The following is a 112,953-nucleotide window of genomic DNA, read 5'->3' on the forward strand; positions in this document are numbered from 1 at the left end:
GATGTCATTGATCATTTGCCGGGCTTCTTCGGCGTTGATAAAGCCACGCTCGGTCGCCTCGACCACCAGGTTGTGCGGTGCCATGCCGGTCGCTTTGATGACGCGATACAACAAAGACAAAGTGAGTTCGTTTTCCAGGTCTGCCGCCGACAGATTGACGCCAATGGCAAAGTCCGGAAAAGCCTTGAAATGATGGGATATGTCATGCGCCACCAGCGATAACACGCGCTCGGTAATCTGGGTAATCATGCCGGTGCGTTCGGCTTCCGGAATAAACACATCCGGCGGGATCACTTCACCATTCAAACGTCGCCAGCGGATCAGCGCCTCTGCCGCAACCCAGCGACCGGTGTGCAGGTCGATAACGGGTTGGTATACCAGCGAGAACTCCTGGCGCTTGAGCGCAGTGCGCATCATGGTTTGCAGCGTGGTTTGATGGCGCGCGATATAGACCAATACTGCAATTAACAGGATGGCCGTAGCCGCGCCTAACGGCACCATGAACAAAGCCAGCTTGCGCACATTTTGTGTCAGATAAACCACCGGCACAGCCGCGACGCCAACCAGGTTGTAACGCGCCGAGCGGTGCAGCGCCACCACATAATTGCCTTCCAGAAACGAAACGCTGTCGCCACTTTTTAGCTGGGCGAGCCATGCCGGATTGACGCTGCCGTTGGAGGCAATGGGCAGATCAAAACCGGTGTAAAAGACGCTCAGCAGCATGCCTTTTACATGAGTGTCGATATCTAGCGCTGCGTCTTGCGCCATGATTGCCGCGTAGCCATCCATTGAAGAAATCCGCACATCGTAATCGGCAGCAAAGGGCAATTTGACCGACTTGCGGATGGCCACGCCGCGCGGCGTGACGATGTCGGGCAGGCCAATGTAGACGCCATCGGCGTGCGGCCCGATCGACGAGCAAACCAGGCGGTTATTGGCAATGTAGGCGATCGCACGTAAATGCGATGAACTGAAGGCAAGGCGCCGCATCAGCACCATGTTTTCTTCCGAGCAAGGATTGCTCGCGCCAGCGCGCATGAGCTGGTCATGCGCCGAGAAGAATTCCTGGGCAACGCCATCGGCCCTGGCCAGAACGGTGGTGGCCAGACGTAATGCTTCATTGCGCTGATCCTGCAGCCCGCGAGTGCGGGCCAGGCTAAGCGCGGCAAATATCGGGCCGATAATAGCCGCGATGGCGATCAGGGCGATCAATCCGATCGCCAGACGCTTGTGCACAACTCCCCCTTTTGATTCTCGCCGCCTGGTGTTTGCGATTACAAACAGTCGCGGCAGAATCCGCCCTCAACCGTGGTGAAGCCTGCTCCCTGGTGTGCGGCGCAAGCGACCAAAGTCATTATTCTTTTTTGCCCTGATCACAGACCGGGCAATTATGATTCCAAGAGTATATGACATGTGCTTGTTACGGTTTTCGGCGATGAAGGCGCGGTGTTGTTTTGCCCTGACAGCGCGGCTGCCGGTTTCACCCGCCTGATCGCGGCACGGCTATTTGGAAGCGCTGTTTTTAAACATAAACCTGAGAATCAGTGACCTGCCAGAGGTGCCAGGTTCAGCGCGTTCTGTTTTTTTGAATCTGTTGGGCAAGAGGAATTTATGTCTGAGGAAGTCTGTTTTTACGAACCCGCGTTGGGGCACGGTTTGCCGCACGATCCATTCAACGCCATTGTCGGGCCACGGCCAATAGGCTGGATTTCGTCACGCGCCAGCGATGGCAAGCTCAACCTCGCGCCATACAGTTTCTTCAATGCCTTTAACTACACTCCGCCAATCATTGGCTTTGCCAGCGTCGGCGCCAAAGACAGCCTGCGCAATATCGAGCAGACCGGCGAATTTTGCTGGAATCTGGCGACCCGGCCACTGGCTGCCGCAATGAACCAGACCTGTGCCGCCGTGCCGCCAGAAGTCGATGAATTTGCCCTGGCAGGCCTGACCCCCGAAGCCTCACGCCTGGTTAAAGTGCCGCGAGTAAAAGAAAGCCCGGTATCGTTTGAATGCAAACTTAGCCAGATCGTGCAGCTGCAATCCGCGGCGGGTCAGCAGGTGAATAGCTGGCTGATTCTGGGGGAGGTGGTTGGCGTGCATATCGCCACAGCGTTACTGGTAGATGGCATATACCAGACTGCGCTGGCCCAGCCCATTTTGCGCGGCGGCGGTGCGGCGGATTATTTCGAGATCACCCAGGACATGCTGTTCAAAATGGCGCGGCCAACTTGATATTGGCCGCGCCGGTTGCTGCGGATAGCTGAGCGATCAGGCCTCGGCAGCAATCTGCCGCAGCGCTTGTTCAAATACTTCCACCGGCTGACCGCCCTGGATCAGATGGCGCTCGTTGATGATCACGGCCGGTACGGCGTTGATGCCATTGCTTTGGTAGAAACGTTCCAGCTGGCGCACGTCGGCGGCGTATTCATCGGAGTCCAGAATCGCCTTGGCACGGGTTTGATCCAGGCCGACCTCACCAGACAGGTTCACCAGCAAAGCGTGATCAGACGGATTCTGGCCATCGGTAAAATAGGCTTTGAACAGCGCTAGTTTGAGCGCGCGTTGTTTGTCGGTATCGACGGTTTCGGCCCAATGCAACAAGCGGTGCGCGTCAAACGTGTTGTAGATGCGGCCACGCTGTTCCATGTTGAAAGTGAACCCCACTGCGGCACCACGAGCACGAATCCCTTCGCGATTGGCCTGCATTTGCTCTGGCGTGGAGCCGTACTTCTCGACCAGATGCTCCAGGATATCCTGGCCTTCCGGCACCATTTGCGGGTTCAGTTCAAATGGCTGAAAGTGAATCTCGGTCTGCACTTCGTCGCCCACGCGGGCAATGGCTTGTTCCAGCGACTTGAGGCCGATGGCGCACCAGGGGCAGGACACATCGGAAACAAAATCGATCTTTAGTTTGGTACCCACGGTTACTACCTCTTGGACTGGTGGCAGCTGCACTGTGCGGCTGGCAGGTTGATTAGTCTCAAATGAGTGCGGGGAGGGGGAATTCAAGGAGGAATGGATTGGTTTTTGGCGTGGGGTGGTGGGTTTTGACTGGCAACTGAAAAGACAAAGGCGTGAGTGCCTTCGGCACGGGTTGAAGACGTTTGATGCCCGGTGGTGACCGGGAGCACGTTTCTTTTCTTTGCGTCGCCAAAGAAAAGAAACCAAAAGTTCCGCAGAGCGGGATCGCAAAAGGCGACCCCGCTGCCGCAAGGGGGCCCGAAGTCAAAAGTCGAAGCAAACCGTTTGTTGGCGAGGGCTCTCTGCGCGCATCCTGCGTTCCCTGGGTCGGCCGGAGTCCGAGGTCTCCGGTTCTCGGTCGGCGTGTTCAGTCGCTTTGTTGGCCCGATAATATTCAAAAGCTTCGTAGCCCGGATGGAGCGTTAGCGGGAATCCGCGGAGCGATATTGGTCGTTGCACATTTCGCTGGCGAGTTGCTGCTTTGCGACGCAGGATTCTCTCCAGGCTTTAGCCCGTTGCCATCAATTGCTCAACCCGCCAGCAGAAAACCGCGCTGCGCTTAAATCCCGACCAGCGTTTTCACCGCCAATACATATTGGTCAGCATGTTGCGCGGCTTTGTGTGATTGGCGCAGGCTGATGTTCCAGCGGGCGATCGCGGTTTTCAAGCTGGCGCTGTCTTTTACGGCTTCGATCTCGGCGATCAGCGGGCGTGCCATCAGGCCCAGGAACTGCTGCGCGCTTTCAATCATCAAGACTTTCACCTGATTAAGTAGCGCACTGTCGAGAGCAGGTGCGCCAGGCGTCAGTTCCACTACCGTTGCTGTAGCGGGAAGCGTTTCGGCCATCGCGGCAGGCGCTGCCGTGATGGCAACTGGGGTTGGCACTGGAATTGCAGCGGGAGCCGGCGCAGGTGTCGTGGCAGCGACCCTGACCTTTTCCGCCCTGGATGCGGTTTGCACCGGGTTATAGATAAAACCCATGCTTTGCAGCTCGCCCAGCATCCGGCTCATTTCTTCGCCGGGCATCATGGCGCTGATCGCGGCTTGATCGCGGCTGCCGTCGACCAGAATCAGCGCCCGGCGCATGCGCGCAGGCAAACCGTGGGCGCGCTCGTTGATTTCGAGCAGGCCTTTGCTGGTTTTACTGAAAATGGTATCGGCTGCAGTGGCGGTCGCGGTCATGGCGTTCCTCTCCCGACAAAATGCAAAATGCGGATTTTTGGGCTGAAGAGAGGGTAGGCCGGTTGTTTTACCGAAATATTAAGAAATGCTTATACGATTGTCAGAAATGCCCGTTTCCGATCAAACCACGCAGATTTTCGATATGAGGTAACGGTGTGCACCTGTTTCAGGCCAGTTTGCGCTCGCCAGCGGTTTGCGTGTGTTGGCGGTAAGACAATGGTGGCAGCGCGTGGCGGGCCTTGAAGAAACGGGTAAATGCACTTTGCGAGGCAAACCCCAATTGCTCGCTGATCTGGGCCACGCTCAGCGCGGTTTCGGACAACAAACGTCGCGATTCGCCGGTTTTGACTTTGAGTTCCAGTTCCCGAAAATGCGTGCCTTCTTGTTGCAGCTGGCGGCGCAAGGTCCAGCGCGTGGTGTTGAGTCGCTGGCATAACTGCTGCAGTAACGAGGCGCCACTCTGGTCGTTGGCCGGGTCGGCCAAAAATTCGCGGATCAGTGTTTCGACATTGGCGGAGAACAGATGCAAACGCTGGATGCGGGTGAGTTCTTGCTGGGCTTGTGCTTGCAGCCACGGTTCCAGCGCCGCGTTGTGTTGTGGCACTGGTGTGTCCAGCGCCACCGAATCAAACCACAAACGATTGGCGCTCTGGGCAAAGCGCACCGGGGCGCCAAAACATTGGGCGATGCTGCTGGCAAAGGGCGGTGCAACGCCGACAAATTCGGCGTGAAACACGGTTTGTGCGCGCTGGTCGTAAGCCCGGATCAGCGCTATCAGCGACATGAAATTGGCCAGAGCCTGGAAACTCGCTTGTGGAGCGAATTCGGAGATGTACTCAAACTGAATGCGGGTGGCGGACTGTCTGCATAGTAAAAAATCGAATTCACCGATCAGGCCGCGATACGCCAGATAGTGCCCGATGGCCGTGCGCAGGGTGCGCGCGTTGATGCACAGGTTTCCCAGTACCGGATAGTCATGAAACAGATCGGTAACGTTCAGCTCGAGCATGTCACGCGGCACGCTCATGGAGGCCGCCAGTTCGACCACGCGCCGATGCCGCACGCCTTCAATACGCCCTTGCGGGTCGATCAGATCATCCAGCGCGATGCCGGTGTGCCGGACAAAGGCCTCCGGCGAGATCCCGGCTTGTACAAATGCCGGTAACGAATGCGCAATGATGCGGTTGGAAACAGTGCGAGCGAGTCCTTTTAGACGCGGAGTCATCGGGCTTCCTGTGGGTGTGCGTTGACATTTTTTTGTCATAGTAAGTCGCTACCACCTGACGCCCGCTATCAGGCAATGTCCGTACCTGCGGTGCAACAACGAACTGCATCGCAGGCCCGCCAAGGGTCCGGGCGTTACGCGCCTTTCGTCGATTGCCCCAGCGGTGTTCTGCTTTGGTGCACCGCAAAATCGACGCTGCTCCCCAAAGGTAAAAACCTGCTCCCGCTGGTCAAAGGCTTGCCTGGACGCTGCCGTACATTGAGATACGACCCGACATCGGGCCGACATAAAAACATTCCGTACCAGGCATCAGGAGCAGTCGATGAAATCTCATACGCAACACGTACTCAAAACGTCCGTCATGATGATGGCCGGAGCCTTGCTCGCCGCCGGGCTAGCCGCATGTGGCGGCAGCGATGGCGACAGTAGCAGCAGTCAGCCGCAGCAGGATTTTGGCTATACCACGCTGAGCATGGTTAGCCAGAGCGGGCTGCAGTTCAAGGACATGAACAAAGATGGCAAGCTGGAGCCTTATGAAGACTGGCGACTGAGCGCCGACGTGCGCGCTCATGATTTGCTTGGACGCATGACACTGGCAGAAAAAGCCGGTTTGATGATGCACGGCACTGCGCCCGTGCTGAACGACACCACCGGCGCTGGCACTGGCAGTGCTTATGATCTGGATGCGCTCAAAGCGTTGATCAACACGCAGGACATCAATACCTTCATCACCCGCATGGGTGGCGATGCGCAAGCCATGGCCGAGCAATACAACAAAATCCAGACGCTGGCGGAGCAGTCAAGGCTGGGTATTCCGGTGTCGATCAGTTCTGATCCGCGCAATCATTTTCAGTACGTACTGGGCGCCAGCGCGGGTGGCAGTGGCTTCTCGCAGTGGCCAGAAACACTGGGCTTTGCTGCGATTGGCGATGCCACCTTGACGCGCCGTTTTGGCGATATTGCCCGCCAGGAATATCTGGCAGTGGGTATTACCCAAGCGCTATCACCCCAAGCCGATCTGGCCACCGAACCACGTTGGGCGCGTATCAATGGCACGTTTGGCGAAGATGCCGATCTGGCCAAAGCGCAAGTGCAGGCTTATATCGAAGGCTTCCAGGGCGGCTCAACCGGTCTAACTCCGAGCAGTGTGGTGGCGGTGGTGAAGCACTGGGCAGGTTATGGCGCATCCAAAACCGGTTTTGACGGACATAACTACTACGGCCGTTTCATTACCTTCCCAGGCAACAACTTTGCCTATCACCTGAAGCCGTTTGAAGGTGCGTTTGCCGCGAACGTGGGCTCGGTGATGCCGACCTACGCCTTCCCGGATACTTCCGTCACGGTGGATGGCGTCACGCTGGAACAAGTCGGTGCGGGCTTTGATAAAGCCTTGCTGACCGATTTGTTGCGCGGCAAATATGGCTTCAAGGGCGTGATCTTGTCTGACTGGGGTATTACCTCGGATTGCGATACCAACTGCATCAACGGCACACCAGCTGGCGTCGCACCTTCGTTTATCGGCTTCGGTACGCCTTGGGGCATGGAAAATGCGACCAAACTGCAGCGCTACGTGAAGTCGGTGACCGCCGGGATGGACCAGTTTGGTGGTGCTACCGAGCCAGAATTCCTGATCCAGGCTGTGCAACAAGGTCTGCTGACCGAAGCGCGGCTGGATGAGTCGGTTTATCGCATCTTGCTGCAAAAATTCCAGCAAGGCTTGTTCGATCATCCTTATGTCGATGCGGCCAAGGCGAAAACCGTAGTGGGTAACGCGCAATTCCAGGCTGAAGCGCTCGACGCCCAACGCCGGGCGATGGTGTTGCTGCAAAACACCGGCAATGTTTTGCCGTTGGCTGGTGCCGGGCAAAAGGTCTGGTTGTACGGGGTTGATCCGGCCGTAGCCCAAAGCTATGGCTATACAGTGGTCAGCACGCCACAAGCGGCCGACGTGGCGATTCTGCGGGTAAGCACGCCATACGAAACACTGCACCCGAACTACATGTTTGGCTCAATGCAGCACGAAGGCAGCCTGGCGTTTGTCGATGGCAACAAAGATTACGAAGCCATCAAACAAGCAGCACTGGCACCCAAGTCGATTGTCTCGGTGTACATGGACCGCCCGGCGATTCTGACCAACGTGCAAGACAAAGCCACCGCCATTCTGGCCAACTTTGGCACCAGCGACGTGGCCTTGTTTGACGTACTCACCGGCAAAGGTAAACCGCAAGGCAAGCTGCCGTTTGAACTGCCGTCATCCATGGCGGAAGTTGAAGCCCAGCTGGAAGACGTCCCGCACGACACCGCGCATCCGCTGTATCCGTTCGGGTTTGGGTTGTCATATTGAGTGCCACGTACTTGAGCTAGCCACAAAAAAAGCCAGTCGCAATGACTGGCTTTTTTCATCTACCGGCAAACGCTGTAATCAGGCAGCGCGCTTGATACCGGCCAGGATTTCAGCGTGCGCGGCTTCTTTATCTGCCCAGCCTTGTACCTTGACCCACTTGCCTGGCTCCAGGTCTTTGTAATGCTCGAAGAAGTGTTTGACTTGTGCCAGCAGCAGCGCAGGCAGGTCTTCCAGCTTCTGGATGCCCTTGGTCATTTGACAGAGCTTGTCGACCGGAACCACAACCAGCTTGGCGTCGATACCGGATTCGTCTTCCATCTGCAGCATGCCGATGGCACGGCAACGCACCACAGCGGCCGGGATCAGCGGGAACGGGGTGTACACCAGCGCGTCAACCGGATCGCCATCTTCAGCCAGGGTGTGCGGAATGTAGCCGTAGTTCATTGGGTAGAACATGCAAGTACCCATGAAACGGTCAACGAATACGGCACCCGATTCCTTGTCGTGCTCGTACTTGATCGGCGCGGCGTTGGCAGGGATTTCGATAATGACGTTGAAATCGTTCGGCACATCCTTGCCGACTGGAATCTTGCTGATATCCATGCTGAGTGATCCTGAATGTTCGTGAGTAAAAGTATGCGGCGACACTGACAAAACAGTGCGGGCGGTCGTTGTTCAACCTGCCCGTTTTGCCAGCGGCTTGATGCCAGACCCGCGTGATTATAACGGTGCGAAGGCATCTGTGCAGGTCGGGCCGATACTTTGCCCGCTGTCATCGCGCGGGAATCGGCATGAAATATGCTTCAAATAGCCGTTTTACCTGATCTCACCCGCATGGATCAGTCACTTTTTTCGCATATCATGATGCTTGCGCTTGCCGGCCTGCATTGGGCGATCCCCAACACATCGGCGCCTTGCCTGGATTCACTCAAGACATGAAACAACACTATCTCACGCCGCTGTTTGAACCCGCCTCCATTGCGGTGATTGGGGCATCGGTTACGCCTGGTGCCGTTGGCACGACCGTATTCAGCAATCTGCTGGAAGGCGGCTATGCCGGCAAGCTGTACCCGGTAAACCTCAAACATGCCACGGTGCTGGAGCACAAAGCGTTCAAAACCATCAGCAAGATTGGCAAACCGGTGGATCTGGCGATCATCACTACGCCATCCAAAACGCTGATCGAGCTTGTGACTGAGTGCTGTAAATATGGTGTGAAAGGGCTGGTGATCATGTCTTGCGACTTTGTCGGTACGGCCGATAAGTCTCGGGATTTACTCGACAAGTTACTGGTAATTTGCCGTCAGTATGGCGTGCGTTTGTTGGGCCCCACGGTGTTTGGCCAGGCGCGGCCGGTGAGTAAACTCAACAGTGGCAATTACGCGGGCAGCATCAAATCCGGCAGCATGGCGCTGGTGTCGCAATCATCATCGGTTGCTTCGGCCATTCTGGATTGGGCCGAGTCGCAAGACGTGGGTTTTTCGTCGGTGATCTCGCTGGGCTCGGCGGTGGATATGGATGTCGGCGAGACGCTGGATTACCTCGTCACGGACCCGAAAACCCGCAGCATCTTGTTGTATGTAGAAGATGTCAGCGATGCCCGTACGTTTATGTCTGCCCTGCGCGCCGCCGCGCGAACCAAGCCGGTGATGGTGCTCAAAGTGGGGCGTTATGATGGCGGCGAAAAGCTGGGGCGCACTCATTCCGAGCGTTTGATCGGTAGTGATGAAGTCTTCGACAACGCCTTGCGCCGTGCTGGCGTGCTGCGTTTACGCTCAATCAACCAGCTGTTTATTGCCGCCCGCGTCCTGCCACGCAATTACAAAACCCGTGGTCGGCGGCTGGCGGTAATTACCAATGGCATTGGCGCCGGGATGATGGCGGTGGATCGCGCGGGCGATCTACATATTCAATTGCCCAAACTCTCACAAAGCACCATCGCACGCCTTGATTCATTCCTGCCTGCGCAATCCAGTCACGATAACCCGATCGACATTCTGGGCAATGCCTCCGCCGCGCGCTTTCATGCCGCGACTGATGCGGTGCTGGCCGATGAAAACGTCGACGGCGTATTGGTGGTGTTCACCCCACAAATGGGCACCGATCACATGGCCACGGCTGAAGCGATGATCGCCTTGGCCAAAACCACAGACAAACCGATCTTGCTGGCCTGGATTGGTGGCAAGAAAGTGGTGGCCAGCCGCAAATTGCTGGCCAAACACAATATGGCGTACTTCAGCACCCCGGAGCACGCGGTGGAGGTGTTCTGGTCGCTGGCATCGTGGCAATACAACCAGCAATTGTTACTGCAAACGCCCGGCCCGCTGGGTGAATGGGATGCGCCGGATCTCGAATCCGCCCGCATGATTCTGGATAACGCACTGGCCAATGGCCGCCAAGGGCTGGATGAGCTGGAATCCAAAGCCATCCTGCGTGCGTTTCATATTCCGGTGACCACCACAGTGCGGGCGGCGTCGGCAGAAGCGGCCGTGACCGCAGCCATGGGCATGGGGCTGCCAGTGGTGCTCAAGCTGGATGTCGAAGGGTTGACGCACAAGACCGATGTGGATGGCGTGGTGCTGAACTTGACCACGCTGATGGCCGTGTCATCCGAAGCTAATCGCCTGCTCGGTCGTGCGCGCGAACGCTTTGGCGACAAGTTGCGTGGCCTGACCGTACAACCGATGATCAGCCTCAAGCATGGCCGCGAGTTGATGGTGGGCGTGGCGACCGACCCGGCGTTTGGCCCGGTGATCAGTTTTGGCGCTGGTGGCATTGCCGTCGAAGTATTTAACGATGTCGCGGTCGCGTTGCCGCCGCTGAACGAATATCTGGCCGACAACCTGATCCGCCGCACCCGCGTGAAAAACATGCTGGGCGAGTTCCGCAATCAACCGCCAGCCGACGTGCATGCCATCAAGTCAGTGCTGATGCGGGTTTCGGAAATGGTGTGTGAATTACCGCAAATCCAGCATCTGGATATCAACCCGCTGATCGTCGATGAAAACGGCGCGGTGGCGCTGGATGCACGCATTTACGTCGCCCCGATCCCGGAAAAAGCCCGCCGTTACGGGCATATGGCCATTCACCCGTATCCATCCAACCTGGTGCAGGTGACGCAGCTCAAAAACGGCTTGCCGATGACCATCCGGCCTATCCGCCCGGAAGACGCCGAGATGATCGTGCGCTTTGTGGCGGGCTTGTCGGAAGAGACGCGCTACAACCGTTATATGAGCACGCTCAAGGCGTTATCCCAATCGCAGCTGGTGCGCTTTACCCAGATCGATTACGCCCGCGAAATGGCGCTGGTTTCCACGGTACAAGGCGAAACCGGCGAGATGATCGTGGCTGTGGCGCGTTTTGTGGTGAACGTGGATTACGACAGCTGCGAGTTTGCGATTGTGATTGACGATCGGTGGCAGGGTAAGGGTTTGGGTGGCCAGTTGATGGAAGGGCTGTTTACCGCGGCTCGGGATATGCGCTTGTCGACGGTAGAGGGCGAGGTGCTGAGCAGCAATACCAATATGCTGGCGTTTATGCGCAGGCTGGGGTTTGAGATTACCAGGCATCCGGAGGATGAGGGGTTGAAGTGGGTGGTGAAGCGGTTGTAGGTTTGGTTATTGTTTGGTTATTGTTTGGTTTGCACAAAACAGTTGCGGTTTTGGCATGGAAAGCTGTTTTGGTAGTGCCTTCGGCACGGGTGTGAAAGGCATTTGATTCCCGGTGGTGACCGGGAGCACGACACCTTTCTTTGCGTCGCCAAAGAAAGGTATCCCAAAGTCCCGCAGAGCGGGATAGCAAAAGGCGACCCCGCTGCCGCAAGGGGGGCCGAAGTCAAAAGCTGATGCAAACCGTCTGTATGCGAGGAGTCTTTGCGTGCATCTTGCGTTGCCTCAGTCGGCGTGATTAGCTGCTTTGCTGGCCACATGTAGCCCGGATGAAGCGCAGCGAGAATCCGGGGTGGCAACGCATCTACGAGCCACCGGTATCGGTAGTTGCCAATATTGCTCCCCGGATTGCTGCGCGAATCCAGGCTACGTGCCGTTGTTACTCTAGCTCCGCCACATCAAACACCAATACCTCGGCACCATTACCGTTACTCAAGGTAATCGCGGTTTCGGCGCGGATTTTGGCGGCGTCGCCGGTTGCCAGTTGGTGACCATTCACCGTCACCGAGCCGCGCGCCACGTGCACATATACCAGGCGCTCGGGTGACACGTTCAAGGTCGCGGTTTCGGCACCGTCGAACAGGCCGATATACAACTTGGCATCCTGATTTACCAGCACAGAGCCTTGCTCGCCGGTCTCGCTAACCACCAAACGCAACTTGCCGCGCTTTTCGGCCTCAGAAAAGTCTTTTTCCTCGTAAGACGGCTGCACGCGCTTGTTCGGGATGATCCAGATTTGCAGGAAATGCACTGGGTTGGTCACCGATGGATTGGCTTCCGAATGCACAACACCGCTCCCGGCGCTCATGCGTTGCACGTTGCCGGGCCGGATCACCGAACCATTGCCCATGTTGTCGCCATGCTGCAGTTCACCGTCCAGCACGTAACTGATGATTTCCATGTCTTTGTGCGGGTGTGAGCCAAAGCCTTGCCCGGCAGCAACGCGGTCTTCATTAATCACCCGCAACGAACCAAAATGGACATTCTGCTGGTCCTGGTAACTTGCGAACGAGAAGCTATGCCAGCTGTCCAGCCAGCCGTGGTTGGCGTGGCCGCGGTCCTGAGCTTTGCGTAGCGTGATCATATTGCGTCTCCTTCAGTTAAATCGAACATGAGGTGTAGTATATTCCATATTGGGTAAATGATAAGTGCATGTAAAACCATATCTGTTGCGAAATTCGGGATAATTACCTCATGCTGCGACTCAATCTTGAAGCCATTGAAATACTTGATGCCATTGCCAGAAAAGGCAGTTTTGCCGCGGCAGCTGAAGAAGTGCATCGCGTTCCTTCTGCCGTAACGTATGTCATCAAAAAACTTGAAGATGAAATGAATGTGCAGTTGTTCGATCGCTCCGGACATCGGGCCAGATTAACCCCGGCCGGTGAAACATTGCTGGAACAAGGTCGGCATTTGCTGCGCGCAGCATCGGATCTGGAATACCGGGTGAAAAGAGTGGCGACGGGCTGGGAACCGGAACTGCGCATTGCGGTTGATACGTTGGTGCCGCTTTCGATATTAACGCCATGGATCAAGGCATTTGATGAACTGCACTCTGGCACCCGGTTGCGGTTTTTGCATGAAACGCTGGCCGGGATGTGGGATGGGCTGATTGATCATCGCGCTGATCTGGCGATTGGTGTGGCCATGGATAGCCCGCACAGCGGCGGTTTTTCCAGCATCGCAATGGGGCCGCTTGAGTTTGTTTTTGCTGTTGCGCCGGGCCATCCGCTGGCCGACGTGCCAGAACCCTTGCCGCCTGCGCTGATCCAGCAGTACCGGGTCATTGCCATTGCGGATAGTTCGCGCTCGCTGGTGCCGCGCACGGTGAATATCTTGCAGGGGCAGGAAACGCTGACGGTGCCAAGCGCCCAGGCCAAACTCGCGCTACAAATGCAAGGGCTCGGTTGTGGTTACTTGCCCAGATGTCTGATCCGCAAAGAGCTGCAAGCGGGGTTGTTGATTGAAAAACAGACCGAGCGCCAGCATTCCATTCCCGCTTTTCATGCGGCCTGGCGGGCAACACAACCGGGGCGCGCGCTGGCCTGGTGGGTGGATCAGTTGCGTAATGATCCATTGGTTTCTGACTGGCTGGCGTGCAAGGGCGAGATCTGATTTTATTTTGCCCCGCACGCAACATTAAGCAGATAAAAAAAGCCCACGCAAAACGTGGGCTTTTTTTCGACCATCTTTCAGCCAGCAATGCTGCTTATTTCGCGCCAGCTTCAACCGGGATAACCAGTTTGACTTCGTCCGACACGGCCGGAACGAAGGTAGTCATACCGAAATCGCTGCGCTTGATGGTGGCGGTTGCTTCAGCACCGCACCAGTATTTCTTCATCATCGGGTGGTCGCCGCAATGGAAGTTGGCGATGTTCAGGGTCAATGGCTTGGTCACGCCCAGCAGGGTGAAGTTACCGTTCACGGCCACCAGCTTGTCGCCATCAAACTTGAAGTCGGTGGACTTGAAAGTCATGGCCGGGAATTTTTCGACGTTGAAAAAGTCCGCAGTCTTCAGGTGCTTGTCACGCGCGGCCCAGCCGGTGGACAGGCTGGCGGTGTCGATGCTGATGTCGGCCGAGCCGGCTTTCTTGTCTAGATCAACCACAACGGTACCGGTGGCTTTTTCGAAGCGGCCCAGTTGGGTGGAGTAGCCGAAGTGGCCGATTTCAAAATACGGCTGGGTGTGCGAAGAATCCAGTTCCAGCGTTTGCGGAGCAGCAAAAGCGGCGGAGGCAACGCAAGCCAGGGCAATAGCGGCAAGTTTCAGTTTCATGGTGTTTCCCTTGGTAGATTGTGGTTTGGTGCTAATGGTTGTTGCAGTCTTTAATTTTGAAAAACGCTTCAAAGAACAAATCATTCCCGAACCACTGACCGGCGGGCGGATGCAGTGGTCGGGCAGCGAAGCGCTTAGCCAGGTTTGCCAGCCAGTACCAGCTTGAATTTCACGGTGACTTCATCGGCCACGGTGCCGGTATCAGCCCAGTCGCCATCGCCAATCTTGTATTGCAGACGCATCATCGGAAAGCTGCCATCCACATTGAGATTGGCGCCGTCTTGTTTGGCGGTCAGGGTGGCGACGATATCGCGGCTCACGCCCTTGATGGTCAGCTTGCCGTGCGCTTCAAACTTGCCGCCGCCCAGTGCTTTGACCGAGCTGGAAACAAACGTGGCCTTGGGGGTGGTGGAGGTATTGAACCAGTCTTTGCCTTGTGTGGTCTTGTTGCCGTCCGCGCTGCCGACATCAATGCTGGTCAGGTCAACGGTAATCTGGGCCTGGGTTTTTTCGGGCTTGGCCGGATCAAAACTGACGTTGGCATCAAAGCGCTTGAAACTGCCTTCAACCGGCACGTTCATTTGTTTGAAGGCAAAGCCGATTTTGCTTTGAGCGGCAACCAGCGTTTGTGCCGCCATGCTGGATAAACTGGCCAGGCCAAGGCTGGCAGCCAGCAACAGAGAGGTCAGAGTACGTGCTTTCATAATGTGTTCCAGTGAGTTCCAGGGAGCGGATATTGGAGAGATCGCGCCGATAACGGCGTCGTTAACCAAGGTGATGAATCAGGATTTGCCCGGCAACATGCGGCGCAGAGTGTCGTCCTTGTCGATCACGTGATGTTTGATGGCGGCAGCTGCATGCAGCGCAACAATGGCGGCCAGTATCCAGGCCAGCACTTTGTGCACGGTTTCCAGCGTCTCGCCCAGATCATGGTTGACCGGCACCCAGTTAGGCAGTGGCAACACGCCAAACAGCACCACCGGCACCCCTTTGGCAGAACTCATGGCCCAGCCGACCAGGGGAATGACGATCATCAACAGATAAAGCGTATGGTGGGTGGCAGCGGCCACAGCCAATTGCCAGCGCGGCTGGCCGGGTAGCGGATCTGGCACGCCGCGTGCCGTACGCCACAGCAGACGAACCAGCACCAGAATCAACACCGAAATGCCCAGCCACTTATGATACGAATACAGGCGGAATTTCAACGGAGACAGCGGCAGGCTGCCCAGATACAGCGCCAGGCCAAATGCACAGACGATCAAAACGGCAATCAGCCAATGTAAAGCGATGTGGAAGCCGTCGTAGCTCGTGCGTTTCATCGTGTGCAGATTCCCTGTGCGTAAAATGATTGATACGAGCATGCACTATAGTGGTCGATTGGTACGCCATGCCAGCGAAAAGTTCTGCAGAAATTGTTCGAATATTTTGAACTAGTGACGATTGACTGGCCGAGTGCCGCCGCTGTGCGGGCCTGGATGATTTTTTGCTGTGGCAGGACGGGGCACTTTGCCCCATGAAATACGCTGATAAATCATCCATGTTTGAATTTTTTGCGCAATGTGTAGGCAGATTTCAAACACTACTCAGTTAAAATCGTTCATAACCACGGCTGCACCCTTGCGTGCAGAGCAGACCTACGGAGATGGCATGGACGAACTTGCAAAACTGATCGAAGGTTTTCACCGCTTCCAGGGCAAATATTTTGGTCAGGACACGAATCTTTTTGAACAACTCAAGCGCGGTCAAAGTCCGACCTCGCTGGTTATCGGCTGCTCGGATTCACGCGTCGACCCGGCGCTGCTGACAGACTGCAACCCGGGCGACATGTTCGTGGTGCGCAACGTCGCCAACCTGGTACCACCGTATGAGAAAGACGGCATGTACCACGGTGTCTCATCCGCGATTGAATTTGCGGTCTGTGACCTGGAAGTAAAGCGCATCATTGTGATGGGCCATTCCACTTGTGGCGGCATTGGCGCATTGCTCAAGGGTTACGCTCCCAAAACTGAAGCAAACTTTGTCGGCCGCTGGATGCGCATGGCTGAAACCGCGCGCCAGCATGTGCTTGACCACTATTCGGATAAACCGCTGGAAGTCCAGGTGCGCGCCTGTGAAATGGCGGCCATCGTGGTTTCGCTGGATAACCTGATGAGCTTCCCGTTCATTGCCCAGAAAGTCACTGAGGGCAAGCTACTGCTGGTCGGTTGGTATTTCGATATTGAACATGGCGAGTTGCATCAGTATGACGCCGGGCGTGGCGCCTTCCGTTCGCTGGTAGCACCGTTAGTAGAATGAGCGCTGGCTAACCAGCCACTTCGCTGGCGCTGGACAACAAAAAAGGCGTGGATCGAATCTCACGCCTTTTTTTGTTGCTTGCCGTTTGGCGATTGCGCCGCTTTAGTCTTCTTTCATTTCAAACAACTTGCGCAACTGATGCGCCACGCCAGCTTCGGTATTGCGGCCAATCTGTGGCACTTCGGGCAGGGCGGCCAGCAGGCGCGGGTTGGCGTTGCCCATTACAAACGGGTGGCCGGCAGTCTGCAGCAGCTGGATGTCGTTGGGGCCGTCGCCAAATGCCACACAGTCGCTGGCGGGAATGCCCAGTTCGCCAAGCACGGCGGTGAGCGCATGGCCCTTCGATACGGTCGGTGCCATCACTTCCAGGCAATCGGGCATGGAGAAGGTCACATACAACTCATCGCCAAAGCGTTCTTGCAGCTTGTCTTCAATGGTCAGCAGATGTTCGTGCTCGCCGATGTACAACACCTTGGCGATGCCTTCGCCAGAGTGTTTTTTCAGGTCAGTGACTTCATACATGAAGCCTGAGTCCTGATGCAGGTCGGCCAGCCATTCGGCATGGCTATCCGCCAGCCAGGCGTCATCCAGATAAACATTCAAGTGCGTGCCTTCCGAGAACTCCGGCTGCAGCAATTGCTGGGCGACCGAGGGTTCCAGATTTTCCGCGTACACCAGCCGGTTATCCCAGTCATGTACACGTGCGCCGTTGGAGGTCACCAGATAGGCGCGCACGCCCAGCACATCGCGAATCCCGCGCACGTCCCGATAATGGCGGCCGGTGGCAATCACAAAGTGCACGCCACGTGCTTCCAGCGCTCTGAGCGTTTCGGCGGTGTAGGCGTCAACCATGTGGTCGGCATTCAAAAGTGTGCCGTCGAGATCGGAAGCGATGACCTGGTACATTGAAGCTATCCTTGTGCGTAAAAACGGATTTTATGCCAAATGTGGCTACAGGTTCGATTGGGGATAGTGCCTGGCTTGCTAACTTTGGGGTCACACGGCTGGTGTGCGGGCACCGGCGAAGCGTTTGATGCCGGTTATTCTGTGCCAGATTGCGTCATTTTGCTCGCATTGCAGCATAAAAAAACAAACACCGTCGGGATCGGTCGCTCTGTTTGAGCGACTTCTCCGGACGGTGTTTCTGGCGGGCCGGATAGTGGTCCGTCCCTACATGCTTTTAATTTAAAAACGCTGGTGATTAGCCTAGCGTGGGGTAATCGGTATAACCCTGCTCAGCGCCACCGTAGAACGTGGTGTGATCTGGCGTATTGAGCGGCGCACCCTGGCGGAAGCGCTCAACCAGATCCGGGTTGGCAATGTATGGACGACCAAAACCGATCACATCGGCAACGCCTTCGTCCAGACGCGCTTCGGCGGACTCAGCGCTGTAACCACCGCAAGTGATGATGGTGCCACTGAACTGATTGCGCAGGCCACGGCGGAAAGTATCCGACAGCGGCGTGCCGCCCACCCAGTCTGGCTCGGCGATGTGCAGATAGGCGATATTGCGTTTGCTGAATTCGCTGGCCAGATACAGGCTCATCGGTTCAGATTCGGTATCCACAATATCGTGGCCAGGGAAGGCGGGCGACAAACGTACGCCGACATGATCTGCACCCACTACCGCAACTACCGCATCCAGCACTTCCAGCAGCAGACGCGCGCGGTTTTCCAGTCCACCACCATATTGGTCGGTGCGCTGGTTGGTGCCGGTGGCCAGGAATTGGTGCAGCAGGTAACCGTTGGCGGAGTGGATTTCTACAAAGTCGAAGCCGGCGCGTTTGGCTCGAGTTGCGGCAGCCACATAGCTGGCGACAATGCCTGGCAGTTCAGCGGTTTCGAGTGCTCGTGGGGTATCGCAGGGCTCATTGGCTGGCGTGCCATCAGGCAACACCACAAAGCTCTTGGAGGTAGCGGCCTGAATGGCGCTGGCCGATACCGGCGCCTGGCCATCTTCCTGCAGCAGACGGTTGGAAATGCGGCCCACGTGCCACAGTTGCAATGACAACTTGCCACCCTTCGCATGCACGGCATCGACTACGTTTTTCCAGCCCGCTTCTTGTTCGTCGGTGTAGATACCTGGCGTCCAGGCATAGCCCTGGCCCTGACGAGAGATTTGGGTGGCTTCAGTGACGATCAAACCGGCTGTGGCGCGCTGCGCGTAATACGTGGCGTTCAGTTCGGTGGGTGCATCGCCCGGTTTGCTGGCGCGCGAGCGAGTCAGCGGGGCCATGGCCAGTCGGTTGTTCAGGGTGAGATGGCCGACTTTGACCGGGGTAAGGAGTTTGTCGATGGGCATGTTGGTCCTGTGAGTGGTTAGATGAGGCAGAGTTATTTTGGCGTTCGTCTGTAGATAGGCATGCCGCTCTGGAATATCAATTAGACCAGTCAATTATTTTTATAGGTGGGCGACTGGATTGAAAGCCTGGCGAACAGAGCAACGTTTGCGAAAAGGTGGGGCAGTCGCACGGTTTTTTGTGGCGGAAGGTGTGGGGGCGAAAACAACAACGCCAGCCGAAATGCTAGCTGGCGTTGCGAATGGGGCTGGAACTGACTTGTTCAACTCACGGCGTGAGCAATTGCCGCGTAACGGCCATAGCGGTTTCCAGTGGTACGCGGTCACGTCGCAGTTTGGTCATCAAACTGGCACCGAGCCACAATTCGTACAGCGCCAAAGCCGTTACCTCTGGTGCTTGTGCCTTGCTGACCGTGCCTGCCTCCTGGCCGCGCGCTACGGTGCGCTCCAGTGCCGCCACAATGTGGTTACAGCCGCTTTGCAGCGCCGCACGCATGGTGTCAGACAGATCGGCCACTTCTGCGGCCAGTTTTACCACCAGACAAGGCACGGTGTTACCGCACGATTTGCCCTGCCAGTTATCGAAATAATCAATCAGATGATCGTGAGCAGAGCCTTGCGGGGCATTCAGACGCATTTTTGCGTCTTCGAGATAGTTGGCGAAATAGCGCTCAAGCAGGCCCACACCGTATGCTTCTTTTGAAGCGAAATAGTGATAGAACGAGCCCTTGGGGACATCGGCCGTGGCCAGGATTTCTGCCAGACCCACTGCAGCAAAACCTTTCCCCAGAATGATGTGTTCACCGATGGCGAGCAAATGCTCGCGGGTGTCTTCAAAGCGCTTTTTTACCATGACGCGGAATGTTTCCGGTTGAATTCAATAACTTGTATCTTGTTGATGTTTATGCAAAAAAGCAAAACTTACGGCCGGGTGGTACGTTCGTTTTAAAGTGCTTTTGGCATCCGCCGGTGATTCAAAATATCTGGTTTGCCCGCTGGTGTGAAATTTTGCTTACAACGTGCCAGCACTGTGTTGTATGTACGCCTGGCTGGCGAAGGGTTCCCCGCGCCAGCCAGGTAAATAGATCACTAACCCGATCACTTGAAACCCGACGCCATGTGCTTACTTGCCCGCTTGCAGCGCCTTGGACACAATTTCAAAGGTGTCAGGTGACAAGCCGGGCTGGCGCGCCACGCGTTCCAGTTCGGCGCGCATCATGGCGCGACGGCTTGGCTCGACGCGAGTCCAGCGATTGAAACACGCCGCCAGCCGCGCAGCGATTTGCGGATTGATTTTGTCCAGTTCCAGTACGCGGTCAGCAGCAAAAGCGTAACCGTAGCCATCCACTGCATGAAAATGCGCCATATTGCGCGAGCAGAACGTGGTGATCAGCGAGCGCACCTTGTTCGGATTGGTCATGGCAAAGGCTGGATGGCTCATCAATTGCTGCACGCGAGCCAGCGCACCGGGGCGATCCGACAGCGCTTGCAGGCCGAACCACTTGTCCATCACCAACGCGTCGTCTTGCCACATGCTGGCAAAGTCCGCCAGATATTGATCGCCACCTTCGCGCTGGTTGAACGCGGCCAGAGCAGCCAGGCGATCAGTCATGTTGTCGGCGTGGCGATACTGGTTGGTCAGCAGTTCGGTAATGCGCGGTTCGTCCAGTTCGGCCAGGTAATCCAGTGCCACGTTCTTCAGGCTGCGACGACCGGCTTGTTCGGCGTTGTACTGGTAAGGCTCGGTGCTGTGCAGTTTCTGGTACACCGCAATCAGGGGCGCACGCAGTTCTTTGGCCAGCGATTGCTTGAGCGCCTGGCGCACTTGATGCAGACGAGTCGGGTCGACTTCGTTGAGCGCTTCAAACAGGAATTGTTCGCTCGGCAGTTGCAGCATCAGTGCCACTAGCGCCGGGTCAATCCGGTCTTGTGTCAGCAGCTTTTCAAACGCCGCTACCAGTTGTGCCGGGGCTGCCGCATGGCCAGCTTCTTGCTGATAACGCTGCAACAACAAGCGTGTGAGATAAGCATTGGCTGCTTCCCAGCGCGCAAACGGATCGCTGTCGTGGGCGATCAAGAACACCAGTTCTTCATCAGCGTATGGGTAATCCAGCTTCACCGGCGCGGAGAAATCGCGCAGCAGCGAAGGCACCGGATGGCTGTGGATGCCGGTAAATACAAAGCGCTCTTTGGCTTGCTTCAGTTGCAGTACCCGGCTGGTTACACCGGTATCGCTTTCGCCAGCCAGCACCAGCGGCAGTTCTGCCCCGCTGCGGTCCAGCAGACCTAGCGCCAGCGGGATCAGGTACGGTTGCTTTTCTGACTGCCCCGGTGTGGCCGGGCAGTGTTGTTCCACGGTCAGGATAAAGGTCTTGGCGTCCTGGTCGTACACACCTTCAACCGTCAGGCGCGGCGTGCCGGACTGGCTGTACCAGCGTTTGAACTGGGTCAGGTCGATATCGTTGGCATCGGCCATGGCCGCGACGAAATCATCGCAGGTCACGGCTTGGCCATCGTGGCGCTTGAAGTACAGATCGGTGCCCTTACGGAAACCATCGTGGCCAACCAGGGTGTAGATCATCCGCACCACTTCCGAGCCTTTTTCGTACACGGTGGCGGTATAGAAATTGTTGATTTCCAGATATGAGTCTGGCCGTACCGGGTGTGCTTGCGGGCCAGCGTCTTCCGGGAACTGATACTCGCGCAGCGTGCGCACATTGCCAATGCGTTGCACGGCACGGCTGCCGATATCGCTGGAGAACTCCTGATCGCGGAATACGGTCAGGCCTTCCTTGAGCGACAACTGGAACCAGTCGCGGCAAGTTACGCGGTTGCCGGTCCAGTTGTGGAAGTACTCGTGCGCCACGACCGATTCAATGCCGTCAAAGTCCACGTCGGTGGCAGTTTCCGGGCGGGCCAGCACGTACTTGGTGTTGAAAATGTTCAACCCCTTGTTTTCCATGGCGCCCATATTGAAGTCCGAGACCGCTACGATCATGTAGGTATCCAGATCGTATTCGAGGCCGAAGCGCTCTTCATCCCATGCCATGGCGGCTTTGGCCGAGGCCAGCGCGTGGTGGCATTTCTCCACATCGCCCGGCTCAACCCAGATTTCCACATTCACGTTCTTGCCGCTGCCAGTGGTGTAACGGTCGGCCAGCACCACCAGCTTGCCTGCGACCAGCGCAAACAGATAAGACGGCTTCTTGAATGGATCAACCCATTTTACCCAGTGGCGATTGCGGTCCAGCACACCCTGGTCGACGCGATTGCCGTTGCCCAGCAAAACCGGGTAGCGGGTTTTGTCGGCGATGATGGTGGTGGTGAACTTTGCCATGACATCCGGGCGATCCAGATACCAGGTAATGCGCCGGAAACCTTCTGCCTCACATTGGGTAAAGAAATTGCCATTGGAAACATACAGGCCGGACAACGTGGTGTTGGTCAGCGGGTTGATGCGCGTGGCGATTTCCAGAATGCATTCATCGGGCAACTGGGCGATGGTCAATGTGTCGTCACCCAGCTCGTAGTCGTCCTGTGCCAGTTGCTTGCCATCCAGCTTGATGCTTTCCAGCGTCAGTTCTTCACCATTGAGCACCAGTGGCGCGCTGGCGTTTGGATGGGCGGGATTGCGCTTGAGCACCAGGCGCGACAGCACGCGGGTGTTGGTTTCTTCCAGTTCAAAGGTCAGGTCGACGCGATCAATCAGGAATGGCGGCGGGGTGTAATCAAGGCGCTGAATGGGTTGGCGTTGTTCTTGCATGACAAAAGCGTACCTGGAATGAGTTAGCGGGGAGAGGCTGCAGCCGGGGTATGCACGGCAACAGCATTGTTGAAATTCTGGGGCGGCAATGCCCGATCTTTCGCACGCGGCGCGCGCGCGCGTTATTTCACTTGTTTACTGGACCTACATGCGAGCAATGCTACCCAAAATCAAGCCGCTGCGGCATCAGGGCTGGCCCGCATTATCGCAAAAACGCCAATTGTTATATTCCAGCTCACACTTTTGATAGTCGAAATGGTTCTGCCGTGCGGCTTATGGCGCTGGTATAGTACGCGATTGGCTTAAACCCTTATTGGCTGTGGCTTGCATGTACGTTTACGACGACTTTGACCAGAAAATTGTGGATCAGCGCGTGGCGCAGTTTCGCGATCAAACCAGCCGTTACCTGGCCGGCACGCTTACCGAAGATGAGTTCCGCCCGCTGCGTTTGCAGAACGGACTCTATATCCAGCGCCATGCGCCGATGCTGCGCGTGGCGGTGCCCTATGGCGAGCTGAACAGCAAGCAAGTGCGCATGCTTGCGCATATCGCCCGCAAATATGATCGTGGCTACGGCCACTTCACCACGCGCCAGAACATCCAGTTCAACTGGCCGGCGCTGGAAAATGTGCCGGATATCCTGGCCGATCTGTCCACCGTGCAGATGCATGCCATTCAGACTTCGGGCAACTGCATTCGCAATACCACCAGCGACCAGTTTGCTGGCGTGGCACACGACGAGCTGGTTGATCCGCGCCCATGGTGTGAAATCATCCGTCAGTGGTCGACCTTCCACCCGGAATTCGCCCATCTGCCGCGCAAGTTCAAGATTGCCGTGAACGGCGCCGTGGAAGATCGCGCTGCCATTCTGGTGCACGACATTGGTATTACCGTGCAGAAGAACGAAGCCGGTGAAGTTGGCTTTGCCGTGTACGTCGGTGGCGGCCTGGGTCGCACGCCGGTGATTGGTGCGCTGATCAAGCCGTGGCTGGAACAACACCATTTGCTGTCGTATCTGGATGCCGTACTGCGCGTATACAACCGCTACGGCCGCCGCGACAACAAATACAAAGCCCGCATCAAGATTCTGGTGAAAGCCATGACGCCAGAAGCTTTCGGTGCCAAGGTTGAACAAGAATGGGCGCATACCAAAAACGGCCCGATGACGCTGACCGATGCGGAAATCCATCGCGTCGCCAAATTCTTTGTCGACCCGGCGTATGAAATACTGCCGGGCGATGACGCTGGCTACCTGCAAGCTCGCGCCACCAAGCCGGCGTTTGCGCGCTGGGTGGAGCGCAACGTGTTTGGTCACAAGCAAGCAGGCTATGCCGCTGTGACGCTGTCTCTGAAGAAAACCGGCGTGCCGCCAGGTGATGCTACCGACGCGCAGCTGGACGCCGTGGCAGATTTGTCCGACCAGTACAGCTTGGGTGAAATTCGCGTTTCGCACGAACAGAATCTTATCCTGCCGTACGTAAAACAGGCCGATCTGTTTGCGGTGTGGGAACAAGCCAAAGCCATTGGTTTTGCCACGCCGAACATCGGCCTGCTGACCGATATCGTGTGCTGCCCGGGCGGTGATTTCTGCTCGCTGGCTAACGCCAAGTCGATCCCGATTGCTGAAGGCATCCAGCAAAAATTTGATGATCTGGATTACCTGTTTGACTTGGGTGAACTGGATATCAATATCTCAGGCTGTATGAACTCCTGTGGGCACCACCACGTCGGCCACATCGGCATTTTGGGCGTGGATAAGAGTGGCAGCGAGTGGTACCAGATTTCGCTGGGCGGCCGTCAAGGCAAGCAGGCCAGCTTGGGTAAGGTCATTGGACCGTCGTTTGCCCAAGACGATGTGCCGGGCGTGATCGAGCAGATCATCAAGGTCTTTGTTGAAGCACGCGAAGCCGACGAACACTTTGTAGAAGTGTTTGATCGTCTGGGTATGGAACCCTTCAAAACGCGCGTTTACGGCAACAAGACCAAAGCTGTAGCGGAGGCGACCAATGACTAAGATCATCAAAGGCCGCCAGATTGTTGAAGATGACGCCACACTGTTGCGTCTGGCTGAAGACGGCAGTTTTGAGAGTGTTCCTGCCACTGGCCGTATCATCGTTCCGCTCAAACAATGGCAAGCGCAGCGCGACAGCCTGATTACCCGCGGCGATGTGGGTGTATGGCTGGCATCCGAGGAAGAAGCGGAAGACATCGCGAGCGATCTGGCGCACTTTGCGCTGATTGCGCTGGACTTCCCGGCCTTTATCGACGGCCGCAGTTATTCCAATGCGCGTTTGCTGCGTGACCGTTTCGGCTGGAAGGGCGAGCTGCGGGCGATTGGTGACGTGTTCAAAGATGTGATCCTGTTCCAGCATCGTTGCGGTTTTGATGCCTTTGCCGTGCGTGCGGATAAAGACATTAACGAAGCGCTCAAGGGTCTGGAGGATTTCACCGAGTTCTATCAAGGTGCCACCGACCAGCCATTGCCGCTGTTCCGCCGCCGTACGCCGGTGTGATTGCTAGCTTGAGTCAGATTGAGCCAATAAAAAAAGGAACCGTTTGGTTCCTTTTTTTATTCACGTAGCCCGGATGGAGCGACGTGGGAATCCGGGGGAAATGCATCAATCGGCCACCGCATTTAACTTGCGAATATGGCATCCGGGATTCTCGCCTGCGACTTCATCCGGGCTACAGCGTCGTTGAAGCGGTAAGGGTAATCAATTCACAACTACCTGATAGCCGTGTTTCCTGGCCGCCGCACGCAGGCGTACCAGAAACTCGCTGTTGTCTTCATCCGCCGCTGGCCACGGTTCATCCAGCAACTCGGATGACAGCGTGTTGCAGACATCCTCTGCCGCTGCGGCATCATCCATGCCCCACTCAATGATGTTCTCGCGCACATGCACCCAGTCGGCCAGCAGCTCGGCCATTTGCGCCTGCGTCAGACGAACCCCGGCGGTGGCTTCGATGTAGTCGATGGCGGCTTGGGCTTCGCCTTCAGACAGCAGTGTATCGTCGTCATTTTTGGTGGGGTGCAGGGGGTCGATCATGATTCAGTTCCTGTGGTGAATATCCTGCCCAAGGCAGGAAAAGGGGGGCGATATTACCACTTTGGCCGCTGCCGTCGGCGAAGGTTCGTGCCACAGCGACCATTCACCCACTGGTATTTACGCTCTTGCGCAGTTTAAGCAAAACCGGCAAACGGCGGGGATCAGGCGGGCTGCGCCCCGGAATGCCCGGCCAGCGGCACAAACACCGATGGCGGTTGTACAAAGTCGGTGACACCCGGCCAGCGCAGCAGGGCTTCAACGCCGCAAACGCGCCCGGTGGTCATGGCAATTTGCGGTTGGTACTAGACCTCCAGCCATTGCAACGCGTTGCGATTCTGAGAGGGCAGAGGCATTGGGTCCCGAGGCGAGATGGGCTGGTTATGTCATTCAATTGTGTGTGCTGATTTCAAAAATAGACAATTAAGGTCAATTACTGCAAAATAGTTGACTTGGCAACGATTGATACGGCAATAGATTTTCATGCAAGCCCAGACACCTGCAGTAACCCCCGAAATTCCGAATCCCAAACAGGCCTTTCGCCAGCGTTTATTCGCCATGCTGGGCCTGTGTTTTGTGTTGATCATGGTGGCGCTGGACCAAACCGTGGTCGGCACCGCGTTGCCTACGGTTGTCGCTGAACTGAAAGGCTTCAGCCTGTACGCCTGGGTTGGCACGTCTTATCTGTTGACCTCGGTCATTACCATTCCCATCTTTGGTCGGCTGGGGGATGACCATGGCCGCAAACCGTTTGTGCTGGCGGCGATTGTGCTGTTTACCGTGGCCTCAATGCTGTGCGGGATGGCGCAAAGCATGATCCAGCTGGTGCTGGCGCGGGCGTTGCAAGGAGTTGGTGGCGGCATGCTGGTGGCCACTACCTTTGCCTCGGTGCCAGATTTATTCCCTGACGCACATGAGCGTTTGCGCTGGCAGGTGTTGTTCAGCAGCGCGTTCGGCCTGGCCAACGCCATTGGCCCGTCGCTGGGTGGCTTTTTGACTGAATACTGCGGCTGGCGCTGGGTGTTTTTTGTAAACCTGCCCGTAGGCTTGATCAGTGTGTGGTTTGTCTGGCGCTATCTACCGCGCATTCGCCATGCCGATCACACACCGTCACGGCTGGATTGGCTGGGAGCTGCACTGATTGCAGTGGCGCTGGGCGGCATGCAGTTGCTGGTGGAGTGGTTGCCGCAGCACAAGCCGCCGTTGCTGCTGGCGCTGCTGGCCGTAGTGGCGATTGGCTCGGTCGTGCTGCTGCTGTGGTGGGAACGCCGCTGTGCCAATCCAATTTTGCCGCTGGATATGTTCACGCATCACAGCTTGCAGCCGTTGTTCATATTGTCAGTGCTGATGGGCTTTTGCCTGTTTGCAGTGATGTACTACGCGCCGTTGATGTTCCAGGGCGGCTTCGGACTATCGCCTAATCAAGCCGGTCTGCTAGTCACGCCGCTGGTGGTGTTCATTACCGTGGGCAGCATTATCAATGGCCGCATCATTACGCGCGTGCCCAAGCCCAACATCATGCTGTACGTCGGCTTTGCCTTTTTCTGGGTGGCCGCCTTCGGCCTGACGCAGACCCACTTGGGCACACCGCATTGGGTCATTGTGCTGGTGATGATGATGGGCGGACTGGGCTTGGGTTTGTTGATGCCTAATCTGACCATCTTTGCCCAGGAAACTGCACCGCGTACGCAACTGGGCATCGCCACCGCCATGCTGCAATCCACCCGCATGATCGGCGGGATGCTGGGCACGGCGTTGATCGGCACCTTTGTGACGCATCGCTATACCGCAGGGGTTGAGGACTTTTTGCAAAATCAGGCGCCGGGCAGCATGCAATGGGCGCACTGGCTGGATGACCCGCAGATTCTGGTTAATCACAGCGTCGCGCAACAGTTTAGCCAGGCCGCCGGGCAGGTTGGCGTTCAGGCTGGCGCCTTGCTGGACGGTGCCCGGGTGGCACTGGTAAATGCCATTCACGGTGGGCAATGGGCTGTGGTGGGCGTGATGGTACTGGCGTTGTTGATTGTGCGCCGCGTGCCGCCGCTGAAGCTGCAACGCCGTGTGACTAAAGTCGAGGCATCAAATGAGTGAGCAAGACCGCAATCTGCTGCAACAAATGGCGCGTACCGCGCGAGCCATGTATGCCGCATTTGAGGGCGAAGTCGGGCACGCCTTGCCGCGCTGGCGCATCCTGCAGGCCTTGGCCGACATGCCGGAAGCAACGCAAAAACAGCTAGTCACACGTTTGATCATGGATGCCGGTGCCCTGACTCGCCAAATGAAAACCCTGGAACATGACGGACTGGTTACCCGCAGTGCCGATCCGCAAGACAATCGCATTACGCGCGTGGCGCTCACCGCTTCGGGCAAGCAATTGATTGCGGCGGCACAACCGCAGCGCCATGCCTTCTTTGAAAAAGCACTGGATGGTCTGGCGCCGGAGCGCATTGCCATCGCCCAAGCGGTGCTGCACGAGGTGGAAGAGAACCTGCGCAGGATGAGCTGTTTGCGCGGCGGGGCAGCTGGCAAGCCGGATTAACGGACTAATTGGACTAATTAAATTAATAAACTGGCTTGATTTGCAGCGCGGTGTCAGTCGCCTTCGCCGTGTTCGCTCTCTGGCGTTTTGGGTGGCTTGGTTGGGTGCGGTGGATTAATCAGTATGGTCACCGCTTTTTCGAAATGCCCGCCAAATACCAGAATGACCAGCGCAAACAGTAGCGCGGCCCCGGCAATCTGCCATTCGCCGCTGCCACAAGCCAGGCCTAACATGGCGGCCAGCCAGATCGAGGCGGCAGTGGTCAAACCTTCCACGCGCTCTTTCTCCCCCCGATGAATGATCACACCGGCGCCGATAAAGCCGATGCCGGTAATTGCGCCTTGCATCACCCGGCTGACATCACTCGATGTTGCGCCGGTGATCCGCGCTACGGTCAGTGCGGCCAGCGCGGTACCCAACGCCACCATGCAATGCGTACGCAAGCCAGCGGGCTTGCGATGCAGCTGGCGATTCAAACCCAGCACCGCGCCATACAAGGTGGCCATACCCAGGTTGATCAGGGCATCGGGCAATGCGATAAAAACAGTCGACATGGTGAGCGGTTTATCCCTGCGCTGGAATCGGTAACATTGTTAATGGTTGTTTATGCGGCGCTGACCATGGCGCTGGCGCCATTAAGCGCCACATTGACCCGCTGCCCCACATGCAGGGCTGTGGCTTCGGCATGATTGACCAGAGTAGTTAACGTTTCCTGGCCAATAGCGATGACCACACGGGCCTGCACGCCAGCGGGTTCAACCAGCAATACCTGCCCGGCCAGCGCATAGCGCCCCAGAGTATTGGTATTGAGCAGCACCTCGCGCGGCGTGCCGTAACGAGTGGGCGCGTCGGGTTGCAAATACGCTACCTGACTAGCCAGTCTAAACACTTCGCCCGGATCATGGCTGACCAGCACTGTGGTGAGTTGCGTTTCGCTCAGGATATCGGCCAGCGCTTGTTGCAAACTACTGCGCAAACTGCCATCCAGCGCTGATAGTGCTTCATCAAGCAACAGCAGCTGCGGCTCGCTGGCCAGAGCACGCGCGAGGGCAACCCGTTGCAATTGTCCGCCCGATAACTCTCGTGGATAACGGCGGCCGTACGCGGTCATGCCGGTTAACTCAAGCCAGTGACCGCGGCGCGTGGCGTCGGGTTTGGACTGGGCAAAAGCCAGATTGCCATCCACCGTCATGTTGGGGAATAACGCGAAATCCTGAAAGACAAAACCCACGCGACGCGAACGGGTTGGCGTCTGTTCATGACTGGTCGCATCAAACCAGGTTTGCCCATTAAACCGGACCATGCCTGATTCTGCCCGCGCCAGGCCCGCCAGTATCCGCAGGAGCGTGGTTTTACCAACGCCAGATGGGCCGTACAGCGCCAGGCAACCGCCTTGCGGAACATCCACCTGCATGGTCAGCGCTCGTCCAGGTAGCGCCAGCGTGACGTCCATAAACAGACTCATGCGCGCCGCCTTTGTACCCGTTGCAGCGCCAGCAATACCAGGAACGAGAACACCACCAGAATCGCCGCATAGGTATGCGCGGCCGGGTAGTTGAGTGCTTCCATTTCCTGATACAGGGCAATTGAGGCCACGCGGGTTTGATCCGGGATATTGCCACCGAGCATCAACACCACACCAAACTCACCAACTGTGTGGGCGAACGCCAGAATGGTGCCGGCAAACACGCCGTGTCGGGCGTGCGGCAACCAGACTCGCCAGAGAATTGTGGGTTCATGCTTGCCCAGCGTGCGCGCAGCATCCAGCAAGTTGACCGGCGTCTGGCGTAATGCCGCGAGTAGTGGTTGCACCATAAACGGCAAACTGAACAGGACGGACCCCAGCACCAGCCCGTTAAAGCTGAAAACGAGGCGCAGCGACAAAGTGCGTTCCAGCCAGCCGCCCAGCCAAGAGGCCGGGCTGAAGGTAATCAGCAAATAAAAGCCCAGCGCGGTGGGAGGCAATACCAGCGGCAGGCTGATGAGGACTTCTACCAGTGACCGCGCCCGGCCCTGCCCGCGAGCCAGCCAGGCGCACAGCGGTACCGCCAGCACCAGCAAAATACCGGTAGTGAGCGTGGCTAGTTTGAGCGTGAGCAGCAGCGGTTGCGGGTCAACGGTGTTCAGCACTCAATACCCATTTCGTTGGCTTTGACCAGCCATTCCACCTGCGCATCTACGTGCAACGCCATGCGTTCTGCCGAGCCGGTGGTAATGACCGCATAAACCGGGATGCCCGCGAAATCCATCTCGACTCGCGTGAGCAATTTGCCGCTTTCCAGGTTGCTGATCCGGGCGGGAACACGATTGCGCAGGCTGATCTGCCCGCCCAGATTGCGGGCAATGGCGACTTCGGTTTCTTTGAACACCAGCGTGATGGCGGCGCCCGGAGATAGATCAGGTTGATCGCCCACCAGCATTGCCGAAAACGAATGACCACTGGCCTGGGCATCAATCAGCGTCACGCCATTCTCATGCTCCAGTTGTACGAGTATGGCTGGAATGCGATTCATGGTGCACGGTATCCATTTTGTTCAAAGATGGTTTTGGCGGCAGGGGAAGAGATAAAGCGGTAAAACGCTTGAGCCGCAGCCAGGTCATGGTCTTTGGCGTATTTGAGCAAGGCAGCACCTTGCTCGATTGGCGAATACGCTGTGGCTGGGACATCAACCCAGTGGCCTTTGCCGCGGGCTTCGGGTGAAAGCACCAGCGATTTGGCGGTAAAGCCGAAGTCTGCTGCTCCGGTGGTAATGAATTGCGTGGCTTGCGAAATATTGTCGCCGTACACCAGCTTGGGCTTGGCGGCATCGGCCAGCTTGAAGGTGGTCAGGGCATGGATGGCTTCTCGGCCATAGGGGGCGGTTTGCGGATTGGCCACGGCGATATGGCTGACTGACGGGTCGTTGACCAGCTTTTGCCAGTCTTCAATTTTCAGATCACGCGTGGTCCAGACCACCAATGAGCCCAAAGCATAAGGTTTGGGTGCTTCCAGTGTTTGCCCGGCATCCTGCAGCTTTTGCGGGAAATCCATATCCGCAGACATGAACACCTGAAAAGGCGCGCCTTGGGTAATCTGGGTATAGAACTTGCCCGAAGCGCCGAAAGAAGGTTTGACTTCAATCCCGGTGGTTTTGGTGAAGCTGCTGGCAAGATCGGTAAAGACGTATTGCAAATTTGCTGCGACGGCGACGTTTAAAGTTTCAGCATGAACTGCTGCCGAAACAAACATCAGTCCGCCGAGAATGGCGGTTTGCAGCGAAGCGAAAGAAACTCGGGAGGGAAGCAAACGGGGCCTGAGCATCAACTACTCCATGTTGTCGGGATTATCGCAATCGCCACCAGTATAACGAGGCAATTTGACAATACCATAGGCCAACAGGAGTAGCCGTGCCCGGCGCCGTGCGCTTTAGCGGCGGCGGAATTGTGGGCGGTTGCCGCCAGGACTAGTAGGTGCGCGCTCGTCTTTGTGACGGAAGCTCACGCGGCCCTTGGTCAGGTCATACGGAGACATTTCAACAGTCACGCGATCACCTTCCAGTACACGGATACGATTCTTTTGCATCTTGCCCGATGCATAGGCGATCACTTCAACACCATTGGTCAGAACCACTTTAAAACGCGATTCCGGAAATACTTCTGCGACAGTACCTTCCATTTCAATAAGATCTTCTTTAGCCATTGTTGCTCCAGTTAGGGGTAAACCAAAAACCAGTGCCGCAAGACGCAGCCCATCTGAACGGGCCACGCGCGCACGCCGGTTTTGCTAGTGTTTTGGTGCTTCTGGCCACCCGAAACTGCCCAATCTGCTTGGGGTAATACGAGCGGCAAAAATGGATTGATGCCGGATTTCGACATTAAGCGTTGATAATTATACGCCTTTTTGCAGTTTTGCTCCTGACCGGTTGACGGTAAATGCTGATTGGGCATTTGACCCCCTGCGTGCCGCGATCAAAAATGCTTGACCTGGAGCGCACTCTAACTTGCAGGATGGATTCATGGAACCGTTTCTTCAGATCGAACAGATGTCCCAACGTACCGGCTTGTCGGCCCACACCCTGCGCTATTACGAGCGCATCGGGCTGATCGAACCGGTACACCGTGCCCCGGGCGGGCAACGGCTGTATACGGCAACTGATCTGCGCTGGATCGAGTTCCTGCTGCGTTTGCGCAATACCGGCATGCCGATCCGGCAAATGCTGGCTTATGCCGCGCTACGCAGCCAGGGGGATGACACGCTGGTTGAGCGCCGCCATCTGCTGCAAAGCCATTTGGGTGAAATCGAAACCCAACTGCTTGAATTGCAGCAAACCGCAGATTATTTGCGGGAAAAGATTGCGATTTATCACCAGCAGGAATCCCGGCATGCCATATCTGCACAGGGAAACAGCCATGAACACCACCAATGAACAAGCAGCGAACAACGAAACTCAGACACCCTCTCGCTACCAGCGCGGCCTGGAACGGCTGAGCGAAATTGATGGTCGTGCTGGTGAACAAGTAGTCCAGCGTCTGGCGGCCATTGCGCCGGATTTTGCGAAGTATCTGGTTGAGTATCCGTTTGGCGATATCTACAACCGGCCTGGTTTGTCGCTGCGGGATCGCGAAATCGCCGTGGTCGCCGCGTTGACCGTATTGGGTTATGCCACGCCGCAATTGAAAGTGCACGTGAATGCGGCGCTGAACGTGGGCGTGACGCGGGAAGAGGTCACCGAGATTTTGATGATGATGTCGGTGTACGCGGGGTTTCCGGCGGCATTGAATGGCTTGTTTGCGGCGCAGGAGGTGTTTGAGGAACGCGGGGTTTGAAGATGGTGTGCTGGCGATTTTGGTGTTAGACGATGTAGGGAGGGGGCGACCCGCCTTGCTGTTACGGCTAGAGCCTTAAAAGCTTTTATGTTAGTGCCTGCGGCACGGTTGTGAAAAGCTTTTGATACCCCGCTGCCGCAAGGGGGCCCGAAGTCAAAAGCCAAAACGAACCGTTTGTTTGCCAAGGGTCTTTGCGCGCCTCCGTCGTCCCCTCGGTCGGCGCGGTTTGCTGCGTGGGATGTCGGTGATGGCAGTAGAAGCAACAGCCGTTATTACATCGTCATTCCCGCGCGGGTCGTTGGCAGACGAGATAGGAACCAACAGTGACGGCTCGCCAACAGACGGTGTGCTTTTCAAATTCCCTGACGCCACTGGCGAGGGAGTGGAGGGAGACCTTGGGCTCCCGACCGACCGAGGGAACCCCGGAGGGGCATCAGCGTGGGGTCGCCTTTCTTTTGGTTACTTTTCTTTGGCGAAGCAAAGAAAAGTAACGTGCTCCCCGGCACCCCGGGGTATCAAATGCCTTTAGCCGTGCCGGTAGGCATAAACAATAACTTGTAGTCGGGATGACAGGAAACGGACTCGGGCTCAACTCCAAACAGCGTCATCAATTCTCATGCGCTTCCAGCGTAAATCGCGCCCCGGCATCCAGCCCCAACTTGTCCACCAACAGCGGCATGATCTCCGCCAAAGTGGCGCGCAAAGTCCACGGCGGGTTGAGAATGAACATACCGCTGCCATACATGCCAAACCCGTCGGCCGATGGCGATTGCACGCTCAGCGCCACATGCAGCCAGCTTTTCACTGGCAGCGTTTTCAGTTTGGCGGGTAGGGTACGGCTTTCTTCGCGTTGTAATTGCGGATACCAGATGGCGTAGGTGCCAGTGGCAAAGCGCTTCAGACCTTCCTGCAAGCCATCGATCACATGGCGGTAATCGTTTTTGTCTTCATACGGTGGATCAATCAGCACAAGACCACGGCGGGATGCTGGCGGCAGAGCCGCTTTGATGCCGGTGAACCCATCGCCCGCGTCAATTTGCACCTGACGGCCATAGTGTTCCATGGCCTGCACCAGCAGTTTGCTGTCGCTTGAATGCAGTTCGAACAACCGCGCTTTGTCATGCTCGCGCAGCACTTCCAGCGCGCAAGCGGGCGAGCCAGGATACAACTTGAGCTTGCCGTCTGGATTGAAGGCGCGGATCACCTTGATGTAATCGGCCAGTGCCTCGGGCAGATTCTTTTCATCCCACAAGCGGGCGATGCCGCTCTCGAACTCGGCGTTTTTGGTGGCGTAACCTTCTACCAGCGAATAAATCCCTGCACCGGCGTGGGTATCCACATAGGTATACGGTTTGTCTTTCTGGTTCAGATAACGCAGCAGGGCGATCTGGACGGTGTGTTTGAGTACGTCGGCATGGTTGCCGGCGTGAAAGGCGTGGCGATAGCTGAGCATGGCGTGCGGCTCGAATGGCAATCGCCCATTGTACCGGATCGCGCCCAGGCGCCGCGTATGGCGTCATGCCAGTGTTATCATTGGTGCTTTCCCGAATCTACCCTGCGCGCTCCCATCATGAAACCAGCAGAACATCTCGAATACCTCGACCTTGCCCCCATTGCCCGGGTGAATGGCACCGTGATCCTGCCCGGCTCCAAGAGCATTTCTAATCGCACACTATTGCTGGCTGCGCTGGCCAGTGGCCGCACCGAAGTCAAAGGCTTGCTGGCGAGTGACGATATCGAGCGCATGCTGGAGGCACTGACCTCGCTGGGCGTGAAGTGGATGCAAACCGCAGGCACGCGTGATTTTGTAGTGGAAGGCGTGGGCGGTGTGTTTCCAGTCAAAGACGCCGATTTGTTTCTGGGTAACGCCGGTACTGCGTTCCGGCCACTGACCGCCGCGCTGGCGCTGGCTGGTGGCACCTACAAGCTGCATGGCGTGCCTCGCATGCACGAGCGCCCGATTGGTGATCTGGTCGACGCATTGCGGGTGGTCGGTGCCGATGTGGAATATCTGGGTAACGACGGCTTTCCGCCGTTGCAGCTGCGCCCGGCCAGTATCACGGCAGGCCGTCGCGTGCCGGTGAAAGGCAATGTGTCCAGCCAGTTTCTAACGGCGCTGCTGATGGCGCTGCCGCTGACCGGTGAAGATGTCACGATTGAGGTGGTCGGCGAACTGATCTCCAAACCGTATATCGAAATTACGCTCAATCTGATGGCTAAATTTGGCGTGAAGGTCGAGCGCCGTGACTGGAGCGAGTTCTTTATCCCCGGCGGCCAGGTGTATCAAAGCCCCGGCACAATTCATGTAGAAGGCGATGCCTCAAGTGCGTCGTACTTCCTTGCTGCTGGCGCCATTGGTGGTGGCGTGGTGCGTGTGGAAGGTGTGGGCAGCGAGAGCATTCAGGGTGACAAACGCTTTGCCGAAGTGCTGGAACTGATGGGCGCGCAAATTACCTGGGCTGCTAATCACATCGAAGCCGCACCAGCCATTGGCGGCAAGCTCAAGGCACTGGATATCGACCTCAACCATATCCCCGATGCTGCCATGACCATCGCCGTGGCCGCTCTGTTTGCTGAAGGCACCACTACCATTCGCAATATCGAAAGCTGGCGCGTGAAGGAAACCGACCGCCTGAGCGCGATGGCAACCGAATTGCGCAAGATTGGCGCGGCAGTGGAAGAGGGCCAGGACTATATCCGCGTGACCCCGCCTGCTATGTTTATCCCCAATGCCCAGATCGATACCTACGACGATCACCGCATGGCGATGTGCTTCTCGCTGGTAGCGCTCGGCGGCGTGCCGGTGCGCATCAACGATCCGAAATGTACCGCCAAGACCTTCCCGACCTACTTTGAAGAGCTGGCGCGGATTAACGCCCGCTGAGCGTCAAGCGGGCCAGGTTTGACTGACCTGGCCCGGTGAATTGTCTACGGTTGTGTATAGTTGTGACTCAATACACATTCTGGAGACAGCTTTCATGTCTGCTTTTCTCAATATTTCCCGCCTTTTACTTACGTGTGCTTTGCTGGCTTTTCTCACCGGCTGCGGTTACAACGCCATCCAGGTGAACGACGAGCAAGTCAAAGCCAACTGGTCTGAGGTGGTAAACCAGTATCAGCGCCGTGCTGATCTGGTGCCTAACCTGGTCAACACCGTGAAGGGCTATGCCAATCACGAAGAGAAAGTATTGACTGAGGTAACCGCCGCTCGCGCCAAAGTGGGCAGTATCCAGATGACTCCGGAAATGATCAACGACCCTAAAGCCATGGCCAGTTTTCAGGCCGCGCAGGGTGAGTTGTCTGGGGCGTTGTCGCGCTTGATGGTGGTGACCGAGAACTATCCGAATCTCAAAGCCGACGGCTTGTTCCAGAACTTGCAGGCGCAACTGGAAGGCACGGAAAATCGCGTGACGGTGGCACGCAATCGGTATATCAAGTCCGTCCAGGACTACAACGTGCTGATCCGCCAGTTCCCCAACAACCTGACCGCCAAGATGTTCGGCTACGACGTGAAGCCCAACTTCACTGTTGATAACGAAAAGGCCATTTCGACTGCGCCGACGGTAGATTTCTCGCAGCCCACACCGCAACCTGCGGCCAAGTGAGCGAGCGCATGGTGATGCGTAATCCGTCGCTATGGTTGGTGTCGAGCCGCTGGATGGCGCCGCTGCTGTGCGTGCTGGGCCTGTTGTTGCCAGCAGCGGTACGTGCGGATGCCGATTCGCCACCCATCCCGGCCATTACCGCGCGGGTTACGGACACCACCGGCTCGCTCAGCGCGCAACAAGTTCAGGATCTGGAACAGAAACTGGCTGCTCTGGAGCAAAAGAAAGGCTCGCAACTGGCAGTGTTGATTATCCCTACCGTACAACCGGACACCATCGAAGACTATGCCGTGCATGCTTTCGAGCAGTTCAAGCTCGGGCGCAAGAAGGTCGATGACGGTGTGTTGTTGGTTGTCGCCAAAAACGATCACAAAGTGCGTATTGAGGTTGGTTACGGCCTGGAAGGGGCGATTCCCGATGCCGCTGCCGCCCGTATCATTCGCGAATACATCGCCCCGCAGTTTCGCCAGAACAATTTTTATGGCGGCATCAACGATGCGGTAGGCGCACTGACGCTGCTGATTGAAGGTGAGCAACTGCCGCCGCCCTTAACCAAAGAACAGCATGTCGACGAAGGCGTTAATCCTCCGGGTTTGATTGGCGCCGGTATCTTCGGGGTATTTGTGCTGATGCTGGGTTCAGCGTTCAAATTTGGCGGCTTCACTCGAGCGATGGTGGCTGGTTTGCCCAGCTTTGCGGCGGGCTGGTTATTACTGGGCTCGCCCGCTGCAGCGTTACTGATGGCGCTGGTGGCCGCTGGCTTGGGCTCCGGCGCATTCTTTTACATGATGGCCATGGGCGGTGGCGGACGTTATACCGGCGGTGGTGGAGGTGGTGGCTTTGGCGGGGGAGGTGGTTTTGGTGGTGGAGGCGGATTCTCCGGCGGCGGTGGTTCATCGGGAGGCGGTGGTGCCTCCGGTGGCTGGTGAGAGGGCGCACAGATGATTACCCGATTGTTTCGCCACTTGTTTGCTCCGCTGGTACGCCAGCGTTTTCCTGATTCAGCGCTGGACGCCATCCAGCATGCCGTAACCCAAAGTGAACGCCTGCACGATGCCGAGTTGTGCTTTGCAGTAGAAGGGCGCTTGTCGATAGACCATTTGCTGTCTGGCCGCAGCGCTCGCCAGCGGGCCGAAGAGGTGTTTTCCAACCTGCGGGTGTGGGATACCGAGCGCAATACCGGTGTGCTGATCTATTTGCTGCTGGCTGAACGGGCCATTGAAATCATCGCGGATCGTGGCGTTGCGCTGCGCGTGCCAGAAGCGGAATGGGCCAGCGTGCATGCGGCGATAGCCAGTGCTTTTGCGCGACGCGATTGGCAAGGCGGTGCATTGTTGGGCGTTGAAGCAGCACATACGGTGCTCGCCCGGTTTGTACCAGTGACCGGCCAGGAACAGATAGACGAATTGCCGGATCGGCCTGTGTTGCTTTGAGTTGCTTTTTAAGCCTCGCTTCGTAGCCCGGATGAAGCGTGCCCCTCGGGGGTACCCCCACAAAGCACTTGGTATCACATATGGCGGTGGCGGTGGGGGGGGGCGGGAATCCGGGGGCAATGCATAAATGAATAACCGGTTTGGGATTATCGCCATCGCAACCCCGGATTCCCGCTGACGCTCCATCCGGGCTACATGTTGGCAGGGTACGCCGTGCGAGGCGTAAAACTGGTCCGGTAAATTAATCCCCCACCTTGAAAGCGGTTTTTATCGCCCCCACCTGATCTGCCATCTGCCGTCGCCCGGCAACGAATTACATCGCAACAAGGAGTGTTCAACCCATGAGTAAAGAAACGCTTGGCTTTCAGGCCGAAGTGAAGCAACTGCTGCAGTTGATGATCCACTCGCTGTATTCCAATAAAGAGATTTTCCTGCGCGAGCTGGTTTCCAATGCCTCGGATGCTTGTGACAAGCTGCGCTTTGAAGCCATCAATAACGGCGATTTGTACGAAGGTGACGGCGATCTGGCCATCAAGCTGTCGTTTGACAAAGACGCCCGCACCATCACCATTGCCGACAACGGCATCGGGATGAGTCGCGATGAAGTGGTTGCCAATATCGGCACCATTGCCCGCTCCGGCACCAAAGAGTTTTTCAGCCAATTGAGTGGCGACGCGGCCAAAGACAGCCACCTGATTGGCCAGTTTGGCGTGGGTTTTTACTCGGCGTTTATCATTGCCGACAAAGTCACCCTGACTACGCGCCGCGCTGGTTTACCAGCCGATCAGGCTGTGCGTTGGGAATCGGGCGGTGAAGGCGACTTCACGCTGGAAGACGTCTCCAAAGCCAGCCGCGGTACCGAGATCGTGCTGCATCTGAAAGAAGGGGAAGACGAGTTCCTCGATGACTGGCGCCTGCGTGGCATCGTGCGCAAGTATTCGGACCACATCAGTCTGCCGATCCTGATGGCCAAGCAACCGGGCTACGACAAAGACGGCAATATCGAACCGGCTGAAGGCGAAGAAGCCGTCAACCAGGCCAACGCGCTGTGGGTGCGCAACAAGTCCGATATCACCGAAGAACAATACAAAGAATTCTACAAACACGTTTCACACGATTACGAAGAACCGCTGGCTTGGAGCCATGCACGCATCGAAGGCCGTCAGGAATACACCGAGCTGTTGTATATCCCCAAGCACGCGCCGTTTGATCTGTACGAACGCGACCGTCGCCACGGCGTGAAGCTGTACGTGAAGCGCGTCTTCATCATGGAAGACGCCGAGAAGTTGATGCCGCAATACCTGCGCTTTGTGCGCGGGGTGATCGATTCGTCCGATCTGCCACTCAATGTCTCGCGTGAAATCCTGCAAGCCAGCCGCGAAGTGGAAACCATCAAGTCTGGCTGCGTGAAGAAAGTACTGGGTGTGCTGGAAGACCTCGCCGAAAACAAACCGGAAGACTTCACCACGTTCTGGACTGAGTTTGGCAAGGTGCTGAAAGAAGGCGTCGGCGAAGACTTCGCCAACAAAGAGCGCATCGCCAAGCTGCTGCGTTTTGCGTCTACCCAAGCCGACACGCCCGAGCAGACCGTCACGCTGGCCGATTACATTGGCCGCATGAAGGAAGGCCAGGACAAGATTTATTACATCACTGCCGATACCTTCGCTGGCGCGCAACACAGCCCGCATCTGGAAATCTTCCGCAAGAAAGGTATTGAGGTCTTGTTGTTGTCCGACCGCGTGGATGAATGGCTGACCTCTAGCCTGACTGAGTTCGAAGGCAAGAAACTGCAATCGGTGGCCAAGGGTGAACTGGATCTGACCGCATTTGAAGATGAAGCCGAGAAGCAACAGCAAGAAGCTGCGGCCGAAGAACTCAAAGACGTGATCGAGAAGGTGAAAACCACGCTGGGCGACAAGGTGAAAGACGTGCGCGTAACGCATCGCCTGACCGATAGCCCGGCTTGCCTGGTGGTCGACAACTTTGACATGAGCGCCAACCTGGAGCGTCTACTGAAGTCGGCAGGGCAGGATGTGAAATCCACCCGACCGATTCTGGAAGTGAACCCGGAACACGCGTTGGTGAAAAAGCTCAAGGCGCAACTGGACGGCGGCAGCTTTGATGACTGGACCCACCTGCTGTACGACCAGGCCGTGCTGGCTGAAGGCGCGCAGCTGGAAGATCCGGCTGGCTTTGTGAAACGTTTGAATGGCTTGATGGCGGCGCTGTAATGCGCAGTTCTGTTTGGCTATGAAAAAAGGCGCCTGATTGGGCGCCTTTTTTTATGCAATTTCAGCATGGGTAGATTCGTCACGTATCTTTCGTCGCCCGGATGGCAAGCGAAGCGTGAATCCGGGGACTACATCGGCCAACACAGCCTTGATGATTTATATCGCCTCCCCGGATTCTCGCTGTGCTTCATCCGGGCTACGGGGCTGAAACGGTCTAACCGGCGCCCAAAACCCCGACAATCCGGATCGATTTGGTGTCCGGAATTTCGTTATGGGCAATCACCCGCAAATTGGGGATCGAGCGCCGCAAAAAACGACTTAACATCGGGCGCAGATTACCTGGAGTGATGAGCACCGGGTTGAAACCCTGCGCTTCCAGTTCTTCGGTCACTGTGGATGCCTGTTTCAACAAGCGTTCGGCCAGACCCGGTTCCAGCCCGCCTTGCGATTTGCCGGTGGCTGCACTGACCAGAATGTTCTCTAGTTGCGGCTCCAGCGTAATCACCGGCAATTCGTTTTCGCCGGGGAATAACTGGTGAATGATGGCGCGGCCCAGCGCAACCCGCACGGCGGCGGTCAGGTCGTCGATATCCTGGGTGCGGCCGATGTGCTCGCCCAAAGTTTCCAGAATGGTCCGCAGGTCACGCACGTGCATGCCTTCGTCCAGCAGGTTCTGCAGCACTTTTTGCACGGTGCCAACCGGCACCAGCTTGGGTACCAGGTCTTCCACCAACTTGGGCGCTTCTTTGGCGAAATGGTCGAGCAACTGCTGTACTTCCTCGCGACCCAGCAATTCGGCGGCGTGGCTTTGCAGAATATTGGAGATATGCGTGCCTACCACGGTGGACGCATCCACCACGGTATAACCCATAGCCTGAGCGGTATCGCGCAGCGTGTTTTCGATCCACACAGCGGGCAGGCCAAAGGTCGGGTCTTTGGTAGCAGTGCCAGCCAATTGACCACTGGCGCTACCGGGATTAATGGCTAGCCATTGGCCCACAAACGCTTCGCCCGCGCCGACATCCACGCCCTTGAGCTGAATGCGATATTGATTGGGCTTGAGTTCCAGATTGTCGCGGATATGCACGGCCGGGACGAGAAAGCCCAAGTCCTGCGCGATCTTTTTGCGGATGCCACGGATGCGCCGTAGCAACTCGCCGTCCTGATTGCGGTCAACCAGCGGAATCAGTCGGTAACCCACTTCCAGCCCGATTGGATCAACCGGTTGCACGTCGGCCCAGCTGACTTCCTGCAACGGTTGCTCTGCCGCCGCCGCAGGTGCAGCCGCGGCTGCCGCAGTCTGGGCCGCTGCCGCCGTGGTGGCCACTTCTTTTTTGGTCTTGTTTTCAACGGTCCAGGCAATCGAGGCCAGCAAGGTGGCCAGGGTCAGGAACGCCAGATGGGGCATGCCGGGGATAATCCCCATCAGACCCATCACCCCAGCGGTGAGATACATGACCTGCGGGCGGGCAAACAACTGTCCGAGTAGTTGCTGAGACAGGTCGGCGTCGGTGCCCACGCGGGACACCACGATACCGGCGGCAACCGAGATGATCAGCGACGGAATTTGCGCAACCAGGCCATCACCAATGGTCAACAGCGTGTAGGTGCGGCCAGCGTCGGCAAAGGCCATGTCATGCTGCACCATGCCGACGATCAAGCCGCCCACAATGTTGATCACCATGATCAAGATACCGGCGACCGCATCGCCGCGCACGAACTTGGAGGCACCGTCCATGGAGCCGAAAAAGTCGGCTTCTTCGGCGATGGTCCGGCGGCGTTTGCGAGCGTCTTCTTCGCCAATCAAACCGGCGTTCAAGTCGGCGTCAATCGCCATTTGTTTACCGGGCATCGCATCCAGCGTGAAGCGGGCGCTCACTTCGGCGATCCGGCCTGCACCTTTGGTAATCACCACAAAGTTGATGATGGTGAGAATGACGAAGGCGACGATACCCACGGTGAGGTTGTCACCGATCAGCACGTGGCCGAAGGCTTCAATCACTTTACCGGCGGCATCGGCGCCGTTGTGGCCTTCAGTCAGGACCAGTTTGGTGGAGGCCACGTTCAGCGCCAGGCGCAACAGCGTGGTAAACAGCAAAACGGTAGGGAAGGCGGAGAATTCGAGTGGTTCGCGGGTGTACAAACCGACCATCAACACCACGATGGACATCGAAATATTAAAAGTGAAAAAGAAATCCAGTGCCAGCGGCGGCAGGGGCAAGATCATCATGCCCAGGATCATCAAGACCAGGATGGGGACGGCCAGCACGGCCACATTGATTTTACGCCACATGGCTAGACGTGGCTTTTGCAGAGAACTTCATGGTCAGGAAGTGATTCCGTTTTCAGCTTGGCTTGAGTGTTCCGGGTCCAGTTCGGCTGGCACCGGCAAATCCGTATTCAGTGTTGGAGCCTGGCCGCCGTGGCTTTGCCAGTTTTTCAATTGATAGATATATGCGAGTAACTCGGCAGCCGCAGTATACAGTGCCGCCGGAATCTCCTGACCAAGTTCAGTGTGGTGATACAACGCACGCGCAAACGGTGGCGTACGTACCACAGTGACCTTGTTTTCCTGCGCAATATCGATAATGCGCTCTGCCAGCAGATAAGCCCCTTTGGCGATGACCTGCGGTGCCCGCATGCGCTCGTTGTATTGCAATGCCACGGCATAGTGGGTCGGGTTGGTGACCACCACATCGGCTTTGGGAATCTTGGACATCATGCGCTTGCGCGCGGCTTCGCGCTGCATCTGGCGGATGCGCCCCTTCACTTGCGGATCGCCTTCAGATTCTTTGTTCTCTTGCTTGACCTCTTCTTTGGTCATGCGCAGGTTTTTGTAGTAATCCCACAACTGCCAGGGCACATCGATGCCGGCAATCAAGCCCATGCTGCCAATCACCAGCGTGAGCGTATAGCGGGTCATCTGCCACAGATAACCGTAGCTTTCGGTGCTCGGCATGACGGCCAGTTGCAGCAATTGATCGCGCTCACGCCACAATACCAGGCAAGCCACGCCACCAATCAGGCCGGATTTGAGAATGGCTTTGCTCATGTCAACCAGCGCGCGCAAAGACACCAGGCGGCCCAGCCCTTTGGCCGGATTCAATCGGCCGAAATTGGGGGCCAGGGTTTCGGTGGTAAACAGCCAGCCGCCCAAAACCAGCGGGCTTACCAGCCCGGCGATGGCGCAGGCGATAGCGACCGGCAATACCGCGAACAGGGCGATGTGAAACACATTGGTCAGAAACGGGAACAGCAGCGTGGGGTCGGACGCCATGGTGCGGTTGAAGGTAAACGCCTGCATGAAAATGCCTGTGATCGCCTGAGCCAGCGATGGGCCGAGCGAAATCATCGAGAGCAAGCCGGTCATCATCACCGCAAACGAACCCAGTTCTTGCGAGCGCGGCACCTGCCCTCGCTTTTTCGCTTCCTCCAGCCGTTTGGCCGAGGCGGGTTCTGTTTTCTCTAGATCTGAATCTTCTGCCATCTGGCGATGATATCCCTGTCACTTTGCCGTTGTGGCGTGCCCCGAAGTTTAGCAGCAAGCGCTGCCGTGGCGGGAGCTGGCATTGGTTTTGCTTTTATAGAACCAACTCGTATTTCAATCTGTACCCAGATTCAGGATTACCCAATGGCTGCCGCGTCCTCTGTCAATTCGTTTCAAGCGTTTTCCGCCAGCTCTGCCGGGGCGACGCAACAAGCTGGCCACAGCAATGGCGTAGACTTTGGCGCAACGCTGGCCGATGCGCAGCAGACTGCCAAAAAGGCAACACCAGCGCCGGCGCCATCACCGTCTCCAACGCCGGCACCATCCCCCAGCCCGGCCCAGACCCAAGCCAAACAAGACGCCGCACAAAACGCTGACGCCAGTACTGATAGTGCGGCCAAAGCCAGCAAGGCCGCTGCACGCGAGGCCGCCGCGCAAGACAAAGACAACACAGCGACTGATGGCGATACCTCGTCGTGGCTGGCGATGTTGCAAGCCATGCTGATGCAGCCCGCCACCAACGTTACACCTACCGATCCAACCGCTGCGACAGCAACGTCTGGCGCTAGTTCGACGGACGCATTAGCCTCGCTGAACGCCATGCTGACAGCGCACCAGGGCAGCGTTAGCGACGACGCACTAACGGCGAGCGATGCCAAAGCGCTGTTGCAGGATATGAAAGCGGGGGACGGCAAAGCGGCGAATTCCATGGCGGATATTGCCGCAACCGACGGCAATTTCTTGCCGCTTTTGCAAAATGCCGCCGCTAATAGCGCCGCGACCACCAGCGATACGGACGACACCGCGCTGGCGCAATTGACGGCCGCGACTCAGCAACACCCCATCGCGGCCAATCAGGATCAAACTGCCAAACCGACCACCGCAGTTCACCAGATCGCCGTGCCGGTGACTGACAACAAGTGGGGCGACGCCGTGGCGCAACGGGTGTCGATGATGATTGGCAAGCAAGAGCAACAACTGGATATGCAACTGAATCCGCCGCATCTGGGCCCGATGGAAGTACGTTTATCCATGGCGCAGGACCAGGCGAGCGTAATCTTCACTTCGCAGCACGCCGGTGTGCGTGAGGCGCTGGCAGCGGCAACACCACGGTTGTCGGCATTGCTGGCCGATCAGGGCATTACCCTGACTAATGTGCAGGTGGCGTCAGACTCGCTTAACCAGCAAGCACAACAGCAACAAATGCAACGCCAGTTTGATGGCAGCAACGGCCAGAATCAGGGGCGCAGTCAGTGGGGGGGAGTCGCCGATGCCAGTCAGGCGGCGCTGACACCGGTAACCGGCACAATCCGCGTACCTGTCGCGCGTTCCGGTTTGAATCTATATATCTAGTTAGCGGATAAATCCGGCTAGCTCGCTTGCTTGCTCGTTTTATTACTTCAGACCCGCCTTCACGGCGGGAGTAGCCGCTTGTTTTCCGTCTGGTTTATGGGTATAACCCGGCCAGGTCTTGCAAATGCGATGTGGGTTGGTCTGGCACCGTTGAAGCCGGGTCAAAGCGGCTTTATGTCACTTTTACTGCGCTGCAATAATTTAAAAAGACCTGGAACGATACACGCATGAAAACCGGCTGGCATCAGTACGCCAGGCACGTGATAATGCAAAAACGAGAGGCGGGATTGGTGTGCCGTGCGCGCCAGGCCTGCAGATACAGTGCTGATCGCTGCAGGCGCGTTTGAATCCGCCGGGCGCAGGCAAGCAACGTAAACGTACGGAATAAACTATGGCTGAAGCCAAGGCGCCCAAAGGCAAATCCAAGCTGTTGTTATTTATTATTCTCGGCGTCGTCCTGGTGTTGGTCATCGCTGGCGGCGCTGCCGCTTTCCTGCTGATGCATAACAGCTCGGACAGCGCAGATGATGGTAGTGATTCGTCCTCCCATCAAAGCAAGGCCAAAGCCGAGAAGAAGAAAAATGATCATCCCCCGATTTTCGAAAAGCTGTCGCAGTTCACGGTTAATCTGAACTCGCCTGACGGGCAAACCATGCTGCAAACCGACATTGTGGTTGAAGTGGCGGATGCGGCATCAGAAGAAGATCTGAAAAACTTGCTGCCCAAAGTGCAGAACGAAGTGAACAAGCTCTTGCGCAGCAAAACACCAGAAGACATGAAGGCGCCAAACAGTACCGATAAACTGGGCAATGAGATTCGCCAGGCCATTAATAAAGTTCTGGGCGTTCATGCCGATGATCAGGGTGTGTTATCCGTTAATTTCACGACTTTCATCGTGCAATAACGGCGCGATAGCGCATAACGGTATTGGGCAATAAAAAGTAATAGTCAGTGCAATAACGAGCAATAACAGTTGGTAATTGCAGTAAACCGCAGGTTTTACGGGTAAACAGATCGTATCAATGGCAGACGATATTCTTTCCCAGGAAGAGGTCGACGCGCTTTTGCGTGGGGTGACCGGAGAGGAAGACGTCGTTGAGGAAAACCTCGACGCGGGTGCCGTGCGCGCCTATGACATTGGTCGGCAAGAGCGCATTGTGCGTGGGCGCATGCCTACGCTGGAAATCATCAACGAGCGCTTTGCCCGTAATTTGCGCATTGCCTTGTTTAATTTCATGCGCCGCAATGCTGAAATCAGCGTTGGTCCGGTGCGGGTGCAGAAATACAGCGAGTTCATTCGCAATCTGGCTGTACCCACCAATTTGAACCTGATCCAGATGAAGCCGTTGCGTGGCACCGGCTTGTTTATCTTTGATCCGGACTTCGTATTTCTGGTGGTCGATAATCTGTTTGGTTCAGATGGTCGTTATCACGTGCGGGTGGAAGGGCGGGACTTTACCCCGACCGAACAGCGCATTATCCAGCGCTTGCTGGACGTGGTGTTTGAAGAATATGCCAAAGCGTGGAAGCCGGTATTCGAGTGCGAATTCAGCTACGTGCGCTCCGAAATGAACACGCAGTTTGCCAATATCGCTACGCCTACCGAAGTAATCGTAGCGTACACATTCAAGATTGAACTCGGCGCTGGCGGTGGTGATTTCCACGTCTGTCTGCCGTATTCCATGATCGAACCGATTCGCGACGTGTTGTACAGCTCCATGCAGGCTGACCGGATCGAATCCGATAATCGCTGGTTGAAACTGCTGCAAAAGCAGGTTCAGAACGCGGAGGTGGATCTGGTGGCTACATTGGGCAATACCGAGGTTACGCTCGGCGATATTCTCAATCTCAAATCGGGCGATGTAATCTCGCTGGAGATCCCGCAAGCCATCATTGCCGACGTGGACGGCGTGCCGTTGCTGGAATGCAACTATGGTATTCTCAACGGCCAGTACGCTTTGAAAGTCAACAAAATACTGAATAACGCCGACTCCTTGATGGGATCGGGCGATGTAGAGCGGGGAGATGCACATGGCTGAGGATAGCGCGCCCGAAGAGGCGCTGGACGACTGGGCTGCCGCCATGGCCGAGCAGGCCGAAGCAGATAGTCAGGCCGCCGCACCGGCTGCAGACGTAAAAAGCGCAGCCGACATTTTCGAGCGCTTTGACGCCGTCCAGACTACCGCACCCGGTACCCCGAACAATATCGACATGATCCTGGATATCCCGGTTGCGCTGACCGTGGAACTGGGACGAACCAAGATCGCCATCCGTAGCTTGCTGCAACTGGCGCAAGGCTCGGTGGTGGAGCTTGACGGTCTGGCTGGCGAGCCGATGGATGTGCTGGTCAATGGCTGTCTGATTGCGCAGGGCGAAGTGGTGGTGGTGAACGACAAGTTCGGTATTCGTCTGACCGATATCATCACCCCAGCCGAACGTATTCGCCGCCTGCATAAATAGTCATCAGAACGTGATCAGAGCCGCTCGCCTTGCCACGCATGGCGCAGGCGGCCTCTGATTCCGGTGTCTACCCGATAATCCGTCAGTCCAAAGTGGGGCCGGGCGCGCCCGAGTGCAATTCATGCTGTTAAACCGCATCACATTGGGTGCCGTCTTTACGCTAAGTGCGGGGACTATTCTCGCCGCAACTTCAGCATCCGCAGTATCCGCAGCTATTCCTGCCGCAACTTCTGCTTCTTCGTTTGGCCAACTGGCGCAGGTCGTGCTCGCGCTGGTGTTTGTCCTCGGCCTGATTTTTGTGTCGGCCATGCTGATGCGCCGGTTTTCCTTGCTGCCAGGCATGGCGGCGGGTAATCGCTTGCGCGTGGTGTCCGGTGCGATGGTTGGCCCCAAAGAGCGTGTGGTGGTGGTCGAACTTGATAACACCTGGTTGGTGGTTGGGGTGACGCCGCACGCAGTAAACCTGCTGCATACCCAAGCCAAACCGGACGATGCCCCCGCCGCACCTGTCCCGCCGCAATTTGCCACTCGCCTGGCAGAAATCATCGCCCGCAAGAGACCACAGGCATGAAGTCCGTATTGATGAAACGTGTAGCCATGCTGGCGGCTGCTTTATTGCTGGGCGGCTTCGCCTTGACCGCCCACGCAGCGGATGCGGGTATTCCGTTCATGACCGCCACGCCAGGCAATGGCGGCACGGCCTATTCGTTGCCGATCCAGACGCTGCTGTTTTTGACTGCACTGACCTTTTTGCCCGCAGTGCTGCTAATGATGACCGCGTTCACCCGCATCGTGATCGTGTTATCCCTGCTGCGCCAGGCCTTGGGCACGACCACCACGCCGCCCAATCAGGTCATCGTCGGTTTGTCGTTGTTTCTGACCTTTTTTGTGATGTCGCCGGTTTTCGACAAAATCTATACCGACGCCTACGTTCCGTATTCCACTCAGAAAATGCAGTTCAACGATGCGCTGGATAAAGCCGCCGTACCGTTAAAAGACTTCATGCTGAAGCAGACGCGCCAGCGCGATCTCGCCTTCTTCATTGATATCTCTGGTACACAAAAACCCAATGGCCCGGAAGACGTCACGCTGCGCGTGCTGGTGCCAGCGTTTGTGACCAGTGAACTCAAAACGGCCTTCCAGATCGGCTTTATGGTGTTTATCCCGTTCCTGATTATCGATCTGGTGGTGGCCAGTATCCTGATGGCAATGGGGATGATGATGGTGTCGCCAGTTACCATCTCTTTGCCCTTCAAACTGATGTTGTTTGTGCTGGTGGATGGCTGGACCTTGCTGATGGGGTCATTGGTACAGAGCTTCTATACTGGATAGCGGTAGGTGCGCGTGCGCAGGCGGCTTCATATCAAACCTTCGCCGTGCTTGTGTTCCATAGCCATAAAACCCGATCCGTCCGTTCATAGGTGAATAGCATGAGTCCCGAAACCGTCGTAACCCTGATCCAGCGGGCCATGGAAGTGCTGGTGCTGTTGGCCGGGCCGATTCTGCTGGCGGTGCTGGCGGTGGGCTTGATCGTATCGATTTTTCAGGCCGCCACCCAGATTAACGAAGCCACCTTGTCGTTTATCCCCAAACTGCTGATCGCGTTTCTGGTGTTTGTGCTGGCCGGCCCGTGGATGATTAGCGTGATTACCGATTACACCACGCGGCTGTTCCAGAGCATTCCGCAGTTGATTGGTTAACCGCTGAGTATGTTTACCGTCACCGATGCCCAGATGAACAGCTGGCTCGCGCTGTTGTTCTGGCCATTTCTACGGATCCTCGGCGTGTTTCTGGCCGATCCGTTTTTCTCCAGTGCGGCCATTAACTCCACCGTACGTGTGGCCTTTGCGCTGCTGCTCACCATCCTGATCGCGCCCGTTCTCCCGACCATGCCAGACGTGCCGGTATTCTCGGCACCGGGTGTGCTGATCGGCATCAATCAGTTGCTAGTGGGCTGGATGATCGGCATGAGTATGCGGCTGGTTTTTACGGCGGTGGAGCTTGCGGGCAATCTTTCCGGTTTGCAGATGGGCCTGGGTTTTGCCTCGTTTTACGACCCGCAGAGTGCTGCGAATGTGCCGGTGGTAGCGCAGTTCCTGAGCGCCGCGACCACGCTACTGTTTCTGAGCATGAACGGGCACTTGATCGTATTGCGTGCGTTGGTCGACAGCTTTAGCCAGTTTCCGCCCACTGCGCAGCCATTGGCGGCTGGCGCGCTCAAAATGCTGGTTGATCACGGCAGTGTTATCTTCAGCACCGGCCTGCAACTGGCCATGCCGATTATCGCGGCCTTGCTGATCACCAATCTGGCGATTGGCGTAATGACCCGCGCCGCGCCGCAACTGAATGTCTTTGCGATCGGCTTCCCGATTACGCTGGCGATTGGCGCCGTCTCTTTATATATGGTGGTGCCGTATTTGCCTCAATTTGTCAGCGCAATGATTAGCGAATACACCCGCTTTATCAATGCCTTGATGCTGCAACTGGCGCCGCCGCGCTAACGTTTCGGCGGACGGACTAAATAGATATATATGTACATCCTGTTGATCGGTTATTTGTATGTGATCCTGATGATTGCCGTGGGCACCGGCAGCGTCGCGCTGGGCGGCGCCTTCATCCTGTTTCTGGGCGTGCTGCCGACCTGGTTGATTTTCTGGCTCAAACGCGGCGGCCAGATCAAAAAAGCAGAAAAATGTGCTGAGCAAGCGCAAGACCAGCGGTTACGAGACGAATGGGAACAACAAAACGCAACCTCTGCCGAGCCAGATGCCAACCCGCTATCCGTTGAGGCGGACAAAACGCCGCTGGATAAATCCTGATGTCGCGTATTGCCCCAGTACCGCATCGCAATGGCGTGGCGCCCAGTTTTGTGATCCTGCCTGAGCAAGGCCGTTGGCCAGATATGCGCAGCTTTCTGCTCGCGCGTTTTCCACATTTACCGCAAGACGTATTGTTTGCCCGCCTGGCCAATGGCGAAATCGTCGATGACCACGGCCGCCCCGTCGCCGGCTCCGACCCATATTGTTCTGGTGGTCGTCTATGGTATTACCGGGAAGTGCCCGATGAGGAGCCGATTCCTTTCGAGGCCAGCGTGCTCTATCGCGACGACTACATTCTGGTGGCAGATAAACCCCATTTTTTGGCCACCATTCCATCCGGTCGGCGGCTTCGCGAAACGTTGTTGGCCCGCTTGCGCACGCAGCTGGATTTACCGGAACTCACCCCCGTGCATAGGCTGGACCGCGAAACTGCCGGGTTAGTGTTGTTTTGCCTGCATCCGCCCAGCCGTGGCGCCTACCAGTCTTTGTTTGAAGCGCGTTCCGTATTCAAAGTCTACGAAGCGGTGGCGCCCTGGCGTGCCGATCTGCTGCTGCCGCGCACGCACATCAGCCGCCTGGAGCAAGGCGACAAGTTCTTTACCTCGCAAGAAGTGGCGGGGGAGCCCAACTCGGAAACCCGCATTTCAGTGATCGAGCGGGCAGGGGAGCTTGCTCTATATCGGCTGGAGCCACACACCGGCAAAAAACACCAGCTACGCGCGCATATGTCCGCGCTGGGCCTGCCGATTCTGAATGATCCGTGGTACCCGATTGTGCAAGCGGATCAGGACGACGACTTCGCCAAACCACTGCAACTGCTGGCACGTTCACTGGCCTTTGTGGACCCGCTGAGCGGCGTCATGCGCGAGTTTCACAGTGAGTTGCAGCTGCAATGGCCGCGCTCACCTGAATAACAGCACACTGGCTAGTCTCCGCAATCAACAGGCATCAATCTGCATCCAGGCAAGCTCGCTGGCATCAGAGCGCGCTCTCGCGTGCGCGCTGGGTCAGATTACGTAGCGTACTGGTCAGACGATTCAAATCGACCCTTTTTCTCCCTGCGTTCCCCCCAGCCTCTCGATTGCCGTCTTTATCTCCTGCCTTGCAAGCCTCTTCAACTGACTTTAACCGCCGCCAATCACCGATTTGGGCCAGATTTGAAAGTGGATAGGGCAAAACACTTGTCCTTTTATTCGAGAGGCAAGGTCAGTTCTCTTTGCTGTGCGGGATATCCCGAATACTTCTTGGGTCGATTTTAGGCAGGGGTGGTACTTGCATATGGAATATTTCCTGACAACCCCTCCTGGTGCCTGGTGAGGAGGAGTCCATGACTGGTGCACATTTCAAAGCGGTGTAAGTAATATGCACCAAAAGTGTGCTTTTGCACTCTCATTAAACACTTGTTTCAATTGATAATTACTTTATGCTTACTTGTGTATTATATATTAGGAATTTTTTATAGTTCTTAATTGAATATTTGACGTAATCTATATTCTATTTTTTAACGCATTTTTGTAGTTGGTGGGGTTCCGATTACACCCTGCATATGGGTGTGCAAAGTGGTTTGACTGTTGTCATGATACGACAACAGTTTCTTTTGGTACTTGTTTTACATGTTTAATGTATTGATTTTTAACGATTTAATCGTGTTTTGATAATGCCAAAAAGTACCTGTTTATCGTGTTGTAACGTGTTTACTGTGTTTTTTTGACAACAATTCTGAGCACTATTCCCATTTTTTTTGTGGAGTGAATGTCACTTCTGCGATTATCCGCACACTTACACGGCCAACCGACAACGATGGCCGGAGTGGGTCGCCAACAGCGAACCCCTTGGCCGTACTGTAAGGATGTGGGCTTCCACTTACCAACCCTGGGAGGCAGTTGTGCTTCATAAAAGAAAAACTCTTGTAGTGGCACTGGCAATGATCGGTGCAACGTATGCAGCATCTGCCTTCGCAGATGATGCAGATTCATCCTCAACAACCTCCTCCGCTGCGGCAAACCGTGTTGAAGTAACCGGTACGTATCTTCGTGGTATCAAGCAGCAAGGTGCCAACCCTGTTACCGTCATCAAGACGGAAGACTTGACCAAGCAAGGTATCGTCAACGTCGAACAAGCCGTTGCCGCTATCGCTGCCAATACCTCGGCTATTACCGCTGCGACCTCTGTCGGTACCGACAACGGTGGTGCTGCGTTCGCCGACTTGCGCGGCTTGGGTGAGCAATACACGCTGGTTCTGCTGGATGGCCGTCGTATGGCTAACCAGGCCAGTAACGGCCTGGCGGTTGACCTGAATGCCATTCCGCTGGCAACAATTGATCACATCGACGTATATAAGGGCGGCGCATCAGCCACCTACGGTACCGATGCGATCGCCGGTGTTATCAACTTCGTGACCAAGAAGTCCGTTCAAGGTGCGACGATTGAAGCCCGTATCCTGGATCCACAGCATCCAGGTGGCATGACCAAAGAAGTGAGCGTGACCGGCGGCAAGGGCAGCCTGGTTGACGATGGCTTCAATGTTTACGGTTCTTTCACCGCTTCGAAGACCAACGAAATCAAGACTTCGGATCGTGACTTTGCTTCCAATCGCCTGAACCCGCAAGGCGTGAGCAGCAATACTTTCCCGTCCAACTTCGTACCGCTGGACGGCAACGGCAAACCGCTGAATATCCCTGGTCAGTTCGACGACAAGGGCAACCCAGTACCCTATGGCACGCTCAACACCACCGCGCCGAATTGCCAACCCCCAGTCCTGGTGGGTAATGGTACCGGCAAGGCGTGTCGCGAACAGACTCCGCTGTTTTACGGTATCCAGCCTGAAATTGAGCAATACACTCTGACGGGTAAGGCTTCGAAGCAGATCAACGAAGACAACCTTGTGGCCTTGCAGTACATCGGCACGCAAACCACCACGAAGACTCGTATTGCTCCGACACCACTGCTGACCTACACCAACGACTTCTTCAATTTGCCGAGCACCTCGCCATACTTTGGCCTGGCCAATGCGCCCGCTGGTACGGACTCGCTTGAACTGCACTCTCGCTCCATTCCGGCTGGCGATCGTCTGGATGAAGTTGTATCCACGACCCAACGGATCATGGCCACCGCTGATGGCATGATTGGTGACTGGGCATACGCTGGTGGTCTGGCGTACTCGCAAAACCAGGTTCGTCACTACCTGACCGGTGGTTACGTTGACGGTAGCAAGTTACAAGACGCATTTAACGACGGCACCCTGAACCCGTTCGGCGACTCCGCTGCCGGTGCTTGGGATAGCGTTGCACTGAACGGCAAGATCGAGGAAGACAAGTACGCCACCACTTTGGCCGACTTCCACGTCAACAAAGACATCTTCGCTTTGCCAGCAGGTAACGTGCAGTTCGCTGCAGGTGTTGAAGCTCGTCACGAAAGTCTTGATGCGAACTTCACGCCTCTGGCAGCTCAAGCGTTGAGTACAGGTCTTGAGTCTTCCAAGAACACATCCGGTAGCCGTAATTCGCAAGCCATTTTTGCGCAATTCGATATTCCGGTGACTGAGAAGTTCAATGCTGGTCTGGCCGTACGTGATGACTATTTCAGCGATTTCGGCAATACCGTGAATCCGGAAGTGAAGTTCACTTATCAGCCGATCGAACAGATCAAGTTCCGCGGTAACGCCAGTACCGGTTTTCGCGCTCCGTCGCTCTACAACATCTATCAGCCGAACCAGCAGACCAACACCGCTGGTCAGTATGATGACCCGGTATTGTGCAAGGGCGGCGTTCTGCAGCCTGGTGGCAATCAGGGCCGCGATTGCGCCGCGCAGCAGCAACTGTTGATCGGTGGCAGCAATAACCTGAAGCCAGAAAAGTCCAACTCCGCTAGCTTCGGTTTTGTGGTTGAGCCAATCAAGGCTGTGACTGCTTCTGCTGACTTCTTCTGGACCAACATCCACGACACCATTGGCGTGCTGTCTGAAACTGCGATCTTTGATGATCCGGATAAGTACGCAGACCGTTTCGTTCGCGATCCATCCACTCAGAAGCTGCTGTACGTGATCGATACCACCCAGAACTTGGGTAACACCATGATCTCTGGTATCGACTTGTCGGCAACGGTACGTCTGCCCAAGACCGATATTGGTAACTTTGCGATCACTTACGACGGTACTTACCTGACCAAGTTTGATTATCAGCACGAGAAAGATGGTCAGTACTACCACGGTATCGGTCAGTTCTCGGACTACAACAACGCGCCGATCTTCCGTTACAAGCAAGACCTGAACCTGAACTGGAACAAGGGTAACTTTAGCGGCCTGCTGGGTTCGACCTATCAGACTGGTTATCACGATATGTATGAAGGTAATCGCGTAGCTTCGTACATCCTGTGGAATCTGTCCGGCACTTACGTGTACCAAAAGAACCTGTCGATCACGTTCGGTATCAAGAACCTGTTTGATAAAGAACCACCGTACTCCAACCAGGATTACGCCTTCCAGCAAGGTTACGATCCACGCTTCTTCGACTCGGTTGGTCGTGCGTACTACCTGCAAGCTTCGTACAAGATGTAATTGTAGGGAGTTGCATCCGGCCTCGGTCCTGTCTTCGGGCAGGGCAGGGGCCGGGCAAATGGAAGCAAGTTTCAGCGAAGCCCGAGAGGGTGAGCTGTTGGTTGTGGCAAGTTGAACTTCTGAATCCTGTCGCCGGTAGTTCAGGCGGCGGGTCTTCAGGTGAATTGATAGGTTGAGCCGAACATGGCTAACACAGCGTACGGATATGGCAGTGGTCGTGCCGGTGGCCGTCGCGCGACAGGTCTGATTGGGGTGGTGGTTTTCCACGCTCTTCTGATCTACGCGTTGGTAACGGGCCTGGCGCAAGACGCGGTCAAGAAAATCCAGCAGAAGGTGGAAGTCGCTATTATCAGCGAACCCCCTCCGCCCCCTCCGCCCCCTCCGCCTCCCAAAGTAGAGAAGGTTGTCGAGAAAACGGTTCCGCAACCGCAACAGCCCAAGGCATACGTGCCGCCGGTTGAGCATCCGCAACCTCAGGCTGCGCCTACTGCGATTGCTGCGACGACGTCGGATCCTGCTCCGCAACCTCCGGTTCAGGCCCCTGCACCCACAGCTGCTCCCGCGCCGACAGGTCCGCTGTCAGCACGCGGCAATTGTAGCCATCTGGAACAACCCGAATACCCGTCCAAAGCCATGGAAGATGGCATCGAAGGTCTGGTTTCGATTGTGTTCAGTGTTGGCAGCAACGGTAAATTCACGGCAATTGACAACATCTCGTTCAAGGCTATCCCTGCGAGCTACCGTAATCAGTTCAAGAGTGAAATTACCAAGGCTTTGCAGTCCTATGTTTGCCCGGCTGGTTCGTTCAGTTACGAATACAACTTCCATTTGAATTCTGATTCCTGATCAGGGATCAACGTTTTACTTAAGGGTCGAAATCATGACTAAGCACTTCTCCTCCTTCATCAAATCCTTTGCTGCTGTGACCGGCCTGATGGCTGTCTCGGCAGTGGCCAGCGCCGCTGAAGCCGGCAGCAACCCGTACGGCATCGATGCACTGTGGAACCAGGGCGACGTAGTAGCCCGCACCGTGCTGATCATTTTGCTGATCATGTCCGCGGCCACCTGGTACGTGGGTATCGTCAAGCTGCTGGAACAGCGTCGCCTGCTCAAGCATGGCCGCTCGCTGCTGGAAGCCCACGGCGTTGAACTGCAACAAAAGGCTGTGGCCGAGAACGACGACGTGCTGTTTACCGCCGTTGCCACTGCCGGCATCGAAGCCGCCAAAGAACACAAGGGTGAACTGGCTAACCGTGTTGACCTGAACACCTGGGTTGCCATGGCGATTTCCGATTCCATGGATTCCGCAGGTCACCACATGCAATCGGGTCTGTCCGTGGTGGCAACCATCGGTTCGACCGCACCGTTCGTGGGTCTGTTCGGTACGGTGTGGGGTATCTACCACGCGCTGACCGCCATCGGTATTGCTGGTCAGGCTTCCATCGACAAGGTGGCCGGTCCGGTGGGTGAAGCGCTGATCATGACCGCGATTGGTCTGGCAGTGGCTGTGCCTGCGGTGCTGGGTTACAACTGGCTGGTTCGTCGCAACAAGCTGGTGCTGGACATGATTCGTGTGGTGGCTGGTCGCCTGCACGCAAGCCTGCTCGCTTCGCCTGCCAAGTAAGGTAAAAAACCATGGCGCGTTATCGTAGACCCAGTCACGGTGGCGCCTCTGGTGATGAAGATCAGGTGATGTCTGCCATCAACACCACGCCGCTGGTCGACGTGATGCTGGTGTTGCTGATCATCTTCCTGATCACCATCCCGGTGGTGACCCAGTCCGTCAATGTGAAGCTGCCGACGGAAACCAACATTCCGACGCAGACCAAACCGGAAAACATCGTTCTGGCTGTAGATAACAAAAACGTTACCTACTGGAACCAGAAACCCGTCAGCGATGAAGAATTGCTGGCCCGACTCGAAAAGGCCGCAGTGAAAGAACCGCAGCCTGAAGTACACATTCGGGGCGACATCAATGCACGTTATGGTCCCTTGGGCCGCATCGTGCTGGCCGTACAACGTGCCGGTATCGTCAAGATTGCGTTCATTACCGAGCCGCAGCCAAACAATTGATGTGGATCGCTCTGCAACCAGGCCAGTTGACCGGCCCGGTTGCAAGCCCGGATTTTTAAGGCAAATGCAACAGCGTTTGCCGTGTGGAGAACGACTATGGGCATGCAAGTAGGCTCGTCCGGTGATGACGAACTGATGATGGAAATCAACACCACGCCGTTGATCGACGTGATGCTGGTTCTGTTGATCATGCTGATCATTACCATCCCAATCCAGACGCATGCCATCAAGCTGGACATGCCAACCAACAATAACCAGCCGCAGAACGACAAGAAGCCCGTCGTGGTGCAACTGGATATCCTGCCGAACAATGAGATCCATTGGGATGGCGAGTTGGTGAATGGCCGCGCTGCGCTGGAACAAAAACTGACCTCGATTGCGAATCAAAACCCGCAGCCGGAATTCCATATCCGCCCTGACAAAGATGCATCGTATGCACCGGTCGCTGAAGTACTGGCCGAGTCGCAACGTCTGGGCGTGAAGAAGATTGGCATTGTGGGTGGCGAGCAGTTCCTGCAGTAACCGAGTAACACTCGCCGTAGCGTGCAAAACCGGAACAGGTTTGATGCTGGCAACGGTGTAGTGATTGAGATGCCTGGGGGGATTCCTCTCAGGCATTTTTATTAGGCGTCAGTTTGGTTTTGCAGCCTGAACAGGTTGCGCGAACTGGCGTTTGGCAGTGCTCAAGTGTTCGTTACAGCAACAATCGCCTGGCTAGAATGCATACATCAATCCAGCTGCGGCAAAAACAGAAACAGCAGTATTGATTACAGGGGATCCCTGTAACACGCGGATCAGGGAAGGGGGAAATATGAGAATCAGAAAGCTGGCGCTCGCCGCCATGCTCGGCATTCTGGCCTGGCAAGCGCAAGCCGCGCCTGATCCGGACAAGGTGCTGCATAGCTCGTTCAACGCGGCCGAAACCGGTTATGACCCGGCCAAGGTGTCTGATGTGTACTCGCACGGCGTGATCGAGAACATCTTTGAGCCATTGCTGACGTATGACTATGTCGCACGTCCGGCCAAGCTGATTCCGTTGACCGCACAGGCTATGCCCGAGATCAGCGCTGATCGGCTCACCTATACCTTCCACCTGCAAAAGGGCATCTATTTTGCGGATGACCCTGTTTTCAATGGCAAAAAGCGCGAGCTGACCGCTGCTGACGTGGTCTATGGCCTCAAGCGTCTGGCCGATCCGGCAACGGGTTCGCCCTCCAATTACCTGGTACTTGGTCATTTTGTCGGTGTCGATGAACTGGCCGAGAAAGCCAAAAACGGCAAGTTCAATTACGACGCCCCGTGCGAAGGGATCAAGGCGCTGGATCGTTATACCGTCCAGCTCAAGCTCAAAGACCCATATCCCGCGCTCTCGTATGTCCTGGCGATGCCGCATACCTCGCCGCAAGCGCGTGAAGTGATTGAAGCCTATGGCCAGAATTCCAACGCCCACCCGGTCGGCACTGGCCCGTACATTCTCAAAGAATGGAAACCGGGCGTAAAAACCACGCTGGTGTACAACCCCAATTTCCGTCATATCGTTTATGACTTCCACCCCACGCCTGGCGACAAGGCGGGTGAGCAGGTGGCAAAAGACATGAACGGCAAAACCATGCCGCAGATCGGCCGCATCGAAGTACAGATATTCACCGAAGAACAGCCCATGTGGCTGGCCTTCAAGAGCGGCCAGCTGGATGAGTTGTATTCGATTCCGCAGCCATTGTTGCGTGGCGTGTTGAACATGGACCCAAAGAACCCGCGCCGTGCCGCGCTCAAGGCCGAATACCGCAAAGCGGGAATCAAGATCAGCCGGGTGCTTGATCCGGAAATGACCTATTGGCCGTTCAATATGCAAGACCCGGTGCTGGGTGGCTTGGGCAAAGAAAAAATCGCCCTGCGTCGCGCCATTGCCATGTCGTTTGATACCGACCAGACCATTCGCGATATCCGTCGCAACAATGCCGTGCGCATGGAATACATCGTGCCGCCGGGTGTGGTTGGGCATAACCCAAACTTCCGCCTTGATTACGGGTTCAACCGTCCTCTAGCCAATGCCTTGCTGGATCAGTTTGGCTACAAGATCGGCCCGGATGGCTATCGCACCACGCCGGATGGCAAGCCCATTTCCATCGACTTTTTGTCAGATGCGTCTGCCGTTGGTCGTCAGTGGAATGAATACTGGCAAGAAGCGCTGGACTCTATTCACCTTCGTGTGTCGTTCCGCCCGGTCACATTCAATGATCTGCTCAAGGCCATGCGTTCTTGCACCTACGGCATGGTTGGTGCGGCCTGGATCGCGGACTATCCGGACGGCGAAAATTTCGTGATGCTCAATTACAGCAAGAACATCGGCGCAGAAAATACCGCCTGCTATAACTCGCCACGCTACGACAAGCTGTATCTGGAATCGCAAAAAATGCAGGACAGTCCGGAACGCAATCACCTGTATGACGAAATGAACAAGGTGATGATGGAAGAAACCCCATGGCTGCCAGGCGAAACACGTTTCCGTAACCGCCTGATGCAACCCCGTGTTCTGGGCGATGAGGTTCATCCCGTCCTCCAGGTGTCCTGGCGTTTCATGGATATCCAGAAATAAGGAGGCGGCAAAATGTTCGCTTATATCGTCCGTCGCGTCCTGCAAATGATCCCGACTCTGTTTGGGGTGATGTTGCTGGTGTTTGTCCTGTTTAACGTGTTTGGCGGTGATCCGTCACTGGTGCTGGCAGGCAAGCACCTTACTGCTGAATCGCTGGCCAATATCCGCGCACAACTGGGGCTGGATAAAAGCCAGGCGGCACAGTTTCTGATCTTTGTGAAACAAGTGTTGACGCTGGATTTCGGCACCTCCTGGTCTACCCAGCAACCGGTATCCGACATCATCGGCTCGCGCGTCGGCCCATCCTTGCTGCTGACGGGTGCGATGCTGGTGGTTGACCTGTTGATTGCCATTCCGCTGGCGGCCACCGTGGCGTATTTCCGCCGTGGCCTGACCGACCGCATTGTGACCGTCTGCTGCACCATTGCCATGTCGGTCTCTGCGCTGGTGTACATCATTGCCGGTCAGTACTGGCTGGCCTACAAATTTGGCTGGTTCCCGGTGTCGGGCTGGAGCAATTCGTCGTGGCATAACCTGGTGTACTACGTGCCATTGCCCATGTTGATGGGGCTGATGGTGTCACTCGGGCCGGATATCCGTTTCTATCGCTCGTTCTTTGTGGAAGAGCTGGGTAACGATTACGTGCGTACCGCCCGCGCCAAGGGCTTGTCTGAGCGAGTTGTCATGCTCAAGCACGTGCTGCGCAACGCGCTGATTCCGGTGGTGACCACGGTCATGATGTCGCTGCCATACATGTTGATTGGTGCGCTGGTGCTGGAGACCTTCTTCAGCATTCCGGGTATGGGTAACGCGGTGGTGATCGCCGTAAACAATAGTGATTTCCCGATCATCAAGGCCATCACCGTCTATATCGCCCTGGCGACCATGATCTTTAACCTGTTGGCCGATCTGATCTACAAGCTGATCGACCCACGCGTGCAACTCAAGTGAGCGGAGAGACAACATGACAAGTTCTGTACAGGCTGCTCCGGCCACAAATAGCTCGCCGGAAGTGCACCGCGGATTCTGGGCGCTGGGCTGGCGCCGTCTCAAGCGTGACCGTGTGGCGATGGTCTCGCTGATTGTGGTCGGCGCGTTCCTCGCTGTCGCCGTCGCCGGCTGGTTCAACATTATTGGTGATGGCTGGCGCAAAGAAGTGGCTATCCCTTATGCGCCCCCATCCTGGCTGGCGCAAAGCGCAGAAGAAACGCTGCCACCGGCTGAGGAAGACACCGCGGGTGCCAAAAGCAATGCGCCTATCGTGACCATGACCGAAGCGGAAGACCCGATTGGCAAGGAGCTGGCGATTGCCCGGCAGAACATGGGCAAGTACGCCTCGGTAGAAACACCCTTGCGCGAGGCGCTGCCGTTTGGTGCCGACCTGCGTGGCCGTGACGTGATCGTCAAGACCATCAAGGGCACATCAACCTCGGTCTTCGTGGGGATCTTTGGCGCACTGTTTACGCTGCTGTTGGGTACGGTGCTGGGGGCGCTCTCGGGCTACTTTGGTGGCAAGGTCGATGACTTTCTGAACTGGTTCTACAGCGTGTTCACCAGCGTGCCAGACATGCTGTTGTTGCTGTCGTTTGCCGCTGTGGCCGGGCGTGGCATCAAGACCATCATTATTGTTATGGCATTGACCAGCTGGACCGGAACATATCGTCTGGTGCGTGCTGAATATCTCAAACTGAAGAACCGCGAGTTTGTACAAGCGGCTAGCGCGATTGGTGCCAGCGATGCCCGCCGTATCTTTGTGCATATCCTGCCCAATATCTCGCATCTGTTGCTGGTGCAGTTCTCGCTGCTGACCGTGGCGCTGATTAAATACGAAGCAATTCTGTCATTCCTGGGTTTTGGCGTCGGCGTTACGCAAGTGAGTCTGGGTTCCATGCTGGCCGAGGCTCCGGCGGAGCTGGTGCAGGGTGTCTGGTGGCAAATGGTGGCGGTGACCATCGCCATGTCTTTGCTGGTGACCGCATTCAGCTTGCTGATTGACGGTTTGCGCGACGCGTTTGATCCCAAAGCCAACAAATAACCAGGACCGACATCATGAGCAACCAAGAAAACCTGCTGTCGATCCGCAATTTGAATGTGCGTTTCAAGCAAGAAGACGCTGAACATTTTCACGCGCTCAAAAGCGTGAGTTTTGATATCCCGAAAAACCGCACCGTGGCGCTGGTGGGGGAGTCGGGCTCCGGCAAGTCGGTGACGTCAATGGCGATCATGCAGTTGCTGCCCGCCATGCAGACGGTGATCGACCCCGAAAGCCAGATCATGTTTGAAGGCCGCAATTTGCTGGGCATCTCACATGCCGAACTGCGCCGTTTGCGCGGTAAAGATGTGGCGATGATCTTCCAGGAGCCGATGAGCTCGCTCAACCCGGTATTCACGGTGGGTGACCAGATTGTTGAAACGCTGATGCTGCATGCGCATTTGTCGCGCAGCGCGGCGTGGAAGCGGGCGCTGGCGTTGCTGATTGAGGTCGGCCTGCCAGACCCGGAAAAGAAGATCAAAGCCTATCCGCATGAGCTGTCTGGCGGCCAACAACAACGGGTGATGATCGCCATCGCCATTGCTTGCGAACCCAAGCTGCTGATTGCCGATGAGCCAACCACCGCGCTGGATGTGACCATTCAGAAGCAGATTCTGGAACTGCTGGCTGCGCTGCAAAAGAAACACGGCATGTCCGTGTTGTTCATCACCCATGATCTGGGTCTGGTGGGCGAGTTTGCCGATGAAGTGATCGTGATGCGTCACGGCGAGATTCGTGAAGCAGGCCTGGTGCAGCAGATTTTTGAAGCGCCGCAAGACGCTTATACCAAGGCGCTGCTGGCGTGCCGTCCGCAACTGGATCATCGCCCGCAACGCTTGCCGGTAATTGACGACTTCATGAAGCCCGGCGGTTACGTGGCCCCGGCTGAACGCGTACGCGGTTATCAGGCAAATGACGAAATCGTGCTGGACGTGCAGGGTTTGTCCAAATCGTTTGATATTCGCGAAGGCTTGTTCGGCAAGAAGCAATTCCACGCGGTGAAAGAGGTGTCTTTCAAGCTGGCACGCGGCAAGACGCTGGGCATCGTCGGTGAATCTGGTTCGGGCAAAACCACCGTCGGTTTGACGCTGGTGCGCTTGCATCAGGCTACCGCCGGCAAGGCGTTGTTTGAAGGCAAAGACTTGCTGGCGATGTCCAACAAAGAGTTCCACGCCTACAAGCGCCGTATCCAGATCATTTTCCAGAATCCATACGCTTCGCTCAATCCGCGCTTTACCGTGGAGCAGATTCTCACCGAGCCGATGATGCTGCATGGCCTTGGCGCCAATGGCGCAGAGCGCCGGAAAATGGCGCAAGAACTGCTGGATCGCGTGGGTCTGCCAGCTCGTGCGCTGCTGCGCTACCCGCATGAGTTCTCTGGCGGTCAACGCCAGCGCATCGCCATCGCCCGCTGCCTGACCATGAAACCGGAAGTGCTGATTTGTGATGAATCGGTATCGGCGCTGGATGTCTCCGTGCAGGCGCAAGTGCTGAACCTGCTGCAAGACTTGCAGGATGAGTACAAGCTGTCGTACCTGTTTATCTCGCACGATCTGGCGGTGGTGAAGCATATCTCCGACCAGGTGCTGGTGATGAACAAGGGCGAAGTGGTCGAACAAGGCGATTCGGATGCGATCTACCGCGAGCCCAAAGAAAGCTACACGCGCAAATTGCTGAATTCGATCCCGCAAGGCTGGATGGGCGCGGCACCCGCGCTGGCATGATGGCGTAGGGCGGGTGTAACCCGCCCTCTGTCACGCGCATATGTTCGGCGGGTTGGGGGATAACAAGATGTCTAGTCTGCAAGCACAGCGTTTATCCCGCGATGACCCTACAGCCGTTGCCGATCTGCAGTCGGTCTTCAACGGCGCGCCCGCATTCAGCCTGCTGGTTGAGGGCAAGCTGCCCGAGCCCGATGCCGCCGAGCAGGCGCTGGAAGCCTTGCCGCCGGACATCGATTACCCCGACAAGTTTGTCTTCGGTTATTACCTCGATCAACAGATTGCAGGTTGCGCCGATGTGATTCGCGGCTATCCGGAAAAGCACTGTGCCTTTATCGGCCTACTGTTGTTTGCCGAAAACTGGCAACGCCAGGGGCTGGGTAAACAGGCGCTCCAGCATATTGATCACTTGGCGCGCGGCTGGGGCTGCCAGGAAATCCGCCTGGGTGTGGTTGCCAATAACCAGCCAGGATTGGTATTTTGGACAGCCCAAGGGTTTGTCGAACAATCCAGGCGTGAATTACCGGGCTATCCCGCCGATTTGATCCTGATGTCACGCGGTCTTTAGTTCGCGCGGGTTGACACGCCGGGCAACGCTGTTCGCCAAGTCCTCGGGCTTATCCCCCAAAGCCAGAGAGGATCGCATGACGCATATCGAACGCCATTCCGACCCCCATACTTTTGCCGCAGCGCTGACCGCGTGGCTGGGCGAACAGTACTGGACCCACAATCAGCTTTACACCATGGCGCTGCGTATAACGCCCGCCTTGTGCGCCGAACGGCAGGTTCATTTTTATCTGCTCAAACGTACCGGGCAGACCTTGGGCGCCGCTTTGGTCAGCGGCGTGATACCTATCCGGACGCTGTTCATGACCGATCTGGATCATGACGCAATCGATTGCTTGCGTTCCGCCCTGCGTGACGACGATGTGCTTTTGACTGATGTCATCGGGCCGCAGGGTTACGCCGAGTCTTTTGCCGCGGTCTGGGGAGAGTTCGAGCCACGGGTAGCACTGGGTAACCATCGCTTGATGACTGAACCTGTGAGCACCGGCGCGGCCGGTTATTTGCGGGCTGCCACCGATGCCGATGAAGCCTTGCTGGCACGGTGGTTCCTGGCATTTTGCGAAGAGTGCGACATGTCTGAAACTGCGGCGGGTGCGCTCGGCAGAGTGGCGGGGTGGTTGCAGACGAATCCGCCCATGGTCTGGATCTGGGAGGTTGATCACCAGGCTGCCGCGTTTTGCGTGACTTCTCCCCATGCACCGCTGGCCCGCATCGGCCCGGTCTACACGACGCCCGAGCAGCGGGGTCGCGGCTATGCTGGAGCAATGGTGGCTGCGGCTTCAGCGCACTTGCAAGCCAGCGGCATTCGGGATGTATTTTTGTATACCGATCTGGCCAATCCGATCAGCAACAGCGTGTATCAGCGGATCGGCTTTGCCCAAATCAGCCAGCATACGCATCTGGATCTGGTCAGCTAAAACGGATTGCCATGCGCGGCTGCAAAACTGGGCGGCCGCGTATGGCTCTGGCCATCCCCAATCAAGGCGTGGCCAGATGCATGGCGAACTGGGCGTGTCGCGGGGCGCTGCTGCACATTCCTTGTTTTTGCGAAACACGCTGATATAAGCGTGTGAGCTTGTCCGGCGATTCATAAATCAGCGTGGCGTTATTCAAGGCGCGGGCCAGGTCCTGTGGGGCGACGGCATCCGTGTCCGTCGGTTTGCCCCAGATCACCACATAATCCACAGGCAAACCGGTTTGCTGTTCAAAACGTGGCACATCCAGTCGTTGGATCGCGACCTGCGGCTGTCCTGGCTGCCAATGGAAGATCAAATCCTGCGTGTCATATCCTGGCCGGAAATGCACCGGATACACCTTGAGCCGCGCCAGAAAATTGAACAGCACCACGCGATCTTGCGATAACTCCAGCCGGTTTGTCGCCTGAAACAATGGGTCGTAATTCCATGGGTAACGCACGCCGTTCTGGTCGTAACTGACCGACGATTCCAGCACCGGCAACACGGTGCAGTGTGCCCCGATTAAATGATCGATCTCCTGCAAGGCGTTCATGGGCGGTTGCAGGCTGGCCTGAAGTTTGTTGGTGGCGTGGAACTGGATCAATAGCAAGGCCAGAGCCAGCAGCGATAAACCGACCCGTTGCCAGCGCCGGAAAGCAAAAAATGCCGCACACAACACCGCCCACAGCAGCGGAAAAAGTGCCGCGCGCATGAAATGCGACCAACCGCCGCCCGAGATATCCGGGACGAGCAGGCTGAAGGCAAAAAACAGGATAAACACGGTTAATGCCGCAAACCAGGCCAGCTTCAAACGCCAGCGCACAGCGCGTTTTCGCCACAGACCGACCATTAATCCAAGGGCCGTCGCCACCTGCAAAAATACCAGCGTGCAGGACACCACGCGCTCGTCGCCAGTCTGTATGCGGAACAACTTGGCTCGCATCAGGCTATCTACGCGCTCGTGCAGCGGAATGCCGTACAAGGTTTGTGCGCCGTGCTGCTGCAAGAAAAACCAGATCACCAGCGGCAGCGGAATGCACAAGCCCACAATCAGTCGGCCATAGGTGGCACCAAGTTGCCGCCAGGACTGGCCGGCGCGCAAGTCAGCAAAAAATTGCAGTCCCGACAGCACCCCAATGGCCAGCAACGCCATCAGAAACCCGGCCGCGTGCGACAAAAGCGTCACCACCAAAGCGCAGCCCAAGGCCACGGCTAATGGGAGGCTGGGTTTTGTCCGCAAGCGCACGTACAAGCCAATGACCAGAAAGAAGCCCGCAACCGAGAACAGGAAGTTATATAAGCCAAGATAAAACAAACGGTTTGCCGTCAGCGGCAAGACAAACCAGGCCAGCCACGTATTGGCCGGGTTGATCTGCCGCAATGCATAGCGCGCAGCCAGCGCCGGGGTAATGAGGCAGAGCGCCTGCAAACACGCTTCGGCAAGATCAGGCGAAAAAACCAGCAACAGCGTGCGCAAAATGGCGTAGACCGCCATATTGGGTTGCAAAGTATTGGCGAGCACAAACATCTGCGACTGTAGTGGCCACTCAGGCGAGCCGTAGTGGCTTAGCAAATAGGCAAACGACAAATGAACCGGGCCGTCATTGGTGGCCAGCGGGCCCTTCACAATGATGAACGCGGCATAAGCCAGCAGGAACGCCGGAAACAGGCCATGCCGAAGTATGGTCCTGACAAAGTTATTCAATACGATCTCCAAAGCCGGGGGCGGCAGCCGTAGCAAGGGTGAATTCGGTGAGTGGTGCTACTTTCACCTGAATTCATGCCATTGGGATCAGTCTTGCATGCAATTGACAATTTTCAAGTTTGTTTTGTGCACTGCATCATCAATGCCCGCCGCAAAGAGATGCAGATAACAAGCGCGTGCGGGGATATCAAGCGCCGGCGGGGCCGTTGGCGTGCGCTCGAAGGCATGAATAATCAAGTCAAACTGCGGGCAAGCAATGGGAATGACGCGCTGGGTGCTAAGTAGCCGCAGCGTTTTCAGCTATCTGTTGCAGTATCGCCCGTGTAAAGCTCCGGAAACTGCACCCGCACCGGATCGCCATCGCTACGCCAGCCGTGGCACGAGTCAATCAACCTGCCCAGCAAACGAGATTGTTCGCCGGTGCGCTCGCCCACGGCGGGCTGCGCTGTTTCCCGTTTGCGCAAGCCGGAGGAGATGGTCTGAAACCCCACCGTGGCCATCGGGCCCAGCAATTCGGTGATGTGTGTACAGCCCGCTCGCCCTTTGAATAATTCGCGGATTTTGCGGTTAAATCCCGGCCCGATCTTGATGCCGACCAGTTGCTGATATGAGGCAGCAATCTCTGGGCAAATGAGATAGGGCGAATGCTCGGTACTGGCCTCGGCAGCAACAATTTCGTATTGGCTGTTGAGCGTGAGCCGTACCTGCATTTCATGCAGCGCTTCACCCTCAGGCAGGTTGCGGCCATCGTAAAACGACACGGGATAACCTTTGGTGTCGGTGATGGCGGCTTCGATATCCCACAAGCCGTCCTGGCGTAGATAGCCTTGGCAGCTGATCTGGCGGGAATGATATGGGTCGCGGGCAACGGCAGGACTGAGCGCCATGAGAACACCTTAAAAGGGGACGCATAAATTACGATAAAAAAACCGGGCCGTCATTACGATCGGTCCGGTGATTGTCGTGGTTTTAAGCCCGCCAGTAAAAGTGCAGATAGTCCGTATCTTCGCGTTTGATTCAGCAATGCGGCCATCCGCGAACTGGTGGGACTAGTTTGGCGGAGAACTACAGATAGCGACTCCAGAACACCTGCACGTTGTTGGTCGAGGTCGATGCGCCGCCGCCGGTACTTGGCAAGCCGGCGCCGGGCTGGTAGGCAGGTGGTAATGCGGTCAGGTTGATGGTGGTACTGCCGCCCAGGCTGTTGGTCACACTGGAACCATTACCAGCGGCGGTGACATAGCCATTCACCACCGTACTGCCGCCGGTAGTGAGTTGGTTGCCTGCCAGAACGCTGCCGTAAATGGTGTTGGACGAGCCGAGGCTGATGTTCCCGCCAGAATAGATGCCATTGACCGCGCCCCCAGCCAGCAGGGCGTAATTCGCTGCCGGGTTGGCGGTATAAACATAACTGGTGGGATTGCTCGTCGGCGTGCACAGGTTGGTGGGGTAGCGCGCCGGAAAAAATGAATTCACGCAGATGCCGGTCGGCGTGTAATTGGTGCCAGAGACTGAACCGTTATAACCGGCGTAGCTCGGCGCATAGACCTGAAAACTGCCACTGGTGGCGATGTTGCCGGTGGCAATAAAGGTGTTGTAGTAATTGCCATTGCCCAGCGCCAGATTGCCGTGAAACCAGGTCACCCCTTGCGCCATGCTGGTGCCGTTAATCGACCATGTGCTGTTACTGGTGCTATAGGCAAAGCAGCTATTGCTGGTCGAATAGCCCTGGCAAATGGTCACAGCGGAGCCAACAGCTGGTGTCTGGCAAGTCGAGTTACTGGCACTTGAGCCGGTGGCTAACGCGGTACAGAGATAATCCTGGTGGCTGCCATCGTAATTGCCCAGATAATACGTACCGTTGGCGATGCCATTCACATTGGCAACGGTGACTTTGCGATAGCCGCTGCTATCCACATCAAAAACGTAATTGGCCAGCGATTGCAATTGGTAGGCATCCACCGTTTGCGTGGTCAGGGTCAGGGCGGTCAGCGGCGTGATGGCCACCGTGTAACCGGTTTGCTGCGTGACATTGACGTTGTTGTTCCAGCTGGGTTTGGACAGCGCGCCACCAATAATGCCGCTGCCGACACTGCCGCTGCTGGTCACCGTCAGGTTTTTTTGCGCGTACAGCGTGCCGACCGTGCTGTAGTCCATGGTCACGCTGCCTTTGGTTTTGACCGATGTCGCGCCGCCCAGCGTGACATCGCCAATCGCCACAATAGCGCCGTTGTTGGTGCTCTGGGCACTGACGGTTCCGTTGGCGTTAATCGCACCTGCATAGGCTGCGCCAGTCAGCACCACATTGCCCATTGCGTTGATCGTCAAAGCACTGGCACTGCCGCTCAACGTGACATTGCCATTCGAAGAAATGACATTTACCGAGGAGTTGCTGCCCAGCGTGACATTGCCGGTGGCATTGATCGCCTTCAAGCCCGTTAGCGACAGACTGCCCGCATTGAACGCACCCTGTACGTTGATGACGGCGTTTTGCGCAGTGGTGGTGCTGGAGTTAATGGTGATGCTGCCACCCAGGTTCACGTCATGATTGAAATTGATGGCGTTGGTATTGCCAGGATTGCTTGAGGTGGTCGAACCGGTGACGCAATACACCGCCTGCACGGTTGACGTGGCGCCGCCGCTGCTGCCGGTAAAGTTGGCCGTGACCAAGGTGCCTTGGGTTGAGCCGGACGCCGCCGAGGAAACGCAGCCATTGCCGGTGGCCGAGTTCAGACTGACCACCGAGCCCGCGACGCCAGTGACGCCACCCAAGGTGATCGCGTTACCCGCAGCCAGACTGGTCGTGCCGGTCAGTCCGATTTGATACAGATATTGCCGAAAAGCCTCGACGCCATTCCATGCTTTCATCTGCGCCTGGGTGGCGCCGTGCGCCGTGACCATGCTGTCTTGTTCGCTGCGGATGTAATACATGGTGCCCAGCACGGCGGCGGACAACGACAAGCCCACCAGCAACACCAGCAAAATGGCCGCTAGGCCACGTTGGCCGCGGGTACTGGGCTGTGAGAAAGAAGAAGGGAAGTTGAAGGTTCTCATGTGGAGAAGTTCGGCAAGCAAGTGGTCCAGGAGTTACTGCCGCTATTGGTCGTCCAGTTAATCCGGATCGACAAACCGGCCGTATGGGTCTGGCTGCTGGTAAGCCCGGAAACAGCACTGGCTGCAGAGGCGGGCAGGCTGGCCGTGTTCACTTCTGCGCCATACGGCCAGCAGGCACCGGTGCCTGTGCTGGCCTGGAAAGTCAGATTGGGCGGCACCGGCGGTGCTGCGTTAATTGCTGGCAAGATATTGGCCCCAATCAGCGGGGTAACCGTCCAGACTTTGCTGCTCCACTGGGTGGAAACCGGGTTGCAACTGCCTGCCGCCTGTAATAAAGAGACTGAGTTGTCTGAGCTATTGCTGATGAGTCCCTGGCAAGTCCAGGCAGTACTGGCTGCGGCTTGCGTGGGGTTGCTTTCCCAAAAAATGGCATTGGCGTAGGTGGTTGCCGTAGTCGGCAGGGTCACCGCAGTGCCGGTCACCTTATTGGTGCTAGCCAGGGCAGCACCGCTGACCACAGCAAAGTTGGTATTGCTGGCCGCGCTGGCAATCCCGAACCCCGCGCTTTGCAGCTGGTTTTGCACGGTCAACAAACCGGTGGTGGCCTGTCGATCTTGTGCGGCGGTGGGCTGCATGCCGCTGCTTTGATCAAACGTAAAATGCAGCACCACCCGAAACAGCGACAGCATGGCCAGGATGACCAGCATGGATATCACCAGGCCAACCATCAGACTGACTAGCGTGAAGCCTCGTTGTCCGGAGCCGAGATGAGCATTTTTTTTCATTGCGAACCATTGTTGGTAATGACAAGCGAACCGCCCAGCAACGAGCCATCACTTGGCGCGCTGGCGGTGATCGCCACCTGCGGCACAAACACGGTTTTGGCAGTGCCCCCGGCAACACTCACCGTCGCCTGAACCATGGTGCAATTGCTGGCCGTTGTGGCAGATACGGTGTTGCTGGCATTCAAGGCGATCGGGGCAGGAGTCACACCATTGCAAAGTGCACTCAAGCCAGTGGTGCTGCTTTGCAACTGGGCGCGCACCTGATTCACCACAATGTTCTGGGCGTTAACGGTGGTCTGGCTCAAGGCAGAGCGCGACAGCACATAGGTCATGCCCACCCCGACAATGCCCATCAGCAGCATGGCGATCAAACCTTCAAACAAGCTGGTGCCACGCTGGCGTAGCAGACGTTGCGACAATGGCTGTGGCGGCCTAGTTAAGCACGGCAGTGGTATCACTGCTAACTCCCATGCTGGTGACGATGAAAGTGGCAGCAGTACCGCATTGCGTACTCCCCAAAGTGGCAGCAACGGGCAGGCCGGAATCGTTATACGCCACGCATTGCGCCGCCGCGCCGTTCAAGATGGCCGTGGTGGCATTGGGCAATTTGCCGGTCCACACCGCGTTGGTGCAATTGAGGCCGCTGGCGGTTGCGGCGTCCTGGGCGCACACCGTGTTGTTATTCAATACCAGGTAAGCGGCTGGATTGCTGGCCGTGACGGCACTGCCATTGCGCAACGCCCGTGATTTGGCTCTGGCAACACCTTGGTTGAACAACGTAGTGCCAGACCGGATGTTGGAGGAGCCTACCCATTGCATCGTTAATGGCACACCCTGCAGTAACAGCACCATCATCACCGCAATGGTGATGATGAATTCAATTAGCGTGAAACCGGCGTTCCTTTGTTTATACATGGCCCGTTACCACATCGTCAGGCCACCGCAGGCTGAGGTTCCGGTTCCTGAGCCAGCCGAGATCTGCCGGGCATTGGTGCTATCCAGCTTGAGCGTGCATCCACTGGTCATTTGCCCGGCTTTACCTGTGGCGGTCAGCAAATAAGCTGGAGCGGGGGAGCCCGAAGGTGCCGGAGTTTGCACCGAGTAAGTAAACATGATCTTCTCGGCGGGGCTAAATCCGGGGAAGCTAGATGATGTGGTGACATCGCTGGACGTAGCCGGGTAGCTCAAGTTCACCTGATGCTGGTTTTCCATAATCAACGCCAGCGCAACCAGATCGGCGCCCGCACCCTTCACATGACTCTTCACGATGTAATTGCGATAGCTGGGCAGGGCAATGGCGGCCAGAATGGCCACGATAGCTACCGTGACCATTATTTCGATCAGCGTGAAGCCCGCGTTTTTTGCGGATATGAATGAAAGTGCGCTGCGTTGGTTCATGGTGCTCGCTGTGTGAATCTGGATTGGGGCAGGCAAACAGACAAGCGCCCCGTGGTAGTGGTTCCGCCTTATGTGATTATTTTGATCATTCCCATACAAACTGCATGCTTTTGGTCGTTTCTCGTTCATTACGCGAACAAAACGACCTGCTGATGGGCTGGAAAGAGCGCATTAGGGCGCAGATCCAATATTCACGATAGCAAAACATTGTGCGAGCTTTGTGCAGATCGGGCCGAAAGGTAGGCCGACCAGATGGGTTGATCTGGCCGAGGGCTGGCTAGAAACGCACGATCTGTTTGCGATGAACGAAGAAGTCAGTGCCAAAGGTCACCGCGCAATCCTCAAAATAATGGCTGGTCCGCAACAACCAGTATCCCGTGCCGGGAAGGTTATCGATTTTGCCTGCCCGACTGTCTGGCTCTTCAAATGCGCGCTCTGGTACTGGCGGCGTATGCACTGTGGGATTACTGAAGTGGCGCAGCATGCTCATGATTCAAGCTCCGTTAACGAGCGGGTGTGGGCATTCAGGTGCAGCGGCGCGGTGGCCAGCAAGCGGTGAATTGCCGTTTGGGTATGCGCAGCTCGCAATGCCTGGCGAAAATCGCGCTGGTGTAGCGCGGCGGCAAGGTCGGCCAGTGCCTGCAAATGGTGTTGGGTTGCTTTGGCCGGCATCAGCAAAAAGAAGAATTCGCTCAAGCCTTTGCCATCTGGCGTTTCGCCATCGACCGGCAATACCGGGCGGATGAAGATCAGTGCCGGACGTTCCAGCCCTTCAACGCGGGCGTGGGGAATGGCGATGCCGCGGCCGAGACCGGTAGGGCCAATGCGTTCACGGTCGAGCAATTTCTGAAGCACTTGCGCCGCTGGCAGCCCGAAATGGCGCTCAGCAAAACAGGCCGCCTGTTCAAATAACGAGTGCGGCGTCTGGGCGGGTACGTCTAGCAAAATACTGGATGGCGGGCATAAATCGGCCAGAGAGAACATGGTGTTTTCCTTTGCAATGCAGATGATCCGGTCACGCCTTGTGGAGCGGTGGACTGGCTGAGATCACTGTATGAAAGGCCGTATAAACAACGCATAAAAAAGCAGCTCCGCCAGGCAAAAATCGCAAAAATCCTCTTCCCGCGTGGCACCAATAACGCCTTTCGACCTGATGGCCAGGCAACATGCCTGGATAAAAGCGCACGCGCGTGCCTACAGTGGCTCTTGATCTATTTGTTCACACGCATCCCGGGAGCGAAGGTATGAGCACGAGCGATACGATTCACGGTTGGGCAGCAAAGGCGCCTCACACGCCGTTAGAGCCGTTTGACTTTAACGACGGCCCGCTGGGCGACGAAGACGTTGAGGTCGAAATTGATTATTGCGGCATTTGTCACTCGGATTTGTCGATGCTGGATAACGAATGGGGCATGACCACATACCCGTTTGTGCCAGGGCATGAAGCGGTTGGCCGAGTGGTGCGCATGGGCGCGCAGGCCAAAGGGCTGAAGCTGGGGCAGACAGTGGGTGTGGGCTGGAATCGCGGCAGCTGCATGCACTGTCATTCGTGTATCGGTGGCGACCAGCATTTATGCGCCGAGGTACAACCCACCATTCTGGGGCGGCATGGCGCCTTTGCGGATCGTATCCGCGCGCATTGGGCGTGGGCTATTCCATTGCCTGACGGGGTTGATCCGGCGGTAGCGGGGCCGTTGTTTTGCGGCGGCATTACCGTGTTTGCACCGCTGGTCGTGCATAACGTCAAACCTACCCAGCGCGTGGGCGTGATCGGCATTGGCGGATTGGGCCACATGGCGATCCGCTTCATGAGCGCTTGGGGCTGCGAGGTCACAGCGTTTACCTCGTCGGCGCGCAAACACGATGAAGCCCGCGAGCTAGGCGCCCATCGGGTGGTAACCAGTACCGATAGCGCCTCGCTGGCTGCGGCGGCAGGTTCGCTGGATTTCTTGCTGGTGACCGCCAACGTCAAACTGGACTGGGATGCGATCATTAACACGCTGGCGCCAAAAGGTCGGCTGCATTTTGTCGGCGCGGTGCCCGAGCCTGTGCCGTTGACGGTGTTTACCTTGCTGCTCAAGCAGATGGATGTCTCCGGGTCCCCCACCGGTTCGCCTGCGGTGATCGCCGACATGCTGGCATTTTGCGCCCGGCACGGCATCGGGCCGATGGTCGAGCACTTTCCGGTCGCCCGCATTAACGACGCCATCCAGCATTTGCGTGATGGCAAAGCGCGTTACCGCATCGTGCTGGATATGTGATCCGGAACGCACTTGTCAGCGTTTTGGCTGCAAACTGCCCCGGCTGCGACTTGCGTCCGGGGCAGTTTTTTGCCGAGGACATTCTCGAAGCCGGTGGCTTAGCCGCGTAACGTGACCAGTTCTTCGGCAATGGAAGGATGTAACGCCACAGTCCGGCGAAAATCCTGCCAGCGGGCACTGGCAGTAAGCGCTACGCCAATCAACTGCGCCATCTCGGCTACACCTTCGCCCAGCAAATGCACGCCCAGTACCCGGTCGGTCGGATTGTCGATCAACACTTTCATCAGCACTTGATCTTCTGATCCGGCGAAAGCCTGCGTCATCGCCCGGAAACGCGTTTGCAGCACGCGGATATCCGGGAAACGCTCGCGCGCCTGGGCTTCGGTGAGGCCGACCGTGCCCAGCTCGGGAGTGGAAAACACCGCAGTGGGGACCAGTTCGTAATCCAGTTCGAGCGGGGTGATTTGCCCAAACAATTGATCGGCAAAAGCCTGCCCTTCGCGAATGGCCACTGGCGTCAGATTCAGCCGGTCAGTGACATCCCCCACCGCGTAAATGGATGGAATGTTGGTGCGGGAGTGGGCATCCACTTGGATGGCGCCCTTGTCATCCACCGCAACGCCAGCTTGTTCCAGCCCCAGCGCGCGCGTATTGGGTTTGCGCCCGGTACAAAGCATGACCGTATCCACCGTATAAGTGGCGCCGGTGCTGCTGCTTACGCGCAGACCATCGGCGGTTTGCTCGATTTGGCGGATGAACTGCTCGGTATGCAAAGCAATGCCGCGCCGGGTTTGGTGCTCGGCGAGCAGTCGCGCCAGGTCTTCATCAAACCCCCTAAGCAATTGCTGTCCGCGAATCATGATCGAGGTCTGCACACCCAATCCGGCAAAGATGCCGGCAAATTCCACCGCGATATAACCACCGCCAACGATCAGCACCCGGCCGGGTAGCTCTGGCAAGTGAAAGGCTTCATCCGAGGTAATCGCCAATTCACTGCCAGGAAAAACCGCCCGATGTGGATAGCCGCCGGTGGCAATCAGGCTGTAGCGTGCGGTAACGCGTTGGCCACTGGTCGCCAGGCGCAGGGTGTTTGCGTCTTCAAAGGTGGCTTGCTCGGCATGGATGACCACGCCGGAATTAACCAGGTTGCGCTGGTAAATGGCTTCCAGCCGCGAAATCTCCGTGTCTTTGTGGGTGATCAGGCTGGCCCAGTCAAATTGGGCATCTTGCTGCTGCCAACCGTAGGCGCGGCTGGCGCGAAACTGATCCGGGAAGCGGCTGGCATAAACCAGCAGCTTTTTGGGAACGCAACCGCGATTGACGCAGGTGCCGCCAAAATTGGCTTGCTCGGCAATCGCTACCCTGGCGCCGTGGCTGGCCGCAACCCGCGCCGCCCGCACGCCGCCGGAACCCCCGCCAATGACAAACAGGTCAACGTCGTAATTTGCCATCTGTGCTCTCCAGAGTCTGATCAGTCTGCACGTGATATGAGGGTGGTCGAAAGCGGCCCGATACGCAAGCCGGTACTGTGGTTGCGCGTCGGCCTCGCCAATGTCCATGTCATGTTTTACGCTGTAGGCTCGGGCCAAAGTGGCCGGGTTTGACACAACAAACAGTCGGGGAAGCTAGTCAATGGGGAAGGGCAGGCTGGAAGCGTTTAGTGATGGCGTGTTGGCCATCATCATTACCATCATGGTGCTGGAGCTTAAAGTGCCGCACGGGACCGATCCGCACGCATTGCTGGAAATGTGGCCGGTGCTGTTGAGTTATATCCTGAGTTTTATCTACGTCGGTATTTACTGGAACAACCATCATCACCTGTTTCATGCGGTAACGGCGGTCAGCGGCGGTGTGCTCTGGGCCAACTTGCATTTGCTGTTCTGGTTGTCGCTGATTCCCGTTACCACGGCCTGGCTGGGCGAAAACGGCCTGATGTCATGGCCAGCTGCGCTCTACGGCGTGGTGTTGTTGGGGTCGGCAATTGCCTATTTCATTCTTACCCGCGTGCTGGTTGCTCACCACGGGCGGCAATCTTTACTGGCGCAATCGTTAGGCAGTGATGTGAAGGGCAGGATATCTGTGGTGTTGTATGCACTGGGTGTTGGTCTGGCGTTTGTGCATGGCGCCATTGCCTGCATTTTGTATACCGTAGTCGCGGTAGTCTGGCTGATTCCAGACCGGCGTTTTGAACGGTCAGCCGATCAAGTATCTTGATCAATTTGGGGCAAAAACGGAGTTGGATCATTTCTGATAGCGGAATGCGCCAAGGGCCGCTGCTGCACGCAGAAAATTGATTTGTATTGTGCAATTCGCAACGTTATTGCTGATTCGTTGCATTTTTTTACAACTCGCAACATGATTTCTTTTGAATTCGCCGTGTGATCTTCTAAGGTGAACGTGCAGTTGCATTTATATGACAAATTTTCCCGTGCAAACAGAAAGGAGAGAACCGAGATGAAGTTGCTTACCGCAATGTTGATGGCTTTTGCATTTATTGTTACCACTGGTGTAGCTTCCGCTGAATCCGCCGTTGGCGGCGCAGCTGCCAGCGAAGTCAGCCCAGCTAAAGTCCAACAAAAACGTACCACCAAGCATCATCACAAGGCATCTGCTGCATCGGCAATGTAATACCGAGCTGCGTTAATGCTAAAAAAGCCAGTCCTGTGGGGACTGGCTTTTTTGTTTGACCAAATGCGTTTATCACCGCTATTTCAAGTTAAAGCGACCGTGGCAATTCGCATACTTGCGAAACAATTTCATACGAGTGCAAGCGCTCGGCGTGATCAGAAACCGCCGCATTCGCCATGATTTCATCCACGCCGAATTCTTGCAAAAATTCGCGCAGCTTTGCCCGTACTGTGACCGGGCTGCCAATAATGGATGCGCCCAATTGCGCTTGCACCGCTGCACGTTCATGCGGTTCCCAATATCCATCCATGCTTTCCACTGGAGGCTCAAGCGGGCCCGGATTGCCGCGAATCATGCCGACAAAACGCCGTTGTGCCGAGGTTGCCAGAAATTGCGCGTGTTCGTCGGTATCGGCCGCAATGACGTTAATTCCGGCCATGGCATAAGGTTGTTCCAGCACGCGGGAAGGGCGGAAAGTATGGCGATATAAATCAAACGCCGCTTTCATATTACGCGGCGCGAATTGCCCGGCAAAAGCAAACGGCAAGCCCAGATAACCAGCCAATTGCGCGCTGAAACCACTGGAGCCCAATAACCAGATTGGCACGTCCAGCCCTTCGCCGGGCACGGCATGAATACCGTTGCTGCCGCCGTGCAGGTCGGGCCGGAAATAGGCACGCAATTCTTCGAGCATCTGCGGAAACTGATCGCCATCGGCACCCGAATCACGGCGCAGCGCACGCATGGTGGCTTGGTCGGTGCCGGGTGCCCGGCCCAAACCCAGATCAATCCGGCCGGGGTAGAGTGATTCCAGCGTGCCGAACTGCTCGGCGATCACCAGCGGCGCATGGTTGGGCAACATGATGCCGCCAGAGCCAACGCGGATGCGTTTGGTGCCGCCAGCGACGTGGCCAATCACCACCGAGGTGGCCGCGCTGGCGATACCGCGCATACCATGATGTTCTGCCAGCCAGTAACGATTGAAGCCCCAGCGATCGGCATGTTGGGCCAGATCCAGGGTGTTGGCCAAGGCTTGGGTGGGCGTAGAGCCCGCGACGATCGGGGAGAGATCGAGTACCGAGATCGGCGTGTTTTCCAGTGTTTTCATGTTCTTTCCGGCGGGGCAGACGAACATCTAATCTGGGGACGCGATCAGTCAATTCCAAGACGATTGGTCTAGTGTTTTTGCATTCACTCCAAAACGCGACTCACACCCACGCCAGCGACACTGCCAAACCCAGCATCATGCAGCCGATCAAGCCATCCAGGATGCGCCAGGCGCGCGCTGAGGCAAAGACCGGTGACAACAAGCGTGCGCCATAGCCCAGCCCCAGAAACCACAGTAGGGAAGCAGTCATGGCACCTAAAGCAAACCACGGCTGCGCCAGGGGTGTTTGCTGGCTGGCAATCGAGCCTAGTAACACCACTGTATCCAGATAAACATGCGGATTAAGCCAGGTCAGCGCCATGACGGTGAGCGCGGCTTGCTGCCAGGAAATGGTGGGAACGCCTTTTTCGGCGTGTAACGCGCCGGTTGAAAACGCCGCTCGCCATGCCCGAAGACCGTACCAGGTCAGGAATGCGACACCTGCCCAGCGGGCCACTGTCATCAGCGCCGGGCTCTGTTCAATCAACGCGCCCATGCCAGCCACACCGGCGGCAATCAGCAGCACGTCGCCCACGATGCAAACCAGCACGGTGATGCCGATATGTTGGCGCGACAAACCCATGCGCAGTACGTGAGCGTTCTGCCCACCAATAGCCATGATCAGACTGGCGCCCAGGCCTATGCCTTTTAACCATGCCGAGAAAAACATTGGTATTGCCCCTGATCACGTCGTTGAATGAGAGCGATTGTCGGCGGTCTGGCGGGTTTTATGAAGCTGTATTAATATTTTTCAGATAACATTATTTTCTCTAATAGTGGCTGGAAAAGTGATGAACCTGGATCACCGCCAAACCGATGCCTTGCTGGCCGTTATTGAGACCGGCAGTTTTGATCTGGCCGCAAGCCGGCTGCACATTACCCAGTCGGCGGTATCGCAGCGCATTCGTGCGCTGGAAACCAGCCTGGGCAGCCCGCTGGTAGTGCGCAGCCGTCCCTGCCGCGCCACGCCGCAAGGGCAGCGGCTGCTGCAATACCTGCGCCGCACCGCCATGCTGGATCAGGAGTTTGCGGCCGAATTGGCAGACAACCAATCCGCTCCGTTTGTGGTCAAACTGGCCATCAACGCCGATACGCTCGGCACCTGGTTTGTGCCCGCCGTGGCACCGCTGTTATTGGCCGAGAACGTGTTGCTGGATGTGACGATGGAAGACCAGGATCACACCTTCGCGCTACTGGAATCTGGCCTGGCAACGGGTTGCGTGACCACCGAAGCCCAGCCATTGCGCGGCTGCCAGGCGCTGTTTCTGGGCAATATGCGTTACCGCATGATTGCGTCGCCGGGCTTTTATCAGCGCTGGTTTGCGCAAGGCTTCACTCGCGCAGCTGCTCGCCACGCACCGGTGATGGTGTTTAACCGCAAAGATGCGTTGCAGGCGGTGTTTCTGGAAAAGCGCTTCGGCTTGACGCGCGACGTTTATCCCAGTCATTACATTCCGGCGCATGACTCGTACTTTGCCGCGATCCGGCTAGGACTGGGTTACGGCATGGTGCCGGAGCAGCAATTTGGCCAGTTGCTGGAGCATGGCGAGTTGATTGATCTGGCCCCGGATAGCCCGGTGGACGTGCCTTTGTACTGGCATGCCTGGAAAGTGCAGTCACCGCGGCTGGAGTCGCTGACGCGGCAGATTGTGGCAGCTGCGCGCGCGGTATTGGTCGATGGCGATAATCCGGGTGGCGGTGGAAGCGAACCATGACAGCCAATAAAAAACGCCGCATTCAGCGGCTTTTTTTTTTCGTAAGAACCGTAGCCCGGATGAAGGCCACAGGCCGGGAATTCGGGTTGGCGATGCGGGTTGGTTCTGTTACGCGTCGCATTCCCGGATTCCCGCTTCGCTTCATCCGGGCTACGGAAATAATGATGAGTAATGATAAACGCCGCTCTCAAAGCGGCGTTTATCATTACAAGCATCAAATCACTTGATCGCTTGATCACTTCACCCGCATACCTGGCTTGGCGCCAAGATCCGGCGTCAGAATGTACAAACCGCCATCACCACCAGCGGCCAGAACCATACCTTCGGACAAACCAAACTTCATCTTGCGTGGCGCCAGGTTGGCGACCATCACGGTGTGACGACCAATCAGGTCTTCGGGTTTGTAGGCGGACTTGATCCCGGCGAATACGTTGCGGGTTTGTTCCTGGCCGATATCCAGCGTCAGTTGCAGCAGCTTTTCTGCGCCTTCCACATGCTGCGCGTTGACGATTTTGGCGATGCGCAGGTCGATCTTGCTGAAGTCATCAATGTTGATAATCGGCTCGATTTCCGGGATTTCGTAATCCGGCTTGGCGGCTTCAGCGACATTGGCGGTCGGGGCCAGGCTTTGTTTGTTTTCTTCGATCATGGCTTCAATGTTCTTGGGGTCTACACGTTGCATCAGGTGTTGATACACGTTGATGGTATGGCCGGTGAGCAGGGTGTCGGCATCTTGCCAGGTCAGCGGGGCGATATTGAGGAACGCTTCCACATCGGCAGCCAGCTTTGGCAGTACCGGCTTGAGGTACACGCTCAGAATGCGGAAGGCATTGATCAGCACCGAGCAAACGCGTTGCAGCTCGGCATCCTGGCCTTCCTGCTTGGCGATTTCCCATGGCTTGTGGGCGTCGACCCACTGATTCACTTCATCGGTCAGTGCCATAATTTCGCGGATGGCACGGCTGTATTCGCGCGCTTCCCACAAACCGGCAATTCCGGCCGAAGCATTTTGCAGTTTTGCTAACGGGCCGCTGTCGCCCAGGTCAACTGCCAGTTTGCCGTCAAAACGCTTGGTGATGAAACCGGCGGCGCGGCTGGCAATGTTGATGTACTTGCCGATCAAATCACTGTTTACACGCGCAACAAAGTCTTCCAGATTCAGATCGATATCTTCAATGGCGCTGTTGAGTTTGGCGGCAAAGTAATAACGCAGCCATTCCGGGCTCAGGTGGCGCAGATACGATTCGGCGGTAATGAACGTGCCGCGGCTCTTGGACATTTTCTGGCCATCGACGGTCAAGAAGCCGTGCGCATTGATGCCGGTCGGCGTGCGATAACCGGCGAATTCCAGCATGGCGGGCCAGAACAGGGCGTGGAAGTAGAGGATGTCTTTGCCGATGTGGTGATACAACTCGGCGTCAGAGTCTTTGTTCCAGTAGCTGTCGAAATCCAGGCCGAGGCGATTACACAATTGCTTGTGGCTGGCCATATAGCCGACTGGCGCATCCAGCCAAACGTAGAAATACTTGCCCGGCGCATCGGGGATTTCAAAGCCGAAATACGGTGCATCGCGGCTGATGTCCCAATCGTTCAGTCCCGCATCAAACCACTCTTGCAGTTTGTTGGCCGCGCCTTCTTGCAGGCGTGCGCGTTCCTGACCGTTGACCGCCACGTTGCCGGACGTCCAGTTGCGCAAGAAGGTTTCGCAATCACCCAGCTTGAAGAAGTAATGCTCGGAATCACGCAGTTCTGGCGTCGCGCCGGAAATCGCCGAGTACGGGTTGATCAGGTCTGTTGGCGAATACGTGGTGCCGCAGACTTCACAGTTATCGCCGTACTGATCTTTGGCGTGGCACTTGGGGCACTCGCCTTTGACAAAGCGGTCCGGCAGAAACATGTTTTTCTGCGGATCGTATAACTGGCTGATGGTGCGCTGGGCGATCTTGTCGTTGGCGCGCAGTGATTTGTAAATACGGTAGGAGAACTCGCGGTTTTCGTCCGAGTGCGTGCTGCCGTAATTGTCGTAGTTCACCAGAAAGCCGTGAAAGTCTTTCTCGTGCGCTTCTTTGGCAGAGGCGATCAGTTGTTCTGGTGTAATGCCTTCAGCCTGCGCGCGCAGCATGATCGGCGTGCCGTGGGTGTCATCTGCACAGACAGCATGGCATTCATGGCCCCGCATCTTCTGAAACCGCGCCCAGATATCGGTCTGGATATGTTCCAGCATATGGCCAAGGTGCAGCGGACCATTGGCATAGGGCAGGGCGGAGGTAATCAGTATCTTGCGCTTCATGGGATCAGGCTGTCCGTCTTGAACAATCGAATGGGCGATTATAACGCAAGCGGGCGTCATGCCAGACGAGTTGGTGAATCAGGGCGCTACGCTGCCGCGCTGGTCTGTCCCCGTGACCGGGTTGAGCGCACGATTGCGCTGCACGCGTTTGACCGGAAGCCAGAGCACGGCCAGCCAGCGCACGCGCACCACGATCTGATAAAACAACGTGGGCAAGATGATGGCCGACAGGTACGCCAGCATGCCAGCCGCGACCATCGACAATCCGTGCTCCTCAAAAAAGCGGAAACTGCGCCGCTGCAGGTAATCATGAAACAGCAAGATAAACAGGCTGGCTGATGCCGCTTGCAGCAATAGCCAACGCAGGCCGGGCAAATAGCGGGAAGTCCAGACCGAGACCGATAGCACCAGATACACGCCGCACAGGGTCTGCCCGACATTGAACAGAAAGTCTTCAAACAGGCGCTTGCTCAGATTGAGTTCACCATCGCCCAGATAATGCATCAGCCCGAATACGGCCAAAGCGGCAAGGGCGTAAAGCACCCGAGGTTCAAAGGTACTGATCTGCTCTTTCAGCGCGTGCCCCATCAGAAAGATCGGCACGGTAATCAACAGCAGATCGGCGCTGAACGGCAGGCCCAGGTCGCCCAGAATTTGCCCGGCATTGCCGTAGGCCAGATATGGAATGGGCACCGGCACCGAGCGCATGGTCTGGAACATGAAATAGGTGCTGGTAATGCAGCACAGGCCAATCAGTAGTGACATCCGCCTTGAGATTTGCCAGCGCTTAGCTACTTCCAGGTAAATACGGCCCGCCATGAAAACCAGAAACAGATGCGGCAAAAACCAGAGCGGCGTCCAGCGCAAGGTGCCGCCGGTGGCATACAACGACCCGGCAACAAATTGGGCAAATGGCGCGTGCGATAACAAAGGCTGCAATGGCGCCACCAGCAACAGCGTGACAAAAACAGGTTTGAGCACGCCGTCGAGCTTTTGCAGGGCCAGCGATGAAATGGAAGTGCTGGCTTTGAAAAACACGCCTGACATCAGAAAAAACATGGGCATGTTGATGGAGTGCAGGATGTGGTGCCCGACAGGGTTAATCAGATCAAAAATCCGGTTGTGCCCAAGTACGATCAGCAGAATGCCAATGCCTCTGGCCAGGTCCAGATGGCGGATGCGGTTATGCATTATTTGTCACCAAGTGCGGTTTTTATGCGCCCATTTAAGCATCTTGATATCGATAAAACGAGAAATTAATTACAAATAATGAAATTTATGCATAAGTAAATAACGATATTCGAATGTCGCTAAAGCCTGTGTAGCTGGTGTTTTCTGCCCTGAAATTGCAGCCAACTGAGCGCTTGCTACGGCGACGCGGTAAGATTTGCCACGATCAATACTCAGATACATGCATGGCCTTTCCGCTTTATTTTGAAGTCATGAACCAGATCGGCACTGCGGCTTTTGCCATTGCCGGTTATCTGGTAGGCGCGCGCAAGCGGCTGGATTTGCTGGGGGTGGTTATTGTGGCGTTGCTTACCGGCATCGGCGGCGGGGTCATGCGAGACTTGCTGCTCAGCCGTACGCCCCGCGTGTTTCTGGATGCGCTGCCCATTTACACCATCTTTGCCACCTTGGCGGTGGCATGGGTAATCAAGTTGCATCAGCGCCATAAGGGGTTGTTACGCAAGCTGTTTATCGTGGCGGATTCAATCGGGCTGGTGGCTTTTAGTCTGGCGGGCGCCAAAATCGGCATGGATTTTGGCGTGAATCTGTTTGGTGTCTGTTTCCTGGGTTTTGTCACCGCCGTTGGTGGCGGACTGGTGCGCGACATGATGGTGAACGACGTTCCTTTTATCCTGCATGAAGATTTTTACGGCACCGTGGCGATTCTTTTGTCGGTGGCGCTTTACCTGCTTAAAGGCTGGGGACTGGAAGGTGCGGCAGTTGAATGGTCGTTGTTTGCCATTGGCCTGACACTGCGACTGGTTGCCCACAAGCAGGATTTTCGGTTGCCCAGGGTGGACGGATGAACTCGCTGGCCCCCGCTCATGGCGATGCGCCAGCCTGGGCGGACTGGCTGCGCAGCCAACTGGCGCAGGCAGAGCGACAGACTCGTGGCGATATGGGACTGGAACAGGCACGTCGTGCCGCCGCAGTGCTGATCCCGATCGTGCCTTACCCGGATGGCAGCCGCATCATTCTGACCGAACGCGCCGCGCATTTGCGCCATCACGGTGGCCAGATCAGTTTTCCGGGCGGGCGGGTTGATCCGCAAGATCAGAACCCGGCGGCCACGGCTTTGCGCGAGGCCAATGAAGAAATCGGGCTATTGCCTGCCAACGTCCAGGTGCTGGGTGAACTAGGCACCTATCACACCATCACCGGCTTCAATGTGACGCCGGTGGTCGGGCTCGTCACTCCCGGAATGGCCTTGCAGCCCGAGCCCGGCGAAGTGGCCGCCATTCTGGAACTACCCTGGAATGTGCTGTTGAACCCCGCTCATTACGAACTGCGCTGGGTGGAACGCCGGGGTTTGCGCGGCAAGAGCCTGTTTGTGGAGTGCGGCGGCATCACCGTGTGGGGTGCTACGGCAGGCATGCTGCTGATGCTGGCGCGGGCACTGGGAATGCCGGGCCAACCCCTGGACACGACGGCCTAGAAACGGCCCGGAATCCCGATTCCGTACAATGAGTTGCAAAACACACGCTCTTTTCTTTCGTCCGCACATCCTGCAGCGCAGCGAACTGTAATGGGTTCGTGCTACAATCCTCGGCTTTTCAAACTGTTAGCATCCCATCCATCATGACGCGCGCCATTCGTAACATCGCCATTATTGCTCACGTCGACCACGGTAAAACGACCCTGGTTGACCAACTCTTGCGCCAATCTGGCACCTTCCGCGAAAACCAGCAGGTGGACGAGCGCGTGATGGATAGCAACGATCTTGAAAAGGAACGTGGCATCACGATTCTGGCCAAGAACACTGCTATTGAATACGAAGGCACCCACATCAACATCGTTGACACCCCGGGTCACGCGGACTTCGGTGGTGAAGTCGAGCGCGTGCTGGGAATGGTTGATGGCGTGTTGCTGCTGGTGGATGCCGTTGAAGGCCCGATGCCGCAAACCCGCTTCGTGACCAAAAAGGCACTGGCGCTGGGTCTGCGTCCGATCGTGGTGATCAACAAGATCGACCGTCCGGGTGCACGTCCGGATTGGGTTGTGGATCAAACGTTTGACCTGTTCGACAAGCTGGGCGCCACTGACGAACAACTCGATTTCGCGATCATCTACGCTTCGGGCCTGAACGGTTTTGCCAAGCTGGAACTGGATCAAGAATCCGACAATATGCGTCCGCTGTTCGAAACCGTGCTCAAGCACGTGCCGACACCGGAAGGCAACCCTGACGCACCGCTGCAGCTGCAAATTGCTGCGCTGGATTACTCCACCTATACCGGCCGCCTTGGCGTTGGCCGCGTGTTGAATGGCCGTATCAAGCCAGGTCAACAAGTGGTAGTGATGAACCATGAAGAACAAGTTTCTTCTGGCCGTATCAACCAGGTGCTGGGCTTCCAGGGGCTGGAGCGCGTTGCTGTTGAAAGCGCAGAAGCCGGTGACATCATTGTTATCTCCGGTCTGGACGAAATCGGTATCGGCGTCACCATCTGTGACAAGGAAGCCCCGGTTGGCCTGCCAGTGCTGGGTGTGGATGAGCCGACACTGACCATGGACTTTATGGTGAACACATCGCCATTGGCCGGTACTGAAGGCAAGTTCGTGACCAGCCGCCAGATCCGTGACCGCCTGACCAAAGAACTGCTGACCAACGTGGCTTTGCGCGTTGAAGACACTGCCGATGCGGATATCTTCCGTGTTTCCGGTCGTGGCGAACTGCACTTGACCATCTTGCTGGAAAGCATGCGTCGCGAAGGCTTTGAAATGGCCGTTGCCAAGCCGCGCGTTGTGTACAAAGAAGTGAATGGCACCAAGTGTGAGCCGTACGAAAACCTGACTATCGACCTGGAAGATGAACACCAGGGCGGCATCATGGAAGAAATCGGTCGTCGCCGTGGCGAACTGACCAACATGGAATCCGATGGTCGCGGTCGTACCCGTCTGGAATACCATATTCCGGCACGTGGTCTGATTGGCTTCCAGTCCGACTTCATGACCATGACTCGCGGTACCGGCCTGATGAGCCACGTGTTTGATGACTACGCACCGGTCAAGGCCGATCTGCCAGGCCGTCACAACGGCGTGCTGATCTCGCAAGATCAAGGTGAAGCAGTCGCCTACGCACTGTGGAAGCTGGAAGATCGCGGTCGTATGTTCGTGTCGCCAGGCGACAAGCTGTACGAGGGCATGATCATCGGTATCCATAGCCGTGATAACGATCTGGTTGTGAACCCGATCAAGGGTAAGCAGCTGACCAACGTTCGCGCTTCCGGTACTGATGAAGCCGTGCGTCTGACCACTCCGATCAAGCTGTCGCTGGAATCGGCGGTTGAGTTTATCGATGATGATGAACTGGTTGAAATCACCCCGCAGTCGATTCGTATCCGTAAACGTTTCTTGCAAGAACACGAACGTCGTCGCGCGTTCAAGCAAGAAGGCTGATTTGACGCTTGAGTCATCTCAAAAAAAACCGGGCCATGTGCCCGGTTTTTTGTTTTTATGGCGGCGGTTAAGTCAGGTGTTTTGACTCGTTCAGTGTGATGGCATGTTTAATGGCCTCACGGTGCGCCAAGGTCATATGCTGCGGGGGCGGTCAGCGCTTGCTATTGTATAGGGACGTATATGCAATTGATGAGCGCCAAGGTTGTTATCGTCGCTCATATGGCAATTTGTACTCAAGCCAATGACAATCCACTCACGGATAACTTGCTGGATATCTACGTGGGTGTTTATTCGCCAATCAAGCTCGATAACGGCCAGCACTGGATTGAAAACAGTAGTCTGTAGTCGGGTGGTTGTGCCATGTAAAAACGCCTGCAAATCATTGCAGGCGTTTCTTCTTGCCGGGTAATTCAATGCATCAATGTTGAAGCATTTGCACCACGTAAAGCACAACGATTGCCCCGACAATGGATAGCAATATTCCGGCAGGGTGAACGGGTGATCCTTCGGGTGGTTTGCTGAAAATGCGGGCGATGAAACCGCCAACAAACGAGCCGACAATACCGACAACGCCAGTCATGATCAGGCCCATGCCTTGGGCGCCCGGCATGATAAAGCGGGCGATCAAGCCCACGATAATGCCGATAATGAACATCCAGATGTAATGCAGCATGCTTTGCTCCTTGTTCAGAATGGTGGTGAGGGGCTGGGACAAATTGCTGGTGTGCTGTTGGAGTGATGAAATTGGAATAGCCAGTTCACTCTAGCAGTGCATTTCTGGTGGAGTGGCTTCTGCCGATGGCTGGCAGTTTGGGGAAGGATTCAAGTAATCTTGCAGGAGGGTATTTATGGCGCTGGAAAAACAAAAAACCCGTTCGATTGAACGGGTTTTTTGATGAATCTTTGGTGCCCAAGAGAAGACTCGAACTTCCACGCCCTTGCGAGCGCTAGGACCTGAACCTAGTGCGTCTACCAATTCCGCCACCTGGGCATCGCGCTGTAACTGGTTTGTTGCAGCAGCGAAGGAGAGCGATTATGCGTATATCAGCTAACCCTGTCAACAGGGTTGAACTACTTTTTTTGGCAAAGCATTGATTGAAAAACCAATTCACTGCCAGATAATGACAAAAGCATTTGACGGTCCGTTATCCCTAGCATGTCGCAATGGACATAACAAACAAGCCATAGCCAGAAATGCAAAAACCCGCTCAAAAGAACGGGTTTTTATCATTTGGTGCCCAAGAGAAGACTCGAACTTCCACGCCCTTGCGAGCGCTAGGACCTGAACCTAGTGCGTCTACCAATTCCGCCACCTGGGCCTTGTGCTACGCTGTTAGAATGCGCAGATCACGAAGAAGCGCGATTATCGGGAAACCCCAAGACAATGTCAACAAAAAAGAGCCCTGCCATCGATACATCCTCCCGCCGTCCCAAACAGGTCAAAAGCCTGCGGCTGCAAGACCCTCATCTTGAGCGCGAACGAGAGCGCTACGAGAACCCTTTGCCCTCACGGGAATATGTATTGCAGGTTCTGGAAGAGGCGGGCGCACCGCTTTTCGCGGTCGATCTGGCTCAGTTGTTGTCGATTACCGAAGACGAACGCGCTTTCTTTGATCGACGCTTGGGGGCGATGGCGCGGGACGGCCAGTTGATGGTCAATCGCAAAGGCGCTCTGTGCATTGCAGAAAAAATCGATCTGATCCCCGGGCGCGTGCAAGGCCACCCGGAAGGCTTCGGTTTTCTGATCCCGGACGATGGCTCGGATGATCTATATCTGTCGTCGCGCGAAATGGACAAAATCATGCACGGCGACCGGGTACTGGTCCGCCAGGCCGGGTTTGACCGTCGTGGCCGCCGCGAAGGCCGGATTGTCGAAGTGCTCGAACGCCTGACCAAGCTGCTGGTCGGTCGCTTTTTGACCGAGCAGGGCGTTTACATGGTGGCGGCGGAAGACAAACGCATCTCCAAAGACATTCTGATTCCGCCCAAGGAAAAAGGTAAGGCCAAGCCAGGTCAAGTGGTGACGGTAGAACTGATCCAGCAACCGGATCGCAATATCAAGCCGCTGGGCCGGGTGGTGGAAGTGCTGGGTAATTACGATGACCCGGGCATGGAAATCGAAATCGCGCTGCGCAAACACAATCTGCCGCACGAATTTTCGGCCGCCGCCGAGGCTCAAGCGCAAGCAACCCCAGATAAAGTTGGCAAAAAAGATCTCAAGCCGGTGATGGGCGTGAAGCGCGTGGATTTGCGCGACCTGCCACTGGTAACCATTGACGGTGAAACCGCTCGTGATTTTGACGATGCCGTTTATGCCGAGAAAAAAGGCAAGGGCTGGCGCCTGGTGGTGGCGATTGCCGACGTCAGTCACTACGTGCAGCCAGACGATGCACTGGACGCAACCGCCATTGAGCGCGGTAACTCAGTGTACTTTCCGCGTCGCGTTATCCCGATGTTGCCAGAACAACTGTCCAACGGTGTTTGCTCGCTGAACCCGGACGTTGCGCGCTTGTGTGTGGTTTGCGATATGCAGATCAGCGCTACCGGCGATATCAAGAAATACAAGTTCTACCCGGCGGTGATGCATTCCAAGGCCCGGCTTACCTACAACAAAGTGTGGGAAATGCTGGAAGAGCCAAAAGGCAAGATGGCCAAGCAGTACAAGAAGGTCTTGCCCCACGTGCAGGATTTGTACGCGCTCTATCAGGCCTTTGCCAAGGCACGCGCAGTGCGTGGCGCCATTGATTTTGAAACCACCGAAACCGAAGTGCGCTTTGACGACAAAGGCAAGATCAACGAGATCGTGCCTGTGGTGCGTAACCCCGCCCACAAGTTGATTGAAGAATGCATGCTGGCCGCCAATGTATGTGCGGCGGATTTCCTGATCACCAACAAGCATCCATGTTTGTTCCGGGTGCATGAAGGCCCGAACCCGGAAAAGCTGGAAAAACTGCGCGAATATTTGCGCTCCTGCGGTTTGACGCTGGGCGGTGGAGAAGAACCCAAGGCCGGTGATTACGCCGCGTTGCTGGAGCAGATCAAGCTCCGCCCGGACGCATCGTTGCTGCAAACCATGTTGCTGCGCAGTCTGCAGCAGGCCGTCTACAGCCCGGATAATAAAGGTCACTTTGGCCTGAGTTACGAGGCGTATACGCACTTTACTTCGCCAATTCGCCGCTACCCGGATTTGCTGGTCCACCGCGCCATCAAGGCTGTGTTGGCGGGCAAGAAATATCGCCCGGCGCAAAAGTGGGATCAACTGGGCATTCAGTGCTCAATGACCGAACGCCGCGCCGATGAAGCCAGCCGCGACGTGCTGAACTTCCTCAAGTGCTACTTCATGCAAGACAAAGTGGGTGAGGAGTTTGAAGGCACGGTCTCGGCTGTTACCGGTTTTGGCATGTTTGTGTTGCTGGATAATCTGTACGTGGAAGGTCTGGTACATGTCTCGGAACTGGGCAACGACTACTTCCATTACGATGACCGCCGTCATGAACTCAAAGGCGAGCGTTCCGGACAAATCTATCGCCTGACTGATCGGGTGAAAGTGAAAGTGGTGCGGGTCGATCTGGACACCAGCAAGATCGACTTCACGCTGGTGCTGGAAGAAAAATCCAAAGCGCCGCAACAACCCGCGACATTCCAAACCCCGGCGAGTGTGGGCACGCAGGCGCGCCCCACACAACAAGCCGCCACTGCGCAGGTGCCGCAGGAACGTGAACGGTCTGGGCGCAGAAATAACCGTAACAAGAATCGCAACAGCAACCGCGCGGCAAGCCAGCAACCAGCGCAACGTAACGCGGTGCCTCCCGTGCAGGCGGCCAAACCGGTTGTAGCGCCTAAAGTAGCGACCGCGCCGACTCAATCTGTCGCCACGGCACAGGCCAATCCGGCATCGGCAAATAGCGGCAAGCAGGCGCGTAAGCCCAAGCGTACCGCGTCGGTCAAAGTGACGGCCACAGCGCAGCCTGCTGCGGCTGTTCCTGCCAAACCAGTGACTGCGCCAGTCGCCAAAGCCGCGCCGGACCGCAATGCTCAAACGCGCAAGCCTGCCCAACCGGCTGCTCAACCGGCAGTAGTGCCGGCGGTTGCGGCTCAACCACCGAAGAAAGCGGCAGAGTCCAAACCGGCAGCTCGTGTTGCAGGCAATGCTCAGGAAGCCGCACCGCAGCCCGCTACCGGCGGTACTCGGCGTCGCGGCGGCACGCAAAAATCGGCGCTGACTAACGCACCTTCGGCTGCACTAGTTCCAGCGCCGGTTGCGACCCCCGTTGCAGCGCCAGCGCCTGCTGGTCGGCGCAAACCGCAAACTGCGGCGTTGTTGCAAGCCAAGCCAGCCAGCGCAAATCCGGTTGCTGCGCCAGCGCCGGTTGCTTCAGCTCCGGCGGCTGCACCCGCTGCCGCGCCAGCCGCCAGCCGTACACGTCGTCGTAAAAAAGAAGTTTGATCCCGGCTGTCGCAGCCACCGTGCCGATTGTTGCGGCGCGGTGGCTGCGCGCGGCATGTTAATCTTGCAAAGTATGTGAGCTGGCACACAGTGTCGCGACTTTTCGCGGTACTGGTGCGGCCCTGTGGAAACATCAAGGAGTATGGGTTCTATGTTTATCGTTGATCGTTCGGCGGCTTTGATTCGCCCCAAGCAACCTTTCCTCGACTGGCTCAATGCCTTGCCGGGCAACGATATTGTATTGTCGCTGGAAGACATCCGTAGCGATTGCACCGTGATTATGGTTCCGGAAGTCAGCGAACCTGAAGACGGCATTTCGTATATCGATGATCTGGCAGAACGTTTGTTTGAGATGGAACTTGCGTCGTGGGTTGAGGACGAAAGCCTGTGGCCGGCCAAGCGCACGCTCAAACTGTTCTGGGAATGGTTCGATGTAGAGATTCACATGGGCGTGATGGATAGCGTGGCCGAAGATATCCACAACACACCTTCAGATCATAACTATCACTAATGCGTCGGGAACAGTCGGCGCACAGGAGAAAAACCCATGCGTCGACCTGCACTTGCTATTGTTGCTGTGCTGTTTTGTTCCGGTCTGGCTCAAGCCGAGCCGCTCAACTACAACGTAGTCAATCTGGAAGCCAGTTCCAGCAAGGACGTCAGCAATGACATGGCGTCCGCCACCTTGTTTGTTGAAATCAATAATAACGATCCAGCGCAGCTGGCAGACAAGGTCAACCAGACGCTTGCCGCCGCAATCCGCGTCTCCAAACAATATGGCACGGTGCAATCTGCAGGCACTGGCTACACCACTTATCCGGTCTACAACAATAAAACCAGCAAGCAAGATGGCTGGCGTGGCCGGGGTGAGTTGCGTCTGACCAGCCGCGACTTTGCGTCACTCTCTAAACTGCTGGGGCAATTGCAGCAACCATTGTCCAACGGTGTACCCATGCAACTGGCGGGCATTCGCTATGGCGTGTCCGATGAGTCGCGCAAAGCGGCCGAAGACGGGCTGATTACAGAGAGCATCAAGGCCTTTCGCCAGCGCGCCGAGCTGATTCAGCGCGGGATGGATGGCGCGGGCTGGCGCACCGTGAACATGAACGTCAACACCCAGTCGTTTGAGCCGCCAATGCCACGCCCGATGATGATGAAGGCAGCGATGTCAGCTGACAATCCCGCGCCGCCACCGGTTGAAGGTGGCGAGAGCAAGGTTTCAGTGACTGTCTCGGGCAGTATCCAGGTTCAATAAGCCAGGTTCAACGACTTATGCGCGTGACCGCTCCGGCGTTGCACATCTCCTTTGGGGGCGGGCGCGCCGGTTTCTATCTGTGCTGTGCTTTTGCTGCTGCAGCGGCGCTCAGTGCTATCGCTTTGCCGTGGTCGTGGCTGCTGCTGGCCTGGCTTGGGACGGCAGCATACCTGGTTTACTTATGGTGCCAGCCGACCCCGCGCGGATCGCTTGTTTTGGCAGGCGACGGCACCTTGCTGATTGGCTGGGGCGACGAATCTCCCCAAGCCGCTCAAGTACTGGGTTCCACAATGGTCAGTGCGCATTTGCTGGTACTGCATTTACGTGTGCAAAACGTCCGTAAAGTGCAGCGTCTGGTTTTGTGGCCAGACAGCATGCCTGCAGACGATTTTCGGCGTTTGCGCGTGGCGTTGCGCTGGAACAAACGTGCACCTGCGCAAGAGCAATCAGCCAAACAACACCAGTTGCCGTCCTGATCCGGGCGGATATTCCAGCACGTCGGCGGACATCCCGTAGAGCGCGTGCATGTTTTGCGCAGTCAGCACTTCTGCCGGTTTACCATCCGCCAGCATTTTTCCGTCATTGAGCAATAACAGCCGGTCGCACCAGCGTGCCGCGAGGTTGACCTCATGCAGCACCACCAGCACGGCCAATTGCTCGCGTTGTGCCAATTCCCGCACTGCACTGAGCAAACCGTGTTGATGCTTGGGGTCGAGGCTGGACGTAGGTTCATCCAGCAATAACAAGCGTTCGGTGCTGGGGTTTGCTGCGAGTATCTGCAGTAGCACGCGGGCAAACTGCACCCGTTGCTGTTCACCGCCGGAGAGCCCGGCATAGTGGCGCCCGGCCAGGTCGGCCGCGTCCGCCAATGCCAATGCCTGAGTGATCAACTCCTCAATCTGCGCCGCGGCGAGATCCTCGAAAGGGTAGGCGCCCATGGCTACGACTTCGGGTACCGGCAAGTCAAACGCCAGCGTTGGCGATTGCGGCAATAGCGCGCGTTGCCGGGCCAGTTGGCGTTGGGTCAGTTGTTTGAGCGCCACGCCGTTGAGGGTAATGTCTCCCGTTTGCAGCGGCAGATCGCCAGCCAGCGCAGCCAGCAAAGACGATTTACCCGCACCGTTTGCCCCAAGCACGCCAATAAACTCGCCCGCCTTGACCGCAAACGAGATGTCATCCAACACCACGCGGCCTTCGCGTACACAGCGCAATTGCCGAACTGCAATCATGGCTTACTCCAGCGGGCCAGCAGCCACAAAAAGAATGGCCCACCGACAAGGCTGGTGACAATCCCGACTGGCACTTCGGCGGGTGACAAGGCGATCCGCGCCAGCCAGTCAGCCAGTACCAGCGCAATGGCGCCGGTCAGTATGGATGCAGGCAACAGTATCCGATGCTGGGCGCCCAATACGATGCGCACCAGATGAGGGACGACCAGCCCGACAAAGCCGATGGTGCCGCACGCTGCCACCAGCGGCCCTACCAGCAGGGCGACCAGCACGGTCAGGCGTCGCTGCAATCCGCGAATGGCGAAGCCCAGATGCCCGGCTTCACGCTCGCCCAGCAAGAGTGCGTTCATGCCACGCCATTCTCGCAGCAAGAGCACTGACAACAGCAGAGTCCACGGAGCCAGAAAGGCCAGCAATGCCCAGTTGCCGCCAGCCAGACTGCCCATGTTCCAGAACGTCAGTGATCGCAATTGGGCGTCAGTTGCCACCCAGGTACATAAGGCAGTCAGGCTGCCGCAAACCGCATTGATGGCGACGCCAGCCAACAGCAATCCGCCCACGGCACGGCTGCGCCGGCCAATTTGCCATGCCACAAACAAGGCGGCCAGACTGCCGCAAAAGGCCATGCCGGCGATCCAGCCAAAAGCAGTGGCACCGAACACGATGGCGGCAACGGCGCCTAAAGCACCACCGGCCGAGACTCCCACAAGACCGGGCTCCGCCAGCGGATTGCGAAATAGCGCTTGCATGGCCGCGCCAGCAATCGCCAGTCCTCCGCCGCACACAGCCGCGAACACCACTCGCGGCAAACGCACGTCGAACAACACGGTATGCCAGAGCGTTTCGTCCGGGGTTTGCGGCGTGGCATACAGCAGGTGAAACAGGGCGCCTAAGGGGATATGTACTGTGCCGCTGATACTGGCTGCCAGCATCAAGGCGATCAGCAGCGCGGCCAGTATGGCAAAGGTGCCTCTGGCAAGGGCAGGGCGTAGCAAAAGAGGGCGGTTAGGTATCGTCACCCGACGCATGGTAAACGGTAAATGTCATCACCGGTATCGCTGGTGAAGTCTGTAGAAGACAAACCCCGGCGCATGACCGAGGTCTGTGGGCAGCTGCTTGGGCGCAACGCGATGACACTAGTTGATCTTCAGCCAGGTTTGCGTTCGTGCGTTGAAAAAGCCGGACTCTTTATAAGCTTGTTCAATGGTGCCTTTCGCGCGTAATTTGGCCAGGCCTTTTTCAAGTGCATCGAAGGTTTCTGCGCCGTGTGGGGCGCTGCGACTAACGAACAGGTGACGGCTGCCAGCCAGCCCCACCTTCACATTGGGAATCGGCACCAGCGAATATTCGCCCAGCGTGAGTGACATATCTGCAGTCGGCTGGAATGGTGCCAGCAAAACGTCGGCGCGACCTTTTTCTACCATGCCGACCATCGAGTCCCAGCTTTGGGTCTGCAGCAACTGGTTGAGCTTGAGGCCTTCCAGCGTGGCGACGTCGGGCTTCCAGCTGTCGGCCACGACCGCCGTCAGCTGGCGCACGTCGTCTAGCGAACGCGCAGCCAGGGCTTTTTTGTTGTCGGGCGAGGTATATAAACCCGCCTCAAACTCACCCTGACGGATCAGCGGGGAGGAAATATAAATCTTGTCATCAATCGACTTGAGATCGATTTGCCATGCCGAGTTGCCGCCCATGGTGGCATTGCCGGACAAAATTTCTTTCAGATAACGCGTATACGAGTCGCTATTGTTGTCGACCTTGACGAGTTTGACGGGCCGACTCAATCCGCCCAGCGCCAACGCCTGCTGCACCAGTACTAACTCCACCACGTCACGACGCGAGCCTTCGCCCGCAAAATGACTAAGGGTTAGCGGATTACGTTTGCCGATAAAACGCTGGTAATCGTTGTAAACATCCTGCTGCGTGAGAATGGTGATTGGTTCTACCGCACGAGCGGGCGACGGGCCCAATGCCAAAGCGGCCAGCGCTGCGGCAATAAACCGGCGACGGAAAATCGGGTACAGCATCGGGCCTGGCTCCTCGGAAAAACTCGGCTGCATGCTCCGGTACGCTGCACCGGCCGCAGATTGATGAAGGGCTTTACGAGCAAGGCGCTATCATGGCAACTCTGTAAGCAAACGACAATATTTGCATGAGAGGATGAGGTGATCTGAGGGAAAAACAGACACTGCGCTGGACTGACTCCGGCTGACTGATAGGCAGTCTCTATCATCAGCATGAACTTTCCCGATTTGACAGCCTCTACCCCCAGCAACTATCGTTTTCGGGTTTACGCAACCGATCATTTACAGGAGATTCACATGGCCGTTCTCGTTGGCAAACAAGCTCCCGACTTCACCGCAGCCGCCGTTCTGGGCAATGGTGAAATTGTTGACCGCTTTAATCTGAAAGAAGCCACCAAGGGCAAATACGCGCTGGTGTTCTTCTATCCGCTGGACTTCACCTTTGTGTGCCCGTCGGAACTGATCGCGTTTGATCACCGCCTGGCTGAATTCAAGTCCCGTAACGTTGAAGTGATTGGCGTGTCTATCGACAGCCAGTTCACCCACAACGCATGGCGTAACACCCCGGTAGAAAAGGGCGGCATTGGCCCGGTCGGCTACCCGCTGGTTGCTGATACCAAGCACTCCATCGCACAAGACTACGACGTGGAAACCGCTGATGGCGTGGCTTTCCGCGGCACGTTCCTGATCGACCGCGACGGCGTGGTGCGTCACGAGTCAATCAATGATCTGCCGCTGGGTCGCAATGTGGACGAATACATCCGTCTGGTTGACGCGCTGCAGTTCACTGAAGAACACGGCGAAGTGTGCCCGGCTGGCTGGAACAAGGGTAAGGCCGGTATGAAGGCTGATCCGAAGGGCGTGGCCGAGTACCTGGCTTCGAACGCGAAGGATCTGTAACCGGACCGGTTACAACATGCGACGGCGGTTTGACTGCCGTTGTCCAGGGCGCCGCACTGCGGCGCCTTTTTATTTTCCACAGCGCTTGCATGACGTATTCCCCCTTCGTGATTCGATTCGCCCTGAACGGCTGAAAAAACGCGAATCGAAAAGCAGCAAAAATCGCTGCATGGATGCGGTAGTTCGTGCCTGGCACGACCCCGCCCTGATCACCAGAACCGGAAACGACGCTTGCCTTTTCACCATAGCCGGGTGTTTGCGGCTTTGCCGAACGAATCAGCGCCACAGATCGAATGTTTGGGTGGCCCGTGGCAAGGATGAACGGGCGAATGGCCCCCCGGCGCACATGCGGGATCGCAGTCGGTTGGTCCGGCGTGCAAGTCCCAGCGACATATTCGTTTATCCAGGCTGATTTTTATCTGACCGCTTTCCGTCTGTCTGATATGTCAGAATTGCCCTGCAAGGCGCGCCAGGCATACATCTCTGTATTTTTATTCAAGTGTCAGATTCGTGATGACTCGATAGAATGGCGTCATGAGTGCACAAGCCCGTTCCAGCATCACCCGTCAGCAATTACTCGATGCCGCGCGTCGAATACTGATCGAGCAAGGCTACGCCCAATTGGGTGAAGCACGCGTCTGCGACCTTGCTGGCGTTACCCGCGGAGCATTGCGCTATCATTTTCCTGATGGTTTGTATGATCTGTTGCCAACCCTGATTGAAGATCTGATTGAGATTGAGGCGCGCAAGATCGATGCCACTGGCGCAATGCAGCCGCGTGAACGTGTGTACCTGGCGCTCTACGGCTTGGCCATGGTGGGCCAACAAACCGATTCACTGGCAATTCTGGAAGTCTGGATGGCTGCGCGCGGCGATGTCCGCTTGTCTGAGCGGGTTTATCCAGTCATGCACCGGGCCAATTTACGCATTTTCGGCATCACTCCCAACTCGCCGTTTGAACCGGATTTACTGGCTCTGCGCATGTTATTGCACGGGGCCAGCCTGCATGTGTTCAATCCGGATTTTGATCGAGCCCAATTGGGCAGCGCCTTGAAGTGGGTCTTGCAACAGTGGCCCGCGCCAGAAAGCCTGCGCCTGCCAGTTACTCATTAAACGCCTGGTGATGAACTGGTTGGCGCAGTGGGCGAAAATACTTTGTATTGGCGTAGAAACTGGCGTCTTGTTCGGGCCACCAGCCCGGCACGCCCAGATATGGCAAGGGCGGTAACTGGCGGGGCGTTTGCAACTGATCGGCGTTGATCTGGGCGGCGAGATAATCATCCAGCCAAGCCAGTTTTTGCGCCTGCGGCCAACGGAAGTATTCGGCACTGACGGGTACGGGCCAGCACTTTCCGGTCAGGCCGGTAAACGGCTCAAGCAGCGCTTCGTAATTGGCATGACCAAAACAGACTGCCTCAATTGTCTGGCCCCAATCTGCACGTCGTTGCACAAACAACTGGTGCCAATCGTGGCCGCGCAACGCATCCAGTAGCGCAGCGTCACAATACGGCACGATCAAACCACATTCATCAAACAACGTCGCCGCATCACGGATCGGCCCGCGCTGGCCCTTGCCGCCTTGCGGCAGATGCCGGTAGTGCAATGCATTCAGCGCGGCTTTGGTGCGGCTGAAGGTCAGCCAGATCATTGCGTTGAAACAATCATGCCAGTCATCCAGGCGAGTGGCGACACGGCCTAGTTCGTGGATTTCCGCTTCGTAATAGCGCGTCAAACTGTCGGGGTCGACAAACTGGATGATCGCACCAGATTGCGCGCGCGGACGGTCGGGGATTCGCGCCCAGCTTGAGTGATCAGGAAAAGCCGCAAATCCTTCCAGCCAGGCCCGCAAGGTGGCAAAGGCGGGGTGCGCAAATTGAGGGTGGGGCCAGGGTTGCGACATCAGGCTGCATCAAGCGCGGATTGGCGACATGGACCCATTACTGCAGGCGACCCATATCGAGCCGACCTTCAGCAACCGGGTTTGGGTCTGCGGCGTTGGCCAGTGCTTTAACGGTAACGACGTAGCGGCCACCCTTGCTGCAGGGCGGGGCGTAAATCGAACCATCACGTGCGCCGAGGGATTTGACGCCAGCAGGAACCGGCCCTTGGGCGGCGATGGCGGGAATCTGCGCACTGGTGGCGCCTTTGGGCACGGTGTAAATCAAGCGGCCCATGCCGCCGCCGTCATTGGCACCGCCATGCTCGGAGAACTCCACCAGCAAGGCGCTGGCGTTGGCCGGAACATCAAACACGTTTAGCCCGGGCGTGGCACCGGCGCCACCCAATTTGCTGCATTGCTGTCCGGCTGGAATGCTGCTGCCGTTCCATAGCGGACTGGCAAAGCGCAAAGTCAGTGCGCCGCCATCGGCACTGGCGAACGCGGCAGTTGCGAAAGTCGTAATGGCAACAACAAAACGGCTGAATGATGTCATATGGCAAGAAACCTCGACGGGAGAGATGCTGATTCTAATGCAATCGCGCGATGCGGGAATGGCACCATGTCACTGTTGGCCTTGCTCCGTATAATGCGTCACACCTTGTCCGCGATTAAAACTAAGCCATGTCCGCGCATGTGATCACTCCCCCGCAATCTGGTACCAGCCCGCAAACGTGGTACGACGGCGTACGGCATCTGCCCGGGTTTATTGAAGATAGTGCCCAGGCTGCGGCCATTGCCCGACTGGAAACACTGTTTCAGGAACTGCTGGAATTCAAACGCAAACGGCATCGGCTGTTTGGCAAAACGCTCTTGCCGCAACCGGCGCCACCGCGCGGGGTGTGGTTCTGGGGCGGAGTCGGGCGAGGTAAAAGCTTTTTGATGGATGCATTTTTCGCGGGGCTGCCGTACGCCCGCAAAAAGCGCATTCACTTTCACCAGTTCATGCAAGACGTGCAACGCGAACTGGCGCAGCTGAAAAGCGAAACCGATCCGCTGGTGAAAATCGCCGAGAAGATCGCTCGTAACGTTCGTGTGCTGTGCTTTGACGAGTTCCACGTCTCGGATATTGCCGATGCCATGATCCTCGGTCGGCTACTGGAGCAGTTGTTCCAGCGGGGTGTGATTCTGATTGCCACCTCCAATTATCCGCCGGATGGCCTGTATCCTAATGGCCTGCAGCGCATTAACTTTCTGCCCACCATCGCGCTGATCAAGCAGCAGATGGATATCTTTAATCTCGATGGCGGGCAAGACCACCGCCTGCGGGCGCTTTCTGCCGCGAGAACCTATCTGACGCCGATCACAGCAGATACGGATGCCGAACTGGACAAGCTTTTCAGTCAGATTGCCACCGGGCCGGATCAAGCCAGAACCATGACCATTGCCGGGCGTAACATCACTTGCCTGCGCCGCGCGCCCGGTGTGGCCTGGTTTGATTTCTTCAAGATATGTGGCGACCAGCGCGGACAAGCGGATTACCTGGCAATTGGGCGCATGTATCAAACGGTGATTGTGTCTGGCATTCCGGCGCTCGAAGCGCGCCAGGCATCGGAAGCGCGGCGTTTTACCTGGCTGGTAGACGTGTTTTACGACCAGCGGGTCAAGTTGATTATCTCCGCCGACGTTCTCGCCGAGCAGTTGTATCTCGATGGTGTACAAGCCAGCGAATTCTTTCGCACGATCAGCCGGTTGACCGAGATGCAAACGCAGGAATATCTGGCCCTGCCGCACCAGCCGGTACTCGAATCGCTGGCTGGTTTGGTAGAAACCTGAAACCGGCTACATTTTTATTTGCAACATCGCCGAGCCGGTTCAGAAATGCTCTGCAAAGAAAAAGCCCCGCAACGCGGGGCTTTTTTATGTTTGACATAGGCAATCATTTTGCATGATTAACCAGTCAAAGCATTATCTTGTTCATTTCTTGGCAGCGCTTTTTACTGCTTCGGCGGTGGCCGAAGTAGCTGCCTTTACCGATGCATCAGTGAATTCAGCAACCTGCTTGGCTGCTTTGGTCAGGCTGTCCACCGCAGCAGCGGTTGCAGCGGCAGTTGACTTCACTGCGGCAACGGCGACATCGGCACCGGCTGGAGCCGACTTGGCAAAGCGATCCAGGCCGCCTACCAATTCTTTGTGAAAGGCGACTGCGCGTTCTTCGTACAGCTTGCTCAGCTCAGTCTGGGCTTGCGAGGCAATCTCGAATACGCTGCGGGAAAAATGAGTAGCTTGTTCTACACTGGTTTCAATCAGCTTCTGGCGCAGGGCAACGGCCTCTTGCACATCTTTGACGGCAGCCAGAGCCCGTGCGTTCTTCACGTTTTCTTCCAGAGCAGTGCGGGTGGCTTCAACCTGCACTTTGAACAGCCGCTCGGTGCTGTCCAGCGACAACCGCGCAAAACGCAGCACGGTTTCGATTTGTTCGGTGGCCAGATCGGCAATTTGTTGTTGGGCTTGGGACATGATGCGCTCCTGAATAATCCATTGATGGTTATGCGGTGCTGTAAATGTTTGCCTAAGTCAACTATGATGCATCGCACAATTGATTTTATTGTGTATTTTCATAATCGCAATGTCAACTGAATTTTTGTGCAGTGCAGCATGAAGTGTTGCATACCGGATGAACGGACGCTACTCTTGGCAGCATTCTCGTAATAATACGAAAATCACTACAACCCGCAGTCACCTTTCAGGGGAAATGCATGAGCGTCGAAAAACGGGTGATCAAGAAGTATCCCAACCGTCGGCTGTACGACACAGCCACCAGCTGTTACATCACGCTTGTCGATGTCAAACAGCTGGTTCTTGATCAGATTGACGTGCAGGTGCTGGATGCCAAAAGTGGCGAAGACATTACGCGTAGCGTGCTGTTGCAGATCATTCTGGAAGAAGAAGCCGGCGGCATGCCGATGTTCTCGTACGACGTACTCACCCAGATCATCCGCTTCTATGGCCATGCCATGCAGGGCGTGATGGGCAACTATCTGGAAAAGAACATGCAGTTGTTCACCGAGATGCAAACGCGCCTGCAAGATCAGGCCAAAAATGCACTCGGTGGCGAAAACCCGATGCTCAACCCCAATGTCTGGGGCGACTTCATGAAGTTCCAGGGCCCGGCGCTGCAAAGCATGATGGGTAAATATCTGGAAAGCAGCACCACACTGTTTGTAGATATGCAGCAACAGTTGCAAGATCGGGCCAAGCACTTGTTTACCGGTTTTGGCATGCCAGGCTATGGCCGCGATGGCAGCCCGGTTGATCCCAATGAGCCCGAGCCGTCCTCCCCGCCCGCCGCAGATGCACCGGATGACAAAACGCCGCCCAAGCGCCGTACAACGCAGAAATAACCCGTTGAAATAAAATTGATTTAAAATAGCCGGTTGTCCATGCGGGCATGTCACAGCGACATGCCCGCTCTGTTTTGGTATTGCGGCTGGTGGCGTTGTGGCTACGGCCTGCTGGAGAGTACGTATGTCTACGCCTAAAGTCGGCTTCGTTTCGCTGGGTTGCCCTAAAGCCCTGGTCGATTCTGAACAAATCCTCACCCAGTTGCGCGCTGAGGGTTATTTGATTTCCGCTTCTTACGATGATGCCGACGTGGTGGTGGTCAACACCTGTGGTTTCATCGATTCCGCTGTGCAAGAGTCGCTTGATGCGATTGGCGAAGCGCTGGCGGAGAACGGCAAAGTGATCGTCACTGGCTGTCTGGGCGCCAAGGGCGATGGCGATGTCATCCGTCAGGTGCACCCCAAAGTGCTCGCGGTGACAGGCCCGCATGCCAAAGATGAGGTGATGACGCAGATTCACACCCATCTGCCCAAGCCGCACGACCCGTTTGTCGATCTCGTGCCCCCGGCCGGGATCAAACTCACGCCCAAGCACTATGCCTATCTGAAGATTTCGGAAGGCTGTAATCATCGCTGCACCTTCTGCATTATCCCGTCCATGCGTGGCGATCTGGATAGCCGTCCGGTACATGACGTGCTGCGTGAAGCGCAGAATCTGGCGAATTCCGGTGTGAAAGAATTGCTGGTGATCTCGCAAGACACCAGTGCGTACGGCGTGGATGTGAAATACAAGACCGGCTTTTACGAAGGTCGTCCGGTTAAAACCCGCATGACCGAACTGGTGGTTGAACTGGGCAAGCTGGGTATCTGGACGCGTCTGCATTATGTGTATCCGTACCCACACGTCGACGAGATCATCCCGTTAATGGCTGAGGGCAAAGTGTTGCCGTATCTGGATATCCCGTTCCAGCATGCCAGCCAACGCATTCTCAAGTTGATGAAGCGCCCGGCCAGCTCGGCCAATGTATTGAGCCGCATTAAAGCCTGGCGTGAAATCTGCCCGGATCTGGTTATCCGTTCGACCTTTATCGTCGGCTTCCCCGGCGAGACTGAAGAAGAGTTCCAGGAATTGCTGAACTTCCTCGACGAAGCACAACTGGATCGCGTGGGCTGTTTTACCTATTCGCCGGTGGAAGGTGCCACAGCGAACGAATTGCCCGATCACGTACCTGCGGATATCGCCGAAGAGCGTAAACAGCGCTTTATGGAAAAACAGGCCGAGATTTCCACCCAGCGCCTGGCCGCCAAAATTGGCCGCGAACTGCTGGTGCTGGTCGATGAAATCGACGAAGAGGGCGCTGTTGCCCGCACTTATGGCGACGCGCCAGAGATTGATGGCCTGGTGTACTTCGAACCGTCCGCCGACGTCAAAGTGGGCGAGTTTGTGAAGGTTCGCATCACCGATTCGGACGAGCACGACCTCTGGGCCGAACAAATCTGATGGATCAGTCGTATGAACGCCGCTTCGGCGGCATTGCCCGGCTTTACGGCACTGCGGCCTTGCAGCGCTTTCGCCACGCCCACGTGTGCGTGATTGGCATAGGCGGCGTCGGTACTTGGGTGGTGGAGGCGCTGGCGCGCTCCGGTATCGGTCAACTGACGTTGATTGATCTGGACGATATTTGCGTGTCTAACGTGAATCGTCAACTGCCAGCTTTTTCCGGGCAATTTGGCCGGATGAAGGTCGAGGCCATGCGCGAGCGCGTGCTGGCGATCAATCCGGAATGCGTCGTACATACGATTGAAGATTTTGTCACCGCCGACAATCTGGAAGAAATGCTGGGCGCGGGTTACGACTACATTGTTGATGCCATCGACAGCGTGAAAACCAAGGCTGCCATCATCAATTTCTGCCGTCGTCGCAAGTTACCATTGATGGTGACCGGTGGGGCAGGTGGGCAAACTGATCCGACGCAGATCCGCATTGAAGACCTTTCCAAAACCACGCAAGACCCGCTAGCGGCCAAGGTCCGTAACATCCTGCGTCGGGATTTTGGCTTTCCCAAGCCCGGCAAGAAATTTGGTGTGGATTGCGTGTATTCCACCGAAGCGCTGGTTTATCCGCAGGCGGATGGGTCTGTTTGTGGCACCAAACCAGAAGCAGGCGACAGCCCGGTGCGCCTGGATTGCGAGGGTGGCTTTGGTGCGGTCACCACCGTGACCGGCACCTTTGGTTTTATCGCGGCATCGCGCGTTCTGCGCAAGCTGGCTGATTCAGCCATCAAATAACGATACCCGCCCTACGTATTGGGTAAAAGATTCGCTCCCACTACGGGCCAGGCGCAAAGCCCGGCGGCGCGGTTGCGCCCTCCGGTTTTTGTGGTGCGGGGGTTAGTCGCGATTGGGCTGTAAAAGCGCGGGCACCACTTCAGCCGTGGCGGTGTCTTCGCCTTTCTGCACCGCTTTGCCGCACTTATGGCAGAACGGGAAAAACGCAAAATTACGCCCGCCGCAGCTACAAATACGGAACAGCTCTAGCCCGCAGTGGATGCAGAAATTGGCACCGTCGCCACCCAGATTCCACGGCTTGTCGCACGATGGGCAGAGCTTTTTCTGATAGGAAGAAATAGCCTTTTCGTAGACCACAGTGCGGGCGCGCTGGGTCTGGCTTTGCTGCATTTCCAGGCGTTTACGTTCTACATATCGCTGGAACACTTTGAGCATGTAAATGCCCGCGAACACCGTCAGCACAATCCCGACCACAACCCGGATGTAACCGCCAAAGCTGGGCAGATACGGCACCAGTTCTACAAAGAACGCAAACAGCGCGAACAAACCAAAGCCATACACAAACGGCCAGTAACGATGCTTGCGAAAGCGGATGAACAGCCAGATCGCCAATAACAAAATCGGCAAGGTAAACGCCAGTCGTAAAGCAAAAACCTTCAACTGATATTGCTGATTGGCGCGTTCATAACGTTGATCGGTTTCGTTTTGCAGTTGCGAAAGTTGGCCTTCCACCGTGTTGAGTTTGAGTTGCAGAGCCTGCACTGGTCATTCACCGCATCTTGCTGGCGCTGCCAGTTGCGCACGTTGCCTTGCAGTTCATCCAGTTGGCGAGTGCGGGCGAGCACTTCCGGGTCCTGGCTACTGTTGCCGGTGGCCTTGCGGGTATCGATCCAGTTACGGAAAGACTGGCTCGATTCCGCGTAATCCTTGCGGGCGCGATCCAGTGTGGTGCCGAGCGTTTCCTGTTTGTCGTTCAAGATATGCTGCTGGCGCTCCAGGTCTTGCTTGCTGACCAGCAGCGGTGCCTGCGCTTGCTGATCGGCAAACTGCTCAGCAGCGGGCGGCCCGGATTGCGGCGCGAAGAACATGTCGCGGATAACCAGTTCTCCCAGCATGTTCAGTAGCACGGCAAACACCAGTGCCACAATCCATGAAGCTATGCGGAGCAGACGTTCGGGGCGGGAGTGAGCCTGGCTGGTGGTCATCTGAGGTGATCCTTGACGCGGTGACAAAACGCCATGATTGCATGATCAATCGCTAATCGGCCAATGCTTGCGCAAGGTATTGGCTGTTTTGGCGAAAGAAAAGCCGCCATATAGGCGGCTTTTTAAGTAGCTTTGTTTGCGGGCATTCAGTGGCGTTTGGGCTGTTTGGCAACTGCCAGAATAATCCCCAGCACGCATAGCGCCGCAACGTAGTGCGCTGGCGCCTGGTGATCGGTAGTCATCCACACCGACAGCAGCACCGGCGTCAGGCCACCAAAAATGGCATAAGCCACGTTGTAGGCAAACGACACCCCGCTAAAGCGCACCGCCGCCGGGAACGAGCGCACGATCAGATAAGGCACCACGCCCACCACGCCGACAAAGAACCCCGCCAACGCGTAATTGAGCATCAGCGTGCTGGCATCCACCGGTTGGTGAAAGTAAAAGTTGTAGCTGGTAATCAACAGACCAATGCTGCCCACACCCAACGTGACCCGCCCGCCAAATTTGTCTGCAGCCGCGCCAAATACCACGCAGCCAATGGTCAGGCACAGCGTGGCCAGGCTGTTGGCTTGCAGTGCCAACGCTGGCGCCACGGCAAAGGTCTTTTGCAACCAGGTGGGGGTAAACAGAATCACCACCACAATCGCGGCGGAGAGTACCCAAGTCAGCAACATGGCCTGAATGGTACCAGCCAGATGGTTTTTGACCGTGGCCGCCACCGGCAAGCCTTTCGACAACTCTTTGCGTTGATGCAGTTCTTTGAAGATGGGCGTTTCTTCCAGGAAACGCCGCAGATACACCGCGACCAGCCCAAACACGCCACCCAGGATAAACGGAATTCGCCAGGCAAACCCGGCGACTTCTTCTTTGCTGTAATGCGTGGTGATGGCTGTAGCAATCAATGCGCCCAGCAAAATGCCAAAGGTGAGCCCCGCGGTGAGTGAACCCACGGCCAGCCCGGTGCGGGTAGGGGGCACGTGTTCGGACACAAATACCCAGGCGCCCGGAACTTCGCCACCAATCGCAGCTCCTTGCATGATGCGCAACACCAGTAGTAGTACCGGTGCCAAAAAGCCGATGGTGGCGTAGGTCGGCAACAGGCCCATAAACAGCGTTGGCAAGGCCATCAGAAAGATCGACAGCGTAAACATGCGCTTGCGGCCGAGCTTGTCGCCAAAGTGGGCAATGATGATGCCGCCCAAGGGCCGCGCCAGATAACCGGCGGCAAAGATGCCGAAGGTTTGCAGCAACTTGAGCCAGTCCGGCAAACCAGGCGGGAAGAACAAACCGCCGATGACTGCGGCGAAAAACACAAACACCACAAAGTCATAGAATTCGAGCGCGCCACCCAAGGCGGATAGCGTCAGGGTCTGGATATCGCGCCGGTTCAACGGACGATGCGCAGCAGACCAGGTCAGAGAGTCAGTACTTGTATTCATTTTATTGGCAGTCATGGGCTGAGGTCACAAGAGATCGCGCGTGCGCAAAATGCGCAGGCCGCGAAGCCGCTGTTAGCCGGATGAGGACAGCATGAAAAGCCGCAAGGTATGGATGGACCATGCAACCGTCGCCGGGGACCGCGCGCCAGATCGGCGCTCAGGCAAGGTATTGCTGCATTTGCGGATCACGCAAAAGTGGCAAAGATGAGGCGATCTGCAGTTTTAACAGCATCAATGCCCACTAATCAAGCATGGCCTGGTATTTTGGGTGTGATCTACCCGAAGTTGGTCACATTGAAAGCATCAGCGGGCCGCCGTTTCAGTTGAGTGTCCGGTTTATGCGTCAATGCTGATTGGCCGCCATGTTGTGAGCGGTTGGCCAAGAGGTGGTCCCGTATAATGGCCATTCACTGGGGAAAGAAAAATAGAAATGACGATGGCAATGACGATCAAGAAGTGCGCAGGCTCATGCGCAAAATAGCTCTCAACCTGCTGCTGTTTCTGACGCTGGGCGCGACCTCGGCGGCATGGGCACGCGAGACCATCACCTGGGGGGTGTTCGATTGGCCGCCCGTGTTTATTCTGCAGGATCACAATTCGGATGCAGTCACCAAACTGGGCGATGGCACCGGCGACAAGCTTTTGAAAATGCTGCAAAAACAGTTGCCTGAGTATGATCACAAGGTAGTAGTGATGTCAGCGGGGCGTGTGTTTGCGCAAATGAAGCAAGGTGAGAATCTGTGTTTCCCCTCGGCAATCCGGACCCCAGAACGAGAGAGCATTGCCGTGTTTACGCCAGCCATGCTGACCATGCCGATTCAGTTGGTGACGCGCGAAGACGTCCTCAAAGCTCATCCACGTTGGCGAGACGGCGTTGATCTGAAAGCGCTGGTGAAAGATCGCTCGCTGTCCGGAACATACGTTGCGTCGCGCTCATACGGGCTGGCAATCGACAAGATTCTGGCGTCTAACAGCAACACCGGTATGCACCCGGTTGCCGCAGCATTGCCATCCAGTCCGTACCAGATGCTGGCGCTGAAACGGATCGATTACACGCTGGAGTTTCCGCAAATCGTGCAATACCACGAGCAGCGCAAAGAGTTGCCAGCCGGGCTCACCATGGTGCCGCTACGCCAAGATCAACCCTGGCTCACCGGTTATGTCGCGTGTACCAAAAACGCGTGGGGGCAGACCGCCATTCGTAAAATTGATGCTGCCTTGCGCGATCTGGCCAAAGAGCCTGCCTATCGCAGCATGATTACCGATTGGTCGCCAGATAATGACAAAGAAGCGCAGCACAGGGCGCTAGAACGGTTTCTCAGCGATCGGGCCAGTCATAACTACGTGCCACAGCAATAGTTTTTCGTGGGCGTTTCAGAGGCAGCAAAAAAGGCGACCGCAGTCGCCTTTATTATATCTTGATATCTGGATTCCCGATTCAACTTCGTGGCGTTAACCGTATCAACCCAGTGCCGCTTTGAGTTTTTCCCGATCCAGTTCTTTCTCTGAATTGGATACCACAATCGCCGCCACGCCATTGCCGATGATATTGGTCAGTGCGCGGGCCTCGGACATAAACCGATCCACGCCCAGAATCAACGCCAGACCCACCACCGGGATACTCGGTACCACCGCCAAAGTAGCCGCCAGCGTAATGAAACCGGCGCCAGTGACACCGGATGCGCCCTTGGAAGTCAGCATGGCCACGATCAGAATCGACAGCTCCTGCCCCAGCGTCAGATCAATATTCAGCGCCTGGGCAATAAACAGCGCTGCCAGCGTCAGATAAATATTGGTGCCGTCCAGATTAAAGCTGTAACCCGCTGGTACCACCAAGCCAACCACTGACTTGGAACAACCGGCTTTTTCCAGCTTGCCCATCAATTGCACCAGTGCGCTTTCAGATGAGGACGTGCCCAACACCAACAGCAATTCATCGCGAATGTAGTTCAGAAATTTGAGGATGCTAAAGCCGGTAATGCGAGCTACCGTGCCCAGCACAATCAGCACGAACAAAGCGCAAGTCAGATAGAAACACGCCATCAAGCTGGCCAGTGGCACCAAGGCTTTCAGGCCATATTTGCCAATGGTAAAGGCCATGGCGCCGCCCGCACCCAATGGCGCCAGCCACATCAGTGTTTTGACCATGCCGAAGAAAATATCCGACAGGCCTTCCACAAAATGCAGCACCGGTTTGCCTTTCTCGCCGATCTTGTTCAGGGCAAAGGCAAACAGAATTGCTACCAGCAACACTTGCAGCAAATCGCCCGAACCAGTGAAGGCATCCGAGAACGTTTTGGGGATGATGTGCAATACAAAGTCCGCAATATGCTGCTCATGCGCTTTGGCCGCAAAGTCTGCGGTCAGCTTAGGGTCCAGGGTTTGCGGGTCAACATTGAAACCTTTCCCCGGTTTGAGGATGTTGGCGACCAGCAAACCAATCGCCAGCGCAAAGGTTGAAATCACTTCAAAATACAGCAGCGCTTTACCACCAACGCGGCCGACCTTTTTCAGATCGCCCGCATTGGCGATGCCCAACACTACCGTGCAGAAAATCACCGGGCCGATCAGCATCTTGATCAGCGCGATAAAGCCATCTCCCAATGGTTTGAGCGCAATGCCTAGCGCCGGGTCGAGATACCCAAGGATGCCGCCGCCGATAATCGCCACCAGCACCCAGAAATACAGGGTCTTATGCATGTGTTTCATCAGAGTCTCCGCCATTGGTTTTTATGGTTGTGTCACTCGCTCCCGAGATGTCCTGGTTTGCAGAGCCAGCCGGGGCGGTGCTACTAATTTACGACGTTGAATGCTTTGCAGTCGCTTGGGGTTTGTCCGGTTGGGGAAACTGTGTAGCGGGCGTATTGTCTGTCTGCTGGTCTGCCACAATGTGGTTTGGAAGAATGAATCAGGTGCATGAATGAAAACTCCAGAAATCCAGAAGTACCGCGTCGATAAATGGCTATGGGCCGCGCGGTTTTTCAAAACCCGCTCGTTGGCGACGGATGCCGTCACCGCTGGCCACATCCATTTGAATGGAGAACGCCCCAAGCCCGCACGCGATCTCAAAGTGGGCGACATGCTGCGCATTCAGGTGCCGCATGGCGAGTTTGAGGTGGAAGTGCTGGCGCTGTCCGACCAACGTGGTTCCGGTGAAAAAGCCCGCTCGCTGTATCAGGAAACGCCAGAAAGTCTGGTCAAGCGCGAGCAAGCTGCACTGGAAAAACAACTGGCGCCGCAGTTTGATCATCCGCTGGCCAAAGGTCGCCCGACCAAGAAATGGCGGCGGCAGTTGCATCTGCTGGAGCGCGGTTAGTCTTTCATTGCCGTTCAGAGAACAGGCCATTTCATACCCAGGAGTACGCCATGACCCAGTCCCGTATCGAAACAGATTCCATGGGCGAGACTGAAGTCGCCGCAGATCGTTACTGGGGCGCGCAAACCCAGCGTTCGGTGGGCAACTTTCCAATTGGAGTGGATCGCTTCAAGTGGCAACGGCCGATGATCCGGGCGCTGGGCATCCTGAAAAAGGCTGCGGCGCAAGCCAACGCGCAATTGGGTGAGTTACCCGCAGAGGTGGCTGAGCGGATCGTAACCGCAGCTGATGAGGTGATTGCAGGCAAGCTGGACGAGCATTTCCCGCTAGTCGTATTTCAGACGGGTTCCGGCACGCAATCGAACATGAATGCCAACGAGGTGATCTCCAACCGGGCGATTGAGCTGGCGGGCGGCCAGATGGGTAGCAAGACGCCGGTACACCCGAATGACCACGTTAATCGCGGGCAGTCTTCCAACGACACCTTTCCCACTGCCATGCATGTCGCGGTGGTGGAACAACTGCAGCACCGGCTGTTTCCGGCGCTGGCTGTATTGCGCCAGACCTTGGCGGCGAAGTCCGACCAGTATGCGGACGTGGTTAAAACGGGCCGCACCCACCTGCAGGACGCTACGCCAATTACGCTGGGCCAGGAGATCAGTGCCTGGGTGGCGCAGATTGATTTCGGCGTGGCCAGTGTGCATGCCTCGCTACCAGGTTTGTACGACTTGGCCATTGGTGGCACAGCAGTGGGCACCGGCCTGAACGCCCACCCACAATTTGGCGATACTGCCGCCGCCCGCATTGCCGAACTGACTGGTTTTCCGTTCCAGTCTGCCCGCAACAAATTCTTTGCCCTGTCTGCACACGATGGCCTGGTGCAGACCTCCGCCGCCCTGCGCACGCTGGCCGGCGGCCTGATGAAGCTGGCGAATGACGTGCGCTGGCTGGCCAGCGGCCCACGCTGCGGCATTGGTGAATTGCGCATTCCCGAAAACGAACCCGGCTCATCCATCATGCCCGGTAAGGTCAACCCAACCCAATGCGAAGCGCTGACCATGGTGTGTGTACAAGTGTTCGGCAACGACGCTGCGGTGGCGTTTGCGGGCACGCAGGGTAACTTCCAGCTGAACGTCTACAAGCCGGTGATGGTGCATAACGTGCTGGAGAGCATCGCGTTGATTAGCGATGCGGTGCTGGCGTTCAATGACCATTGCGCAGTGGGGATTGAGCCGGATCTGGCGGTGATTGATGCCAACCTTGAGCGTAATTTGATGTTGGTGACGGCGTTGAACCGGCATATCGGTTATGACAAAGCCGCGAAGATTGCCAAGAAGGCGCATCACGAGGGGCTGACTTTGCGGGAGTCGGCGCTGAAGTTGGGATTTTTGACTGAGGCGGAGTTTGAGGAGTGGGTAGTGCCGTTGGAGATGACGCGGCCATCGTGATTTGGCTTTGGCGTGCGGTTTGGTAGGGCGGGTGCAACCCGTCTTGCTGTTGTGGTCACGGCTTCAAAAGCTTTTTGTTAGTGCCTTCGGCACGGGTTTTAAAGGCGTTTGATACCCGGTGGTGACCGGGAGCACGTTACTTTCTTTCGCGTCGCCAAAAGAAAGTAACCAAAGAAAAGGCGACCCCGCTGCCGCAAGGGGGCCCGAAGTCAAAAGCAGAAGCAAACAGTCTGTTGGCGTGAGTCTTTGCGCGACTCCGTCGTTCCCTCGGACGGCCGGAGCCTGAGGTCTGCGGCTCTCGGTCGGCGTGATTAGCCACATTGTTTGCCAGTAGCAGCCCTCTCTAGCCCGGATGAAGCGGAGCGAGAATCCGGGGTCGCAAGGTGTCAATTTGCACATGTCATTTGAAATTGCCGATATCGCTCCCCGGATTCTCGCTTCGCTTCATCCAGGCTACGGAACTGAATATATATCACCAGGACCCAACTCAGCTCGAGTCAACGAGGTAACAATGGTATTCATAAGCGTTACATAGTCATCAGGTCCGATTGCCATTTTCCACTTTCATTTTAAGGAAAAACATCAAAAAAATGAACAAGAATACATCCATATTTAATACATTCATTTCAAAAATGTTGACAACATAATAAGAAACCCAGCAGCCATGTGGATTGCCACAGCCATACCAATAGTTAATAGTCCCATCCAATGAGAAAATCAAATACAGGACACAGATTATTAGCGAAATCAAAAAAGAACTAAATTTTAATCTTTTACATCCATCCATATATTTTTTTTTACTTGTTTTTTTATAAAAAACAATATTTAGAAAGACCGAAATAACCCCAAGAACATATCTGGAAAAGACCTGCCAAGTAAAAATCACCCCCCCCGCGCTCTCGCAGGACAAAATCCCCGTCAAATATTTCCTTCCAACCACAGGAAGGAAAAAATATAAAATCCATCCAACAACAAAGAAAGTACACGTGATTTTGAAAAATAATTTGTAAAACGCACTAAAATCAAATTTATCAAAAAGCACCAATAATCACTCCCAAATAAAACATCACACAAATAACAGATGCCTCAAACAATTATTCCTTAAATTTTTTTTACGCCAATGCCAATTAACGTTCTCGCAAACTCTCACTCGCATATTCAATCAGCAAGGTGTCAATTTGCACATGTCGTTTGAAATTGCCGATATCGCTCCCCGGATTCTCGCTCTGCTTCATCCGGGCTACGGTGCTACAATTTGAACGACGTCATTAAACACCTTTTGATACTGATTTTTATTGTAATCATCAATTAGCGCATATACAGAGTCAATTATAGAAATCAGCCCAGCCGCATTATTTACACGATCAGTTGCATTCATTTTTTAATTCTCCACGTTGAGCACAAAAGATTCAAATGAGCGAAATATTAAACTTTCCTTATCTTTAAAAAACCTGGGGTCTACCCTTATGAATTTTTTTTTATTTATTCTGTTTTGCTGCGTTTTTTTAAGTTCCAAAAAATAAAAAAAACAAGCCCAATTTGATTTTATTTGGACCTCTGGTGAGTTTTCTTTAAATGCTACAAAAATAAAAGATTGAAATCCGCCTCTACCGCTGGACAAGCTCTTAATTTCAACCGAGGATACAGTCTTAGTTTCGAATTCAAACATACCTGCATATTCAACAACATCATGAGCTACCACCAATTTCCTTCTGTCCGCAAATGCAAGAAGAAAAAAAGTAGAGACAATGACTTCGCAGAGAGAGCTCAGGATTGTTTCACCA

The 112,953-nt window shown here is 56.3% G+C and carries 108 protein-coding genes, 2 tRNA genes and 1 pseudogene (2 of these 111 running past the window's edge); 59 read left to right on the forward strand and 52 right to left on the reverse strand.

From position 1 onward, the window contains the following. Nucleotides 1-1,236, reverse strand: partial view of an EAL domain-containing protein gene (locus P4L78_RS02095; protein ID WP_309326693.1) — the 5' portion only. 354 nt of this gene lie to the left of the window's left edge; 1,236 of the gene's 1,590 nt are visible here — the first part of the coding sequence; the start codon lies at nucleotides 1,234-1,236; its stop codon lies off the left edge, out of view. A gap of 375 nt (nucleotides 1,237-1,611) precedes the next feature. Here P4L78_RS02095 and P4L78_RS02100 point away from each other — a divergent pair, with 375 nt between their 5' ends. Continuing rightward, nucleotides 1,612-2,232, forward strand: a complete 621-nt coding sequence (locus P4L78_RS02100; protein ID WP_309326695.1) for a flavin reductase family protein — start codon at nucleotides 1,612-1,614, stop codon at nucleotides 2,230-2,232. Nucleotides 2,233-2,268: 36 nt separating this feature from the next. Here the strand turns inward: P4L78_RS02100 and P4L78_RS02105 are convergent, their stop codons facing one another. The 3 genes from P4L78_RS02105 to P4L78_RS02115 form a co-directional block, all read right to left on the reverse strand. After that, nucleotides 2,269-2,922 carry a DsbA family oxidoreductase gene (locus P4L78_RS02105; protein WP_309326697.1) on the reverse strand — a complete coding sequence of 218 codons (654 nt, stop codon included), beginning with the start codon at nucleotides 2,920-2,922 and terminating at the stop codon, nucleotides 2,269-2,271. Nucleotides 2,923-3,520: 598 nt separating this feature from the next. Then, nucleotides 3,521-4,144, reverse strand: coding sequence for a hypothetical protein (locus P4L78_RS02110; protein ID WP_309326699.1), 624 nt, complete (start codon nucleotides 4,142-4,144; stop codon nucleotides 3,521-3,523). A gap of 166 nt (nucleotides 4,145-4,310) precedes the next feature. Further along, nucleotides 4,311-5,369, reverse strand: coding sequence for an AraC family transcriptional regulator ligand-binding domain-containing protein (locus tag P4L78_RS02115; RefSeq protein ID WP_309326701.1), 1,059 nt, complete (start codon nucleotides 5,367-5,369; stop codon nucleotides 4,311-4,313). A 322-nt stretch (nucleotides 5,370-5,691) separates the two neighbouring features. Here P4L78_RS02115 and P4L78_RS02120 point away from each other — a divergent pair, with 322 nt between their 5' ends. Then, a complete protein-coding gene (locus P4L78_RS02120) occupies nucleotides 5,692-7,713 on the forward strand; it encodes a glycoside hydrolase family 3 N-terminal domain-containing protein (RefSeq protein ID WP_309326703.1) in 2,022 nt (673 codons plus the stop codon). Between the two features lie 78 nt (nucleotides 7,714-7,791). On the opposite strand, the gene ppa is transcribed toward P4L78_RS02120, so the two are convergent. Continuing rightward, nucleotides 7,792-8,316: an inorganic diphosphatase gene (ppa, locus tag P4L78_RS02125; RefSeq protein ID WP_283148523.1), complete on the reverse strand. Its 525-nt coding sequence runs from the start codon at nucleotides 8,314-8,316 to the stop codon at nucleotides 7,792-7,794. A 332-nt stretch (nucleotides 8,317-8,648) separates the two neighbouring features. Here ppa and P4L78_RS02130 point away from each other — a divergent pair, with 332 nt between their 5' ends. Further along, on the forward strand, nucleotides 8,649-11,324 hold the full coding sequence (locus tag P4L78_RS02130) for a bifunctional acetate--CoA ligase family protein/GNAT family N-acetyltransferase (RefSeq protein ID WP_309326706.1): 2,676 nt from the start codon (nucleotides 8,649-8,651) through the stop codon (nucleotides 11,322-11,324). A gap of 436 nt (nucleotides 11,325-11,760) precedes the next feature. Here P4L78_RS02130 and P4L78_RS02135 read toward each other — a convergent pair whose 3' ends face one another. Continuing rightward, the gene (locus P4L78_RS02135; protein WP_309326708.1) at nucleotides 11,761-12,465 is read right to left on the reverse strand and encodes a pirin family protein; all 705 of its coding nucleotides are present in this window, start codon (nucleotides 12,463-12,465) and stop codon (nucleotides 11,761-11,763) included. Between the two features lie 110 nt (nucleotides 12,466-12,575). Here P4L78_RS02135 and P4L78_RS02140 point away from each other — a divergent pair, with 110 nt between their 5' ends. Continuing rightward, a complete protein-coding gene (locus P4L78_RS02140; protein WP_309326710.1) occupies nucleotides 12,576-13,496 on the forward strand; it encodes a LysR family transcriptional regulator in 921 nt (306 codons plus the stop codon). Nucleotides 13,497-13,590: 94 nt separating this feature from the next. On the opposite strand, the gene P4L78_RS02145 is transcribed toward P4L78_RS02140, so the two are convergent. The 3 genes from P4L78_RS02145 to P4L78_RS02155 form a co-directional block, all read right to left on the reverse strand. Continuing rightward, nucleotides 13,591-14,157, reverse strand: coding sequence for a YceI family protein (locus tag P4L78_RS02145; protein ID WP_283148527.1), 567 nt, complete (start codon nucleotides 14,155-14,157; stop codon nucleotides 13,591-13,593). A 134-nt stretch (nucleotides 14,158-14,291) separates the two neighbouring features. Next, nucleotides 14,292-14,861 carry a YceI family protein gene (locus P4L78_RS02150; protein ID WP_283148528.1) on the reverse strand — a complete coding sequence of 190 codons (570 nt, stop codon included), beginning with the start codon at nucleotides 14,859-14,861 and terminating at the stop codon, nucleotides 14,292-14,294. A gap of 78 nt (nucleotides 14,862-14,939) precedes the next feature. Beyond that, complete coding sequence (locus tag P4L78_RS02155) at nucleotides 14,940-15,476, reverse strand: cytochrome b (protein WP_283148529.1); 537 nt, start codon at nucleotides 15,474-15,476, stop codon at nucleotides 14,940-14,942. A 328-nt stretch (nucleotides 15,477-15,804) separates the two neighbouring features. Between P4L78_RS02155 and P4L78_RS02160 the strand changes: the two genes are divergently transcribed. Beyond that, nucleotides 15,805-16,452 carry a carbonic anhydrase gene (locus tag P4L78_RS02160; protein WP_283148530.1) on the forward strand — a complete coding sequence of 216 codons (648 nt, stop codon included), beginning with the start codon at nucleotides 15,805-15,807 and terminating at the stop codon, nucleotides 16,450-16,452. Between the two features lie 102 nt (nucleotides 16,453-16,554). Here the strand turns inward: P4L78_RS02160 and P4L78_RS02165 are convergent, their stop codons facing one another. The 4 genes from P4L78_RS02165 to pepN all read right to left on the reverse strand — a co-directional run bounded on the left by P4L78_RS02165 (nucleotide 16,555) and on the right by pepN (nucleotide 22,514). After that, nucleotides 16,555-17,358 (reverse strand): Cof-type HAD-IIB family hydrolase, encoded by an 804-nt coding sequence (locus P4L78_RS02165; protein ID WP_283148531.1) that lies wholly within the window; start codon nucleotides 17,356-17,358, stop codon nucleotides 16,555-16,557. Between the two features lie 295 nt (nucleotides 17,359-17,653). Beyond that, nucleotides 17,654-18,754 carry an alkene reductase gene (locus P4L78_RS02170; protein ID WP_309326713.1) on the reverse strand — a complete coding sequence of 367 codons (1,101 nt, stop codon included), beginning with the start codon at nucleotides 18,752-18,754 and terminating at the stop codon, nucleotides 17,654-17,656. 265 nt (nucleotides 18,755-19,019) lie between these two features. After that, nucleotides 19,020-19,604: a TetR/AcrR family transcriptional regulator gene (locus tag P4L78_RS02175; RefSeq protein WP_283148533.1), complete on the reverse strand. Its 585-nt coding sequence runs from the start codon at nucleotides 19,602-19,604 to the stop codon at nucleotides 19,020-19,022. Between the two features lie 270 nt (nucleotides 19,605-19,874). Continuing rightward, nucleotides 19,875-22,514, reverse strand: a complete 2,640-nt coding sequence (pepN, locus tag P4L78_RS02180) for an aminopeptidase N (protein WP_309326715.1) — start codon at nucleotides 22,512-22,514, stop codon at nucleotides 19,875-19,877. 328 nt (nucleotides 22,515-22,842) lie between these two features. Between pepN and P4L78_RS02185 the strand changes: the two genes are divergently transcribed. Continuing rightward, complete coding sequence (locus P4L78_RS02185; RefSeq protein ID WP_309326717.1) at nucleotides 22,843-24,528, forward strand: nitrite/sulfite reductase; 1,686 nt, start codon at nucleotides 22,843-22,845, stop codon at nucleotides 24,526-24,528. Next, nucleotides 24,521-25,027 carry a DUF934 domain-containing protein gene (locus P4L78_RS02190; RefSeq protein ID WP_309326719.1) on the forward strand — a complete coding sequence of 169 codons (507 nt, stop codon included), beginning with the start codon at nucleotides 24,521-24,523 and terminating at the stop codon, nucleotides 25,025-25,027. The genes P4L78_RS02185 and P4L78_RS02190 overlap by 8 nt, the downstream gene beginning before the upstream one ends. 201 nt (nucleotides 25,028-25,228) lie before the next feature. On the opposite strand, the gene P4L78_RS02195 is transcribed toward P4L78_RS02190, so the two are convergent. Further along, nucleotides 25,229-25,561, reverse strand: coding sequence for a hypothetical protein (locus tag P4L78_RS02195; protein WP_283148537.1), 333 nt, complete (start codon nucleotides 25,559-25,561; stop codon nucleotides 25,229-25,231). A 161-nt stretch (nucleotides 25,562-25,722) separates the two neighbouring features. Next, complete coding sequence (locus tag P4L78_RS02200; protein WP_309326721.1) at nucleotides 25,723-25,845, reverse strand: hypothetical protein; 123 nt, start codon at nucleotides 25,843-25,845, stop codon at nucleotides 25,723-25,725. A gap of 196 nt (nucleotides 25,846-26,041) precedes the next feature. Here P4L78_RS02200 and P4L78_RS02205 point away from each other — a divergent pair, with 196 nt between their 5' ends. Next, nucleotides 26,042-27,649 (forward strand): MDR family MFS transporter, encoded by a 1,608-nt coding sequence (locus P4L78_RS02205; protein WP_309326723.1) that lies wholly within the window; start codon nucleotides 26,042-26,044, stop codon nucleotides 27,647-27,649. Next, nucleotides 27,642-28,097 (forward strand): MarR family transcriptional regulator, encoded by a 456-nt coding sequence (locus P4L78_RS02210; RefSeq protein ID WP_309326725.1) that lies wholly within the window; start codon nucleotides 27,642-27,644, stop codon nucleotides 28,095-28,097. Before P4L78_RS02205 ends, P4L78_RS02210 begins: the two co-directional genes overlap by 8 nt. Before the next feature lie 53 nt (nucleotides 28,098-28,150). On the opposite strand, the gene P4L78_RS02215 is transcribed toward P4L78_RS02210, so the two are convergent. The 6 genes from P4L78_RS02215 to infA all read right to left on the reverse strand — a co-directional run bounded on the left by P4L78_RS02215 (nucleotide 28,151) and on the right by infA (nucleotide 31,776). Beyond that, the gene (locus P4L78_RS02215; RefSeq protein WP_309326727.1) at nucleotides 28,151-28,651 is read right to left on the reverse strand and encodes an MgtC/SapB family protein; all 501 of its coding nucleotides are present in this window, start codon (nucleotides 28,649-28,651) and stop codon (nucleotides 28,151-28,153) included. A 50-nt stretch (nucleotides 28,652-28,701) separates the two neighbouring features. Next, nucleotides 28,702-29,562, reverse strand: coding sequence for an ATP-binding cassette domain-containing protein (locus P4L78_RS02220; protein ID WP_309326729.1), 861 nt, complete (start codon nucleotides 29,560-29,562; stop codon nucleotides 28,702-28,704). Further along, nucleotides 29,559-30,227 (reverse strand): molybdate ABC transporter permease subunit, encoded by a 669-nt coding sequence (modB, locus tag P4L78_RS02225; protein ID WP_309326731.1) that lies wholly within the window; start codon nucleotides 30,225-30,227, stop codon nucleotides 29,559-29,561. The genes P4L78_RS02220 and modB overlap by 4 nt, the downstream gene beginning before the upstream one ends. Continuing rightward, on the reverse strand, nucleotides 30,221-30,610 hold the full coding sequence (locus P4L78_RS02230) for a TOBE domain-containing protein (RefSeq protein WP_309326733.1): 390 nt from the start codon (nucleotides 30,608-30,610) through the stop codon (nucleotides 30,221-30,223). Before P4L78_RS02230 ends, modB begins: the two co-directional genes overlap by 7 nt. Continuing rightward, a complete protein-coding gene (modA, locus tag P4L78_RS02235; protein WP_309326735.1) occupies nucleotides 30,607-31,398 on the reverse strand; it encodes a molybdate ABC transporter substrate-binding protein in 792 nt (263 codons plus the stop codon). Before modA ends, P4L78_RS02230 begins: the two co-directional genes overlap by 4 nt. Nucleotides 31,399-31,503: 105 nt before the next feature. Then, nucleotides 31,504-31,776 carry a translation initiation factor IF-1 gene (gene infA / locus P4L78_RS02240; RefSeq protein WP_283148546.1) on the reverse strand — a complete coding sequence of 91 codons (273 nt, stop codon included), beginning with the start codon at nucleotides 31,774-31,776 and terminating at the stop codon, nucleotides 31,504-31,506. A 316-nt stretch (nucleotides 31,777-32,092) separates the two neighbouring features. Between infA and P4L78_RS02245 the strand changes: the two genes are divergently transcribed. Next, entirely contained in the window at nucleotides 32,093-32,503 is a 411-nt protein-coding gene (locus P4L78_RS02245; RefSeq protein ID WP_309326738.1) for a MerR family transcriptional regulator, read from the forward strand. Beyond that, the gene (locus P4L78_RS02250) at nucleotides 32,487-32,903 is read left to right on the forward strand and encodes a carboxymuconolactone decarboxylase family protein (protein ID WP_309326740.1); all 417 of its coding nucleotides are present in this window, start codon (nucleotides 32,487-32,489) and stop codon (nucleotides 32,901-32,903) included. Before P4L78_RS02245 ends, P4L78_RS02250 begins: the two co-directional genes overlap by 17 nt. Before the next feature lie 607 nt (nucleotides 32,904-33,510). Here P4L78_RS02250 and P4L78_RS02255 read toward each other — a convergent pair. Beyond that, nucleotides 33,511-34,356, reverse strand: a complete 846-nt coding sequence (locus tag P4L78_RS02255; protein ID WP_283148549.1) for a 23S rRNA (adenine(2030)-N(6))-methyltransferase RlmJ — start codon at nucleotides 34,354-34,356, stop codon at nucleotides 33,511-33,513. Nucleotides 34,357-34,473: 117 nt separating this feature from the next. Between P4L78_RS02255 and aroA the strand changes: the two genes are divergently transcribed. From aroA to htpG, 5 genes are all read left to right on the forward strand, one after another. Next, nucleotides 34,474-35,787 (forward strand): 3-phosphoshikimate 1-carboxyvinyltransferase, encoded by a 1,314-nt coding sequence (gene aroA / locus P4L78_RS02260; protein ID WP_309326742.1) that lies wholly within the window; start codon nucleotides 34,474-34,476, stop codon nucleotides 35,785-35,787. 94 nt (nucleotides 35,788-35,881) lie between these two features. Next, nucleotides 35,882-36,508, forward strand: a complete 627-nt coding sequence (locus tag P4L78_RS02265; protein ID WP_283148551.1) for a LemA family protein — start codon at nucleotides 35,882-35,884, stop codon at nucleotides 36,506-36,508. 8 nt (nucleotides 36,509-36,516) lie between these two features. Further along, nucleotides 36,517-37,437 carry a YgcG family protein gene (locus P4L78_RS02270; RefSeq protein WP_309326744.1) on the forward strand — a complete coding sequence of 307 codons (921 nt, stop codon included), beginning with the start codon at nucleotides 36,517-36,519 and terminating at the stop codon, nucleotides 37,435-37,437. Nucleotides 37,438-37,449: 12 nt separating this feature from the next. Further along, the gene (locus tag P4L78_RS02275; RefSeq protein WP_283148553.1) at nucleotides 37,450-37,941 is read left to right on the forward strand and encodes a TPM domain-containing protein; all 492 of its coding nucleotides are present in this window, start codon (nucleotides 37,450-37,452) and stop codon (nucleotides 37,939-37,941) included. 341 nt (nucleotides 37,942-38,282) lie between these two features. Beyond that, entirely contained in the window at nucleotides 38,283-40,172 is a 1,890-nt protein-coding gene (gene htpG, locus P4L78_RS02280; RefSeq protein WP_283148554.1) for a molecular chaperone HtpG, read from the forward strand. Between the two features lie 214 nt (nucleotides 40,173-40,386). Here the strand turns inward: htpG and flhA are convergent, their stop codons facing one another. After that, nucleotides 40,387-42,465, reverse strand: a complete 2,079-nt coding sequence (gene flhA / locus P4L78_RS02285; protein WP_283148555.1) for a flagellar biosynthesis protein FlhA — start codon at nucleotides 42,463-42,465, stop codon at nucleotides 40,387-40,389. 33 nt (nucleotides 42,466-42,498) lie between these two features. Then, the gene (gene flhB / locus P4L78_RS02290; RefSeq protein WP_283148556.1) at nucleotides 42,499-43,659 is read right to left on the reverse strand and encodes a flagellar biosynthesis protein FlhB; all 1,161 of its coding nucleotides are present in this window, start codon (nucleotides 43,657-43,659) and stop codon (nucleotides 42,499-42,501) included. A gap of 144 nt (nucleotides 43,660-43,803) precedes the next feature. Here flhB and P4L78_RS02295 point away from each other — a divergent pair, with 144 nt between their 5' ends. The 21 genes from P4L78_RS02295 (at nucleotide 43,804) to P4L78_RS02395 (ending at nucleotide 64,752) form a co-directional block, all read left to right on the forward strand. Beyond that, the gene (locus tag P4L78_RS02295; RefSeq protein ID WP_309326747.1) at nucleotides 43,804-45,012 is read left to right on the forward strand and encodes a flagellar hook-length control protein FliK; all 1,209 of its coding nucleotides are present in this window, start codon (nucleotides 43,804-43,806) and stop codon (nucleotides 45,010-45,012) included. A gap of 391 nt (nucleotides 45,013-45,403) precedes the next feature. After that, nucleotides 45,404-45,916: a flagellar basal body-associated FliL family protein gene (gene fliL, locus P4L78_RS02300; RefSeq protein ID WP_309326749.1), complete on the forward strand. Its 513-nt coding sequence runs from the start codon at nucleotides 45,404-45,406 to the stop codon at nucleotides 45,914-45,916. 118 nt (nucleotides 45,917-46,034) lie between these two features. Next, complete coding sequence (gene fliM / locus P4L78_RS02305) at nucleotides 46,035-47,051, forward strand: flagellar motor switch protein FliM (protein ID WP_283148559.1); 1,017 nt, start codon at nucleotides 46,035-46,037, stop codon at nucleotides 47,049-47,051. Further along, complete coding sequence (fliN, locus tag P4L78_RS02310) at nucleotides 47,044-47,472, forward strand: flagellar motor switch protein FliN (protein WP_309326751.1); 429 nt, start codon at nucleotides 47,044-47,046, stop codon at nucleotides 47,470-47,472. The genes fliM and fliN overlap by 8 nt, the downstream gene beginning before the upstream one ends. A 121-nt stretch (nucleotides 47,473-47,593) precedes the next feature. Beyond that, on the forward strand, nucleotides 47,594-48,043 hold the full coding sequence (fliO, locus tag P4L78_RS02315; protein ID WP_309326753.1) for a flagellar biosynthetic protein FliO: 450 nt from the start codon (nucleotides 47,594-47,596) through the stop codon (nucleotides 48,041-48,043). Next, complete coding sequence (fliP, locus tag P4L78_RS02320) at nucleotides 48,040-48,804, forward strand: flagellar type III secretion system pore protein FliP (RefSeq protein ID WP_283148562.1); 765 nt, start codon at nucleotides 48,040-48,042, stop codon at nucleotides 48,802-48,804. The genes fliO and fliP overlap by 4 nt, the downstream gene beginning before the upstream one ends. Nucleotides 48,805-48,902: 98 nt before the next feature. Beyond that, on the forward strand, nucleotides 48,903-49,172 hold the full coding sequence (fliQ, locus tag P4L78_RS02325; protein ID WP_283148563.1) for a flagellar biosynthesis protein FliQ: 270 nt from the start codon (nucleotides 48,903-48,905) through the stop codon (nucleotides 49,170-49,172). Nucleotides 49,173-49,205: 33 nt separating this feature from the next. Continuing rightward, complete coding sequence (fliR, locus tag P4L78_RS02330) at nucleotides 49,206-49,973, forward strand: flagellar biosynthetic protein FliR (RefSeq protein WP_309326755.1); 768 nt, start codon at nucleotides 49,206-49,208, stop codon at nucleotides 49,971-49,973. A 30-nt stretch (nucleotides 49,974-50,003) separates the two neighbouring features. Beyond that, nucleotides 50,004-50,291, forward strand: a complete 288-nt coding sequence (locus tag P4L78_RS02335; protein ID WP_309326757.1) for a hypothetical protein — start codon at nucleotides 50,004-50,006, stop codon at nucleotides 50,289-50,291. Further along, nucleotides 50,291-51,205, forward strand: coding sequence for a pseudouridine synthase (locus P4L78_RS02340; protein WP_309326759.1), 915 nt, complete (start codon nucleotides 50,291-50,293; stop codon nucleotides 51,203-51,205). Before P4L78_RS02335 ends, P4L78_RS02340 begins: the two co-directional genes overlap by 1 nt. Before the next feature lie 1,010 nt (nucleotides 51,206-52,215). Beyond that, on the forward strand, nucleotides 52,216-54,846 hold the full coding sequence (locus tag P4L78_RS02345) for a TonB-dependent receptor (protein ID WP_309326761.1): 2,631 nt from the start codon (nucleotides 52,216-52,218) through the stop codon (nucleotides 54,844-54,846). A 183-nt stretch (nucleotides 54,847-55,029) separates the two neighbouring features. Further along, a complete protein-coding gene (locus P4L78_RS02350) occupies nucleotides 55,030-55,692 on the forward strand; it encodes a hypothetical protein (protein WP_283148568.1) in 663 nt (220 codons plus the stop codon). Nucleotides 55,693-55,726: 34 nt separating this feature from the next. Further along, complete coding sequence (locus P4L78_RS02355) at nucleotides 55,727-56,470, forward strand: MotA/TolQ/ExbB proton channel family protein (protein ID WP_283148569.1); 744 nt, start codon at nucleotides 55,727-55,729, stop codon at nucleotides 56,468-56,470. An 11-nt stretch (nucleotides 56,471-56,481) separates the two neighbouring features. Continuing rightward, on the forward strand, nucleotides 56,482-56,919 hold the full coding sequence (locus P4L78_RS02360; RefSeq protein ID WP_283148570.1) for a biopolymer transporter ExbD: 438 nt from the start codon (nucleotides 56,482-56,484) through the stop codon (nucleotides 56,917-56,919). A 96-nt stretch (nucleotides 56,920-57,015) separates the two neighbouring features. Continuing rightward, nucleotides 57,016-57,441, forward strand: coding sequence for a biopolymer transporter ExbD (locus P4L78_RS02365; RefSeq protein ID WP_283148571.1), 426 nt, complete (start codon nucleotides 57,016-57,018; stop codon nucleotides 57,439-57,441). A 289-nt stretch (nucleotides 57,442-57,730) separates the two neighbouring features. Further along, entirely contained in the window at nucleotides 57,731-59,515 is a 1,785-nt protein-coding gene (locus P4L78_RS02370) for an ABC transporter substrate-binding protein (RefSeq protein ID WP_309326765.1), read from the forward strand. 12 nt (nucleotides 59,516-59,527) lie between these two features. Then, nucleotides 59,528-60,466 (forward strand): ABC transporter permease, encoded by a 939-nt coding sequence (locus P4L78_RS02375; RefSeq protein WP_283148573.1) that lies wholly within the window; start codon nucleotides 59,528-59,530, stop codon nucleotides 60,464-60,466. 13 nt (nucleotides 60,467-60,479) lie between these two features. Further along, entirely contained in the window at nucleotides 60,480-61,550 is a 1,071-nt protein-coding gene (locus P4L78_RS02380; RefSeq protein WP_309326767.1) for an ABC transporter permease, read from the forward strand. Nucleotides 61,551-61,564: 14 nt separating this feature from the next. Beyond that, on the forward strand, nucleotides 61,565-63,271 hold the full coding sequence (locus tag P4L78_RS02385) for an ABC transporter ATP-binding protein (protein ID WP_309326769.1): 1,707 nt from the start codon (nucleotides 61,565-61,567) through the stop codon (nucleotides 63,269-63,271). Nucleotides 63,272-63,338: 67 nt separating this feature from the next. Continuing rightward, nucleotides 63,339-63,836 (forward strand): GNAT family N-acetyltransferase, encoded by a 498-nt coding sequence (locus P4L78_RS02390; RefSeq protein ID WP_309326771.1) that lies wholly within the window; start codon nucleotides 63,339-63,341, stop codon nucleotides 63,834-63,836. 76 nt (nucleotides 63,837-63,912) lie between these two features. Next, a complete protein-coding gene (locus tag P4L78_RS02395) occupies nucleotides 63,913-64,752 on the forward strand; it encodes a GNAT family N-acetyltransferase (RefSeq protein ID WP_309326773.1) in 840 nt (279 codons plus the stop codon). A 61-nt stretch (nucleotides 64,753-64,813) separates the two neighbouring features. Here the strand turns inward: P4L78_RS02395 and P4L78_RS02400 are convergent, their stop codons facing one another. The 9 genes from P4L78_RS02400 to P4L78_RS02440 form a co-directional block, all read right to left on the reverse strand. Further along, nucleotides 64,814-66,496 carry a hypothetical protein gene (locus P4L78_RS02400; RefSeq protein ID WP_309326775.1) on the reverse strand — a complete coding sequence of 561 codons (1,683 nt, stop codon included), beginning with the start codon at nucleotides 66,494-66,496 and terminating at the stop codon, nucleotides 64,814-64,816. 296 nt (nucleotides 66,497-66,792) lie between these two features. Continuing rightward, on the reverse strand, nucleotides 66,793-67,383 hold the full coding sequence (locus P4L78_RS02405; RefSeq protein ID WP_309326777.1) for a DUF2889 domain-containing protein: 591 nt from the start codon (nucleotides 67,381-67,383) through the stop codon (nucleotides 66,793-66,795). 178 nt (nucleotides 67,384-67,561) lie between these two features. Continuing rightward, nucleotides 67,562-69,550, reverse strand: coding sequence for a hypothetical protein (locus P4L78_RS02410; protein ID WP_309326779.1), 1,989 nt, complete (start codon nucleotides 69,548-69,550; stop codon nucleotides 67,562-67,564). Continuing rightward, entirely contained in the window at nucleotides 69,547-70,335 is a 789-nt protein-coding gene (locus P4L78_RS02415; RefSeq protein ID WP_309326781.1) for a prepilin-type N-terminal cleavage/methylation domain-containing protein, read from the reverse strand. Before P4L78_RS02415 ends, P4L78_RS02410 begins: the two co-directional genes overlap by 4 nt. Continuing rightward, nucleotides 70,332-70,754 (reverse strand): type II secretion system protein J, encoded by a 423-nt coding sequence (locus P4L78_RS02420; protein WP_283148582.1) that lies wholly within the window; start codon nucleotides 70,752-70,754, stop codon nucleotides 70,332-70,334. The genes P4L78_RS02415 and P4L78_RS02420 overlap by 4 nt, the downstream gene beginning before the upstream one ends. 13 nt (nucleotides 70,755-70,767) lie before the next feature. Continuing rightward, complete coding sequence (locus tag P4L78_RS02425) at nucleotides 70,768-71,250, reverse strand: Tfp pilus assembly protein FimT/FimU (protein WP_283148583.1); 483 nt, start codon at nucleotides 71,248-71,250, stop codon at nucleotides 70,768-70,770. Between the two features lie 6 nt (nucleotides 71,251-71,256). Then, nucleotides 71,257-71,733 carry a type IV pilin protein gene (locus P4L78_RS02430; RefSeq protein ID WP_283148584.1) on the reverse strand — a complete coding sequence of 159 codons (477 nt, stop codon included), beginning with the start codon at nucleotides 71,731-71,733 and terminating at the stop codon, nucleotides 71,257-71,259. 277 nt (nucleotides 71,734-72,010) lie between these two features. Further along, entirely contained in the window at nucleotides 72,011-72,223 is a 213-nt protein-coding gene (locus P4L78_RS02435) for a hypothetical protein (RefSeq protein WP_283148585.1), read from the reverse strand. Then, a complete protein-coding gene (locus tag P4L78_RS02440) occupies nucleotides 72,220-72,717 on the reverse strand; it encodes a PTS sugar transporter subunit IIA (RefSeq protein ID WP_309326786.1) in 498 nt (165 codons plus the stop codon). The genes P4L78_RS02435 and P4L78_RS02440 overlap by 4 nt, the downstream gene beginning before the upstream one ends. Nucleotides 72,718-72,977: 260 nt before the next feature. Here P4L78_RS02440 and P4L78_RS02445 point away from each other — a divergent pair, with 260 nt between their 5' ends. Next, nucleotides 72,978-73,994: an NAD(P)-dependent alcohol dehydrogenase gene (locus P4L78_RS02445; RefSeq protein WP_283148587.1), complete on the forward strand. Its 1,017-nt coding sequence runs from the start codon at nucleotides 72,978-72,980 to the stop codon at nucleotides 73,992-73,994. Between the two features lie 98 nt (nucleotides 73,995-74,092). On the opposite strand, the gene gorA is transcribed toward P4L78_RS02445, so the two are convergent. Then, entirely contained in the window at nucleotides 74,093-75,445 is a 1,353-nt protein-coding gene (gene gorA / locus P4L78_RS02450; protein ID WP_309326788.1) for a glutathione-disulfide reductase, read from the reverse strand. Nucleotides 75,446-75,626: 181 nt separating this feature from the next. Between gorA and P4L78_RS02455 the strand changes: the two genes are divergently transcribed. Continuing rightward, on the forward strand, nucleotides 75,627-76,208 hold the full coding sequence (locus tag P4L78_RS02455; protein WP_283148589.1) for a TMEM175 family protein: 582 nt from the start codon (nucleotides 75,627-75,629) through the stop codon (nucleotides 76,206-76,208). A 240-nt stretch (nucleotides 76,209-76,448) separates the two neighbouring features. Further along, a complete protein-coding gene (locus tag P4L78_RS02460) occupies nucleotides 76,449-76,622 on the forward strand; it encodes a hypothetical protein (protein WP_283148590.1) in 174 nt (57 codons plus the stop codon). A gap of 88 nt (nucleotides 76,623-76,710) precedes the next feature. On the opposite strand, the gene P4L78_RS02465 is transcribed toward P4L78_RS02460, so the two are convergent. Together P4L78_RS02465 and P4L78_RS02470 are read right to left on the reverse strand one after the other, a co-directional pair. Beyond that, nucleotides 76,711-77,730: an LLM class flavin-dependent oxidoreductase gene (locus tag P4L78_RS02465; RefSeq protein ID WP_309326790.1), complete on the reverse strand. Its 1,020-nt coding sequence runs from the start codon at nucleotides 77,728-77,730 to the stop codon at nucleotides 76,711-76,713. Nucleotides 77,731-77,830: 100 nt separating this feature from the next. Continuing rightward, complete coding sequence (locus P4L78_RS02470) at nucleotides 77,831-78,439, reverse strand: LysE/ArgO family amino acid transporter (RefSeq protein WP_309326792.1); 609 nt, start codon at nucleotides 78,437-78,439, stop codon at nucleotides 77,831-77,833. 121 nt (nucleotides 78,440-78,560) lie between these two features. Between P4L78_RS02470 and P4L78_RS02475 the strand changes: the two genes are divergently transcribed. Then, complete coding sequence (locus P4L78_RS02475; RefSeq protein ID WP_309326794.1) at nucleotides 78,561-79,484, forward strand: LysR family transcriptional regulator ArgP; 924 nt, start codon at nucleotides 78,561-78,563, stop codon at nucleotides 79,482-79,484. Then, nucleotides 79,481-79,711, forward strand: a complete 231-nt coding sequence (locus P4L78_RS02480) for a hypothetical protein (protein WP_309326796.1) — start codon at nucleotides 79,481-79,483, stop codon at nucleotides 79,709-79,711. The genes P4L78_RS02475 and P4L78_RS02480 overlap by 4 nt, the downstream gene beginning before the upstream one ends. 8 nt (nucleotides 79,712-79,719) lie before the next feature. Here P4L78_RS02480 and metG read toward each other — a convergent pair whose 3' ends face one another. Next, nucleotides 79,720-81,774: a methionine--tRNA ligase gene (metG, locus tag P4L78_RS02485; RefSeq protein WP_309326799.1), complete on the reverse strand. Its 2,055-nt coding sequence runs from the start codon at nucleotides 81,772-81,774 to the stop codon at nucleotides 79,720-79,722. A gap of 78 nt (nucleotides 81,775-81,852) precedes the next feature. Continuing rightward, a complete protein-coding gene (locus tag P4L78_RS02490) occupies nucleotides 81,853-82,965 on the reverse strand; it encodes an acyltransferase family protein (protein ID WP_309326801.1) in 1,113 nt (370 codons plus the stop codon). A 224-nt stretch (nucleotides 82,966-83,189) separates the two neighbouring features. Here P4L78_RS02490 and P4L78_RS02495 point away from each other — a divergent pair, with 224 nt between their 5' ends. The 4 genes from P4L78_RS02495 to P4L78_RS02510 all read left to right on the forward strand — a co-directional run bounded on the left by P4L78_RS02495 (nucleotide 83,190) and on the right by P4L78_RS02510 (nucleotide 86,742). After that, on the forward strand, nucleotides 83,190-83,810 hold the full coding sequence (locus tag P4L78_RS02495) for a trimeric intracellular cation channel family protein (RefSeq protein ID WP_283148596.1): 621 nt from the start codon (nucleotides 83,190-83,192) through the stop codon (nucleotides 83,808-83,810). Beyond that, nucleotides 83,807-84,439 carry a CoA pyrophosphatase gene (locus tag P4L78_RS02500; protein WP_283148597.1) on the forward strand — a complete coding sequence of 211 codons (633 nt, stop codon included), beginning with the start codon at nucleotides 83,807-83,809 and terminating at the stop codon, nucleotides 84,437-84,439. The genes P4L78_RS02495 and P4L78_RS02500 overlap by 4 nt, the downstream gene beginning before the upstream one ends. Nucleotides 84,440-84,582: 143 nt before the next feature. Next, nucleotides 84,583-86,397, forward strand: a complete 1,815-nt coding sequence (typA, locus tag P4L78_RS02505; protein ID WP_283148598.1) for a translational GTPase TypA — start codon at nucleotides 84,583-84,585, stop codon at nucleotides 86,395-86,397. A gap of 180 nt (nucleotides 86,398-86,577) precedes the next feature. Beyond that, a complete protein-coding gene (locus tag P4L78_RS02510; RefSeq protein ID WP_309326803.1) occupies nucleotides 86,578-86,742 on the forward strand; it encodes a hypothetical protein in 165 nt (54 codons plus the stop codon). Nucleotides 86,743-86,815: 73 nt separating this feature from the next. Here P4L78_RS02510 and P4L78_RS02515 read toward each other — a convergent pair whose 3' ends face one another. From P4L78_RS02515 to P4L78_RS02525, 3 genes are all read right to left on the reverse strand, one after another. Beyond that, nucleotides 86,816-87,070 carry a GlsB/YeaQ/YmgE family stress response membrane protein gene (locus P4L78_RS02515; protein ID WP_283148600.1) on the reverse strand — a complete coding sequence of 85 codons (255 nt, stop codon included), beginning with the start codon at nucleotides 87,068-87,070 and terminating at the stop codon, nucleotides 86,816-86,818. A gap of 231 nt (nucleotides 87,071-87,301) precedes the next feature. Then, a tRNA-Leu gene (locus P4L78_RS02520) sits at nucleotides 87,302-87,388 on the reverse strand. 241 nt (nucleotides 87,389-87,629) lie between these two features. Beyond that, nucleotides 87,630-87,716: transfer RNA gene (locus tag P4L78_RS02525), tRNA-Leu, on the reverse strand. Nucleotides 87,717-87,781: 65 nt separating this feature from the next. Here P4L78_RS02525 and rnr point away from each other — a divergent pair. From rnr to P4L78_RS02545, 4 genes and pseudogenes are all read left to right on the forward strand, one after another. After that, a pseudogene (gene rnr / locus P4L78_RS02530) lies at nucleotides 87,782-90,286 on the forward strand (ribonuclease R); the annotation flags it as partial. Nucleotides 90,287-90,995: 709 nt separating this feature from the next. Next, nucleotides 90,996-91,355 carry a hypothetical protein gene (locus tag P4L78_RS02535; RefSeq protein WP_283148601.1) on the forward strand — a complete coding sequence of 120 codons (360 nt, stop codon included), beginning with the start codon at nucleotides 90,996-90,998 and terminating at the stop codon, nucleotides 91,353-91,355. Between the two features lie 36 nt (nucleotides 91,356-91,391). Then, a complete protein-coding gene (locus P4L78_RS02540; RefSeq protein ID WP_309326807.1) occupies nucleotides 91,392-92,099 on the forward strand; it encodes an SIMPL domain-containing protein in 708 nt (235 codons plus the stop codon). A gap of 17 nt (nucleotides 92,100-92,116) precedes the next feature. Further along, nucleotides 92,117-92,575: a protein YgfX gene (locus P4L78_RS02545; protein ID WP_309326809.1), complete on the forward strand. Its 459-nt coding sequence runs from the start codon at nucleotides 92,117-92,119 to the stop codon at nucleotides 92,573-92,575. Here P4L78_RS02545 and P4L78_RS02550 read toward each other — a convergent pair. The 3 genes from P4L78_RS02550 to P4L78_RS02560 form a co-directional block, all read right to left on the reverse strand. Then, nucleotides 92,546-93,328 carry a heme ABC transporter ATP-binding protein gene (locus P4L78_RS02550; RefSeq protein ID WP_309326811.1) on the reverse strand — a complete coding sequence of 261 codons (783 nt, stop codon included), beginning with the start codon at nucleotides 93,326-93,328 and terminating at the stop codon, nucleotides 92,546-92,548. The genes P4L78_RS02545 and P4L78_RS02550 overlap by 30 nt on opposite strands. Next, nucleotides 93,325-94,323 (reverse strand): iron ABC transporter permease, encoded by a 999-nt coding sequence (locus tag P4L78_RS02555; protein ID WP_309326813.1) that lies wholly within the window; start codon nucleotides 94,321-94,323, stop codon nucleotides 93,325-93,327. The genes P4L78_RS02550 and P4L78_RS02555 overlap by 4 nt, the downstream gene beginning before the upstream one ends. Nucleotides 94,324-94,464: 141 nt before the next feature. Beyond that, nucleotides 94,465-95,352 carry a hypothetical protein gene (locus P4L78_RS02560; RefSeq protein ID WP_283148606.1) on the reverse strand — a complete coding sequence of 296 codons (888 nt, stop codon included), beginning with the start codon at nucleotides 95,350-95,352 and terminating at the stop codon, nucleotides 94,465-94,467. Between the two features lie 294 nt (nucleotides 95,353-95,646). Here P4L78_RS02560 and P4L78_RS02565 point away from each other — a divergent pair, with 294 nt between their 5' ends. Continuing rightward, a complete protein-coding gene (locus P4L78_RS02565; RefSeq protein ID WP_283148607.1) occupies nucleotides 95,647-96,249 on the forward strand; it encodes a peroxiredoxin in 603 nt (200 codons plus the stop codon). Nucleotides 96,250-96,783: 534 nt separating this feature from the next. After that, complete coding sequence (locus tag P4L78_RS02570) at nucleotides 96,784-97,362, forward strand: TetR/AcrR family transcriptional regulator (protein ID WP_283148608.1); 579 nt, start codon at nucleotides 96,784-96,786, stop codon at nucleotides 97,360-97,362. Here the strand turns inward: P4L78_RS02570 and P4L78_RS02575 are convergent. Both P4L78_RS02575 and P4L78_RS02580 read right to left on the reverse strand, forming a co-directional pair. Then, the gene (locus P4L78_RS02575; RefSeq protein ID WP_283148609.1) at nucleotides 97,352-98,149 is read right to left on the reverse strand and encodes a DUF3025 domain-containing protein; all 798 of its coding nucleotides are present in this window, start codon (nucleotides 98,147-98,149) and stop codon (nucleotides 97,352-97,354) included. The genes P4L78_RS02570 and P4L78_RS02575 overlap by 11 nt on opposite strands. A 37-nt stretch (nucleotides 98,150-98,186) precedes the next feature. Further along, nucleotides 98,187-98,681: a hypothetical protein gene (locus P4L78_RS02580; protein WP_283148610.1), complete on the reverse strand. Its 495-nt coding sequence runs from the start codon at nucleotides 98,679-98,681 to the stop codon at nucleotides 98,187-98,189. Nucleotides 98,682-98,809: 128 nt separating this feature from the next. On the opposite strand from P4L78_RS02580, the gene zapE reads away from it, so the two are divergent. Further along, a complete protein-coding gene (zapE, locus tag P4L78_RS02585; RefSeq protein WP_309326816.1) occupies nucleotides 98,810-99,961 on the forward strand; it encodes a cell division protein ZapE in 1,152 nt (383 codons plus the stop codon). A gap of 141 nt (nucleotides 99,962-100,102) precedes the next feature. Here the strand turns inward: zapE and P4L78_RS02590 are convergent, their stop codons facing one another. Beyond that, on the reverse strand, nucleotides 100,103-100,645 hold the full coding sequence (locus P4L78_RS02590) for a phasin family protein (RefSeq protein WP_283148612.1): 543 nt from the start codon (nucleotides 100,643-100,645) through the stop codon (nucleotides 100,103-100,105). Between the two features lie 239 nt (nucleotides 100,646-100,884). On the opposite strand from P4L78_RS02590, the gene phaR reads away from it, so the two are divergent. From phaR to tcdA, 3 genes are all read left to right on the forward strand, one after another. Beyond that, nucleotides 100,885-101,529, forward strand: coding sequence for a polyhydroxyalkanoate synthesis repressor PhaR (gene phaR / locus P4L78_RS02595; protein ID WP_283148613.1), 645 nt, complete (start codon nucleotides 100,885-100,887; stop codon nucleotides 101,527-101,529). Nucleotides 101,530-101,653: 124 nt separating this feature from the next. Next, nucleotides 101,654-102,970, forward strand: a complete 1,317-nt coding sequence (rimO, locus tag P4L78_RS02600) for a 30S ribosomal protein S12 methylthiotransferase RimO (RefSeq protein WP_283148614.1) — start codon at nucleotides 101,654-101,656, stop codon at nucleotides 102,968-102,970. Beyond that, the gene (tcdA, locus tag P4L78_RS02605; protein WP_309326818.1) at nucleotides 102,970-103,758 is read left to right on the forward strand and encodes a tRNA cyclic N6-threonylcarbamoyladenosine(37) synthase TcdA; all 789 of its coding nucleotides are present in this window, start codon (nucleotides 102,970-102,972) and stop codon (nucleotides 103,756-103,758) included. Before rimO ends, tcdA begins: the two co-directional genes overlap by 1 nt. A 102-nt stretch (nucleotides 103,759-103,860) precedes the next feature. Here tcdA and P4L78_RS02610 read toward each other — a convergent pair whose 3' ends face one another. The 3 genes from P4L78_RS02610 to P4L78_RS02620 form a co-directional block, all read right to left on the reverse strand. After that, nucleotides 103,861-104,520 (reverse strand): zinc ribbon domain-containing protein, encoded by a 660-nt coding sequence (locus P4L78_RS02610; RefSeq protein WP_309326820.1) that lies wholly within the window; start codon nucleotides 104,518-104,520, stop codon nucleotides 103,861-103,863. Next, nucleotides 104,415-104,963 (reverse strand): hypothetical protein, encoded by a 549-nt coding sequence (locus P4L78_RS02615; RefSeq protein WP_309326822.1) that lies wholly within the window; start codon nucleotides 104,961-104,963, stop codon nucleotides 104,415-104,417. Before P4L78_RS02615 ends, P4L78_RS02610 begins: the two co-directional genes overlap by 106 nt. Before the next feature lie 146 nt (nucleotides 104,964-105,109). Next, nucleotides 105,110-106,405 carry an MFS transporter gene (locus tag P4L78_RS02620; protein ID WP_283148617.1) on the reverse strand — a complete coding sequence of 432 codons (1,296 nt, stop codon included), beginning with the start codon at nucleotides 106,403-106,405 and terminating at the stop codon, nucleotides 105,110-105,112. Between the two features lie 468 nt (nucleotides 106,406-106,873). On the opposite strand from P4L78_RS02620, the gene P4L78_RS02625 reads away from it, so the two are divergent. Then, complete coding sequence (locus tag P4L78_RS02625) at nucleotides 106,874-107,764, forward strand: TIGR02285 family protein (RefSeq protein ID WP_283148618.1); 891 nt, start codon at nucleotides 106,874-106,876, stop codon at nucleotides 107,762-107,764. Nucleotides 107,765-107,866: 102 nt separating this feature from the next. Here the strand turns inward: P4L78_RS02625 and P4L78_RS02630 are convergent, their stop codons facing one another. Next, on the reverse strand, nucleotides 107,867-109,114 hold the full coding sequence (locus P4L78_RS02630; RefSeq protein WP_309326825.1) for a dicarboxylate/amino acid:cation symporter: 1,248 nt from the start codon (nucleotides 109,112-109,114) through the stop codon (nucleotides 107,867-107,869). Nucleotides 109,115-109,325: 211 nt separating this feature from the next. Between P4L78_RS02630 and P4L78_RS02635 the strand changes: the two genes are divergently transcribed. Together P4L78_RS02635 and fumC are read left to right on the forward strand one after the other, a co-directional pair. Beyond that, a complete protein-coding gene (locus P4L78_RS02635; protein WP_309326827.1) occupies nucleotides 109,326-109,721 on the forward strand; it encodes an RNA-binding S4 domain-containing protein in 396 nt (131 codons plus the stop codon). Nucleotides 109,722-109,771: 50 nt separating this feature from the next. Further along, nucleotides 109,772-111,169, forward strand: coding sequence for a class II fumarate hydratase (fumC, locus tag P4L78_RS02640; RefSeq protein WP_309326829.1), 1,398 nt, complete (start codon nucleotides 109,772-109,774; stop codon nucleotides 111,167-111,169). Between the two features lie 1,381 nt (nucleotides 111,170-112,550). On the opposite strand, the gene P4L78_RS02645 is transcribed toward fumC, so the two are convergent. After that, nucleotides 112,551-112,953, reverse strand: the 3' portion of a protein-coding gene (locus P4L78_RS02645; protein ID WP_309326831.1) for a hypothetical protein. Its footprint extends 83 nt past the window's final position; the window shows 403 of its 486 coding nt (coding positions 84-486); the start codon falls outside the window, past its right edge; its stop codon occupies nucleotides 112,551-112,553.

Origin of the sequence: Silvimonas sp., from assembly GCF_031291215.1 — a bacterium.
Taxonomy (GTDB): domain Bacteria; phylum Pseudomonadota; class Gammaproteobacteria; order Burkholderiales; family Chitinibacteraceae; genus Silvimonas; species Silvimonas soli.

Excerpts from the sequence above, each read along its gene's own strand:
- P4L78_RS02100 (WP_309326695.1), top strand. The coding sequence starts at position 1,612 with ATGTCTGAGGAAGTCTGTTTTTACGAACCCGCGTTGGGGCACGGTTTG.
- P4L78_RS02110 (WP_309326699.1), bottom strand. The coding sequence starts at position 4,144 with ATGACCGCGACCGCCACTGCAGCCGATACCATTTTCAGTAAAACCAGC.
- P4L78_RS02115 (WP_309326701.1), bottom strand. The coding sequence starts at position 5,369 with ATGACTCCGCGTCTAAAAGGACTCGCTCGCACTGTTTCCAACCGCATC.
- P4L78_RS02120 (WP_309326703.1), top strand. The coding sequence starts at position 5,692 with ATGAAATCTCATACGCAACACGTACTCAAAACGTCCGTCATGATGATG.
- ppa (WP_283148523.1), bottom strand. The coding sequence starts at position 8,316 with ATGGATATCAGCAAGATTCCAGTCGGCAAGGATGTGCCGAACGATTTC.
- P4L78_RS02130 (WP_309326706.1), top strand. The coding sequence starts at position 8,649 with ATGAAACAACACTATCTCACGCCGCTGTTTGAACCCGCCTCCATTGCG.
- P4L78_RS02135 (WP_309326708.1), bottom strand. The coding sequence starts at position 12,465 with ATGATCACGCTACGCAAAGCTCAGGACCGCGGCCACGCCAACCACGGC.
- P4L78_RS02140 (WP_309326710.1), top strand. The coding sequence starts at position 12,576 with ATGCTGCGACTCAATCTTGAAGCCATTGAAATACTTGATGCCATTGCC.
- P4L78_RS02145 (WP_283148527.1), bottom strand. The coding sequence starts at position 14,157 with ATGAAACTGAAACTTGCCGCTATTGCCCTGGCTTGCGTTGCCTCCGCC.
- P4L78_RS02150 (WP_283148528.1), bottom strand. The coding sequence starts at position 14,861 with ATGAAAGCACGTACTCTGACCTCTCTGTTGCTGGCTGCCAGCCTTGGC.
- P4L78_RS02155 (WP_283148529.1), bottom strand. The coding sequence starts at position 15,476 with ATGAAACGCACGAGCTACGACGGCTTCCACATCGCTTTACATTGGCTG.
- P4L78_RS02160 (WP_283148530.1), top strand. The coding sequence starts at position 15,805 with ATGGACGAACTTGCAAAACTGATCGAAGGTTTTCACCGCTTCCAGGGC.
- P4L78_RS02165 (WP_283148531.1), bottom strand. The coding sequence starts at position 17,358 with ATGTACCAGGTCATCGCTTCCGATCTCGACGGCACACTTTTGAATGCC.
- P4L78_RS02170 (WP_309326713.1), bottom strand. The coding sequence starts at position 18,754 with ATGCCCATCGACAAACTCCTTACCCCGGTCAAAGTCGGCCATCTCACC.
- P4L78_RS02175 (WP_283148533.1), bottom strand. The coding sequence starts at position 19,604 with ATGGTAAAAAAGCGCTTTGAAGACACCCGCGAGCATTTGCTCGCCATC.
- pepN (WP_309326715.1), bottom strand. The coding sequence starts at position 22,514 with ATGCAAGAACAACGCCAACCCATTCAGCGCCTTGATTACACCCCGCCG.
- P4L78_RS02185 (WP_309326717.1), top strand. The coding sequence starts at position 22,843 with ATGTACGTTTACGACGACTTTGACCAGAAAATTGTGGATCAGCGCGTG.
- P4L78_RS02190 (WP_309326719.1), top strand. The coding sequence starts at position 24,521 with ATGACTAAGATCATCAAAGGCCGCCAGATTGTTGAAGATGACGCCACA.
- P4L78_RS02195 (WP_283148537.1), bottom strand. The coding sequence starts at position 25,561 with ATGATCGACCCCCTGCACCCCACCAAAAATGACGACGATACACTGCTG.
- P4L78_RS02200 (WP_309326721.1), bottom strand. The coding sequence starts at position 25,845 with ATGACCACCGGGCGCGTTTGCGGCGTTGAAGCCCTGCTGCGCTGGCCG.
- P4L78_RS02205 (WP_309326723.1), top strand. The coding sequence starts at position 26,042 with ATGCAAGCCCAGACACCTGCAGTAACCCCCGAAATTCCGAATCCCAAA.
- P4L78_RS02210 (WP_309326725.1), top strand. The coding sequence starts at position 27,642 with ATGAGTGAGCAAGACCGCAATCTGCTGCAACAAATGGCGCGTACCGCG.
- P4L78_RS02215 (WP_309326727.1), bottom strand. The coding sequence starts at position 28,651 with ATGTCGACTGTTTTTATCGCATTGCCCGATGCCCTGATCAACCTGGGT.
- P4L78_RS02220 (WP_309326729.1), bottom strand. The coding sequence starts at position 29,562 with ATGAGTCTGTTTATGGACGTCACGCTGGCGCTACCTGGACGAGCGCTG.
- P4L78_RS02230 (WP_309326733.1), bottom strand. The coding sequence starts at position 30,610 with ATGAATCGCATTCCAGCCATACTCGTACAACTGGAGCATGAGAATGGC.
- modA (WP_309326735.1), bottom strand. The coding sequence starts at position 31,398 with ATGCTCAGGCCCCGTTTGCTTCCCTCCCGAGTTTCTTTCGCTTCGCTG.
- infA (WP_283148546.1), bottom strand. The coding sequence starts at position 31,776 with ATGGCTAAAGAAGATCTTATTGAAATGGAAGGTACTGTCGCAGAAGTA.
- P4L78_RS02245 (WP_309326738.1), top strand. The coding sequence starts at position 32,093 with ATGGAACCGTTTCTTCAGATCGAACAGATGTCCCAACGTACCGGCTTG.
- P4L78_RS02250 (WP_309326740.1), top strand. The coding sequence starts at position 32,487 with ATGAACACCACCAATGAACAAGCAGCGAACAACGAAACTCAGACACCC.
- P4L78_RS02255 (WP_283148549.1), bottom strand. The coding sequence starts at position 34,356 with ATGCTCAGCTATCGCCACGCCTTTCACGCCGGCAACCATGCCGACGTA.
- aroA (WP_309326742.1), top strand. The coding sequence starts at position 34,474 with ATGAAACCAGCAGAACATCTCGAATACCTCGACCTTGCCCCCATTGCC.
- P4L78_RS02265 (WP_283148551.1), top strand. The coding sequence starts at position 35,882 with ATGTCTGCTTTTCTCAATATTTCCCGCCTTTTACTTACGTGTGCTTTG.
- P4L78_RS02270 (WP_309326744.1), top strand. The coding sequence starts at position 36,517 with ATGGTGATGCGTAATCCGTCGCTATGGTTGGTGTCGAGCCGCTGGATG.
- P4L78_RS02275 (WP_283148553.1), top strand. The coding sequence starts at position 37,450 with ATGATTACCCGATTGTTTCGCCACTTGTTTGCTCCGCTGGTACGCCAG.
- htpG (WP_283148554.1), top strand. The coding sequence starts at position 38,283 with ATGAGTAAAGAAACGCTTGGCTTTCAGGCCGAAGTGAAGCAACTGCTG.
- flhA (WP_283148555.1), bottom strand. The coding sequence starts at position 42,465 with ATGTGGCGTAAAATCAATGTGGCCGTGCTGGCCGTCCCCATCCTGGTC.
- flhB (WP_283148556.1), bottom strand. The coding sequence starts at position 43,659 with ATGGCAGAAGATTCAGATCTAGAGAAAACAGAACCCGCCTCGGCCAAA.
- P4L78_RS02295 (WP_309326747.1), top strand. The coding sequence starts at position 43,804 with ATGGCTGCCGCGTCCTCTGTCAATTCGTTTCAAGCGTTTTCCGCCAGC.
- fliL (WP_309326749.1), top strand. The coding sequence starts at position 45,404 with ATGGCTGAAGCCAAGGCGCCCAAAGGCAAATCCAAGCTGTTGTTATTT.
- fliM (WP_283148559.1), top strand. The coding sequence starts at position 46,035 with ATGGCAGACGATATTCTTTCCCAGGAAGAGGTCGACGCGCTTTTGCGT.
- fliN (WP_309326751.1), top strand. The coding sequence starts at position 47,044 with ATGGCTGAGGATAGCGCGCCCGAAGAGGCGCTGGACGACTGGGCTGCC.
- fliO (WP_309326753.1), top strand. The coding sequence starts at position 47,594 with ATGCTGTTAAACCGCATCACATTGGGTGCCGTCTTTACGCTAAGTGCG.
- fliP (WP_283148562.1), top strand. The coding sequence starts at position 48,040 with ATGAAGTCCGTATTGATGAAACGTGTAGCCATGCTGGCGGCTGCTTTA.
- fliQ (WP_283148563.1), top strand. The coding sequence starts at position 48,903 with ATGAGTCCCGAAACCGTCGTAACCCTGATCCAGCGGGCCATGGAAGTG.
- fliR (WP_309326755.1), top strand. The coding sequence starts at position 49,206 with ATGAACAGCTGGCTCGCGCTGTTGTTCTGGCCATTTCTACGGATCCTC.
- P4L78_RS02335 (WP_309326757.1), top strand. The coding sequence starts at position 50,004 with ATGTACATCCTGTTGATCGGTTATTTGTATGTGATCCTGATGATTGCC.
- P4L78_RS02340 (WP_309326759.1), top strand. The coding sequence starts at position 50,291 with ATGTCGCGTATTGCCCCAGTACCGCATCGCAATGGCGTGGCGCCCAGT.
- P4L78_RS02345 (WP_309326761.1), top strand. The coding sequence starts at position 52,216 with ATGATCGGTGCAACGTATGCAGCATCTGCCTTCGCAGATGATGCAGAT.
- P4L78_RS02350 (WP_283148568.1), top strand. The coding sequence starts at position 55,030 with ATGGCTAACACAGCGTACGGATATGGCAGTGGTCGTGCCGGTGGCCGT.
- P4L78_RS02355 (WP_283148569.1), top strand. The coding sequence starts at position 55,727 with ATGACTAAGCACTTCTCCTCCTTCATCAAATCCTTTGCTGCTGTGACC.
- P4L78_RS02360 (WP_283148570.1), top strand. The coding sequence starts at position 56,482 with ATGGCGCGTTATCGTAGACCCAGTCACGGTGGCGCCTCTGGTGATGAA.
- P4L78_RS02365 (WP_283148571.1), top strand. The coding sequence starts at position 57,016 with ATGGGCATGCAAGTAGGCTCGTCCGGTGATGACGAACTGATGATGGAA.
- P4L78_RS02370 (WP_309326765.1), top strand. The coding sequence starts at position 57,731 with ATGAGAATCAGAAAGCTGGCGCTCGCCGCCATGCTCGGCATTCTGGCC.
- P4L78_RS02375 (WP_283148573.1), top strand. The coding sequence starts at position 59,528 with ATGTTCGCTTATATCGTCCGTCGCGTCCTGCAAATGATCCCGACTCTG.
- P4L78_RS02380 (WP_309326767.1), top strand. The coding sequence starts at position 60,480 with ATGACAAGTTCTGTACAGGCTGCTCCGGCCACAAATAGCTCGCCGGAA.
- P4L78_RS02385 (WP_309326769.1), top strand. The coding sequence starts at position 61,565 with ATGAGCAACCAAGAAAACCTGCTGTCGATCCGCAATTTGAATGTGCGT.
- P4L78_RS02390 (WP_309326771.1), top strand. The coding sequence starts at position 63,339 with ATGTCTAGTCTGCAAGCACAGCGTTTATCCCGCGATGACCCTACAGCC.
- P4L78_RS02395 (WP_309326773.1), top strand. The coding sequence starts at position 63,913 with ATGACGCATATCGAACGCCATTCCGACCCCCATACTTTTGCCGCAGCG.
- P4L78_RS02405 (WP_309326777.1), bottom strand. The coding sequence starts at position 67,383 with ATGGCGCTCAGTCCTGCCGTTGCCCGCGACCCATATCATTCCCGCCAG.
- P4L78_RS02410 (WP_309326779.1), bottom strand. The coding sequence starts at position 69,550 with ATGAGAACCTTCAACTTCCCTTCTTCTTTCTCACAGCCCAGTACCCGC.
- P4L78_RS02415 (WP_309326781.1), bottom strand. The coding sequence starts at position 70,335 with ATGAAAAAAAATGCTCATCTCGGCTCCGGACAACGAGGCTTCACGCTA.
- P4L78_RS02425 (WP_283148583.1), bottom strand. The coding sequence starts at position 71,250 with ATGTATAAACAAAGGAACGCCGGTTTCACGCTAATTGAATTCATCATC.
- P4L78_RS02430 (WP_283148584.1), bottom strand. The coding sequence starts at position 71,733 with ATGAACCAACGCAGCGCACTTTCATTCATATCCGCAAAAAACGCGGGC.
- P4L78_RS02435 (WP_283148585.1), bottom strand. The coding sequence starts at position 72,223 with ATGAGCATGCTGCGCCACTTCAGTAATCCCACAGTGCATACGCCGCCA.
- P4L78_RS02440 (WP_309326786.1), bottom strand. The coding sequence starts at position 72,717 with ATGTTCTCTCTGGCCGATTTATGCCCGCCATCCAGTATTTTGCTAGAC.
- P4L78_RS02445 (WP_283148587.1), top strand. The coding sequence starts at position 72,978 with ATGAGCACGAGCGATACGATTCACGGTTGGGCAGCAAAGGCGCCTCAC.
- gorA (WP_309326788.1), bottom strand. The coding sequence starts at position 75,445 with ATGGCAAATTACGACGTTGACCTGTTTGTCATTGGCGGGGGTTCCGGC.
- P4L78_RS02455 (WP_283148589.1), top strand. The coding sequence starts at position 75,627 with ATGGGGAAGGGCAGGCTGGAAGCGTTTAGTGATGGCGTGTTGGCCATC.
- P4L78_RS02460 (WP_283148590.1), top strand. The coding sequence starts at position 76,449 with ATGAAGTTGCTTACCGCAATGTTGATGGCTTTTGCATTTATTGTTACC.
- P4L78_RS02465 (WP_309326790.1), bottom strand. The coding sequence starts at position 77,730 with ATGAAAACACTGGAAAACACGCCGATCTCGGTACTCGATCTCTCCCCG.
- P4L78_RS02470 (WP_309326792.1), bottom strand. The coding sequence starts at position 78,439 with ATGTTTTTCTCGGCATGGTTAAAAGGCATAGGCCTGGGCGCCAGTCTG.
- P4L78_RS02475 (WP_309326794.1), top strand. The coding sequence starts at position 78,561 with ATGAACCTGGATCACCGCCAAACCGATGCCTTGCTGGCCGTTATTGAG.
- P4L78_RS02480 (WP_309326796.1), top strand. The coding sequence starts at position 79,481 with ATGACAGCCAATAAAAAACGCCGCATTCAGCGGCTTTTTTTTTTCGTA.
- metG (WP_309326799.1), bottom strand. The coding sequence starts at position 81,774 with ATGAAGCGCAAGATACTGATTACCTCCGCCCTGCCCTATGCCAATGGT.
- P4L78_RS02490 (WP_309326801.1), bottom strand. The coding sequence starts at position 82,965 with ATGCATAACCGCATCCGCCATCTGGACCTGGCCAGAGGCATTGGCATT.
- P4L78_RS02495 (WP_283148596.1), top strand. The coding sequence starts at position 83,190 with ATGGCCTTTCCGCTTTATTTTGAAGTCATGAACCAGATCGGCACTGCG.
- P4L78_RS02500 (WP_283148597.1), top strand. The coding sequence starts at position 83,807 with ATGAACTCGCTGGCCCCCGCTCATGGCGATGCGCCAGCCTGGGCGGAC.
- typA (WP_283148598.1), top strand. The coding sequence starts at position 84,583 with ATGACGCGCGCCATTCGTAACATCGCCATTATTGCTCACGTCGACCAC.
- P4L78_RS02510 (WP_309326803.1), top strand. The coding sequence starts at position 86,578 with ATGCAATTGATGAGCGCCAAGGTTGTTATCGTCGCTCATATGGCAATT.
- P4L78_RS02515 (WP_283148600.1), bottom strand. The coding sequence starts at position 87,070 with ATGCTGCATTACATCTGGATGTTCATTATCGGCATTATCGTGGGCTTG.
- P4L78_RS02535 (WP_283148601.1), top strand. The coding sequence starts at position 90,996 with ATGTTTATCGTTGATCGTTCGGCGGCTTTGATTCGCCCCAAGCAACCT.
- P4L78_RS02540 (WP_309326807.1), top strand. The coding sequence starts at position 91,392 with ATGCGTCGACCTGCACTTGCTATTGTTGCTGTGCTGTTTTGTTCCGGT.
- P4L78_RS02545 (WP_309326809.1), top strand. The coding sequence starts at position 92,117 with ATGCGCGTGACCGCTCCGGCGTTGCACATCTCCTTTGGGGGCGGGCGC.
- P4L78_RS02550 (WP_309326811.1), bottom strand. The coding sequence starts at position 93,328 with ATGATTGCAGTTCGGCAATTGCGCTGTGTACGCGAAGGCCGCGTGGTG.
- P4L78_RS02560 (WP_283148606.1), bottom strand. The coding sequence starts at position 95,352 with ATGCTGTACCCGATTTTCCGTCGCCGGTTTATTGCCGCAGCGCTGGCC.
- P4L78_RS02565 (WP_283148607.1), top strand. The coding sequence starts at position 95,647 with ATGGCCGTTCTCGTTGGCAAACAAGCTCCCGACTTCACCGCAGCCGCC.
- P4L78_RS02570 (WP_283148608.1), top strand. The coding sequence starts at position 96,784 with ATGAGTGCACAAGCCCGTTCCAGCATCACCCGTCAGCAATTACTCGAT.
- P4L78_RS02575 (WP_283148609.1), bottom strand. The coding sequence starts at position 98,149 with ATGTCGCAACCCTGGCCCCACCCTCAATTTGCGCACCCCGCCTTTGCC.
- P4L78_RS02580 (WP_283148610.1), bottom strand. The coding sequence starts at position 98,681 with ATGACATCATTCAGCCGTTTTGTTGTTGCCATTACGACTTTCGCAACT.
- zapE (WP_309326816.1), top strand. The coding sequence starts at position 98,810 with ATGTCCGCGCATGTGATCACTCCCCCGCAATCTGGTACCAGCCCGCAA.
- P4L78_RS02590 (WP_283148612.1), bottom strand. The coding sequence starts at position 100,645 with ATGTCCCAAGCCCAACAACAAATTGCCGATCTGGCCACCGAACAAATC.
- phaR (WP_283148613.1), top strand. The coding sequence starts at position 100,885 with ATGAGCGTCGAAAAACGGGTGATCAAGAAGTATCCCAACCGTCGGCTG.
- rimO (WP_283148614.1), top strand. The coding sequence starts at position 101,654 with ATGTCTACGCCTAAAGTCGGCTTCGTTTCGCTGGGTTGCCCTAAAGCC.
- tcdA (WP_309326818.1), top strand. The coding sequence starts at position 102,970 with ATGGATCAGTCGTATGAACGCCGCTTCGGCGGCATTGCCCGGCTTTAC.
- P4L78_RS02615 (WP_309326822.1), bottom strand. The coding sequence starts at position 104,963 with ATGACCACCAGCCAGGCTCACTCCCGCCCCGAACGTCTGCTCCGCATA.
- P4L78_RS02620 (WP_283148617.1), bottom strand. The coding sequence starts at position 106,405 with ATGAATACAAGTACTGACTCTCTGACCTGGTCTGCTGCGCATCGTCCG.
- P4L78_RS02625 (WP_283148618.1), top strand. The coding sequence starts at position 106,874 with ATGCGCAAAATAGCTCTCAACCTGCTGCTGTTTCTGACGCTGGGCGCG.
- P4L78_RS02630 (WP_309326825.1), bottom strand. The coding sequence starts at position 109,114 with ATGAAACACATGCATAAGACCCTGTATTTCTGGGTGCTGGTGGCGATT.
- P4L78_RS02635 (WP_309326827.1), top strand. The coding sequence starts at position 109,326 with ATGAAAACTCCAGAAATCCAGAAGTACCGCGTCGATAAATGGCTATGG.
- fumC (WP_309326829.1), top strand. The coding sequence starts at position 109,772 with ATGACCCAGTCCCGTATCGAAACAGATTCCATGGGCGAGACTGAAGTC.